The sequence below is a fragment of the Oceanobacillus sp. MO10714A genome (assembly GCF_037072045.1).
GTDB classification, from domain to species: Bacteria; Bacillota; Bacilli; order Bacillales; family Amphibacillaceae; genus Oceanobacillus; species Oceanobacillus indicireducens.
Genome location: NZ_JAXHDC010000004.1, coordinates 1 through 115,343, shown reverse-complemented (window position 1 = coordinate 115,343; position 115,343 = coordinate 1). Strand labels below are relative to the sequence as shown.

Annotated in this window: 110 protein-coding genes, 2 tRNA genes, 1 other RNA gene, 1 pseudogene and 3 riboswitches (1 of these 117 running past the window's edge); of the genes and pseudogenes, 88 read left to right on the top strand and 26 right to left on the bottom strand. The window is 40.4% G+C overall.

Annotated elements, in window-relative coordinates; genetic code table 11:
- The 4 genes from spxA to pepF all read left to right on the top strand — a co-directional run.
- On the top strand, nt 1-212 hold the 3' portion of the coding sequence (spxA, locus tag SPD53_RS05315) for a transcriptional regulator SpxA (RefSeq protein ID WP_156854564.1). Its footprint begins 184 nt before the window's first position; the window shows 212 of its 396 coding nt (coding positions 185-396); its start codon lies beyond the left edge, outside the window; it ends in the stop codon at nt 210-212.
- A gap of 632 nt (nt 213-844) precedes the next feature.
- Nucleotides 845-1,528 carry an adaptor protein MecA gene (gene mecA, locus SPD53_RS05310; protein WP_336251846.1) on the top strand — a complete coding sequence of 228 codons (684 nt, stop codon included), beginning with the start codon at nt 845-847 and terminating at the stop codon, nt 1,526-1,528.
- A 27-nt stretch (nt 1,529-1,555) separates the two neighbouring features.
- The gene (locus SPD53_RS05305; protein ID WP_336251845.1) at nt 1,556-2,803 is read left to right on the top strand and encodes a competence protein CoiA; all 1,248 of its coding nucleotides are present in this window, start codon (nt 1,556-1,558) and stop codon (nt 2,801-2,803) included.
- 105 nt (nt 2,804-2,908) lie between these two features.
- The gene (gene pepF, locus SPD53_RS05300) at nt 2,909-4,717 is read left to right on the top strand and encodes an oligoendopeptidase F (protein ID WP_336251844.1); all 1,809 of its coding nucleotides are present in this window, start codon (nt 2,909-2,911) and stop codon (nt 4,715-4,717) included.
- 36 nt (nt 4,718-4,753) lie between these two features.
- Here the strand turns inward: pepF and SPD53_RS05295 are convergent, their stop codons facing one another.
- From SPD53_RS05295 to SPD53_RS05280, 4 genes are all read right to left on the bottom strand, one after another.
- Nucleotides 4,754-4,933, bottom strand: coding sequence for a hypothetical protein (locus tag SPD53_RS05295; protein WP_156854556.1), 180 nt, complete (start codon nt 4,931-4,933; stop codon nt 4,754-4,756).
- A 665-nt stretch (nt 4,934-5,598) separates the two neighbouring features.
- On the bottom strand, nt 5,599-6,459 hold the full coding sequence (locus SPD53_RS05290; protein ID WP_336251843.1) for a DsbA family protein: 861 nt from the start codon (nt 6,457-6,459) through the stop codon (nt 5,599-5,601).
- Nucleotides 6,460-6,477: 18 nt separating this feature from the next.
- On the bottom strand, nt 6,478-6,864 hold the full coding sequence (locus tag SPD53_RS05285; RefSeq protein ID WP_156854552.1) for a globin domain-containing protein: 387 nt from the start codon (nt 6,862-6,864) through the stop codon (nt 6,478-6,480).
- Nucleotides 6,865-6,959: 95 nt separating this feature from the next.
- Nucleotides 6,960-7,547 (bottom strand): CYTH domain-containing protein, encoded by a 588-nt coding sequence (locus SPD53_RS05280; RefSeq protein ID WP_336251842.1) that lies wholly within the window; start codon nt 7,545-7,547, stop codon nt 6,960-6,962.
- Nucleotides 7,548-7,687: 140 nt separating this feature from the next.
- On the opposite strand from SPD53_RS05280, the gene SPD53_RS05275 reads away from it, so the two are divergent.
- Nucleotides 7,688-8,296: a GTP pyrophosphokinase gene (locus SPD53_RS05275; RefSeq protein ID WP_156854548.1), complete on the top strand. Its 609-nt coding sequence runs from the start codon at nt 7,688-7,690 to the stop codon at nt 8,294-8,296.
- Nucleotides 8,297-8,454: 158 nt separating this feature from the next.
- Here SPD53_RS05275 and SPD53_RS05270 read toward each other — a convergent pair whose 3' ends face one another.
- Nucleotides 8,455-9,690, bottom strand: a complete 1,236-nt coding sequence (locus tag SPD53_RS05270; RefSeq protein WP_336251841.1) for an IS110 family transposase — start codon at nt 9,688-9,690, stop codon at nt 8,455-8,457.
- Nucleotides 9,691-10,072: 382 nt separating this feature from the next.
- Here SPD53_RS05270 and SPD53_RS05265 point away from each other — a divergent pair, with 382 nt between their 5' ends.
- Together SPD53_RS05265 and SPD53_RS05260 are read left to right on the top strand one after the other, a co-directional pair.
- Nucleotides 10,073-10,891, top strand: coding sequence for an NAD kinase (locus SPD53_RS05265; RefSeq protein WP_336251840.1), 819 nt, complete (start codon nt 10,073-10,075; stop codon nt 10,889-10,891).
- A gap of 16 nt (nt 10,892-10,907) precedes the next feature.
- Nucleotides 10,908-11,798, top strand: coding sequence for an RluA family pseudouridine synthase (locus tag SPD53_RS05260; protein WP_336251839.1), 891 nt, complete (start codon nt 10,908-10,910; stop codon nt 11,796-11,798).
- Here SPD53_RS05260 and prpE read toward each other — a convergent pair.
- A complete protein-coding gene (gene prpE / locus SPD53_RS05255; protein WP_336251838.1) occupies nt 11,795-12,535 on the bottom strand; it encodes a bis(5'-nucleosyl)-tetraphosphatase PrpE in 741 nt (246 codons plus the stop codon). The two genes, SPD53_RS05260 and prpE, sit on opposite strands and share 4 nt — an antisense overlap.
- Nucleotides 12,536-12,668: 133 nt before the next feature.
- On the opposite strand from prpE, the gene mgtE reads away from it, so the two are divergent.
- Complete coding sequence (gene mgtE / locus SPD53_RS05250) at nt 12,669-14,054, top strand: magnesium transporter (RefSeq protein ID WP_336251837.1); 1,386 nt, start codon at nt 12,669-12,671, stop codon at nt 14,052-14,054.
- Nucleotides 14,055-14,600: 546 nt separating this feature from the next.
- Entirely contained in the window at nt 14,601-15,047 is a 447-nt protein-coding gene (locus tag SPD53_RS05245) for a CotO family spore coat protein (RefSeq protein WP_188859128.1), read from the top strand.
- Nucleotides 15,048-15,433: 386 nt separating this feature from the next.
- Here the strand turns inward: SPD53_RS05245 and SPD53_RS05240 are convergent, their stop codons facing one another.
- The gene (locus SPD53_RS05240; protein WP_156858098.1) at nt 15,434-15,913 is read right to left on the bottom strand and encodes a CotY/CotZ family spore coat protein; all 480 of its coding nucleotides are present in this window, start codon (nt 15,911-15,913) and stop codon (nt 15,434-15,436) included.
- 203 nt (nt 15,914-16,116) lie between these two features.
- On the opposite strand from SPD53_RS05240, the gene SPD53_RS05235 reads away from it, so the two are divergent.
- Nucleotides 16,117-16,374, top strand: a complete 258-nt coding sequence (locus tag SPD53_RS05235; RefSeq protein WP_336251836.1) for a hypothetical protein — start codon at nt 16,117-16,119, stop codon at nt 16,372-16,374.
- 22 nt (nt 16,375-16,396) lie between these two features.
- On the opposite strand, the gene SPD53_RS05230 is transcribed toward SPD53_RS05235, so the two are convergent.
- The 6 genes from SPD53_RS05230 to SPD53_RS05205 all read right to left on the bottom strand — a co-directional run bounded on the left by SPD53_RS05230 (nt 16,397) and on the right by SPD53_RS05205 (nt 23,202).
- Entirely contained in the window at nt 16,397-17,101 is a 705-nt protein-coding gene (locus SPD53_RS05230; protein WP_336251835.1) for a DUF421 domain-containing protein, read from the bottom strand.
- A gap of 121 nt (nt 17,102-17,222) precedes the next feature.
- Nucleotides 17,223-17,651 carry a GNAT family N-acetyltransferase gene (locus tag SPD53_RS05225; RefSeq protein WP_336251834.1) on the bottom strand — a complete coding sequence of 143 codons (429 nt, stop codon included), beginning with the start codon at nt 17,649-17,651 and terminating at the stop codon, nt 17,223-17,225.
- Between the two features lie 4 nt (nt 17,652-17,655).
- Complete coding sequence (locus tag SPD53_RS05220; protein ID WP_336251833.1) at nt 17,656-18,168, bottom strand: YjcG family protein; 513 nt, start codon at nt 18,166-18,168, stop codon at nt 17,656-17,658.
- A 150-nt stretch (nt 18,169-18,318) separates the two neighbouring features.
- A complete protein-coding gene (locus SPD53_RS05215) occupies nt 18,319-19,044 on the bottom strand; it encodes an alpha/beta hydrolase (protein WP_156858099.1) in 726 nt (241 codons plus the stop codon).
- A gap of 599 nt (nt 19,045-19,643) precedes the next feature.
- A complete protein-coding gene (locus SPD53_RS05210; protein ID WP_336251832.1) occupies nt 19,644-21,473 on the bottom strand; it encodes an ABC transporter ATP-binding protein in 1,830 nt (609 codons plus the stop codon).
- Nucleotides 21,463-23,202 (bottom strand): ABC transporter ATP-binding protein, encoded by a 1,740-nt coding sequence (locus SPD53_RS05205; protein ID WP_336251831.1) that lies wholly within the window; start codon nt 23,200-23,202, stop codon nt 21,463-21,465. The genes SPD53_RS05210 and SPD53_RS05205 overlap by 11 nt, the downstream gene beginning before the upstream one ends.
- A gap of 209 nt (nt 23,203-23,411) precedes the next feature.
- On the opposite strand from SPD53_RS05205, the gene SPD53_RS05200 reads away from it, so the two are divergent.
- The 13 genes and pseudogenes from SPD53_RS05200 (at nt 23,412) to SPD53_RS05140 (ending at nt 36,395) form a co-directional block, all read left to right on the top strand.
- Nucleotides 23,412-23,663: a hypothetical protein gene (locus tag SPD53_RS05200; RefSeq protein ID WP_336251830.1), complete on the top strand. Its 252-nt coding sequence runs from the start codon at nt 23,412-23,414 to the stop codon at nt 23,661-23,663.
- Nucleotides 23,664-23,885: 222 nt separating this feature from the next.
- On the top strand, nt 23,886-24,080 hold the full coding sequence (locus SPD53_RS05195; RefSeq protein WP_336251829.1) for a YjfB family protein: 195 nt from the start codon (nt 23,886-23,888) through the stop codon (nt 24,078-24,080).
- Nucleotides 24,081-24,156: 76 nt separating this feature from the next.
- Nucleotides 24,157-24,229, top strand: a tRNA-Val gene (locus SPD53_RS05190).
- A 316-nt stretch (nt 24,230-24,545) separates the two neighbouring features.
- The gene (locus SPD53_RS05185; RefSeq protein WP_336251828.1) at nt 24,546-25,442 is read left to right on the top strand and encodes a GNAT family N-acetyltransferase; all 897 of its coding nucleotides are present in this window, start codon (nt 24,546-24,548) and stop codon (nt 25,440-25,442) included.
- A 341-nt stretch (nt 25,443-25,783) separates the two neighbouring features.
- Nucleotides 25,784-26,182, top strand: coding sequence for a thiol-disulfide oxidoreductase DCC family protein (locus tag SPD53_RS05180; RefSeq protein ID WP_336251877.1), 399 nt, complete (start codon nt 25,784-25,786; stop codon nt 26,180-26,182).
- A gap of 84 nt (nt 26,183-26,266) precedes the next feature.
- Nucleotides 26,267-26,701 carry a PH domain-containing protein gene (locus tag SPD53_RS05175; protein WP_336251827.1) on the top strand — a complete coding sequence of 145 codons (435 nt, stop codon included), beginning with the start codon at nt 26,267-26,269 and terminating at the stop codon, nt 26,699-26,701.
- 478 nt (nt 26,702-27,179) lie between these two features.
- Nucleotides 27,180-28,034 (top strand): 3D domain-containing protein, encoded by an 855-nt coding sequence (locus SPD53_RS05170; RefSeq protein WP_336251826.1) that lies wholly within the window; start codon nt 27,180-27,182, stop codon nt 28,032-28,034.
- A gap of 271 nt (nt 28,035-28,305) precedes the next feature.
- A pseudogene (locus SPD53_RS05165) lies at nt 28,306-29,171 on the top strand (LysR substrate-binding domain-containing protein).
- A 236-nt stretch (nt 29,172-29,407) separates the two neighbouring features.
- On the top strand, nt 29,408-29,821 hold the full coding sequence (locus SPD53_RS05160; protein WP_156855688.1) for a GlcG/HbpS family heme-binding protein: 414 nt from the start codon (nt 29,408-29,410) through the stop codon (nt 29,819-29,821).
- Nucleotides 29,822-30,560: 739 nt separating this feature from the next.
- A complete protein-coding gene (locus tag SPD53_RS05155) occupies nt 30,561-32,711 on the top strand; it encodes a tetratricopeptide repeat protein (protein ID WP_336251825.1) in 2,151 nt (716 codons plus the stop codon).
- 544 nt (nt 32,712-33,255) lie between these two features.
- The gene (locus SPD53_RS05150) at nt 33,256-33,927 is read left to right on the top strand and encodes a YczE/YyaS/YitT family protein (RefSeq protein ID WP_188858651.1); all 672 of its coding nucleotides are present in this window, start codon (nt 33,256-33,258) and stop codon (nt 33,925-33,927) included.
- A gap of 133 nt (nt 33,928-34,060) precedes the next feature.
- Entirely contained in the window at nt 34,061-35,476 is a 1,416-nt protein-coding gene (locus SPD53_RS05145) for a hypothetical protein (RefSeq protein ID WP_188858653.1), read from the top strand.
- Between the two features lie 322 nt (nt 35,477-35,798).
- Nucleotides 35,799-36,395 carry a DUF421 domain-containing protein gene (locus tag SPD53_RS05140; RefSeq protein ID WP_336251824.1) on the top strand — a complete coding sequence of 199 codons (597 nt, stop codon included), beginning with the start codon at nt 35,799-35,801 and terminating at the stop codon, nt 36,393-36,395.
- Nucleotides 36,396-36,614: 219 nt separating this feature from the next.
- On the opposite strand, the gene SPD53_RS05135 is transcribed toward SPD53_RS05140, so the two are convergent.
- On the bottom strand, nt 36,615-38,042 hold the full coding sequence (locus tag SPD53_RS05135; protein ID WP_336251823.1) for an amidase: 1,428 nt from the start codon (nt 38,040-38,042) through the stop codon (nt 36,615-36,617).
- A gap of 123 nt (nt 38,043-38,165) precedes the next feature.
- Between SPD53_RS05135 and SPD53_RS05130 the strand changes: the two genes are divergently transcribed.
- The 4 genes from SPD53_RS05130 (at nt 38,166) to SPD53_RS05115 (ending at nt 41,998) form a co-directional block, all read left to right on the top strand.
- On the top strand, nt 38,166-39,632 hold the full coding sequence (locus tag SPD53_RS05130) for a sodium:solute symporter family protein (RefSeq protein ID WP_336251822.1): 1,467 nt from the start codon (nt 38,166-38,168) through the stop codon (nt 39,630-39,632).
- A gap of 447 nt (nt 39,633-40,079) precedes the next feature.
- Nucleotides 40,080-40,349 carry a holin gene (locus tag SPD53_RS05125; RefSeq protein WP_156855695.1) on the top strand — a complete coding sequence of 90 codons (270 nt, stop codon included), beginning with the start codon at nt 40,080-40,082 and terminating at the stop codon, nt 40,347-40,349.
- Between the two features lie 118 nt (nt 40,350-40,467).
- Nucleotides 40,468-41,490, top strand: coding sequence for a DUF3231 family protein (locus tag SPD53_RS05120; protein ID WP_156855696.1), 1,023 nt, complete (start codon nt 40,468-40,470; stop codon nt 41,488-41,490).
- 37 nt (nt 41,491-41,527) lie between these two features.
- Nucleotides 41,528-41,998, top strand: a complete 471-nt coding sequence (locus SPD53_RS05115) for a hypothetical protein (protein WP_156855697.1) — start codon at nt 41,528-41,530, stop codon at nt 41,996-41,998.
- A 1,043-nt stretch (nt 41,999-43,041) separates the two neighbouring features.
- Here the strand turns inward: SPD53_RS05115 and SPD53_RS05110 are convergent.
- Both SPD53_RS05110 and SPD53_RS05105 read right to left on the bottom strand, forming a co-directional pair.
- The gene (locus tag SPD53_RS05110; protein ID WP_336251821.1) at nt 43,042-43,356 is read right to left on the bottom strand and encodes a DMT family transporter; all 315 of its coding nucleotides are present in this window, start codon (nt 43,354-43,356) and stop codon (nt 43,042-43,044) included.
- A complete protein-coding gene (locus SPD53_RS05105; RefSeq protein ID WP_156855699.1) occupies nt 43,356-43,697 on the bottom strand; it encodes a DMT family transporter in 342 nt (113 codons plus the stop codon). The genes SPD53_RS05110 and SPD53_RS05105 overlap by 1 nt, the downstream gene beginning before the upstream one ends.
- Before the next feature lie 70 nt (nt 43,698-43,767).
- Nucleotides 43,768-43,863: riboswitch (guanidine-I (ykkC/yxkD leader) on the bottom strand.
- Between the two features lie 147 nt (nt 43,864-44,010).
- Between SPD53_RS05105 and SPD53_RS05100 the strand changes: the two genes are divergently transcribed.
- Nucleotides 44,011-45,471, top strand: coding sequence for a protein adenylyltransferase SelO (locus SPD53_RS05100; RefSeq protein ID WP_336251820.1), 1,461 nt, complete (start codon nt 44,011-44,013; stop codon nt 45,469-45,471).
- Between the two features lie 331 nt (nt 45,472-45,802).
- A riboswitch (ZMP/ZTP riboswitch) is annotated at nt 45,803-45,885 on the top strand.
- Nucleotides 45,886-45,981: 96 nt separating this feature from the next.
- Nucleotides 45,982-46,057, top strand: a riboswitch (glycine riboswitch).
- Nucleotides 46,058-46,184: 127 nt separating this feature from the next.
- On the top strand, nt 46,185-47,384 hold the full coding sequence (locus SPD53_RS05095) for a phosphoglycerate dehydrogenase (RefSeq protein ID WP_188858662.1): 1,200 nt from the start codon (nt 46,185-46,187) through the stop codon (nt 47,382-47,384).
- Nucleotides 47,385-47,553: 169 nt separating this feature from the next.
- On the opposite strand, the gene SPD53_RS05090 is transcribed toward SPD53_RS05095, so the two are convergent.
- Complete coding sequence (locus SPD53_RS05090) at nt 47,554-49,098, bottom strand: multicopper oxidase family protein (RefSeq protein WP_188858663.1); 1,545 nt, start codon at nt 49,096-49,098, stop codon at nt 47,554-47,556.
- 530 nt (nt 49,099-49,628) lie between these two features.
- On the opposite strand from SPD53_RS05090, the gene SPD53_RS05085 reads away from it, so the two are divergent.
- From SPD53_RS05085 to SPD53_RS05075, 3 genes are all read left to right on the top strand, one after another.
- Nucleotides 49,629-50,270, top strand: coding sequence for a deoxynucleoside kinase (locus SPD53_RS05085; RefSeq protein WP_336251819.1), 642 nt, complete (start codon nt 49,629-49,631; stop codon nt 50,268-50,270).
- A complete protein-coding gene (locus tag SPD53_RS05080; protein ID WP_156855704.1) occupies nt 50,267-50,959 on the top strand; it encodes a deoxynucleoside kinase in 693 nt (230 codons plus the stop codon). Before SPD53_RS05085 ends, SPD53_RS05080 begins: the two co-directional genes overlap by 4 nt.
- Before the next feature lie 67 nt (nt 50,960-51,026).
- A complete protein-coding gene (locus SPD53_RS05075; RefSeq protein ID WP_336251818.1) occupies nt 51,027-51,581 on the top strand; it encodes a hypothetical protein in 555 nt (184 codons plus the stop codon).
- Nucleotides 51,582-51,632: 51 nt separating this feature from the next.
- Here the strand turns inward: SPD53_RS05075 and SPD53_RS05070 are convergent, their stop codons facing one another.
- Together SPD53_RS05070 and SPD53_RS05065 are read right to left on the bottom strand one after the other, a co-directional pair.
- Nucleotides 51,633-52,670: a PTS transporter subunit IIC gene (locus tag SPD53_RS05070; protein ID WP_336251817.1), complete on the bottom strand. Its 1,038-nt coding sequence runs from the start codon at nt 52,668-52,670 to the stop codon at nt 51,633-51,635.
- A gap of 205 nt (nt 52,671-52,875) precedes the next feature.
- Complete coding sequence (locus tag SPD53_RS05065; RefSeq protein WP_336251816.1) at nt 52,876-53,271, bottom strand: RDD family protein; 396 nt, start codon at nt 53,269-53,271, stop codon at nt 52,876-52,878.
- Between the two features lie 468 nt (nt 53,272-53,739).
- Here SPD53_RS05065 and SPD53_RS05060 point away from each other — a divergent pair, with 468 nt between their 5' ends.
- The 5 genes from SPD53_RS05060 (at nt 53,740) to SPD53_RS05040 (ending at nt 57,558) form a co-directional block, all read left to right on the top strand.
- Nucleotides 53,740-54,162, top strand: a complete 423-nt coding sequence (locus SPD53_RS05060; protein ID WP_336251815.1) for a hypothetical protein — start codon at nt 53,740-53,742, stop codon at nt 54,160-54,162.
- A gap of 17 nt (nt 54,163-54,179) precedes the next feature.
- The gene (locus SPD53_RS05055) at nt 54,180-54,962 is read left to right on the top strand and encodes a hypothetical protein (protein ID WP_336251814.1); all 783 of its coding nucleotides are present in this window, start codon (nt 54,180-54,182) and stop codon (nt 54,960-54,962) included.
- Complete coding sequence (locus SPD53_RS05050; protein WP_336251813.1) at nt 54,955-55,392, top strand: hypothetical protein; 438 nt, start codon at nt 54,955-54,957, stop codon at nt 55,390-55,392. Before SPD53_RS05055 ends, SPD53_RS05050 begins: the two co-directional genes overlap by 8 nt.
- 172 nt (nt 55,393-55,564) lie before the next feature.
- Nucleotides 55,565-56,131, top strand: coding sequence for an NADPH-dependent FMN reductase (locus SPD53_RS05045; protein WP_336251812.1), 567 nt, complete (start codon nt 55,565-55,567; stop codon nt 56,129-56,131).
- A gap of 254 nt (nt 56,132-56,385) precedes the next feature.
- Entirely contained in the window at nt 56,386-57,558 is a 1,173-nt protein-coding gene (locus SPD53_RS05040; RefSeq protein ID WP_336251811.1) for a hydroxymethylglutaryl-CoA synthase, read from the top strand.
- A gap of 29 nt (nt 57,559-57,587) precedes the next feature.
- Here SPD53_RS05040 and SPD53_RS05035 read toward each other — a convergent pair whose 3' ends face one another.
- Nucleotides 57,588-57,878 carry a HesB/YadR/YfhF family protein gene (locus SPD53_RS05035; RefSeq protein ID WP_156855712.1) on the bottom strand — a complete coding sequence of 97 codons (291 nt, stop codon included), beginning with the start codon at nt 57,876-57,878 and terminating at the stop codon, nt 57,588-57,590.
- 159 nt (nt 57,879-58,037) lie between these two features.
- Between SPD53_RS05035 and SPD53_RS05030 the strand changes: the two genes are divergently transcribed.
- The 6 genes from SPD53_RS05030 (at nt 58,038) to SPD53_RS05005 (ending at nt 63,347) form a co-directional block, all read left to right on the top strand.
- A complete protein-coding gene (locus tag SPD53_RS05030) occupies nt 58,038-58,511 on the top strand; it encodes a hypothetical protein (RefSeq protein ID WP_336251810.1) in 474 nt (157 codons plus the stop codon).
- Between the two features lie 259 nt (nt 58,512-58,770).
- Nucleotides 58,771-61,122 carry an FdhF/YdeP family oxidoreductase gene (locus SPD53_RS05025; protein WP_188858674.1) on the top strand — a complete coding sequence of 784 codons (2,352 nt, stop codon included), beginning with the start codon at nt 58,771-58,773 and terminating at the stop codon, nt 61,120-61,122.
- 12 nt (nt 61,123-61,134) lie between these two features.
- Nucleotides 61,135-61,947 (top strand): formate dehydrogenase accessory sulfurtransferase FdhD, encoded by an 813-nt coding sequence (gene fdhD / locus SPD53_RS05020; protein WP_156855715.1) that lies wholly within the window; start codon nt 61,135-61,137, stop codon nt 61,945-61,947.
- A 50-nt stretch (nt 61,948-61,997) separates the two neighbouring features.
- Nucleotides 61,998-62,231, top strand: a complete 234-nt coding sequence (gene moaD / locus SPD53_RS05015) for a molybdopterin converting factor subunit 1 (protein WP_336251809.1) — start codon at nt 61,998-62,000, stop codon at nt 62,229-62,231.
- 12 nt (nt 62,232-62,243) lie between these two features.
- Entirely contained in the window at nt 62,244-62,816 is a 573-nt protein-coding gene (locus SPD53_RS05010) for a molybdenum cofactor guanylyltransferase (protein WP_336251808.1), read from the top strand.
- 18 nt (nt 62,817-62,834) lie between these two features.
- The gene (locus SPD53_RS05005; protein WP_442946166.1) at nt 62,835-63,347 is read left to right on the top strand and encodes a MogA/MoaB family molybdenum cofactor biosynthesis protein; all 513 of its coding nucleotides are present in this window, start codon (nt 62,835-62,837) and stop codon (nt 63,345-63,347) included.
- A gap of 16 nt (nt 63,348-63,363) precedes the next feature.
- Here the strand turns inward: SPD53_RS05005 and moaC are convergent, their stop codons facing one another.
- Nucleotides 63,364-63,852 (bottom strand): cyclic pyranopterin monophosphate synthase MoaC, encoded by a 489-nt coding sequence (gene moaC, locus SPD53_RS05000; RefSeq protein WP_336251806.1) that lies wholly within the window; start codon nt 63,850-63,852, stop codon nt 63,364-63,366.
- Between the two features lie 332 nt (nt 63,853-64,184).
- On the opposite strand from moaC, the gene uvrB reads away from it, so the two are divergent.
- From uvrB to SPD53_RS04915, 17 genes are all read left to right on the top strand, one after another.
- Nucleotides 64,185-66,167, top strand: coding sequence for an excinuclease ABC subunit UvrB (uvrB, locus tag SPD53_RS04995; RefSeq protein WP_188858687.1), 1,983 nt, complete (start codon nt 64,185-64,187; stop codon nt 66,165-66,167).
- Between the two features lie 8 nt (nt 66,168-66,175).
- A complete protein-coding gene (gene uvrA, locus SPD53_RS04990; RefSeq protein WP_156855721.1) occupies nt 66,176-69,058 on the top strand; it encodes an excinuclease ABC subunit UvrA in 2,883 nt (960 codons plus the stop codon).
- Nucleotides 69,059-69,873: 815 nt separating this feature from the next.
- On the top strand, nt 69,874-70,227 hold the full coding sequence (locus SPD53_RS04985) for a YojF family protein (RefSeq protein WP_156855722.1): 354 nt from the start codon (nt 69,874-69,876) through the stop codon (nt 70,225-70,227).
- A gap of 48 nt (nt 70,228-70,275) precedes the next feature.
- A complete protein-coding gene (gene bshB2, locus SPD53_RS04980) occupies nt 70,276-70,953 on the top strand; it encodes a bacillithiol biosynthesis deacetylase BshB2 (RefSeq protein ID WP_336251805.1) in 678 nt (225 codons plus the stop codon).
- A gap of 76 nt (nt 70,954-71,029) precedes the next feature.
- Nucleotides 71,030-71,224, top strand: coding sequence for a PspC domain-containing protein (locus tag SPD53_RS04975; protein ID WP_156855724.1), 195 nt, complete (start codon nt 71,030-71,032; stop codon nt 71,222-71,224).
- Nucleotides 71,225-71,226: 2 nt separating this feature from the next.
- Complete coding sequence (locus tag SPD53_RS04970) at nt 71,227-71,568, top strand: phage holin family protein (protein WP_198042603.1); 342 nt, start codon at nt 71,227-71,229, stop codon at nt 71,566-71,568.
- Nucleotides 71,569-72,006: 438 nt separating this feature from the next.
- Nucleotides 72,007-72,942, top strand: coding sequence for an HPr(Ser) kinase/phosphatase (hprK, locus tag SPD53_RS04965; protein WP_198042601.1), 936 nt, complete (start codon nt 72,007-72,009; stop codon nt 72,940-72,942).
- Nucleotides 72,943-72,988: 46 nt separating this feature from the next.
- Nucleotides 72,989-73,813 carry a prolipoprotein diacylglyceryl transferase gene (gene lgt / locus SPD53_RS04960; RefSeq protein ID WP_442946167.1) on the top strand — a complete coding sequence of 275 codons (825 nt, stop codon included), beginning with the start codon at nt 72,989-72,991 and terminating at the stop codon, nt 73,811-73,813.
- Between the two features lie 43 nt (nt 73,814-73,856).
- Nucleotides 73,857-74,492, top strand: a complete 636-nt coding sequence (ppaX, locus tag SPD53_RS04955; protein ID WP_156855727.1) for a pyrophosphatase PpaX — start codon at nt 73,857-73,859, stop codon at nt 74,490-74,492.
- 3 nt (nt 74,493-74,495) lie between these two features.
- Complete coding sequence (locus SPD53_RS04950; RefSeq protein ID WP_156855728.1) at nt 74,496-75,023, top strand: acyltransferase; 528 nt, start codon at nt 74,496-74,498, stop codon at nt 75,021-75,023.
- Nucleotides 75,024-75,310: 287 nt separating this feature from the next.
- Nucleotides 75,311-75,637 carry a hypothetical protein gene (locus SPD53_RS04945; RefSeq protein ID WP_336251803.1) on the top strand — a complete coding sequence of 109 codons (327 nt, stop codon included), beginning with the start codon at nt 75,311-75,313 and terminating at the stop codon, nt 75,635-75,637.
- A gap of 73 nt (nt 75,638-75,710) precedes the next feature.
- Nucleotides 75,711-76,706 carry a tetratricopeptide repeat protein gene (locus tag SPD53_RS04940; protein WP_336251802.1) on the top strand — a complete coding sequence of 332 codons (996 nt, stop codon included), beginning with the start codon at nt 75,711-75,713 and terminating at the stop codon, nt 76,704-76,706.
- A 55-nt stretch (nt 76,707-76,761) separates the two neighbouring features.
- Entirely contained in the window at nt 76,762-77,733 is a 972-nt protein-coding gene (gene trxB / locus SPD53_RS04935; RefSeq protein ID WP_255454353.1) for a thioredoxin-disulfide reductase, read from the top strand.
- Between the two features lie 834 nt (nt 77,734-78,567).
- Nucleotides 78,568-79,464: an RNase adapter RapZ gene (rapZ, locus tag SPD53_RS04930; protein WP_229782795.1), complete on the top strand. Its 897-nt coding sequence runs from the start codon at nt 78,568-78,570 to the stop codon at nt 79,462-79,464.
- 3 nt (nt 79,465-79,467) lie between these two features.
- A complete protein-coding gene (locus tag SPD53_RS04925) occupies nt 79,468-80,421 on the top strand; it encodes a gluconeogenesis factor YvcK family protein (protein WP_336251801.1) in 954 nt (317 codons plus the stop codon).
- A gap of 273 nt (nt 80,422-80,694) precedes the next feature.
- Entirely contained in the window at nt 80,695-81,645 is a 951-nt protein-coding gene (whiA, locus tag SPD53_RS04920; protein WP_336251800.1) for a DNA-binding protein WhiA, read from the top strand.
- Nucleotides 81,646-81,858: 213 nt separating this feature from the next.
- Complete coding sequence (locus tag SPD53_RS04915) at nt 81,859-82,116, top strand: HPr family phosphocarrier protein (protein ID WP_156855734.1); 258 nt, start codon at nt 81,859-81,861, stop codon at nt 82,114-82,116.
- A gap of 47 nt (nt 82,117-82,163) precedes the next feature.
- Here SPD53_RS04915 and clpP read toward each other — a convergent pair whose 3' ends face one another.
- Nucleotides 82,164-82,757, bottom strand: coding sequence for an ATP-dependent Clp endopeptidase proteolytic subunit ClpP (clpP, locus tag SPD53_RS04910; RefSeq protein WP_156855735.1), 594 nt, complete (start codon nt 82,755-82,757; stop codon nt 82,164-82,166).
- Between the two features lie 243 nt (nt 82,758-83,000).
- On the opposite strand from clpP, the gene SPD53_RS04905 reads away from it, so the two are divergent.
- Nucleotides 83,001-83,076 (top strand) — tRNA-Arg (locus SPD53_RS04905).
- Nucleotides 83,077-83,155: 79 nt separating this feature from the next.
- Here SPD53_RS04905 and SPD53_RS04900 read toward each other — a convergent pair.
- Together SPD53_RS04900 and SPD53_RS04895 are read right to left on the bottom strand one after the other, a co-directional pair.
- A complete protein-coding gene (locus tag SPD53_RS04900; protein ID WP_156855823.1) occupies nt 83,156-83,635 on the bottom strand; it encodes a shikimate kinase in 480 nt (159 codons plus the stop codon).
- Nucleotides 83,636-83,694: 59 nt separating this feature from the next.
- The gene (locus SPD53_RS04895; protein WP_336251799.1) at nt 83,695-84,081 is read right to left on the bottom strand and encodes a ribonuclease HI family protein; all 387 of its coding nucleotides are present in this window, start codon (nt 84,079-84,081) and stop codon (nt 83,695-83,697) included.
- 136 nt (nt 84,082-84,217) lie between these two features.
- Between SPD53_RS04895 and SPD53_RS04890 the strand changes: the two genes are divergently transcribed.
- The 14 genes from SPD53_RS04890 to SPD53_RS04825 all read left to right on the top strand — a co-directional run bounded on the left by SPD53_RS04890 (nt 84,218) and on the right by SPD53_RS04825 (nt 100,169).
- A complete protein-coding gene (locus tag SPD53_RS04890) occupies nt 84,218-85,228 on the top strand; it encodes an ABC transporter ATP-binding protein (RefSeq protein WP_336251798.1) in 1,011 nt (336 codons plus the stop codon).
- Nucleotides 85,209-86,183 carry an ABC transporter ATP-binding protein gene (locus SPD53_RS04885; protein WP_188858942.1) on the top strand — a complete coding sequence of 325 codons (975 nt, stop codon included), beginning with the start codon at nt 85,209-85,211 and terminating at the stop codon, nt 86,181-86,183. Before SPD53_RS04890 ends, SPD53_RS04885 begins: the two co-directional genes overlap by 20 nt.
- A 39-nt stretch (nt 86,184-86,222) precedes the next feature.
- A complete protein-coding gene (locus SPD53_RS04880; protein WP_188858943.1) occupies nt 86,223-87,908 on the top strand; it encodes an ABC transporter substrate-binding protein in 1,686 nt (561 codons plus the stop codon).
- Between the two features lie 107 nt (nt 87,909-88,015).
- On the top strand, nt 88,016-89,017 hold the full coding sequence (locus tag SPD53_RS04875) for an ABC transporter permease (protein ID WP_336251797.1): 1,002 nt from the start codon (nt 88,016-88,018) through the stop codon (nt 89,015-89,017).
- A 75-nt stretch (nt 89,018-89,092) separates the two neighbouring features.
- Nucleotides 89,093-89,956: a nickel transporter permease gene (gene nikC, locus SPD53_RS04870; RefSeq protein WP_336251876.1), complete on the top strand. Its 864-nt coding sequence runs from the start codon at nt 89,093-89,095 to the stop codon at nt 89,954-89,956.
- A gap of 650 nt (nt 89,957-90,606) precedes the next feature.
- Nucleotides 90,607-91,884, top strand: coding sequence for an RNA polymerase factor sigma-54 (gene rpoN / locus SPD53_RS04865; RefSeq protein ID WP_336251796.1), 1,278 nt, complete (start codon nt 90,607-90,609; stop codon nt 91,882-91,884).
- Nucleotides 91,885-91,891: 7 nt separating this feature from the next.
- The gene (locus SPD53_RS04860; RefSeq protein ID WP_232334348.1) at nt 91,892-92,140 is read left to right on the top strand and encodes a glutaredoxin family protein; all 249 of its coding nucleotides are present in this window, start codon (nt 91,892-91,894) and stop codon (nt 92,138-92,140) included.
- 129 nt (nt 92,141-92,269) lie between these two features.
- Entirely contained in the window at nt 92,270-93,289 is a 1,020-nt protein-coding gene (locus SPD53_RS04855) for a sugar-binding transcriptional regulator (protein WP_336251795.1), read from the top strand.
- 61 nt (nt 93,290-93,350) lie between these two features.
- Entirely contained in the window at nt 93,351-94,361 is a 1,011-nt protein-coding gene (gap, locus tag SPD53_RS04850; protein WP_336251794.1) for a type I glyceraldehyde-3-phosphate dehydrogenase, read from the top strand.
- Between the two features lie 230 nt (nt 94,362-94,591).
- A complete protein-coding gene (locus tag SPD53_RS04845; RefSeq protein ID WP_336251793.1) occupies nt 94,592-95,773 on the top strand; it encodes a phosphoglycerate kinase in 1,182 nt (393 codons plus the stop codon).
- A 17-nt stretch (nt 95,774-95,790) separates the two neighbouring features.
- Nucleotides 95,791-96,552, top strand: a complete 762-nt coding sequence (tpiA, locus tag SPD53_RS04840; protein ID WP_336251792.1) for a triose-phosphate isomerase — start codon at nt 95,791-95,793, stop codon at nt 96,550-96,552.
- Nucleotides 96,545-98,083, top strand: coding sequence for a 2,3-bisphosphoglycerate-independent phosphoglycerate mutase (gpmI, locus tag SPD53_RS04835; protein WP_336251791.1), 1,539 nt, complete (start codon nt 96,545-96,547; stop codon nt 98,081-98,083). The genes tpiA and gpmI overlap by 8 nt, the downstream gene beginning before the upstream one ends.
- 34 nt (nt 98,084-98,117) lie before the next feature.
- The gene (eno, locus tag SPD53_RS04830) at nt 98,118-99,404 is read left to right on the top strand and encodes a phosphopyruvate hydratase (RefSeq protein WP_156855747.1); all 1,287 of its coding nucleotides are present in this window, start codon (nt 98,118-98,120) and stop codon (nt 99,402-99,404) included.
- A 189-nt stretch (nt 99,405-99,593) separates the two neighbouring features.
- Nucleotides 99,594-100,169 (top strand): nitroreductase family protein, encoded by a 576-nt coding sequence (locus SPD53_RS04825; RefSeq protein WP_156855748.1) that lies wholly within the window; start codon nt 99,594-99,596, stop codon nt 100,167-100,169.
- A gap of 262 nt (nt 100,170-100,431) precedes the next feature.
- Here the strand turns inward: SPD53_RS04825 and SPD53_RS04820 are convergent, their stop codons facing one another.
- The gene (locus SPD53_RS04820) at nt 100,432-101,343 is read right to left on the bottom strand and encodes an alpha/beta hydrolase (RefSeq protein ID WP_336251790.1); all 912 of its coding nucleotides are present in this window, start codon (nt 101,341-101,343) and stop codon (nt 100,432-100,434) included.
- A 145-nt stretch (nt 101,344-101,488) separates the two neighbouring features.
- Between SPD53_RS04820 and secG the strand changes: the two genes are divergently transcribed.
- The 6 genes from secG to ssrA all read left to right on the top strand — a co-directional run bounded on the left by secG (nt 101,489) and on the right by ssrA (nt 107,246).
- Entirely contained in the window at nt 101,489-101,719 is a 231-nt protein-coding gene (gene secG / locus SPD53_RS04815; RefSeq protein WP_156855750.1) for a preprotein translocase subunit SecG, read from the top strand.
- A gap of 343 nt (nt 101,720-102,062) precedes the next feature.
- Complete coding sequence (locus SPD53_RS04810; RefSeq protein ID WP_336251789.1) at nt 102,063-102,809, top strand: alpha/beta hydrolase; 747 nt, start codon at nt 102,063-102,065, stop codon at nt 102,807-102,809.
- A 49-nt stretch (nt 102,810-102,858) separates the two neighbouring features.
- The gene (gene rnr / locus SPD53_RS04805; RefSeq protein WP_336251788.1) at nt 102,859-105,090 is read left to right on the top strand and encodes a ribonuclease R; all 2,232 of its coding nucleotides are present in this window, start codon (nt 102,859-102,861) and stop codon (nt 105,088-105,090) included.
- Between the two features lie 365 nt (nt 105,091-105,455).
- Entirely contained in the window at nt 105,456-106,262 is an 807-nt protein-coding gene (gene zupT, locus SPD53_RS04800; RefSeq protein WP_156855753.1) for a zinc transporter ZupT, read from the top strand.
- Nucleotides 106,263-106,335: 73 nt separating this feature from the next.
- Nucleotides 106,336-106,800 (top strand): SsrA-binding protein SmpB, encoded by a 465-nt coding sequence (smpB, locus tag SPD53_RS04795; protein ID WP_336251787.1) that lies wholly within the window; start codon nt 106,336-106,338, stop codon nt 106,798-106,800.
- A gap of 86 nt (nt 106,801-106,886) precedes the next feature.
- Nucleotides 106,887-107,246, top strand: a transfer-messenger RNA (tmRNA) gene (gene ssrA, locus SPD53_RS04790).
- Between the two features lie 306 nt (nt 107,247-107,552).
- Here ssrA and SPD53_RS04785 read toward each other — a convergent pair.
- Entirely contained in the window at nt 107,553-108,524 is a 972-nt protein-coding gene (locus tag SPD53_RS04785; protein ID WP_277680095.1) for an arsenic resistance protein, read from the bottom strand.
- A gap of 246 nt (nt 108,525-108,770) precedes the next feature.
- Between SPD53_RS04785 and SPD53_RS04780 the strand changes: the two genes are divergently transcribed.
- The 7 genes from SPD53_RS04780 to SPD53_RS04750 all read left to right on the top strand — a co-directional run bounded on the left by SPD53_RS04780 (nt 108,771) and on the right by SPD53_RS04750 (nt 115,088).
- Entirely contained in the window at nt 108,771-109,115 is a 345-nt protein-coding gene (locus tag SPD53_RS04780) for an ArsR/SmtB family transcription factor (protein ID WP_277680096.1), read from the top strand.
- A 16-nt stretch (nt 109,116-109,131) separates the two neighbouring features.
- Complete coding sequence (locus tag SPD53_RS04775; protein WP_277680097.1) at nt 109,132-110,430, top strand: arsenic transporter; 1,299 nt, start codon at nt 109,132-109,134, stop codon at nt 110,428-110,430.
- A gap of 15 nt (nt 110,431-110,445) precedes the next feature.
- Nucleotides 110,446-110,865, top strand: a complete 420-nt coding sequence (gene arsC / locus SPD53_RS04770; protein ID WP_277680098.1) for an arsenate reductase (thioredoxin) — start codon at nt 110,446-110,448, stop codon at nt 110,863-110,865.
- A gap of 93 nt (nt 110,866-110,958) precedes the next feature.
- Entirely contained in the window at nt 110,959-111,315 is a 357-nt protein-coding gene (gene arsD, locus SPD53_RS04765) for an arsenite efflux transporter metallochaperone ArsD (protein WP_277680099.1), read from the top strand.
- Nucleotides 111,316-111,328: 13 nt separating this feature from the next.
- Nucleotides 111,329-113,101, top strand: coding sequence for an arsenical pump-driving ATPase (gene arsA, locus SPD53_RS04760; protein ID WP_336251786.1), 1,773 nt, complete (start codon nt 111,329-111,331; stop codon nt 113,099-113,101).
- 19 nt (nt 113,102-113,120) lie between these two features.
- The gene (locus SPD53_RS04755) at nt 113,121-113,402 is read left to right on the top strand and encodes a HesB/IscA family protein (protein WP_060681933.1); all 282 of its coding nucleotides are present in this window, start codon (nt 113,121-113,123) and stop codon (nt 113,400-113,402) included.
- Nucleotides 113,403-113,441: 39 nt separating this feature from the next.
- On the top strand, nt 113,442-115,088 hold the full coding sequence (locus SPD53_RS04750; RefSeq protein WP_336251785.1) for an FAD-dependent oxidoreductase: 1,647 nt from the start codon (nt 113,442-113,444) through the stop codon (nt 115,086-115,088).
- Nucleotides 115,089-115,343: the final 255 nt, after the last annotated feature.

Genomic DNA, 115,343 nt, shown 5'->3' with positions numbered 1-115,343 from the left:
AAGTATTCCAGAAGTTAGATGTAAATATTGATCAATTACCAATGCAGGATTTGTTTGATCTCATTCAAAAAAATCCCGGCTTGTTAAGAAGGCCGATTATCCTTGATGAAAAACGGCTTCAGGTTGGATATAATGAAGATGAAATCAGACGATTTCTTCCTAGAACCGTTCGTACATTCCAATTAAAGGAAGCACAACGAATGGTAAACTAAAGGAATTTATACATTTAAAGCACAGGACTAAGTACAACGTCTTGTGCTTTTATTTATCACGTATTAACGGTCTGTAATTTCCCCACCTCTAAACATGAGGGAAGCCCAATATGTGAAGGGTGGGGATAAACAGTCCGTAAATACCTGATTCTGTTCAACTAACATTCAGTGGGGAGGTAAGGAATTCCCCACTGAATGAAGTTTCACTTTATCACGTATTAACGGTCTGTAATCCCCCCACCTCTAAACATGAGGGGAACCCAATATGTGAAGGGTGGGGATAAACAGTCCGTAAATACCTGATTCTGTTCAACTAACATTCAGTGGAGGAGGAAAGGAATTACCCACTGAATGAAGTTTCAAGGCTTCTTTATCGCGTCTTGAGGTGAAGAGAATCCGCTAGTCGCTGGGCTTTGGAGCTTGATGTTGTGATGATTAAAAGAAAATGCGTGACAAATTGTTCAAACTGCTTTAGAATAAACATTTAATTATAGGCATATTCATTTCCAAACAGCCATACTTTATCATACAATAGCTATAAGCTAAGGGGGAACACACTTTTCTTAGCTAAAAAGTCCGTACGCATATTATTTTAATAGATTCAAATCTTCGCTTGAAGGGAGAGTAGAAGAATGGAAATAGAAAGAATAAACGAAAATACGATTAAGTTTTATATTTCGTATCTGGATATTGAAGATTTAGGCTATAAGAGGGAAGACATTTGGTACAACAGAGAACGCAGTGAACAATTATTCTGGCATATGATGGATGAAGTGAATCAGAAAGAAGACTTTAGTCCGGATGGCCCGCTCTGGATTCAAGTGCAAGCGATGGAAAAAGGTCTGGAAATTATCGTTACGAAAGCCAAGATTTCTAAACATGATGAGGCATACGAACTAGATGATGATGACCTTGAATTGCACGGGGAAGAGGATATTGATGATATCCTTGAAGACACATTCGGAAAGAGTGCAGACAATGTGGATGACAATCCTGGATTCCATGAAGAGAGACTGTGGATCGTCGTGAAGTTTGCCGACTTTGAAGATGTTATCCAGCTTAGTCATATGATGAAGAATGACTATGAAATCCAAGAAGAAACACTCTACCATTATGAAGGTGCATACTATCTTTACGTACAGTTTGGCATTGAGGTTCTGGATGATGACGATATTCAGACGAACCTTACGAGTAAAATCCATGAATTCGCAACGACCTCTGATATCTCCTTACATGTACTCGAAGAATACGGGAAAATAATTATCGAGGAAAACACGTTTGCTGAAATAAGAAAATACTTCCCGAGAGAAAAATAGACATCTGGACAGGATGTCTATTTTTTTATGGGAAAAGATCTGCTTAAAAGCAGGATTTTATTGTTATTTGTCGAATATAGCGAGCATGGAGGTGTTTGCATGCTGCAAGCAAGATTAAAAAGTGGAAAATATATTATACCTGCTCTGTACCCGAAAAGTGAGCTTTTGCAATTAAGGGCAGGAGAAGAGTCGTTTTATTGCCCGGTTTGCGATGAAAAGGTCATCTTGCGGGTAGGTGAGAAAGTAGTTGCCCATTTTGCCCACACAGCAAACGTGAATTGTCCGTCCCGGGGAGGAGGGGAAGGCGCTTATCATGAACAAGGGAAACTGCAATTATATGAATGGCTCCTTCGTCAAGGTCTTAGTGTAGAGCTTGAAGCATATATGCCGGAAATTAATCAGCGACCAGATATACTGCTCCATCACGGTGAACGCAGAATCGTGCTAGAGTACCAATGTTCTAGAATATCCAATGAGGAAATCATTGAACGAACCAATGGATACAAAGAAATTGGCGTCCCCGTTATCTGGATTCTCGGAGAAATATTATTAAAGCGAAAAGGAAAACAGGCGCTACGGATTGATTCCTTTACGAGAACGCTCATCCATCAATTTACCTCAGCTTATCCTTTAAGTCTTTTCTACTACTGTCCCTTCACTTGTGATCTCATTAAATTCCAAGACTTTACTTTTACGAATAAGAACCGTGCACTAGGAAAACTAACAGTAAAACGGCTTGAAACAATGACGTTTCCCGAACTGCTTGCAAAAGAATTTTTACCGGATTATCATTTTATAACGATTTGGAAACGGGAAAAGAAATATTTCCGCTTAAGAAGGTGGGGTAAGCTGTTTGGAGAGGAGCGGAAGTGGCATCACTGGCTATATAGGAAAGGTTTGCATTTTGAAAAGCTACCTTCATTTGTTCATCTTCCCGTTTCCGGAGCTTATCGTATGAAGCTACCCGGTTGGATTTGGCAGAGTTGGATTCTGTTCGAAGTGATTGCACCAAGGCCGATCGGATCTATAATTACGACGAAAGCGTGCAATTATCTAGTTCAACATTATTTATTCCCCTGTGAATATTTCCCCTTGATTAAGTCTCCAGCACAACCCGTCCGCGAATATCTTACACTTCTTTGTTCAGCAGGCCTCTTACGGAGAACCAATACTGATACTTTCGAAAAGTTGACAGACATCGATCTACCCGAGCGACTTGAGCTAGCTATAATAGAAGACGGCGATTTTATTACAGAACTTTTTCAGAACAAATAAACATTATTCGAGCATGATAACCCATTAATTCGTTATACTAAAAGAAGGGGTTTTCTATAATTTTCTAGAATTAGTATAGTAAGCAGATATAAAGGAGGAAATTTGATGTCAAATACGACGAAAGAATTGAAATCAAGAAGTGAGGTTCCAGTTGAACGGACTTGGCGACTGGAAGATATTTTTGCGAGCGATGAGGATTGGAAAAAGGAACATGCACAACTTACAGAAGACCTGCCGGAAATTGAAACGTATCAAGGAAAGTTAGCTTCGTCAGCTGATACGTTATATGAATTATTGAAACTGCAGGATGACCTCTCCAGTCGGCTTGGCAAATTATATACATACGCTCATATGCGTTATGATCAGGATACGACAAATTCCTTTTATCAGGGGCTGAATGCCGAGGCGGAAATGCTGCTTACGAAAGCTTCCAGTGCAATGAGCTATATCGTTCCAGAGATCCTTGCGATGGATGAAGGCAAGCTGGATGAATTTTTGCGGGAGAAGGAAGAACTAAAGCTTTACGAAAAAGTATTAACAGATATTGCGAAGCGCCGTCCGCATGTGCTGAGTGAAAAGGAGGAAGCATTGCTAGCAGAGGCTGGTGAAGCTCTAGGAACGGGTGAACAAGCATTTGGTATGCTAAACAATGCGGATCTTACATTCCCGGCGATTAAGAATGAGAACGGGGAAGAGGTTGATGTGACCCATGGCAGATATTCAATCTTCCTTGAATCAAAAGATCGCCGAGTTCGTAAAGATGCATTTATGGCGATGTATGAAACATATGGTAAATTTAAAAATACCTTTTCAGCTACGTTAGGTGGAAATATAAAGAAAGATAATTTCTATGCGAAGGTACGTAATTATGATTCAGCAAGACAAGCAGCACTCTCGAGCAATCATATCCCTGAAGAAGTATATGATAATCTAGTAGAGGCAGTGAATGAGCGTCTGCCTTTATTACATCGATACGTGGAATTGCGGAAGAAGATTCTCGGTGTCGATGAACTGCATATGTATGACCTTTATACACCGTTAGTGACAGATGTCGATATGAAAGTTCCATATGAGAAAGCGAAAGAATATGTCGCTAAAGGACTGGAGCCGCTCGGTAGCGATTATCAGCAAATTTTAAAAGAGGCGTTTCGGAATCGCTGGATTGACGTGGAAGAGAATAAAGGGAAGAGGAGTGGTGCTTATTCCTCCGGTACGTATGGAACGAATCCATACATTTTAATGAACTGGCAAGATAATATCAATAATACATTTACGCTTGCTCATGAACTTGGCCATTCGGTGCATAGCTATTATACACGAAAACATCAGCCCTTCCGTTATGGAAACTACTCAATTTTCGTAGCTGAAGTAGCTTCCACGACAAACGAAGCGTTGCTGAATGATTATCTACTGGAAAATTTGGAAGATGAAAAAGAGAAAATGTATATTCTGAATCATTTCCTGGAAGGTTTCCGAGGCACCGTATTCCGCCAGACAATGTTCGCGGAGTTTGAGCATGACATTCATGTCCGGGCCCAGAACGGGGAAGCACTTACTGCAGATAGACTGACTGAGATTTATTACGACTTGAATAAGAAGTATTATGGTCCAGCTGTAGTAAGTGATGAGGAGATTGGGCTCGAGTGGGCAAGAATCCCTCACTTCTATTACAATTATTATGTTTATCAATATGCAACCGGTTATTCAGCAGCGACTTCACTCGCGAAGCAGATTTTAGAAGAAGGAGAACCAGCAGTAGAACGCTATACTGATTTCTTAAAAGCGGGAAGCAGCGATTACCCAATCGAAGTGTTGAAAAAAGCCGGCGTTGACATGAATTCCAAACAGCCAATTTCCGATGCACTTGATGTATTTGAAGAAAAGCTTAAGGATTTAGAAAATCTATTAGGGTAATGGAAAAGGGAGCTGGTTGCATAACCGCTCCCTTATTCACCGCATTCGCCGATACGCTTTTTTACGGTGCAAGATAGAATAAAGCATGAAATAAATTGAAATAAATAACAATGGCAACGTCAAGAATAAAGGAATCAATCGCATCAAACCAATCATGTTAATGAATAAAGCAAGCACCGTTAAAATAAAAAACAAAACCGGATACAAATGGTTCATAAGCATCCCCCTCGTTTAGTATAAATATGAAGCAAGAACGTAAATATACCAGATACATGTAAATATTATTGAACAATTTGTGAAAACTTGAACATATCTCTTGCACATTGAAAAAATACTTGTTAATATATAATTGTAAGTTGAAGCAAACAAACCCCTTTTGTTTGATCATGAAACTTTCTCCCATCCCCTTTGTATTCATACAAAGACGGAAATTAGAGAATGTACGCTGCCCCGTATATTCTCTATTTTTTTTATCATTTTTTAGAGTAGGGACGAAAAATACCACCCTGGGCGTAAAATGTCCATAATTTGAACTTTTTGTGAACCATCACACAAAAGTATTGTCAAATCGATAATGTGTTGTTATGATATATACATAAGTTGAAACAAACAAAAACCCCTTTTGTTTGATCATGAAACTTTCTCCCATCCCCCCTTTGTATTCATACAAAGACGGAATAAGGATATACGCTGCCCCGTATATCCTTTATTTTTTTGTCTATTTTTGGGACACGGGGTCAGAGGGTTTGTCCCAATCCAAGTGGGACAGTTCCTCCGACCCCGTGTCCCACCAATTCAAGTGGGACAGTTCCTCTGACCCCATGTCCCACCGAACCCCCATGTCCCGATCCAAAAAAATAGACCGACTAATGGTTAGTCCGTCAAATTTTTGGTTTCCAGTAGATTTCGTTATCTGTTTCAACTTTCTCTACTAGTTGCTTTAATTGTAATTTCTTCATTTCACTTAATGTTTTTGTTTCTGACCAGTCATAAATAATAGAGATTTCTCGGGTGCCGATAATTGTTGAACGGCTAACCAATTCTTCTAGTGACGGTTTCGTGGATGGAATTGGGTGATATTGTAAGATTTCGCTTAAAACAAGCTCATATATTTCATAAGGATATAGTCCGGAAACTTTAATTCCATGCTCTTCCACCGTCTGATTAAAGAATACCATTGTCGGCATCGCATCGACGTCCATTTCATTTGTAAGGCGCAAATCACATTGATAGGCCCTTTTTGCCGATGGAGAAACAATGTCTTTCTCAAATTCCTGCATATCTAATTTTGTTTCCTCTGCACAAGAGAACAGTACATCTAACTCGGAAATGTTCAAGCGCTCGATAAACAGCTTTTCTTGCAACTTCTGTAAAAATTCTTTCCCTGCCCGCTTACCTTGCAACTCAGATGCCTTAATGGCGAGGGAGGTAATCAGTGGATGTGTGACTGGATAGCGTTCACTACTTTCACTTACCATTTCTGCATGATTTGCGAAGGGAGCGTGTACCTGTTGCTTGTTCACTAAAGAAAAGCGGCTATTTACAATCACTCGCACGGTGAAAAATCTGCCATATTCCAATGTTAATTTCCTTAAATAAAACTGGAGAGACCAGCAATCTGCGGAAAAAGGATCCAAAAACAGATAAACTTCTACAGGCTTTTGGACGGAATCCGAATCATGATATGTTGCTGATGGATTAGCGTGATTCATACTCAATAACTCAGGCTGCTGCCAGCTCACATCAAGTCCTCCTTTCCATTATTCTGGTGTATTCATCATGTGATTAGCTGTCATCGTCAATTTCTCAAAAATAATCGTCCGATAAGGTTCATCGATACGTGCTTCTTCCAGTGCCTCTTTCATACAATCCAGCCAGGCATCACGCCTGCTTGGTGTAATGGGGAAGGGGAGATGCCTTCTGCGCATCATCGGGTGACCTCTTTCCGCTTCGTAAAGTCGAGGTCCGCCAAAGAACTGGGTGAGAAACAATTTTTGCTTTCTTGCCGTCTCCGTCAAATCTTCCGGGAAAATCGGAATGAGTAACGGATGTTTTGCTACACGTGCGTAAAAACTATCAACTATTTTCTCAATTTCACTATACCCGCCTATTGCGTCATAAATGGAGCGGTGTCTGATGTCCTGCATATGGATTTCTCCTATTTTTGTTTTTCATTATTGTAGCAGGGCTTTAGTATATGAGCAACAAATGTGATTTATGATAGTGAATATTTACATATCACCTAATGTCTTCCATCGAGATTCTGCAAATTCATAAAGAACCGTTCAATCTTGTTCGGTGTCTGCCGCAAGGGAATATGATTTGTTTCCAGTACCCATTTAAACACCTTTTCACCTTCTGCACGGTTTTTCGCTTCCAGTTCAAATTCATAATCATCTTGATTGTTATACATACTGTAATCAAGCACGTAAAGGGTGTCTTTATTTTCATATTCACGGCGTTCGGTTGTCAGGTCACCGAAGTATTTCAAATCTCTGAATTCGATTCCCAACTGCTCTAGCCGTTTTCCGATATTCGCTTTTGCTACAGGTTTCCCGTTCAGCCAACTTGCAGCTTCCTTTTGCGTTAATTTATCATGCGTCTCCAGCAATCCATCGCCGAATGGTTCCTTTAATGTTAAAGTAAACTCCCCGTTTTTCTCTCTGATTCTTAAGGCACTGCGTTGCTTCTTCAACCTCAGATCTTCAGTTTCAAAATAATGGTTCGTTTGTTTGAATGGTTCCTTAGGGAAGGGGAATGTTTCCAGTAACGTATCAAATTCAGCTTTCGTCAATAAATTCTTAAATTCAATTTCAATTTCCTGTGCCACTCGAAATCCTCCGTTGTAAAGTGATTATAATTGATTATGGCAATTTCTCAAGTAATATGCAATGAATAGCCTTTTTCTCTGCATGTGTTAAAATAGACTAGGTACATACCCATACTCAAACGAGAATAGGAGTGGTGACTATGAATTGGGAAGTAATCCTGGCTCCTTATGAACAGGTAGTTGAAGAATTAAAAGTGAAATTAAAAGGGATGCGCAAACAATTTGAACATGAATCAAGGCACTCACCGATTGAATTTATTACAGCAAGGGTGAAGCCAATCCCGAGTATCCTGGAAAAGGCGGAGAGAAGACAAGTGCCGCTGGACCAGATTGCAGATGAAATTCAGGATATCGCGGGCATCCGCGTTGTTTGTCAATTTGTCGATGATATTTATACCGTAGTCGACATGTTACGTGAAAGAAGCGATTTTACAATTCTTGAGGAAATCGATTATATAAAAAGTAAGAAAAGCAGTGGATACCGATCCTTTCATATGATTATTCAATATCCTACCGAAACGATTCACGGAAGAAAGCTCGTAACTGCGGAAATTCAAATCCGTACACTTGCCATGAACTTCTGGGCGACGAATGAGCACTCCTTAAATTATAAATATAAAGGAAGAATACCTGAAAAAATTCAAAAACGTTTACAGCTTGCAGCAGAAGCAGCTTTTAATCTCGACGAAGAGATGTCAAAAATCAAAAGTGAAATTCAAGAGGCAAATCGGATTTTCCACCGGTTGTAATCAGCCACTCGCATGTAAGACCTGCGGTGATATGTCAAGAGTAAAATAAATGATTATTGAGTTATCAAGGTTCAATTATCTTAAAAAAGGCAGCACTAAACTAACCCAGTAATATTTACAGAATTTACTGGATATTGTCAGAAGGATTTAGAAGCTAATCATGCTTCATGTATGTACGCTCCTTTCGGCGTGTAAATTTGGTTTTTGCGTAGTAGCGCATCCACCAAACGCACAAGTTTTCTTGCAGTTAAGACGAGGGCTCTTTTGTGTTGATGCTTTGGTACTTCATCGTACTTTTTCGCGTAATACTCTTTGTATTCAGGAACGTATTTTCTTACCGAGTTGGCGGCTTCAACAAGGTAATAACGGAGATACTGATTTCCATTACGCGATAACGATGTATCGTCAGCTGTAAAGCGACCGGATTGATGCTTTCGCCAATAAAGACCTGCATACTTGGCGATCTTTGTTTCATCTGTGAAGCGTTCAATCTGTCCAATTTCAGCTTGAATACCGGCAGCTAATACTGGTCCGATGCCAGGGATAGACTGTAGCGTTTGCGGCAAACCTTTCATGATTCGCTCGATGGATTTATCCAGTTCTTTGATTTGTTTTTCAAACGTCCGAATCAATGTAATCGAGGTGCCTAGTATGGTGTCGATGGAGTCTTCCACCACTTTGTCTAAACGATAGGAAGAGCGAACGGCCTTCTGAATGGACTTGGCCACACAATCTGGATCAGGGAATCTATTTTTTCCCTGTTTCTGTAGATAGTCAGCCAAGTCTTCCAAAGACATGTTCGATAACTCATCCAGACTGTAGTTTTCAAGGAAAAGATCCATCATCGCTTTACCAAATACAGAGGATTCTACTTCCTCTGTGAATGTATTACATTTGTAGCTTAGATACTGAAGGAAACGCTGCTTTTCCTGCGTGATTTGGCGGACAATCTGGTAACGTGCCCGTGTCAACTGTTGAAGAGCCACATACTGTTCTTCTTTCACAACCGACATCGGCAAGCGACCAAAACGGAGATAGTCAGCGATGACGAAGGCATCAATTTCATCCGTCTTGTCCATATCGCTGTAGCTCTTCTTGAAATTCGCTATCTGTTTGGGATTCATGACCAACACTTGCCCACCAAGAGCTTGAATCGACTCATCATTATGTAAAAACATGGATGGATGAAAACTATAAACACTGGTAGATTCCAGCCCAATTCGTAGGATAGTGACATCTTGATCCTCAGCTGTCTTTAAAATCTCGTTTCTAAGCTGTGTAGCACCTGGCAAATCATTGGACACGGTGAAGGAAGCTAACTGTTCGCCCTCACCATTTAAAAAGCAAACCTTGATATCAAAAGAACTAACGTCTAAACCAACAAATAATTTCATGGGATTAACACTCCTTTCGATTTAGAATCATTGGAACTTATTCTTGGACGCTCTGGGATATCCCTAGTGTGGGCGCCGATCAGCAGCCTCGTGTATGAGTACTCTCCTTGCATCGAAAGCCGCCCTGGAGCTACTAACATCCAGGTTCGAACATCAAGGGGTACAGCCTGCGTGTTTGAAGGCCAAAACGCACACTGGGATACAGTCTTATTAATGCGGTTAAGCCCGCAGGGGGAGAAAGAATTGTCCCAAATGATCCTAAGACCATTATCTAGGAATATCCCAGAGCGTCCAAGTCATTTGACATATCAACAGGGTGAATTACAAGGAAATAATAGGCGGAAAATGTAGGCCTAAACATAATATACGAGGGGGAGGAAAAGTGAAATTTGTAATTGTTTCAAGGGACGATCATCGCTCCAAAACAATTAAAGCAACAATGAAGCAATATTTAACGGAATTTGATTTGGAATATAGTAAAGAAGAACCTGAACTTGTCATATCGGTCGGAGGAGATGGTACATTCTTGGAAGCATTCCACCGTTACCACCACCGATTGAAGGAAACTGCTTTTATCGGTGTACACACAGGGCATCTTGGTTTCTATGCCGATTACACACCGGATGAACTGGAGAAATTAATCATTGAAATTGCGAAGACGCCATTTCAAACAGTGGAGTACCCGCTCCTTGAAGTCATTATCCGCTCCAAAACCGGAGAAAAAGAGGACCGGTTACTTGCACTAAATGAAGTCATGATCAAAACAGCAGATGGATCTTCCGTTGTTCTCGATGTTGAAATTAAGGGTGAGCATTTCGAAACATTCCGTGGGGATGGTATTTGCATATCTACACCATCAGGAAGTACTGCTTATAATAAAGCGCTTGGCGGTGCAATTATCCATCCATCGTTTGAAGCGATTCAGTTAACGGAGATGGCGTCGATAAATAATCGGGTGTTCCGAACGATCGGCTCTCCGCTTATTTTACCGCAACATCATACCTGTATGCTGCGTCCGATGCGTGATAGCAGCTTTCTAATTTCGATTGATCATTATACGAACTCGTATACCGATGTGAAATCAATCCAGTGCCGGGTTGCCAAGGAAAAAGTACGCTTTGCAAGGTTCAGGCAGTTTCCATTCTGGAACCGGGTGCGTGATTCTTTTGTTTCTGAGGGAAATCAAAGATTTGGAGAATAGAGAGGCAATTATTTAAATGAAATGGATAATTAAGGAAGAACAGGCAGGCATGTTGATCCGTGACTTTTTGCAGCAAGTAGGCGGATTTTCTAGACGGATTTTAATTGCGGCAAAATCTGCTGAGGGGAATATTTTGCTAAATGGGGTAAAGCAGACGGTAAGAGGGCAACTGCAAGCGGGAGATGTCTTGGAGGTAAAGCTTCCCCCAGAGCCTGTGAGTAAATGGCTTTTTCCTGAATCACTTGAACTTCCCATTGTATATGAAGATGAAGCGGTACTAGTCATAAATAAACCGGCAGGGATGCCAACACTTCCCTCGCCGAAATATAAATCGGGCACTGTTGCAAATGGGGTGCTTGCCCATTATGAAAAAATCGGAAATCCTCATACAATCCACGTTGTCACAAGACTGGATAAAGATACTTCCGGTTTATTACTCATTGCAAAAGACAGACTGGGCCATAGCTTGCTAGCAAAAAGTCAACAGCAATTCACAATTAAGCGGAAGTATTTGGCAATTGTGGAAGGTGAGATGGCGGAGGATGAAGGGAAAATTAACGCGCCAATCGGAAGGAAGCCTGGTTCTATTGTGGAACGCGTTGTCACAGAAATAGGGAAGCCGGCGGTTAGTCGCTATAAAGTGAAACAACGGTTGGATGAGCATACACTTTTGGAAGTGGAACTTGAAACAGGGAGAACCCATCAGATTCGGGTCCATTTTTCACATATTCACCACCCTTTACTAGGGGATGATTTGTATGGCGGGAAAAAAGACTACTTAAATCGTCAGGCTCTCCATTGCCACGAAATTAGTTTCTTGCACCCATTTACAAGGAAGCTTCATACAACCAATGCTCGCTTACCAGAAGATATGGAACAGGCAATAAAACAATTATCAAACGATTAATCGAATGTACGAAATTTGTCTTCGTTCAAAGGCTGACGGGAACGAACGGAAACTAAATTTTTTTCGGGAAGCTGATAGGCCGTTAATGCATTCCCGAATACACAGCCAGTATCAATATTTATCGTATGATTGACAATCCTTGGCTCCTTAACAGGGGTATGTCCATAAATAATCCAGCGTTTTCCGTGATAGTGTTTTGCCCAATCACGTCGAATTGGTCTGCCTTTTTCGTCGGATTCGCCAGTGATGTCCCCGTAGAGAACAAAAGTCTCTACCCGTTTATCCGTGCGCCCGATGTATTCTTCCTTTATTCCGGCATGACAGATAACGGCATTCAGTTCAGGGACCTCGAGATAGAGCGGGGCTTGTTCGTATAAAGTCATGAACTGTTTGCGAATGCGCTCTTTTTCATCTTTACCTAGCGACTCGAATTCCTGAACCGTCGTCTCCAGTCCATGCGTTTGTTGGACATTATTCCCTAGAAAGAAGCGGTACAATTTATTACAATGATTTCCGGGCACATAGCGAGCGACTTTTTCCGTAATAACCATACGATAGACAAGACGGATTACCGCAAGCGAATTCGGGCCACGGTCAGTTAAATCACCGAGAAAAACAGGAACTCGGCCACCGGGATGCTTGAAAACTTGATTATCATAATGGTAACCTAAACTTTGGAAAAGATCGTGCAGCTCATCGATGCAGCCGTGCACATCTCCAATACAATCAATTTTCATCATTCGTGCCTCCTTTAAGAATTATTGTACACAACATGGTCGATATTAATAAGACTTTATTCTCTTCGTTTTTTTATTTCTATTAGTGGAAAGATATATAAATGGAGAGGTTTGCAGGAAAGGATTGGTGAACATGAGCGAATCATTAGAGAGATACGAAGCAGAAAAGCAAGAAAACTACCAAGCCCGCTTTAATAAATTACAAATATCTCTTGAAGAAGACGATATTAAAGGCTTCCGGGAAGACTTTCTTGATATGCATACGTATGAACAGGCAAGTTTTTTCAAGGAACAGCCTGAAGAGCTCAGGCGTTGGATTTACGGCTATTTATCTCCAGCGGAATTTGCTGAGATTATCGAAAGTATGGATTTTGAAGAAACGCTAGAGTACTTTACAGAAATGGACCCACAGTATTCCGGCGCCATTTTGACCGAGCTCCCGGCAGACGATGCGGTCGATATTCTAAGTTTATTGGAAAAAGATGAAGTCGCAAGCTTCCTGACGCTCATGGAGAAGGAATCCGCCGAAGAAATTAAACTCCTTTTAAATTATGAGGAAAAAACTGCCGGTAGTATTATGACGACGGAGTTTATCGCCTTGTATGATACACAAACCGTCGAACAGGTCATGAAACTGCTGAAAGAAGAAGCGCCTGAAGCTGAAATGATTTATTATTTATATGTTGTGGATGAAGCGAAGAAAATTGTTGGAGTGCTCTCGATTCGCGATTTGATTGTTGCCGATAACGACGCATTGATTAAAGATGTAATGAGTGAGTGGGTCATCACTGTCTCTGCCGGCAAAAACCAAGAGGAAGTTGCACAACTGTTTATGGATTACGATTTTCTTGCTGTACCGGTTGTAGACTTTCAAAATCACCTTATCGGGATTATTACAGTTGATGATATTTTAGATGTAGTGGATGAGGAAGCGAGTGAAGACTATTCCAAGCTTGCTGGGGTAGCGGATGGTGAACACCACACGGACACACCATTTGAAGCAGCGAAGAAACGATTGCCGTGGCTTATTATACTTTTATTTCTTGGTCTGTTCACAGCAAGTCTTATCGGACAGTTTGAAGAAACACTGGAACAGGTTGCAGTTCTTGCAATCTTCATTCCGTTAATTGCTGGGATGGCAGGTAATACCGGAACACAGTCCCTAGCGGTTGCAGTGCGTGGTCTTGCAACAGGAAACTTTGGAAAGCAAGGGAAATTTAAGTGGCTGCTGCGCGAACTTGGAACAGGGATGATTACGGGGAGTGTTTCTGGTGTAATCCTTGCTATTGTCATCTTTATCTGGCAACAGAATCTTGTTTTAGGTTTACTTGTCGGGGTGTCAATTTTTGCGTCTCTAATTGTAGCGACGATAGCAGGGGCATTTATTCCAATACTCATGGATCGGCTAAAGATTGATCCGGCTGTCGCATCCGGCCCATTCATTACGACTTTGAACGATATCACATCAATCCTTATTTACTTCGGCATGGCAACATCCTTCATGTCGTACTTGGTGTAAGAACAAAGGCTCCTTACAGGTTAAGTATGCGATTCATTTCGCGGGCGCAGTTTTTAATTTTTAAATTGAAAACAGGGGGGAGTGCTTCTTCCCTCCTTTATTTCATTACCGGGGCCAATATCTTTGGTTCAAGTAGACGAACGTTATCTCACCTTTCTGATTAAAAAAATTGGTCAAAAGCCATGGACCTTGTGGAAAACCAAGACCTCTCTCAACGCTCCCGTACCAAGAAGTCCATATTCCCTAACAAGAGGGAATTTTTCTATAATACTCCTAAAAAATCTCCAGGTTTTACTGTGTTTACTCCTTTTTTCCTATCTGAATTAGGAAGACCTAAGGCATAATAAATGATTATGCTTAATAGCAGATTAATTTGTTCCCCTTTTAGAAATTGATAGTGGGCTCAGACAGGGGAGTGCCGGTTAATTCTATGTAGAGTTTATTCGGGTAAACAGGTCAGTATATGTATCCCATTTTACTCACACACGGCTGGGCGGTTCTCGCATATACTGAATATGAAAATTTAAAACAAAGGGGAGAGGGATTTTGGATAAGGAACGGTATGCCAAGGATCCATTGTTATATATTCATCAAACCCGTACGGAGAAGATTAATGCAAACATGCAACAGTACTATCGGTCATCCAAAATGAAGCGGGAAAGTACAGAAGAAAAGCCATCCAGTCCCGGTCGGATTAAAAAAATGTCACCAGTCTATAATCATAACTCAGAGACAGATGAAAGCGAATCGGAAGACACGGAACAAATAAAGAATAAAAACTTCCAAGAAATGACGGTAGAAGAGCAGTTGGTTTACTTAACGGATAAACCTTCCTATGCGCCACGAATAGTTTGTGAGATTAGAACCAATCAACGAAGCTATAGGGGGGTAGTGTTAAATTATGTGGATGGCGTAGTAACAATCCGAAGTGGAAGGAGAAGACTGGAAATTTCCCGTGAAGAAATCGAACGAATCCGGCTGCTCAGCTTATAAAGTGAAGCTTCATTCAGTGAGGGTTTCCTTCCCTGCCCCACTGAATGTTGAACAGAATCAAGGATTTACGGACTGTTTATCCTCCCCCTTCACATATTGGGCTTCCCTTATGTTTAGAGGTTGGGGTATTACAGACCGTTAATGCGTGATAAAGTGAAACTTCATTCAGTGGGGAATTCCTTCCCTCCCCACTGAATGTTAGTTGAACAGAATCAGGTATTTACGGACTGTATATCCCCCACCTTCACATATTGGGCTTCCCTCATGTTTAGAAGTGGGGTATTACAGACCGTTAATACGTGATAAATACCACAAGCAAATAAAAAAAGATAGGCGCCCAAAATGAGGGAACCCCATTCATCATCTGGGCGCTTAACTTATAAAGCTTAATGGAATACGCTGATTGCTGGAAGACAAGTGACATGGCAGAAACAATGCAAGTCGACCGTAATGCAAATCCCGGTAGCTTGTAAATTTTTCGTTTTCTGCTCGGTTGGATCTTTCAAATCATTGTAGCCACATGGCTGTTCATGAGCTAATAACAACTCTAAAACTGCACAGTCATTTTTATCGATGCTTTTCACACGGAAAATGAAGCTTGCAACAATTGGACCAATTTTATCTTCCCGCTTGCGGTCTGCTCCAAATCCTTTAAATGGCTTACACCCGTCTTCACAATATAAAATGATTGGGACGGTGTCTAAACCTCTGCCATGATCTGACTCCCCAAGTAGGTCATTGATGGAGCGTTCACAACTAGTGCTACAGTGATTTTCCACTACATCTCTCTGTGCTCTCTCTATTTCTTTCAATACGTCGATAACACAGCTCCCTGTGTCAAAATCTTTTCCACAACCACAGCTCATACATCATTACTCCTTTCACAAATTAATCACTTTCTGTAATAACATATGTGCAAATGGATGGTTGGTGTGGGCAAATTACTATCCAAAGTAGGCATACTTTTCAGAATAAAGGGTATAGAATAATAGAGCTACCGCCAGAATTCAACATTGATTTACGAAGCATTATCATAAGATGGAAAGATTAAAGGGGGAGGGGGAAGCTGATGGGCTACATTATGCCGATTGATCGATATCAATACATTAATTATCAGGAACGGATAAGTACAGATAAATTATCTGTATCACCGGTGAGTGCCAGTTTTCGCCCGGTACTGGAAAGAAAACATGAAGAAATATCCAGTGAATACGAACGATTACTTCCGAGCAATTATAAAACAAACACACCACAACATCAGCAAACAGTAGAAGAGACCTATGCAGAGTTAACAGGGAAAGGAAGAAGGTTCAGTGAAATCATCTAAAAAACGGGATGTTTAATAATTATTAAACATCCCATTTTTCATGGTTCCGATTATGAATTGGATATAATTGGATATCTTTACCTTTTTCATACTCCGCGTGAAAAATATCTTCCAACTTGTAATTCTGTTTCCTCAGTTCCTCAAGCAGCCAATCTTCTGTAAGATTCCTTTCCTTGAGATTATCATAAATAATTTCACCATCATTAATTAATGAAATCGGAAGTTGAACCGGTTGAGCCGCAAGCTTCATATCTTTTCTTGTCGGTGTTTGGTAATCCGATTTCCGTAACACCGAGACTGTTCCGTTCGCTTCGAGAATCGCATATTCCACTTGATTCATGGAAAAGATATCCTTCGCCCGTAGCATATGTTTCAATTGATTGACGTCCAATTTATTTTTCTTCATCACATCACGGATAAGCTTACCGTTGTAAATTACGATTTCCGGGCTTCCTTCCAACAGGTAACGCGAACCCTTGAAGCGCTGGGTTATATATTCCGTCGTATACATTAAACCACCCCAGACAATGACGACAAATCCGATATGAGTAATGCCAATTTTATCATCAAAAAGGGCATTTCCTATTAATTCACCAAGGACAATTGCAGAAATAAAGTCAAATGCTGTAATTTGGGATATTTGTGTTTTACCAAGAATTTTCGTCAAGGCGAATAAGGAAAAGAAGCCAAAGACAAGATCAAAGAACATCTCGGCATAGCTAGACATAGGAATCTCCTCCAATCAACGAGTATAGTTTAACCGTAAACCCGTATTTTATTCTAGGGACGCTTATCGAATGGGAAAAAGACAAAAAAATAAACCGCATGCTCCCATACGGTTTATTTCTTCATACAAATTCTTTTATCATTGCTACGTGGGGAATCCCGGCATCCATAAAAACATCTTCTGATAGCTTTTCGTACCCTTGGTCTTCATAAAACCCGATTGCGTGGGTTTGAGCATTTAATTTAGCTTTCATGTAGCCGTCTTGCTGAAGTTTTCGTTCCATTTCCTCCATTAGCATTTTACCGAAGTGTTTACCACGAAATTCTTTTCGTACACAAATTCGTTCCAGCTTGCCGTATTCATCTACATAGCGAAGCCTGCTCGCAGCAACTGGTTCATCCTGAACATAACCAACAAAGTGAATAGCTGTTTCATCATATTGATCAAGTTCTTCTTCTTCAGGAACATGCTGTTCCTTCACAAACACAATCATACGTACATAAATTGCGTCATCTCGTTCTTTCTGTGATGTCACTTTCCGTATTTCCATTCTATTATTCCCTTCCGAATACAAATGTTTCATGGACTGTCCATTGGCCATTATCTAATTGGTACAATAATTGGATACGATCAAACGTATCCTCATATTTATGATTTTCCATATTGAGTCTCCCGAGGATATCCGTAAATTCCACATGGGTTAGGTCCTGTGCTAATGTAACATGCGGTACGAAAGGATGCTTACGGGTATCTTCAAATTTTCCACTGTGTAGTTTTTCTTCTAGTTTTATGATTTCATCAGTCTTTTCCACTTTAAAATAAATCGTATTTGTCACCGGCTCAAAGGAGCTTACCTTTGTAATGTGAATTGGGAAAGGTTTGGTTTCCATTGCGATTCGTTTCAACTCAGTGATAACCTCATCCAGCTCTCCTTCCTCAATCTTAAAGCTGTCCTTTAACGTAATATGAGGCGGGATGAGCGTGTACCGTGGATCATAACGTTTTCTATATGAGTTGGCAGCATCTTGAATTTCTTTTGACGGAAAAAAAGCGATTCCAAAGTTCATCATAAAACCTCCCGTTTAATAGTTGTTTGTTCGAGTGCATGTAGGATGATGATTTTATTTTTAATTATAACAAACTTAGTAAATTATGCTACTTTTGTTTCAGAAAGTTAACAAAGTAGATGGAAATTATTGGCGCTGCCGTCTTTTTCTTTAGTCGATCGTCGTTGTTAATGCACGGATCATATCTTTCTGCCAATATTTCCACGTATGCTCGCCATCTTCTAACTCATAGTAAAAATAATTGCTGTTGCCTGCATCTAAAAAGTCTCGCAGTTCACGGTTAGGTGTAAGTTGGTCTACTGTCCTTCCATCTGTCAGTTTCGCCTCATTTTCTTTCTCGCCGATTGTGTGATAGATATCAAGTGCGGCATGGTCTTTCGCCTGTTTCACTTGTTCCATCACGTCTTCATCGATGAAAGGAGATTGCAGAATCACCTTACCGAATGTATTTGGGTATCGTAGGGCGGTTAGTAACGAAAATGATCCAGCAAGGGAGTCACCCATCAAAATACGCGATTTCCCCATATGATAGGTAGGGAGCAGATCATCGAGTAATGGTACAACTTCCTTAACGACAAATTTCGTAAATGCATCGTATTCATTACCGTTCGGATGGTATTTCCGTCGCCGATCTTCTGCATCTTTATAGTGGATTCCGACAAATATCGTGTTTGTCAGTTCATAGTCTTCATGCAGCCGGTCACTATACGTTGCAATCCGGCCCATTTGATAGTAGTCGTCTCCGTCAAACATGATGCAAATGTTGTACTTGTATAAGTCTGAAAAGCTTTCTGGATAATAGATTTTTAATACTTTTGTTTCATCTAGATACTTACTCTCAATTTCTTTGTCGATCATTTTACCTTTTCTCGCCAATGCTTCCACCCCTTGTATGTATTTTAACTCAACCTTCGCATTTGAAAAAAGAAACACTGACTCATGCTTTCATTCAGCGTAAGTGTTTTGCTCGTTCATTTAATTTGGCGCTCTAATCGCCGTTCAGTTTCCCGGAGGACGGATGCTTTCCGCGGGCTCCGCGCTGAGCCTCCTCGGAAGAAAAGCACTTCCTGCGGGGTCTCATCGTCTCCGCTTTCCCGCAGGAGTCACCGTCCTCCGGGAAACTGAACTGGTAGGGATGATTATTATGAATGGAAACTATCACCCTAAGATCAGCGTTCTATTCCTAAAATGAAAAATAGTGTTCCAAATTTGGCTTTCCCCTCGGAGCAGTCCAGACACCTCGAGACTCCTGCAGGAGGAAAGGCATAGGTGAGACCCCGCAGTACGCAAAGCGTACGAGGAGGCTCACCAGCCGCCTGCGGAAAGCGAGAGGTGTCTGGACTGCGGACCTCCAGGAGGAAGTTGCACACACTTACGCTGAATGAAAGTGATAGTCGCTTCAGTTCTTTTGTTCAAGCTGCGAAGGTTAAGACGTTAACTTTATAGTACCACGTAGGAAGGGCTTGTTCTAATCCTTAGTTTGCTTGTTCGAGCAGCTGGCTTTCATGAAGGTTGTAATAAGCGCCTTTCTGCTTAATGAGTTCATCATGACTTCCTTTTTCAATGATTTTGCCGTATTCAAGCATGATGATTGTATCTGCTTCTTTGACAGTATTTAGCCGGTGCGCAATAACAAAGCTCGTTCTTCCTTCCATAAGCCGTTTAAGAGCTTCTTGGATTTTTAGTTCTGTAATTGTATCAATATTACTTGTCGCTTCATCTAAAATCAAAATGGAAGGACTCGCAATCAGCGCGCGGGCAATTGTGAGTAATTGTTTCTGCCCTTGACTAATGCCGCTTCCGGACTGATCAAGAATTGTGTCATATCCATTTGGAAGTTTCGTGATGAAATCATGAGCATTCGCATCTTTTGCAGCTTGCTCGACTTCTTCATCCGTTGCATTAAGCTTTCCGTAACGGATATTTTCCCGGATTGTTCCGTGGAAAAGGAATGTATCTTGTAAAACGAATGCCATCTGTTTTCTTAAACTGCTCCTCGTTATATCTTTAATATCAACGCCGTCCAGTGTAATTTTCCCTGCATCATAATTATAGAAACGTGAAATCAGATTAATGATCGTCGTTTTCCCGGCACCTGTGTGTCCGACAAAAGCAACCGTCTCTCCAGGTTTCGCTTCAAAGCTTACCCGATCGATGATCGTTTCCTTTTCATAGGCAAACTGGACTTCATCGAATATTACATGTCCCGCAGTTTCAGTTAGCTCTTTTGCATTTTCTTCATCTCGTTCTTCTTTTTCCTCATCCATTACATTAAAGACCCGTTCCGCACCGGCAATCGCGGAAAGAAGGATGTTGAATTGGTTGGAAAGCTCATTCAGAGGACGAGTAAATTGTCTAGCATATTCGGTGAAGATTACGATAATCCCGACCGTGACAAGTTCTTGATTACTATAGATCGCAAGCAAGCCACCAGCAAAAGCAATCAATCCGAAGCTTAAGAAATTCAGCATGTTCATGATCTTCGGAGTGAGACCGGCAATCATCTGCGCCCAGAAACCAGTCCGCTTCAGTTCCGCATTTCGTGTTTCAAAAGCCCGAATGACTTTATCTTCCTGGGAATATGTTTTTACAACATGCTGGCCGGAAACAATTTCTTCTACATAACCATTGACTTCCCCGAGATGCTTTTGTTGTAGTTTATAGAGCGGCCCGGTCCGGGAAGTGATCCATTTCATCGCGTAAAACATAAGAGGGACAATAACGAGCGTGACAACCGTTAAAATGGGACTGAGTATCAGCATAACAATTAGCGTGCCAGCAAGCGTCAGAACACTCGAGAAAATCTGGATTACCGATTGATTGAGTGTGTTATTGACGTTATCAATATCATTTGTCAACCGGCTCATCAATTCCCCGTGCTGACGTTTATCAAAATAAGAAATCGGCAGTCGATGGAACTGTTCAAATAAATCCTTTCGCAAGTCAAAAACTGTATTCTGGGCAATTCCAATCATCCAGAAGTTCTGTAAGAAAATAGCAAGTGAATGAAAAAGGAAAACAAAAATCAAGCCGACAAGCAGTGTTCCAAGTCCGTTTGTTTCCTGGGTCACAATATAATCATCAATCGCCATTCCAATAAGATAGGGACCGAGTAAACCGAGACCAGAACTAAATATCACCATTAAGATGACGAGAAAAAGCATCCCTTTCTGCCGGGAGAGATATGCCCAAATCCCTTTTAGGGTAGCCCCCATATTTTTCGCCCGTTTGTCTTTATCAATCTGGACGGAATCAAGCTTTATTTTCTCGTAGTGGAAGGGAGCCTTCCAGTCCTTATTCGACATGTGCATACTCCTTTCCGTGCTGAGATTCTACGATCTGTTGATAGAGCCTGGATTGTTTAATCAATTCATTATGTGTCCCCACTGCGAGCACTTCACCTTCATCCATTAATAGAATCCGATCTGCAGTCCTTGCTGTGGAAACTTTTTGAGTAATGATCATTATTGTACAGTTGTATGCTTCAATAGTCTCAAGCAATCTAGCTTCCGTAGCAAGGTCTAGGGCACTAGTACTATCATCAAGCATGAGAATCTTCGGTTTCCGGATCAGCGCCCTGGCAATCGAAATCCGCTGTTTTTGCCCACCGGAGAGATTCACTCCTTTTTGCCCGACTCTCGTGTCATACTGTTTAGGTAAACTCATGATTGTATCGTGAATCTGTGCATCTTTCGCAGCTTGTATCATTTCTTCGTCAGTCGCACCGACTTTTCCCCAAACGATATTATCCCGAACGGTTCCGGTGAAAAGGAGCGGATTCTGTGGCACATATCCGATACTATCCCTTAAGGTATCGAAGGGATAGGAATCAATAGACCGACCGTCAATTAGCACCTGTCCTTTAGTTGGATCATATAGCCGAGGCATGAGTTGGAATATCGATGTTTTCCCGGATCCGGTAGCACCCATAATCGCAAGGGTTTCTCCTGATTGGATGGTGAATGAAATATCGTTCAAAATAATTTCATCTGAAGCAGGGTATTGGAAATAAACATTGCGATATTCCACTGTACCGTCCTTAATCTCAATGTTATCATGCGTTCTATCTACTTCATATTCTGATTCACTTTCATTTTCTAATGTCAGCACTTCATTCACCCGTTCTGCCGATGCTTTTGTCCTCGAAAGAATGATGATAATAAAGGAGAACATTGAAATCGCCATCGCTACCCGGAGTGCATAATTGACGATAGAAACAACTTCTCCAACCGCAGCATTCCCGGCGAGCGACTGGATATTTCCGAACCAGATGATGAAGATAAGGCTCAAGTTCATAATAAATAAAAGGATAGGCATCGTGGATTCCACAAAACGGAAAGTCCTTTTTGTCGAAATCGCAAGGTCGTTATTTGCCCCCATGAAACGCATCTCTTCAAAATTCCGGCGTCCAAACGCTTTAATAATCCGCATACCTGCAAGATTCTCCTGCATGACTCGGTTGACGTGATCGACATTCGCCTGTACTTTAGAAAACATCTTACTAGCATACTTCATCACGAGGAATAAAAAGAGAATAAGTAAAGGCACGGTCAGAAGAAAGATCATTGCAAGGCGAGCATTTACAATAAATGCCATCGTCACTCCACCAAGCACAAGGAACGGGGCTTTTGCCATAATACGAAGCGCCATGAAGATCATATTTTGAATCTGGCGGATATCGTTCGTAAATCGTGTCACAAGTGCAGAAGTAGGGTAATTACTTAAGCTTTTAAAGGAAAAATATTGGATGCGGGCGAACAGCTTCTGTCTCAAATCAAAACCAAAGGCGAAACTGACATGAGAAGAGTAGAATGAGTTCAACACTCCAACGATAAGGGATAAAGCTGCAAGTCCAATCATGATTCCTCCCCACATCGTAATTTTCCCAACATCTTCTTGTAGCACCCCCTGATCAATCATGAGACCGAGAAAGAGAGGGAGGAGAAGCTCAATCATAAGTTCAGAAAACATAAAAATATATGCTAAAATAATGGATGTTTTATATGGTTTTAAAAAGGAAAAAACATTTTTCAAACGCTGACCCTCCAAGTAAGTAAAATAATAACAATTATTTAATTATTATAATGTGTTAGTAGGTAATTATCCAGTATCTTATTTCGGGTGTCGAAGTTTTGTGGGGGTGTTTGGAGATGATTGATTTTCCGTTTTTTTAAGTTAAACTGTGAGTCAAATAATGTGTTTACAATACAAGTATTCCGACACTAGAAAAAGGTGGTGAAAAAATGGCATTCATGCTAGTAATGGTGGGTGTTTTCTGTATTATTTACATGAAACCTCCTATTTTTAAACAAATGAGATATGATTATGTTTATCTCCTGATTGTTTTGATTTTACTATCCATCATTGTGATTAATGGGACTTTTATAGATTTAATGTCTGATGGATTACTAGTAACGCTCACGCTCATGATTTTATCTCCTTTGTATGTAAAAACATTTTCAGCAATAGGCAATAAAGGGGAACAGAATGCTTAATTCTATGCAAAAAATGCACGTCAGTACATAAACTATACGATTAGAATGATGGTTCATAGCTCAGTTGGAAGAGAGATATTTTAACAGGGTAGATGGTTCGATACAGTTGGAGCTTCTCGTTTACTCCTAGCTGTCAAATTGATAGAAAGAGAGACTTGGAAACTTTCATAGATATGGTATGATAGATAGAGTTAAAGGATTCAGAGAGAAAGGGGTAGGAAAATGGATATTGCAAAACTTTCTACAGCATTAAGCCAAGCCCAAGTAAAACAGCAAGCAAGCTTATCGGTTATGAGGATGATGATGGATACAGGGAAAGTTCAAGCTGGTGATATGCTAGAAATGTTGGACGAAAGTGTAAGTGCACCAGATGCAAGTCACCCAAATTTAGGTGGGAAAATTGATATTCAAGCATAAAATAGTACAAAATGTTAAGTTTCGCTTGCAGGAAATATAAATGTATTGTATACTAAATCTTGCAGTTGAAAATAATGATTCCGTAGCTCAGCTGGGAGAGCGCTACCTTGACAGGGTAGAGGTCGTTGGTTCGAGCCCAATCGGAATCACTATAGAACAGAGGTCTGTATCCCTTATATATCAAGGGGTACAGACCTTTTGTTTTAAGTGTAACAGATTCCGAATGCCCCTAAATTTTACCAATTGTTAAAACCTTGCTAACAACCTCATTTTCTTCTCGACTGTAATACATCTTCGAATATGTCTTCGGCTTCATTCCGGTTCGTCTGGGATGATGTGAGCATAAGAAGCTTTATCTCCAATTATACAACCTTAAATAGCGCTTGTTTAAGGTCTGATTTTCATAGGTTAGTCGACATAACTGATTCAAATACTTACATTTTATAAAGTTTGGGAGGTTTTCATATGATAAAGATTCAACGTCATCCGAAACTAGCAGATGTTGCAGCCTTTATTTCCAGATTAAATTCAAATTTAGAACACCATATTGGTTATTGTGGGAAAAAGATGGATGAAATTTTTAATACATTGGAGGAAGACTTTGGAGATATACCTGCACGTGAATCATTTTTTATAGCAACGGAAAGCGATAAGGTTGTTGGAGTCTGTGGGTTTGATGCTGATAACGAAAGGGGAAAAGCCGAAATATGGGGACCATTCGTAGACCGCGCAGATGCATTAAAGGTATCTATTTTGTTATGGGAATCCACTATTAAAGAAATTCCGAATACCATACAGACTGTCTCCTTATTTCCGGATAATCATAATTTAATGGTAGTTGATTTGGCTAATAGATATTCTTTTGATTCTGTTAGTAAAGAGACCATTTTAACTTGTTCCAAACAATCTTTTAGAAGAGTAAATAATGACAATGTAATCCCGCTAATAATAAGTGAACATTATAGTTCATTGATAAAGTTACACAACCAAATTTTTCCTAATTCTTACCTAACTGGTACTGAAATGGTAGATGGATTGAGTGAAACATCGACTGTTTTTGGTGCTGTAAACGAACATGGTAATTTACTAGGATATCTTTACACTGAGGCAGAGCCAGAGTTTGGAGAAGGAAGTATTGAATTTTTTGGTGTAACTCCGCTGGTGCGTAACAAAGGTTTGGGGACTTCTCTTCTTGTAAAAGGTTTAGAATGGCTTTTTACATTTCCATCCATAGAAGAAGTTACTCTATGTGTCCAATCTGACAATTCGAAGGCGATTCGTCTATATAAAAGACTGGGGTTTCAGATTGAGCATCAACTTACATTTTTCGAAAAAACTCTAGACAAATCAGGCGTAAACTGAATATTGGTCTCTATTATTATGTTAGGTAAATCTTATTTAATATTACAATTTAAGTTAATTTAGGTCCAAAATTATTTAGCGAAAAGTGTTCATTTTTACTTGACGGTTACATGGTGTTGGCATACAGTAGAATGCTTACGATAACCAATATAAAACTTGTTTTAATTCGCCTTGTTTTGTTGGACGCCAACATTGGCATCTGGAACTGAATAAAGGTACATTTATTTGTACGAAATTTAGGTGCTTTTTGAATGACATTAGCACCTTTTCTTGGTACAATATAATTAAAATTCAGAATATAAAATGGTGTCGGGAAATAAAGTTTTCTACAAGAAGGAGAGCTGAACTTAGGAGCCATAATACTATTCGATGGGGTATGTAATTTTTGTAATAAAAGCATTCAGTATATCATTAAAAGAGAGTCGTATGATTACTTCAAATTTGCTTCATTGCAAGGTGAAGTTGGTCAAACCTTACTGAAAAAACACCAGTTACCTTGGGATGTTGATAGTTTTGTATTGATTAAAGACGATCGAGTGTTTTTAAAGTCGGATGCTACTCTTCGGATATGTAGACATTTAAAATGTCCTTGGAAACTACTGACGATACTACTCATTATTCCTAAACCGATTCGGAATGCAGTTTACTCAATCATCGCAAAAAACAGGTACAAATTTTTGGGGAAAAGGGATAGTTGCGCTATACCTTCTCGAGAAATCCGTAGCCGTTTTTTAGATTGAGCTTTTTTATTTTGTTTTGATTGAGAATGTTATCTCAAGACTAAGCTGTTTCACTAATTAAAATTAGATCGGAGGGTATAACTTTTGAAGTTCAATGCAAACAAAGACTTAGCTTATCGAATAATAATTGGGGGATCGGCACTGTTATTCTTAGGACTATCACTTGGACTATTCATACCGATTTACCATAAAGCAGGACTCGCCGCAAGTTTAATCTTTTCTTTGATATTTGGGATTTTCGCTATTGTCATTTTATGGTTTTGGTACCGAACATTTTACTTTGTAACAAATGATTATTTAATTATTCATATTGGCCCATTTAAACGCCGAATTGAGCTCGAAACCATTAAAAAAATCGAAAAAACTAATACTCAATTAGCCTCAGCTGCTCTTTCCAAAGAACGTTATTACGTATACTATGGTTCCAGTGATTTTACAATCATCGCTCCAGAAAATATGGACCAGTTTATACAAGTGATCAATGAACGAAAGGACGAACCGGTAGAGTTTCTGAAATAGAATGTGTACATTCATTTCCAGTGATTAAACCTGTATTTCCGAATAGATGATTCCACGGTGAAGGAACACTATGAAAAGGTTAAGCCGCAATTATTTCATGCGGCTTAATCTTTTTTGGTAAGGTCGGCTAGAAATAGTACTTGTCTGTTTAATTCAACGATTCCGTAATTTCGATAATGTATGCCTCTCTCTCAAGCTGTGAAGAAACTGAGTTTCCTCCCCATAGATATGCATTTTGATATACCCATAGTTCGCCGTTAGTGGTAAACTACGATTAAATGTGTGACATATCCTAAGAGTGAAGGATAGAGATGGTTCTTATATGTTTAAAAAAAGAAAATAGAACTAATTGATAAATATTTATCCAATTTTTAATATATTGCGATTATTTGTAATAACCTCTTAAACGAGCTGTAACCACAGACGTGTCCCCCTGTGCTAGGATTAGACTTAATCAATAACAAAAGGGGGACTACTAATGAAAAAGTTAGTATCCGTATTGATAGGGCTGGTTATTATAGGGATTGCTGCGACTTCAGTGTCAGCAGCTGATTATGAGGTACAAAAGGGAGACAGTCTTTGGAAAATAGCGAATGAAAATAATACAACTGTTGAAATATTGATGGAAATAAATGGACTCAAATCGTCATTAATTCATCCGAAACAAGTATTGAAACTCGGAGTAGAGACGGAGGCAGAGTTTTATATTGTGCAAGAGGGAGATACTCTGACACATATTAGTAATTCCTATAGTGATGATGTAACGGTCGATAAACTGAGGGAATGGAATAATCTACCCTCCGACCTAATTATAACGGGACAGCGTTTAAATGTGAATGGTGTGGGAGTTGAACCAACAGTAAGTGAAGAGTCGGAGCAAACAGCAGATGAACCGGAAGTTGAGACAGGTACTGACGCAAATGAAGAGAATCAAGAGGCAGTGGAAGCGAGTCAGGATTCAGCGGAAGAGAGTCAAGAGACAGTAGAAGAGCAAGTTGAATCGGCCAACAAGGTTGAGGAAACAACAACCGGGGAAGTTAGAGGAGAAACATTTGCTGTTGAAGCAACCGCCTATACTGCAGGCTGTTCCGGCTGTTCTGGTATTACTGCAACTGGAATTAATCTGAATAACGACCCTTACGCAAAAGTTATTGCTGTAGATCCTAATGTTATTCCGCTAGGTACACAAGTCTATGTAGAAGGCTATGGATATGCTGTGGCAGGTGATACAGGTGGAGCTATCAAAGGAAATAAAATAGATGTACATCTCCCAACAAAAGAAGAAGCATACAACTGGGGAAGAAAAACAGTAAACATCACGCTTATAGAGTGATAAGGAAGCTTATTTTTATAAGAACTTAATCTGTCTTTATTATATAGTTTATAAGTTCCTTGTCTCAGGTTCTTCATTCTTTCTTGTCTCCTATGTCTGATAATTGTAATTTGTCTAAAACTAAGAAGTGCTATAAAATGGAAGTAAATCATGTATAACGATTTATAATGACAGATGCCATCACAAATACTGAGCGGTAGAGTAGACAAGGAGGGAAAGAATGGAAATTAAAGACTTGCTAATTTTTTAAAGTGTTGCTCGTAATGGAAGTATTAGTAAAGCTGCAGATGAACTTAATTATGTACAATCTCATATCACTTCTCGAATTAAGTCATTAGAATTAAGTTTGAAAACACGACTATTTGATCGTCATAGTAAAGGAACGACATTAAATTCGGAAGGAAAGAGGCTTTTAGTCCATTCAGAGAAGATTTTACACATGATAGAAGAGATGAAGAAAGAATTTCAAGAATGTAGCAATCCCTCAGGTACTCTCGAGATTGGGACTGTTGAGACCGTCACGAAGCTACCGATGATTTTATCCAACTTTCATAAAAATTATCCCAATGTGGAGTTAACACTAAAAACGGGTGTTAACAATGATTTAATAAATGATATTTTGAATCGCAAATTAGACGGTGCCTTTGTTACAGGATTTGGGAGGCACCCCGATATTGAGCAGATTGAAGTTTTTAAGGAAGAACTCGTTTTAATAGCAGATAACAAAGAAGTTAGTTATAGCAGTTTGAAAAATAGGCCAATGCTTGTTTTTAGTAAGGGATGCAGTTATCGAGCGCGGCTGGAGAATTGGTTACATGATAGCGGAATTGTGAATGCTAAAGTAATGGAATTTGGAACATTGGAAACGATTCTGGAAAGTGTGATAGCTGGGCTTGGGATCAGTCTTGTACCCAAATCCACTGTTCGTTATTTAAAGTAGCTGGGGATGTTCGGTGTTACCCAGTACCTAAAAAATATAGTGAGATATCAACTGTCTTCATTAGACAGGCAGATACGTATTTAACAAAAACGCTGCAAAAGTTTATTGATACCATTCATATATTAGAAAATGAAATTCCCCGTCCGTTCGTTAATCCAAATGTAGATATCTCGGCAATTAAAGAATATTCCGTTTGAAGGCAACTTTGTTCTTTTTATCATATAAAAAACATACATCAGTGGGTGTTTTCTTACCCACTGATTTTTTTATAACTTTTTACAGTCCTATTTCTAATTTAAAAGAATGATATCAGTTTTACAGATGGAGGAATATCAGTATTAGCTATTTTACGGAAGGGAAAGTAACTTTTATACTAAGGATAGAGATGGTTTTTATAAAATTCCTACAATAAGGGGCGGGAGGAGTGTAGTACATGACGAAAATGAATCTTGAGTTAGCAAAGCAACTTATCGAAGGTGCCGAGAAAAAAGCAGCAGAACTTGGAATACAAATGGTTATCTCTGTTGTGGATGAGGGTGGAAATCTTATCGCAGTACATCGTATGGATGATGCCTGGTTGGCTAGCGTTGACATCGCACAAAATAAAGCGTGGACTTCTGTTGCTTTAAAAATGCCAACATCCAATTTAGCTGAAGCGACTGTTCCGCACGCTGAACTCTATGGATTAAACACGACAAATAATGGGCGGTTAGTTCTCTTTGGCGGAGGCATCCCCTTAGTTGAAAATGATAAAGTGATTGGGGCTGTTGGTGCAAGTGGAAGTGCTGTTGAGCATGATATCCAAGTTGCACAAGCAGCAGTTGATGTTTTTGAAAACTTGAAGTAAGATGAGCGGTCAGAGCACTTGTCTTATCCAAGCGAGGCTTTGAAGTTATGGGATTAGTTCCTTGCTGTGCTAAAGTGTTAGCATGGGAGGGGACTGATCCTTTTTTATTGTTCAAACCGAAGTTTCAACCTTAATGCAGAGCAGTCAAAATAACACCGAACGATACGTTTTTCCGGGAATAGCGTAACAGTGCAGGTATGGAACCTCAAGCCGTAAGTTATTAAGGTGACCCTAAGAAGCGTGCTGTTGGTGGCTGGGTTTCCACTAATCCAAAGAAACCGCTAGGAAACTAATTTCTTGAAAAAGCTTTATCTGCTATAATAAATTAATTGAACAAATATTAAAGATGAAGGATAAGTTTTTTCTGCTGTATATTAAAAGAATGATATAGATGACCAAGGCATATATTTACCGTTGGCTATTCTTTTTTATGCTGAAAATGGGTAGATAAATTAAAACAATTTAGGGGGGTAGATAAGGAGCGCTAACAACCTAATTTATTCAATTAACACTCCGTGGGAAAAGAGCAAAAACTCCCACTGAATGAGGTTTTATTTTATCGTAATTATGGAGCGCTATTTCTAGAGCGATAGGAATGGCGCTCTAGTCATAATTTTTGCGCTGTTAGAAGCGGACCAGATGGGGGTAATTATTCTTTAATGAGGATAAGATTTGTGCCCTTTATCATCCTATAGTAAACTTTGGTGATTGATACGTGAATGGATGAATAGTATAAGTTATGTATCCGAAGAAAGGAATGATCGTAACGATGGAGAATAAATTAATTATGAAATCCTATTATCAAACGATTATAGATGAAAATGAAAAAGAAAAAGAGCACCCAATCAAGATACTGGGTGAGATGTATATGGAAGAAATGAAGAAGGAACAGCCTGAACTGTCTGCAATCCGTTTTGCTCAAGGAGAAGTTTATTTCTTGAATCAAGATTATGAAGCTGCGATTTATAAGTGGCAGCACCCTTTAGACAAATCCTTAATACCATGGGGACAGAAAAATATAGCAGATGCGCACATGGAAATGGGGTTATTGGAGTACGCAGAGAAGTTTTATAAGGAAGTGGAGACGGATTCCGTTACATTAAAAACAGAAGTCATGCTGCAACTTTTCTCGCTGTATATCCAACAAGACCAAATGGAAAAGTCCGTTGATATCATTAAAAAAGCGGTTCAATTGAATCCAGATTATGCTGATGTAACAGAAATAGCAAAGCGTTATTTTGAGAGTATCAAAGATTGGGATAGTGCAATCGAACTTGCAGTTAATGAAGCAATCCGGACGGAATCTCTGTCCTGGTTTGAGGTATTAGAAGGGTATGCCAACCTTGGCGTCACATCTAACCATGATCCTGCTTATTTCAATAACGTGTTAGTTACATTATACTCTATTGATAAATATCATTTTGAACGTTTGACGGATGGATTATGGAGGAGCTTTAAGCAAAGCGAGTATTATTTTCGTTGGCTAGAAGAGGTGAACCAGCTTCTCTTGTACCAAAACATGGAAGCCTCTTACAACTGGAGGAAACTACCAAGTCTATTTAAAGAAGGGTACTATTATTTAATTAGTGGTAGATTTTTAATAAATGATGTTTCAAATTTAGTGCAAGATCATTTAACGAATTGGTTAGCGGTATCTTCGACTTCCGATCGTCTCATCTCTTCGGCCGCAATACTAGCCTGGAATGAGCTTTTCCCTTCAGCGATGGATACATCATTGATTCAGGAAGCAGAACAAGCGTTTAAAAATGCAAGTCCGGATCAAAGTGGCAAAGAAGAAGGAATAAAGCTTTTGGATTCTATTAAAGTGTGGGCGGAGAAAGAAGGTTTACTAGAAGGGTTAACAGAATTTATGGGATCTAGGCTAGATGAATATAAAATAGAAGAGGTAGGCCCAACAAGGATTCGAGAAGTTATTAAAGATGCATTAGCATACATTTCAGACCAGCAGGCAGAGCTCGAGAATGTTATTTTGCGGGAAATTGATTGGAGTGAGGAGGTCTTAACAGAACTGCATGATTTCCATCAAGAGATACTTGATGTGGAGAAAGATAAGGCCAACATCATGATAAGTTCGTTCCGTGATTTAAAGAATAAATTAATGGAGAAAGCGCAAGTTAAACTACCTGAGTTACTCAAGAACTGTTCCGATTTAGTGAAAGAGGACAGCGACTTTTCCAAACTTCATCTTGTATTGAATGAAGAAATGAATAACCGGATGGCACAGTACATGGAAAAGGAAGTCTTAGCCGAATTTAAATCTGTGACAGAGGAATGGTTAGATACTTGCGAAAGAGAGTTTCAAGAAAGCCAGATGCTATTTGATGAAGTGAGTGAAAATATAAACCAGCAATTTAAACAAGAGAAAGTTGTATTGTCAGGTGACTTTAAAATATTGGATGACTGGAAGCGGGATATCGAGCGGATATCAAGGGGATTATTACGCTTTGAAGAAGTAAATATTTTGTTGCGGAATAATCCTTCCCAGTTGTTATTAAAAGGAGCTGGAAAACTGTTAGCTCCCCTGTCAAAAAATAAAGAGATGCTCCTCGGGAGGTATAGGGACTATATCGAGAATGCTGATTACAGTGAAGTCGCGGAGGAAATGACAAAAACATTTACCCAGCAATTACAGTTTTTTGAGGAATCCATCGGATGGGATGTAAACAAGTTTTTCTTCAATCCACAGGAAAAGCTCCATCGTATAATAGAGGAAGTACAAGCAGCTATTGAAGAAAAGAACGGTTCTTTAAATGAGATGCGTGAACAACCTGAAATCTATCAAGATCCTCTTTTCTTGTTCGAGTTAAAACTGCGGCATTATGATTTAATGAATGGGATAGATACGATGAGCTATATTGGGAGGTATTAGGGGGGCTTTAAGCGGGTTTGAGTTTCCCTCCGTAGTAAGACAAAGAAGATGTGTGGAAAAAGCGTTAAACTAGAACAAATAATAGCTATTGGAAGCTAACTTCCAATAGCTATTTACTTTTCACTGCCAGTGGTTTTAAATGATGCACTTGCAGGCTCAGTATTTGCAAACCGTACCATCATATCTGTTTATTTCATCTTTCTTCACTGCAATAATCATCAAATCAAATGTTTTATAAGTATAATTAACACTTTTGCTATTTTCAATTTACTCCCCCTCGTAAAGTAACTTATTTTTAGGAAGGAACTTTTTTAACCACTTTAATTGATAACTACACATAGTTCAATAAGATTGTAGCTTAATAATTTAAGAAAAACAAATAAAATTGTAATTTTCCCAAAATAGGAAAGCTGGATGTTTACGGTTCAATTAACCACTTACCAAGCAACTAATTTCTCGTAAAAAGCTTTATTAGCTATAATAGATTAGTTGAATAAATATTAATGCAGATTTTTGCCGTATCTAAATAGAAAGAAGGATGTAGATGAAAAAAGCTTTTGTTTACCGCTGGGTTTTCTTTTTTATCGGAATTATGCTGCTAGGTCTCGGAGTATCGTTAACCATCAAAGGTCAGCGGTTTGGTGTGGGCTCTTGGGATGTGTTGCATATTGGTCTATTTCAAAATCTCGGGTTATCGATTGGCATGTGGTCCATTATCGCAGGGATTATCGTAATTACGATTGCTTCTATTGGTTTACGTGAATTTCCAAAACTAGGTACCTTTTTAAATATGGTTTCGGTCGGTTTATTTATCGATTTTTTTAATTGGCTGATTCCCGATCCACATACATTTACGCTGCAACTGGTCAGTTTTATTCTCGGCATTTTATTATTAGGTAGTGGTTCGGGTATTTATATTTCAGCAAATTTAGGAGCAGGTCCGCGAGATAGTCTGATGCTGCTCATTGTTAAAAAGTTTAAATTAAGTATACGAGTTGCACGTACGATGATGGAAGTTAGTGTTGCGGTCGCTGGATTTTTATTAGGCGGACCGATTGGTGTCGGTACTGTAGTTATGGTCTTTGCACTTGGCCCGGTGATGCAGGTGGCATTAGGAAATAGTAAAAAAATATTAGACAATTTGATTGCGGAGAAGCAGGTTTCTAATTATTCAAGAAGCAGAGATGGCTTAACATCTAACGATAATGCTGTTTAAATCATCGTCTCTCCCTAGAAGACATGTCAATTCTATACACATATTGAACGTGATGAATACAAGGAAGTTTCCAGGAGCATTTCCTCATATTCTTGCATAGGCTATTGCATGTTATATGAGAGGATGTGTGCATTTGGAACTGACCATTTCTCATTTATTATACGGCTTGTTTACGCTTTTGATTATTATGACGATGATTTTCCGTAAAGGTGTTGTATTACTAACCTTACTCGGAACATTTGTCATTGCATGGGTGTATAAAGGGGATATTATCAGCGGATTTACTTCCATTTTCAATGCGAATTTAGTTGCTGCACAGGAGTTATTTAGTATATTTTTAATTATTACGTTTATGTTGGCGCTCCTTCATTCTTTACGTGATTTAGGTGCGGATAAGCGAATGATCCAGCCCATCCAGAGATTTATGGTGAACGGACATATTTCTTTTTTCGTATTGGTAGGAGTTACGTATATTATATCCTTGTTCTTTTGGCCGACACCTGCTGTACCATTAATATGTGCGTTACTTGTACCAGCTGCTGTGCGGGCGGGATTACCAGCTATGATAGCTGCAGTTGCGATTGCGCTTGCTGGGCAGGGAATGGCATTATCATCAGATTATGTTGTGCAAGTGGCGCCGGGTCTATCGGCAGCATCTGCTGGCATCGATGCTGAGTCTGTAGCCGATAAAGCGCTTGTCATGTCATTGATTGCTGGTGGTGTAGCAATTCTTTTAGCCTATCTATTTTACCGGAAATCCATCCGTTCCAAAGATGATCCGCTAAACGAAGTGGACTTACAAACATTACAAACCTCCGAAACCTCTACAAATAAAGTAAGAACAACTCATTTAACTACTTGGAGCAAGATTTTTGCAATTTTAGTCCCTTTATCCCTTCTTATTGTTGTTATATATATGATGTACAATAAGCTTTTTTCAAGAAGCAGTGAATTGGTCGGGGGAGATGGCGCTGCTTTTATTGGTGGCGTTGCGGTAATACTTTTATTGTTATCGACCGTTGCTTTTGGAAAGCATCATGCCCTGGACTATATTAGTAATCATATTACGGAAGGCTTTGTATTTGCTTTTAAAGCAATGGGCCCGGTTATTCCAATTGCAGGCTTTTTCTTTTTAGGCAGCCCTGACTTTTCTGGTAATATTTTAGGCGTAGAAGAAGGGCCTGCATTATTGTTTGACCTTGTTACTTCTACACAGGAATACTTACCGCAGAGTGCACTGCTCGCAGGATTAAGTATGTTGATTATTGGGATCATCACAGGACTCGATGGCTCAGGTTTCTCTGGCTTGCCACTTACAGGAGCTCTTGCAGCTTCACTGGAAACAAGTTCGATTGACGTGTCAACATTAGCGGCAATTGGACAAATGGGGGCAATATGGACTGGTGGAGGAACGATTATCGCATGGTCGTCATTGATTGCAATTGCTGGCTTCTGTGGAGTTTCTGTCATGGACCTCGTTCGTAAAAACTTTTTCCCTGTTATTATTGGTTTAATTGTGATGACTTTTATTGCGGTATTTTTTCTATAATTGCTTATTAACCAATCGGAATAACGAATTTAAGAAAGCGCCAATCTTTTGATTATCAAGGGATGGGTGCTTTTTCTTATGATATAGGAAAGTATAAAATACGAGGGTAGCATTATTTTAAATATTCAACGGTCTTGTGAGACCCTGAACAAAAAGGACAACTATTATAATTTAAACGGATGATTTGCTCATGTTCGGGCAAAATGATTGAGAGAGAGTGACGAAACTTTTATAAATATAGTTGCGTTTCGGAATGTCTACTGACGCAAGAATAAACAGCCATTTTATCCTTGGAAATTCGTAAAGGAGGTCACCCTGTGATATGAGTTTTTTGTTAAGAGCTTTTATCATTTTGGTTGTTGGATACTTTTTAATGAGATTCGTTGGTAAGAAGACGGCAAGTGAAATGACTGGTATTGAAATTATTACGCTTTTGGCAATGGCTTCTATGATTGGACATGGGGTGGGGGAGGATGGATTATGGAAAACAATTTTGGTTTTATGTTTATTCATTGCTCTATTGATCACTGTCCAATTTCTTTCGGTAAAATTTGATTTTGCAGAAAAGTGGATAATGGGTAAAGCAATACTAGTTATCCAAAACGGACAAGTTTTAAGTAGGAATTTAAAAAAGCTGCGTATGTCCGTTGACCAATTAGAATCTAAATTAAGAGAACAGGGGATATCTTCCATAACCGATGTGAAAACTTGTACAATAGAAATTAGTGGTCAATTAGGCTATGAATTAGTGGATGAAGCAAAGCCTGTTACATTTAGGGACCTGCAATCCTTAGCAGCGCAACAACAATTGCCGCCACTTCTTCATCGCCCGAACAATCCAAATGATAATCTTTTCAATGAAGTGATTCAACAGGAAAATAAAAATCAAAAAGACTTAAGCCTGGATCGTCGAGAATAAAATAAACTAATGTATTAACATAAAAAAGAATCTATTTGTTAAAAGTAATTATGAAAGCAGTGAGCAAAGCGATATACTCACTGCTTTTTGTGTTTTTAAATTTCATGAATGGAAAAGATGACACATTACGTGTGGAAAATACGGCGGTTAGTAGTTTATCGGATCCATGCTTTTGTATCTTCAGGGCTTAAAAATTGGATCAGGAATGGGGACGACTGTTTATAAAGACAACATAATAGAATGACGTTTTTTATTGATTTCTTGGGAGATTTCCTGCTCCAACGCAAAGCCGAATTGATACAAAGTAGCTTCGTCAAATTCTTTTCCTATAAGCTGTACTCCGATAGGTAGGCTGTCTTTTGAAAAGCCGCATGGAACAGTTAAGCTAGGGAACCCATTCAAATTAGTCGGGGACGTGAGTTTCGTAATAGTTGAGCGGATATGATTCCCATACCCATTCGTAATTGTTGCATCCCGACTTCCAATATCGGGTGGCAAAATAGACATGGTAGGCGTGAGTAAAATATCACAATCGTCTAATGCCTCGTTGAATTCCTTTTTCGCTAATTCTCTATTTTGGAGTGCACGGGCGAATTCAAAGCCTTTTGCTAGAAGACCTGTTTGTAATCTTTCTTTGACTTCCTCATCCCAGAGGTCCGGGTATTCCTTAAGGTTATTCTCATGAACAGCGTAGGCTTCCGTTCGCAGAATTATCCGTTGTGCCTCTAAACTTCTCTCACTAATGGAGAGTTTAATTTGCCTTATTTCTGCTCCAAGCATTTCAAATGTTTGAATCACATTTTTAATGGCAAATTGAATTTCTTCATCAATATCTTCGTAATAATAAGCTGTGGGGATACCGATTATTTTTCCTTTCATATCTTTCCCTAATAGGCGAGTGTAATCTTCTTTTTTCCGTCGAATAGACTTGGGATCCTCTCGGTCGTACGCAACCATCTCATTTAATAGCAAAGCATTATCAATTACAGATCTTGTCAGTGGTCCAACATGATCAAGTGACCAAGAAAGGGGATAGACACCCCGATTACTAATACTTCCAAATGTCGGTTTCATGCCTACAATTCCGCAAAAAGATGCTGGAACCCGGACGGAACCACCTGTATCGGTTCCTAAGGCGCCGAAACATAGATATGCTGACACGGCAGCAGCTGATCCCCCACTGGATCCGCCTGTCATTTTCTTTATATTATAAGGATTGTGTGCCGGTCCAACATGAGAACGGTCTCCAGTCGGACCAAAGGCAAATTGATGTGTATTATTTTTACCGATTATAATGGCACCTGCTTTGATTAATCTATTAATTACGAAAGCATTTTCTTTTGGTGAGAAATTCCTATATATTTCGGAACCCATCGTTGTTTTAATCCCTTTTGTAAAGATATTATCTTTAATCCCAATAGGTATGCCATGCAGAGGTCCTTTATAGTTGCCTTGCTTGATTTCTTTTTCCATCTCATTTGCATCTTTAAGAGCCTTGTCCTCATTCACTGTAATATAAGCATTTAATGTGGGGTCTGTTTTTTTAATTCGGTCAATTGTGCTTTTAACGAGTTGTACTGGAGAGATTTCACCCTTCTTTATTTGTTTTGCCAGACTGTGGATTTCCTTAGATAAAAAATCATTCATAAAACCTTCCCCCTTTTGATATGTTGATAGTACAAACACTTTATGCTCCAGGAATTGTATTATTGCCTATTAAAGTCAATTAAAAATTATTTCGGAAATATTATGGTCAGTAGGAGTGAAACGATGTTATCAACATGGTTCTGGATTCAATTGATTATTTTTATTTTAGTTATGGCTATAGTTATCGTCGTTGCGACGAAAAGGACGAAAACAATTGATGACTTTGCCATAAGTGGAGCAAATTTAGGGCCTGTTGTCTTAGGCTTATCCTTCGCTGCAACGGTAATGAGTGCTGCGACATTTATGGGGTATCCAGGATATTCGCATGCCTGGGGATTCAGTAATTTATGGCTTTATTTATCGTTATGTGTAGCAACTCCCATCGGCTTTCTTACAGTTGGAAAAATGGTCAGAAAAGTTAATACAAAGCAACGTTCCTTATCCCTTCCCGACTGGCTTGGAGACTATTATAACAGTGACTTTCTAAGAGTTGGCTCCGGACTTATCATGTTATTTAATCTATTTTATATCGCTGCTCAATTCTCCGCAGGTGCACAAATTTTCGAGAAAATTGTGGGGACTAGTTATGGCATCGGACTAGTTATTATTGCTGTTATTGTTATAGCGTATGTGTTCGTAGGGGGTTCCTATGCTGACGTTTATACGGACGCCATCCAAGCGATGTTAATGATTATAGTTGCTGTAATTGTATTTATTTCCGCTATTGTTATATTCGGTGACGGAAATATTAATGCGGCTTTTTCTAACATTACCGAGAACTTCAAAGAACAAGACGGGAATTTATTAAAGGTTTTCAATCCAGAATCGAATTACTATGCCTTTTCAGCAGTGCTAGGTTTATTTATCATTCAATTTGCTTTTGCATCTCAGCCACAACTATTCAACAAAGTCTTATCACTTAAAAAACCTAGTGATTTACGAAAAATGTTTATTGTTTATATTATTACTACGGTGCTTTGCTTACTTGTTTTATTCGGTGGTTTCTATAGTCGTGTTGCTGTACCAGAGTTGCAAAATGCTGACCTAGGTTTACTTGCTTATGTAGAGTGGAGCATGCCGGCGTTTTTAGGAGCATTAGTTGTAGTTACGATTTTGGCTGCTGCCCTATCAACGACAGACGGATTATTCGTCGTCATGTCTACTGTATTTGCGAATGACATTTATAGAAAATTTTTAGTTAAACGAGGAATTGTTAAAGTAACCGATGAACAGATGCAAAAGACGGCTATGAGTATTAGTCGCTGGGCTGTTATTGTTATTGGAATACTTGCCTGCTTTCTCGTATTAAGTCCGCCTCCATTTCTTGGCGACTTGATGTGGATTGGGATTTCCGGAGTTTCTGCGGGCACGCTTGGTCCTATTATGTACGCTGTTTTCAGCCGGAAAAAAGCCTCTCCACGTGCAGCGGAAGCGTCTATGGTTATTGGGCTTGTATCTTATTTAATGATCGTATTCACAGGAATTGAATCCAGTCCACTCGCAGCTGGAGGGTGGGCAACTTGTGTGGGGATTGCTGTAATGAGCATTTTGGCTAATGTATTAAAGCGCCCAGATGATCAGACTGCGTAATCACGCATTGACGGTCTGTAATACCCCCACCTCTAAACATGAAGGAAGCCCAACATGTGAAAGTGGAGGAGATATACAGTCCGTAAATCCCGATCCTGTTCGACTAACATTCAGTGGAGACCCTCACTGAATGAAGTTTCACTTTATTTAATCGTAGGATACTGATTCGGAAGGGAGAATAATAATCAATGTGGACTAACCCAATGTTATCGATTTGGTTGTATATGGCTATAGGTGGCTTGATTGTACAAGGGATTATTTTATGGAAGTTTTATGGACCGGAAGATTAGGAAGATAGGAATGACAGAAGTTTAATAAAAGGTGTATTCTCTTATGATTAGGAGACACACCTTTTTAGTATATCAGCGAGCAATTAACTATCATCTATGTCAAATGCAGAGACATCTTTATTTTGCTTTTCATATAATGATGGTGAGGTGGTTAGCCATGGTAGAGATTCTTATGATGGGGACAATAATCGCTCCTGTTACAACAGGCATTGTTCAGGCATTAAAAGTTTCCAAAATAGTGCCTAAGCGGTATTTACCTTTAGCATCCATTTTTATTGGTGTTGCGCTTGGAGCGTCTGCAACATTTCTTGGAGCAGACCTTCTTGTCCGCAGCTGGGCTGGAGGAATTAGTGGACTTGCCGCCACAGGATTGTTTGAATTGAGTAAGAATGGAAGAGATATAAACGATCCAGAGGAAGAGGAGTAAACGGTCATACTTACTTTGCTAAAGAGCGCGCTAATTAAAATGCGCGCTCTTTTATGTATCATTTTACATTATATGTGAAGAATAAAGGTGCTTGTAATTATTCGCTGGAGGTAATGTTATGACTAACTCTAATACACAACTAACATCATCTGAAATCGCAGCAATTTGGACATCCTACATGAATGACAGTATGAATCAATGTATATTAGAATATTTTTTAAAAGACGTTGAGGATTCGGAAATCCGATCACTTGTCCAACAAACTTATGATTTTATAAGTACACATGTGAATAAATTAGACCAACTTTTTATTATGGAGAAGCTCCCGCTGCCAGCTGGCTTTGGTAAGGAAGATGTCAATCTGAATGCACCGCGCTTATATACCGACGGGCTTATGCTTGAATATATTGGGCATTTGACTAGGGTTGGATTAGTTGCGTACAGTGGTTTTATCACCACGAGTGCCAGGAAAGATATTAAAACTATTTTTAAGGAAGGAATCACGGGAGTATTGGAGTTGTATGATAGGGCAACGGATATTTCCGTAGATAAAGGTTTATTTGTGCGGCCTCCATATATTCCTTATCCAACAAAAGCAGACATGATTGACAGCAAGAAATATTTTAGTGGAATGAATCCATTCAGTAATAAGCGACCACTAAATGCAGTGGAAATATCTTATCTTCATATGAACGTACGGACGAATATGATTGGAGGGAAGCTTGCAATAAGCTTTGCGCAAGTCTCTGCCGTTGAGAAGGTGCAGAACTGGATGCTAAGAGGGAGAGATATTACGAAAAAACATATTGGAATCTTTGCTAAGATACTTTCCGACAATGATTTGCTAGCACCTCTTTCATCAGATGTTTCCATAACGGATTCAACGATTCCCCCTTTCTCGGAAAAGTTAGGGATGTTCTTGTTCGCAGAGTTGTGTGCGTTAGGAATTGGAAATTATGCAACGGCTGCTGGAGCAAGTCAGCGGCATGATCTTATCGTGAATTATGAACGTTTATCCCTTGAAGTAGCACAATATGCGAAAGATGGAGCAGAGATTATGATTGAAAACGGATGGTTGGAGCAACCTCCAGGTACAGTGGATAAAGAGAAGCTTGCGAAAAGCAAAAACAAACATAATTAATATGCTATCAAACGTTTAATCTGTAGGATGTGAAAGGATGAAGCAATCACCGCTTGAAAAAATATTTTGGAGTATTGCTCTGCCGGGTTTTGGACAATTGTTGAATGGGAAAATCGTGAAAGGTCTTATCTTCATTACAGCTGAATTCATGATTAATGTGAAATCAAATTTGAATCAGGTGATCATTTATAGTTTCCGAGGAGAGATGCAAACGGCCATTGCGGAGACGAATTATCTTTGGCTTATGTTCTATCCATGTGTATATATGTTTGCCATTTGGGATGCTTATCGGGATGCAGGAGGAGCGAGGTCTCCTTACTCTTTTCTCCCATTTGTTTTCAGCGCATACTTCGGAACAATTGGATTAATCTACTCCTCCACCTTGAGAATATTCGGTGCGTTAATTGGTCCTGTTTTCTTGCCGATTATATTCTTATGTATCGGAACCTTTGTTGGACTTGCTATTGTATCGATCATCAAGCAGATGAGGAAAGTGGCTGGGACATAACAACACGGGCGCTTGCGCCTTTGTGTGGATTTAACTCATTTTAGAATAGTTATGTCCTAGCCATTTCAGCTTTTTTTATGACTCAACTTTTGCACCCTGAAAATATTAAAGCAAATCATCCTAATTAAGCGCCCCTAACCGTTATTAATTAAAAAAGTCTTCTCAAAATGAATGAATGCTTTCATTCAACGTAAGTATCTTGCTGTCATTATTTTGGTGTCCTGATTACCGTTCAGTTGCCCGGTGGACGGATACTTTCCCAGTTAAGTAAGCTAATGATGCATATGGGAAAATAGGGATCGTTTGTTTTCTTATTAGAGCGAGGTAAGCGTCCTAATAGGAAAATAGTTCCCTATTGTTTTCCCATTAGAGTAAGCTGAGCATGCGAATGGGAAAATAACCCCCAGTAGTTTTCCCATTTAAGTAAGCTGAATATGCTGATGGGAAAATAAAACCCAGTTGTTTGCCCATTAGAGTAAGCTGAGCATGCGAATGGGAAAATAACCCCCAGTAGTTTTCCCATTAGAGTAAGCTGAGCATGCGAATGGGAAAATAACCCCCAGTAGTTTTCCCATTAAAGTAAGCTGAACATGCTGATGGGAGAATAACCCCCAGTAGTTTTCCCATTAGAGTAAGCTGAGCATGCGAATGGGAAAATAACCCCCAGTAGTTTTCCCGTTAAAGTAAGCTGAATATGCTGATGGGAGAATAACCCCAGGTTGTTTTCCCATTAAAGTAAGCTGAACATGCGAATGGGAAAATAACCCCCAGTAGTTTTCCCATTAAAGTAAGGTGAGCATGCGAATGGGAAAATAACCCCCAGTAGTTTTCCCATTAGAGTAAGGTGAGCCCCCTTAGCGCTTAGCCCGAGGCGGTCTAAGAACGCTCTTGTATGTGGCAACGTCTGCATGAGCACATTCTATGCGTCGAGGCTCACAGCCACTTAACGGAAAGTGAGAGGTGTCGGGACTGCGGACCTTTAGATAGCCAAGGAATACATAACTGTTTCAGACGGCAAATGTTGAGTTATGATTTATGAAGTTTTATGAAATCAGCTTCAAACCAACTGCAGCACCTAGTACCATACTAATAAAAACAATCCTTCTCCAGTCCTTGGATTCTCCGTATATTAACATACCTAAAATTGCTCCGCCGGAAGCGCCGATCCCTGTCCAAACTGCATAAGCTGTACTCATCGGAAGCGTCTCCATGGCATATGCAAGAAAAATAAAACTAGCCCCAAATCCAAGAATCAACAAAGCTAATGCTTTAAAGTTTCGGTCGATATGCAATTTATTGATCATAGCAACACCGAACATTTCAAATATACCTGCCAAAATTAACGAAGTCCATGCCATTAGGATTCACCGCCTTCCCTAACGTTATCCGGTGTCACTAATTTCAAACCAACGACACCTGCTAATAAAATAAGAATTAATATTACTTTCTCTAACCCGAATGGTTCTCCAAAGAATACTATCTCAGAAAAAACGGTTCCCGCTGTTCCTAAACCGACAAAAACCGCATAGACCGTACCAACCGGGAGTTTCCTTCCAGCCATAATCATTAAATAGAAGCTGATATAGATGGCGACAACCGTTCCAGCCCAAGTCCAAAAATCTTGTGCGTGTTTTAAACCAATCACCCAAAAAACTTCAAAGAAAGCAGCAATAATCACTTTCATCCATTCTTTATTCAATTGTATTGCACCTCCAAAATAAGAATTTCCGAAAAACAAAAAAGCCTGGGAGAAACTGTGAAAATACAGTATCTCCCAGGCTTTTATCCTTCCGTGGCACAGCAAAGCTGCGAGTTTTCTCTCGGTCTCAGACCAACAAAGTTGCGGAACCCTAGAAAACATTCAACTTATGCAATTACTTTTTACTATACAGGAGTAGGAGCGATTTTTCAAGAGAAGGGGATTTAATTATTGAGTCAAGTTTTCACATTGGAATAATCTAGTCCTTACCAAGTATACTAAAGGGTAATGACAAGCTATAAAAGGAGAGCTTATGACGAATTTATTTAATTTCAACTTGGAGAACACGTACGCGGAACTCCCTGAAACTTTTTATCAAAAATTGAGGCCGAACCCGGTGGCGAATCCTCAACTTGTTTTTTATAATGAGGAACTTGGAAAAGCACTTGGTCTCAATAATGAAGAAATGCAAAGTGATGAAGCAATCGCTATTTATGGGGGAAATGCTCTCCCGCCAAATGCGATACCGCTAGCTCAAAGTTATGCCGGTCACCAATTCGGTCATTTCACGATGCTCGGTGATGGACGTGCGGTACTGCTTGGGGAACAAGTGACACCTGACTCCAAACGCTTCGATATCCAGCTGAAGGGTGCAGGGAGGACAGCCTATTCCCGTGGTGGTGATGGCCGGGCTGCACTTGGGCCAATGATTAGGGAGTACATGGTTAGTGAAGCGATGCATGGCTTAAATATCCCTACTACAAGGGGCCTTGCTGTAGTGACGACAGGGGAAGGGATTCGCCGGGAGACGATACTCCCGGGTGCGATTTTGACGAGGGTGGCTTCCAGTCATATTCGGGTAGGTACATTTCAATTTGCAGCCCACTTCTGTGAAATAGATGAACTTGTGCAACTTACTGATTATACAATTGAGCGGCATGATCCAGAAGTAAAACATGCGGAAAATCCGTACCTCGCTTTTTTGAGAAACGTGTTGGATCGGCAGGCGCAATTAGTCGCGAAATGGCAGCTCGTCGGGTTTATTCATGGCGTGATGAATACCGATAATATGACGATCAGCGGTGAAACAATTGATTATGGTCCATGTGCTTTCATGGATGCGTATCATCAGGATATTGTATTCAGTTCGATTGATGTGAATGGGCGTTATGCCTACCGGAATCAGCCGAGCATTGCCGCATGGAATCTGGCGCGCTTTGCAGAGACACTGCTTCCTTTACTCGGAAGGAGCAAGGAAGAACCCTTGAAATATGCGCAAGAAGCTATTTCAGAATTTGGTCCTTTATATAAGAAATATTGGCTGGAAGGGATGCGACAGAAACTCGGGATATTTGGTGAAAGAGAAGGGGATGAAGCCCTCATTGAAGAATTGCTCACGTTGATGCAACATTATCATGCCGATTATACGAATACGTTCTTAGCGTTAACTTATGGCAAAGAAGAAGATTTTCCGCTTGGACGTATGGATGAATTTAAAAAGTGGAAAATCAAATGGCAGGAAAGGATCAAAATACAAAGCGAGACGCAGGAAGCAAGCAACAAGCTTATGTATGAGCATAATCCAGCATTGATTCCGAGAAATAAGTGGGTAGAGGACGCCATCGAAGCGGCTGTTCAAAAGGAAGATTATACGCCAGCAGAAGAATTAATTCATCTCTTGAAAAATCCCTTTGCCCATACAGATGAACAGAAGGAATTTGCGAAAAGAAATTATGACACCGGAACTTCTTATCAAACATTTTGCGGGACGTAAAAAAGAGAAAGAAACGTAATAATGAAGCGCGTTTCTTTCTCTTTTTTATCACATTCTCCTTACAACGCATAATTTCTTCTTCCATCCATAAAAGGAGTCCCATTAGACTATCGCTTTAGCTGCTTCCATTGCTGATAAGCTTCCTTTAAACGAATCTGGTTCGATAATAATATTCAAAAAGTCCACCCTTTCGAAACAACTACAATAATGTGAATACATTATATAAGAGACGGTCTATAATGGGAAAGACCATTATTGAAAAACTTTAAAAAATCCCTGTTTATCCATTGAAAAAATAATTTAATTCTGATAAGATAACATCAACAATTGAAACGTTATGTGTAACTGGCGAAACGCGGAGACCACCGCGGGGGAGCACATAATGAAATCATGTCGATCGCCTGGGCAGAGGTAAGGGATTTTTAACTCCTTGCCTTTTTATGTTTAAGGAGGCGACTTGAATGAATAGAATATTCAAAAGCGACGAATGTTATGGGTGACACTATAACGGGAGCGGCTTCTGGAGAGAATGCATATGCATCGCCGAAGGGTTCAAAATCTCAGGCAAAAGGACAGAAGAACAACAAAGGTTTATTTGTTGTTTTCTAGATCTTTCTGAGATTGGGGTTTTTTCCAGTCTCTTTTTATGTTTCTAGGCTGCGTTGTGGAGATTAGAAAGAAAAGTAAGAGTAAAAAGGAGAAAGAGTAGAGAGATGACAACAATAACTTTAGACAAAACAAAAAGAATTAAAACGTTGAATCATATTGCTGAGGTAGGCCTCGCAATATTTAATGAAGAAGATTACACGATTGATAATGAAGCAAATGATCCGGATGCAATTGTTGTCCGGAGTTATCCGATGCACAACATGGCATTCGGTGGAAATTTAAAAGCTATCGCACGTGCTGGCGCGGGTGTGAATAATATTCCCGTTGATACTTGTTCCAATCAAGGTATTGTTGTATTCAATACTCCTGGGGCAAATGCGAATGCCGTAAAAGAACTCGTGCTTACTTCTATTATGGCATCCTCTCGTAACCTGTTTAACGGAGTCGATTGGGTGAAAGATTTAAAAGGCAAAGGGGAAGAAGTACCGCAGCTCGTTGAACAAGGGAAAAAGCAATTTGTCGGACGTGAGGCGAAAGGGAAGAAGCTAGGCGTCATTGGACTTGGTGCAATTGGAGCGATGGTTGCTAATGATGCACTGAATCTTGATATGGATGTTATTGGGTTTGACCCGTATATTTCTGTTGATACGGCTTGGGAACTATCCCGGAATATTAAGCGTGCGATGTCTCTTGGAGATGTATTTGAACAGGCGGATTTTATCACAATTCATGTTCCCCTTACAAATGAGACAGCAGGTATGCTAAATAGGGAAGCTTTTGAACAGATGAAGCCAGGCGTCCATATTCTGAACTTCTCGCGTGGCGGGCTTGTCGATGAAGATGCGCTTGAAGTGGCTCTGGAGAAGGGCCGTGTCGGTAAATACATTACTGATTTCCCTAATGATCGCTTACTTCATATGGAAAATGCGATAACATTACCCCATCTTGGTGCGTCAACGATTGAATCAGAGGAAAATTGTGCACGAATGGCAACTCGCCAGGTGAGAGATTTCCTAGAGACAGGTAATATTAAAAACGCGGTGAACTTCCCGAATGCGTTTCTTCCTTATACAGGAAAGCGCCGGGTTACGGTTTTCCATCATAATGTACCGAATATGCTCGGCCAAATTAGTGCGATTATTTCTAAAAGGGGTCTAAATATTGCGGCAATGATTAACAAAAGCCGTGGTGACTTGGCATATACGATGATTGATATTGACGAGAAAGTGAACGGGGACGTCATTCCAGGAATGGAAGCCGAAATTAATACAATCGAGGATGTAATCCGAATTCGCACAATCTAATCCAAATGGGACAGAGGCTCTGTCCCATTTTTTCGTTGTAAAGGAAAATTTTAAACAAGATGTTGTGAGAGATTCTAGCGCTTATGTCCGTTCTGACTCTTATCAATCAAAATCAATATGGAAAGCATGAAAACCAGCTGGAATGTGTTAGTTTTTCCAGCCGGTTTCATTATTTTTTGTCCTTTCTTTCATCTGTAATTACGCGATACGGGCGCATCATGTCATAATCTTCATGTTCGAGGATGTGGCAATGCCAGACGTATTCACCGGTATAGGGACCGAAATTTGCAATCACGCGGGTCATCGTTCCAGCGGGTACTTCAATTGTATCTTTCCAACTGCGATTATTCGCAAGAGGAGCTTGTGGTGCTCCTGTAAACAAAAGGGTCCCATCTTCATTGAATCGTTCAAGATCAAAGGTCTGATGATCCAGCACTTGAAATTGAATAAGATGAATATGGATTGGATGGGAGAAGTTGGTTGTGTTTATGAATGCCCAAATCTCTGTCGAATCTAACTGTGGATTTTCCGTAACTGGATCATGCCATTTCAGATTATTTAAAAGCAGTAAAGGACGATCATATTCATCAGTGGAACCAACTAGTTTTAAATAACGGACCGTCTTAATTTCATCTTGTTTTAAGGAAGGGACATAGGAAAGGTTAACAGGTAAATTACTCGTATCTTTACTTTTTAGCTTTTCTGTAACCCGGAATTGCATAATTTCTCCCATTCCGTCAGCTGGATCAGCACCTGGTCCAAGATTATTTTTTAGTATAATCGTTTGGCCTTCTAATTCCGAAAAATCGATGATGACATCGATACGCTCGGCAGGCTGCAGCCCGATTTCTTCCATTTCGACGCGTTTTCTAAGCAGCCCGCCATCTGAGCCGATTTGATGTAAAACCTCTCCATTATCAAGCGACAGCCGGTAACCTCTCGTGTTGGAGCCATTTAAAATACGGAAACGGTATTTCCGAGGTTCTACTTCCAAATATGGCCAAATTTTTCCGTTTACAACAATTGTATCTCCTAAAAATGCTGGCACAATGGAAGGGTTCGGTAAATTGGGATCAGCGTCATTTGGTTGCGCTGGGTAGGATAAGGAGCCGTCTGGATGGAAGCTCCGATCGACAATCATTAATGGAATTTCGTAGTCACCACTTGGGAGGTTTAGGGATGCTTCATGTTTATCCCGTAAAATGTACATTCCGGCAAGCCCGGCATATACATTGAGCCTTGTCAGTCCCATTGCATGATCGTGATACCAAAGTAAGCTGCTGCGCTGATGGTTTGGATAATGAAACGTCCGTTGTGTAAATGTTGGCCCTGTAACTTGGAAATTTCTTGTATACCAAGCATCAGGATGCCCATCGCTTTCTGGCTTTGTTTCCATCCCGTGTAAATGGACAACTGTACGGACGGTAGGGAGTTTATCCAAATCATGGATGGAAGTATCAACGGGCAGGATATGTCTGTTCGGCAGCTCATTATGCCATGTTACAGATACCGGTTCATCACGGAATGCTTCAATCAGCGGTCCAGGAAATTGCCTATTATATCCCCATAATGTGGTTCGCGGCAAGTCACGGTGTAATTTGGCCCGGAATTCTTCCATCGTTATATCGTAATGTGCACCATTCCTTGTTTTTTTACTTGGTTGAAGTGTGTTTAAAAGCGGTAGAGGATCCACAAATTTTTCCAGTCGTTGCATTCTTTCACCTCAAATCTTCCTTATAACTAAACTCTCGCTCCTGAAAAAATCAATCTTACCAGGGATTTATAGTCGATGATGTGTATAGTTAGGCATGGTATTGCAACAAAAGGCATTCTCCTTAAATAAACTGTGGGCCTAAATGAAAGTTTCACTTACGCTGAATGGAAGTTCTTTCAATTTTTTTAAGATGTATCCTGTGTTTCAGGTTACGAAAGTTGAGCTTATAATAGTAAATGCAGTAATTTTTAATTGGGAAAGGCGAATGTACTATATAGCTATGAAAGTAGCCGCGACTATCGAGTGTAACAGGCTGGATGTATTGATGTATCATGCTTCAGGGTTTTAGAAACACATTAATACGAAGTGGAAAGATCTAACATCCGGTAGTAGCTCGATTCGTTCAACTATACCATTTAGTGGGGAATAAAAAGTTCCTCTTATTAAATGAAGTTTCACTTTAATGGTGATGGTTGGAACATATGAAGTATGATAAAATATGAAGGATCTAATTTGAAGGAGGAATAATAATGACGAAGGTACCTTTTCTTGCAGTTGAAGGTCCAATTGGTATTGGTAAGACTTCACTTGCAAAAAAGATCGCCAGTCATTTTGAATTTCATTTGTTGAAAGAGATTGTAAGTGAGAATCCTTTTCTTGACAAATTTTATGAAGATATAAATGAGTGGAGTTTTCAAACAGAAATGTTTTTCCTGTGTAATCGATATAAACAGTTAGAAGATATAGATAAGGACTATTTGAAGCATGGTCATCCGGTCGTGGCGGACTATCATATGGCGAAAAATATGATATTCGCAAAACGGACTTTAGATGAAGGTCAGTTTGATAAATACAGGCAGATTTATGAGATTTTAACGAAGGACATGCCGCAACCTAATCTTGTCATTTATATAACCGGTAGTCTCGATACGATTATGGAACGAATTAGGAAGCGGGGAAGAAAAATCGAGAAAAATATTGAATCGGAGTACTTACAGCAACTGTCGCTGGATTATAAACAATTCATGAACGACTTTGAAAAAGAAAATCCCGATATCCCGCTAATTCGGATTAACGGGGATGAGATGGATTTCATGCAAAATCAGGATCATCTGGAAAAAATTTTAAACATAGTTAACGAACAGCTGACAATTAAAGGAGCAAGCAAATGAATTGGAGAGAGAAATACGGTATACCGAATGATGCAGTAATTACGATTGCCGGTACAGTAGGTGTTGGGAAATCGACGATGACTACAGCTTTGGCGGAGGCACTCGATTTTAAAACATCTTTTGAAAAAGTGGATCATAATCCATATCTGGAAAGCTTTTATAAGGATTTTGAGCGTTGGAGTTTCCATTTACAAATTTATTTCCTGGCGGAGCGTTTTAAGGAACAAAAGAAAATATTTGAATACGGTGGCGGTTTTGTTCAAGATCGCTCGATTTATGAAGATACTGGAATTTTTGCGAGAATGCATTACGAAAAAGGAACAATGTCACCTACGGATTATGAAACATATAAAAACCTATTCGATGCGATGGTCATGACGCCATATTTCCCGCACCCAGATTTATTGATTTATTTGGAAGGATCTTTAGATGAAATAATTGGTCGTATTCGCCAGCGGGGGCGAGAGATGGAGCGGAAGACACCGGTTAGTTACTGGGAAGAAATGCATGACCGGTATAGTAAGTGGATTGACAGCTTTAATGCCTGTCCTGTTTTACGAATTAATATTGCAGATTATGATTTGAAACAGGAGGAATCTCTTGAACTGATTCTAGAGAAAGTTGGCCGGCGGATTGGCAAGCGTAAGATGAGATCCATGATTCCAATAAATGAGGACTATCGGCTGTAATGAAGAATTCCCTAACGGTCGATTTCTTGCATAAAATAAGGGGAGTAACCAAGTAAGGGGTGAAACCATGGGATTATATATTAATGGCGATTACGAAGATATTTATCAGACGGATGAAGCGGTTGATGATAATAATCAGGTAATATATTTTCATAACCGTACTACTGAAAGGCTTAAAGAACAAACGCAATTCAATGAATCGGTCGAGAAGCATGTAGCGGAAATAAAATCATCAACTGACAGGCAACATGTGCTGAATATGCAGAAATGGCATGAATTCGAGACGGAATATAGAAGACTGTTAGCGAAATTAGCAGCTATTTCAGAGGAGAATGAACGGCTTGCAAAACAAGTTACAGCATATATGGAGCGTCAGGAGGAGATTACGAACCAATTAGCCATTGACAAGAACAGGATGAAAGGTCTGGAGAAGCGAGTCGAGGAGCAGGAAGCAATGACAGCAAAGGTAGTGCGGCAACTGGATCATTTTCGCAGTGTCTTATATGAACGCACGAACTATTTAGCTGAAAAGGTTGAGGAAGCGACAGCATCTATTATCCGGTTTTTAAAAAATGAACCATACACATCAAGTACAAAGGAAAAAGAAAAGGCGATACGTTGAGTCGGGATATAAGTTGGAAAGAAAATAGGGCGGGGACATTTATCCCCAGCCCTATTCAAAGTTCAATTTATAGTCATCTGCTTTAATCATTTTTAATTTCCGGGAGAACACATAGATTAATCCTAAGTTTAATATAATTGGCAAGATGAGGAACGTGCCAAGCATAATCGTAATATTATTTAACGTCCAGCCGCCCTCAGCAAGATTAATATAATTTAAAGGCCCGACTAGACCAGATAAACCGAAACCCGCACTATAAGGCGTCCCTTGAATATTTAATACCCCCGCAAGTCCTCCAAGGAAAGCTGCGGTAATCAGCATAGGAAATGCAATTTTCGGTTTCATGATGAAGTTCCGCATTTGAATCTTCGGGGAACCAAGCACATGGGCAAGAGCTGTACCGAGCGAGTTTGCTTTATAGCTTGCAATCGCAAGCCCAACACCTGCTGCTACAATCCCGAGATTTGCCGCTCCAGAGCCGATACCGAAAAGCATAATTACCGTTGCAACACCAACAGTAGAGATAGGGGAGAGGATAATGAGACAGAAAATCACTGCAATCATTGCGCCCATCAAAACCGGCTGCATATTTGTAACAGCAGCAACCAATTCTCCTAACAATTCGGTTGAATAACGGATGAAAGGAAGTAAAGCATAACCTATCATACCTGGAACAATAATACTTAAAGTCGGTATTAATAGAATGGAATAGCCTTTCAAACGATTTCCAATCCATAGAACAAATAAGACAGCAAGTGCCGCCGTAATACCAGTGTTAATCACGATCCCGATACCGTTTAATGCGAATAGCCCTTCTTCGGTTTTCATAATAGCCCCGCTGCCGATCATCGCTGCAATGCCGACAGAAGCTGTTTGAATCGGTGTTAACTTAAATGTTACTCCAACCATTACTCCAATTAAAATCGGCAGTAAACTCATGACCATTACGGTTATATCAAATAAATGCTCCAAAGCTGGAAAATATGGAATTAATATTTTTAAAATTTCACCTAATAAAGCATTTGGAATTAGTGCGACAACAATCCCGATACTCATTCCGTTTAATAACTTACTGAAAAAATCCTTCATCCCCGCTCGTCTCCCCCAAACAAAGTAATTGCAGTAAATTATAAGATGAGTTTCGTTAATAGTCAACCATTTTTCTTTTGCAGAGTAATGCTTTTATGTATTAAAGTGAATGAGTGGCAAAAAAGATTGGGATAGAAGTCAATTCAGTTTCGCTTTTCTCAAAAATAAAACAGCTCTGTCACTTTTTGGACGAGCTGTAGATTATTTATTTAGTTGTTTCCATTACAATTGTTCCAGCTTTGCGGTCATGAGGGAATAGTTTTCCTGCTTGGCCTTCAAAGCTATCCCTATTCTTTATGTACGCGATGGTGCTAGTAGTGTCCCGGTGCAGCATTCTTTTTAAGATCTGTTCGTTCGTCAATTCCTTGCCGTCTTCACTTTTTAGTTCGATTCCCATTAGTTTGTAACCAATTGTCTGTCCACTGTTTTTGAGTTGCACATATTCTAATGTGTACTGGCTCAGAATTGGTAACACAATCATATGGAATGCTTCGTTTTTTATTTTTTTCCGTAAGAAATATTCTGCAGCTAGAGAAGCTGCCGTGCTAATACAGCCATCAATTAGTGAGGCCTTTAAGCGTTTTTTCGTCAATGGTTTCATCATAATTCCTCCCTTTGTCCTCATTACATACCTCTACCATATACGGAAATTGATTAGAATAGGTTTCATTTATAATAGAATATCTTTTGAGTTTGTGTTGTCGATTTTCGTTCTGTGGGAAAGAAATGCTGTCGTAAGATAGAGGCTCTTTCAATAAATCTAGCATGAACGCTCGTTTTATGACGAAAAGGCATGAACTATGGATAATATTTCTACTATCTAGTTCTTAAGCAAGATAAGGTACGGATTATCTTTTTTCCAATTTAAAGAAATATCTATTAAAAGAAACCGTTTTGGGAGATAAATCCTATCCTTTAAGACTCTGATCGTTTCTTCCTCTTTTAAAAGATCTCTCGTAAAGACTCTTTCCTCCTATGAGAAAAATAGTTTAATTATCCGATTCTTTTTATAATTCCATCTGATACGATGGGACGTAACATCAATCGTAACAAATAGAGGGGGAGGGGTATGAGGAAAACGATTCGGACTGGACTCATGGGTTTACTATTTCTTTTTGCTTTTAATATATCTATTATAGCAGCAAGTGACTACACTCCTTGGAAATTACATAAAGATTCGGCCCAAGAAATAGTTCAGACCATTCGGACGTACTTCCATAAGCAATCTATTAAACCAATAGAGGAATGGGACGGGCAAAGAGAAGAGCAAGTTGCGGAATTGGAGGTGTTGTTGGATGGCGAAAAATCACAGATTATCACGGAAGTAAGGAATTACGGGAAGGGATTGGAAGCGCAATTAAATAATTTATTGGAAAAGCAATCGGTATTAGAAGTGTACGCTACTTATGAAACAGAGAGAAATGAGCAGATGCATGTAGAAGTGGAAGAAGAGATTGCAATATTTTTAGATGAATTATTATCAAAAAAATAAAAAGGGGGAGTTATTAGGTGAAATCATTTTTAAAATCATTCAAAGGGAAGATCATTTCGATTGGACTTGCTGTTGTTGTCGTCTGGAGTGCTGGAGCGGTATTTGCTTCATCACATGCGGGAGAGCAGCTTCGTGCTTGGTACAATGGGTTGTTTAATCAGTCTGTTGCGGAAGTGGAAGCTGATACTGAAGCATATATGGAAAGCAGATTACCGGGGCTGCAAGCTGAATATGACCAACTGAAAGCACAGGCTGGCATTGATATTGATTTAAGCAGAGAGCTTGCAACTGGAGAGACATTGGAAGAAATTATCCGAGCGAAACTTGAACATATCGGAGAAATTGATGCAGAAAAACAGGAGATTCTTGCTGGAATTGGCTTGGAGTTTTATAATGTGTTCCTTGATGGATATTTAGAAATCCAAGGCAATGCGAATGATGCGCTAAACTTTGCAACAGATGATCTCATTGCATTCACAGCAGATAGTGGGAATGCTGCGATTAAACAATTAGCAGCGGATATCCATCAGGCTAAGGACGCAGCAGTTGCAGAGCTGGAAGAAGCGATTCGTCAGGCCCAGGAAACTCTTGCAGCAGAAGTGTCTAAGAACCAAGAAATTACGACTAGAAATCTAATCAATCAAGTGGATTGGGCAATTCGTGATCTTCGTGAAAGTGTTACCGAAGTAGTCACAACGCTCGTTACAAATCAACAAGAGCTTATTACTGTAACAGCCCAGCAACTCGGAGAAGAAGCAAAAACCGCACTTGATGACGTTGTATCGAGTATTAATGAATAAGAAGCAAGTGATCCCACTCGCATTATTTATCATGCTCCTGTTTGGCGGAGGACTTACTGCTACTGTTGCAGATTCCTCCCTCTCAGGAATTCTGACGAGCTGGCTCGATGACAAAACGGAACAGTCGATTGCAGAAATAGATAGCGCAATTAAGGAAGAGCAAGCAATCCAGACAGAACGTCTGAAAGAAGTTCTCGCTGAAGAAATCAAGGAAGTAGAAAAAGAGTGGGAGACATTTATTGAAGCCGAGAAGCAAAAACAGTTGGCAGCCCTAAGGGAGTATATGGATAAGCATATCGCTGAACGAATTGGAGTTACAGAGGTGGACCCAGAGAAGCAAGCAACTGTAGAAAAAGAATTGGAGCGTATTTTTCAAGAAGCAGTCAACGAAATGGAAAATATTATGCTTGAAATTGAAGAAGTGGAGTGAAATGTTTTCATACGCTCCACTTCTTTTGCGTTCCACGAAAGATTCCTATTCCCAGTTCGTTTCAATTGTATTACATAACGATATTATTTAAAATACTTATTAAAGGTAACTAACTTATGTATTCAATTCGTAATTTGTAAATATGTATGAAGCATTTAAGGAGTGGACATTAATGAAAGTGGCATTACTGCAAGGGTCAATCGTCGGCTCAAAGACGAGAACAGCCCTCCAGCATGTGGAGTCGGTATTCAGAGAAAAATATCCGAACATCGAGGTCACTATGCTTGATTTGGCTGATTATGATATCCCGTTTAGCGATGGGAGAAATTATTTGGAGTATACAGGGGATGCTGGCTTTGTAACAAGGACCTTGATGGAGGCTGAAGCGATCGTTGTGGGAACTCCGATTTTCCAAGCTTCGATTCCAGCCACATTGAAGAATATATTTGACCTGCTTCCAGAGCAGGCATTGCAGGATAAAGTTGTTAGCATTATCGTTACAGCAGGCTCGTCGAAGCATTATTTAATCCCGGAAACTCAAATCAAGCCGATTATATCATATATGAAAGGGCAACTCACCCAGTCCTATGTATTTATTGGAGAAAAAGATTTCTACCGGAAAGAAATCATTAATGATGATATCCATTTCCGAATTGAACGTCTGATCGAGGATACGGTTTCATTAACAGATGCGCTGAAAGATATCCGGGAAGCGAAAGAAGCAGAATACGGATTTTAAGTGAAATCGGCTAAAGAGAAACAATCGCACTTTAGCCGATTTCTTTTCTTGCATCGGAAACTTTAAAGTAAAAATGCTGAGGCTTACTTAGATTTCCAGGGCTAGTCATGTCTGCTCTGTGCCTTTGTTTTTAATTCGCTATTTCGTTTGCTTTATCCTAGTAATTTATATTAAAATTTAAATATTGCCGAAAAATAAAATGTGAAAAACATCACTTTATAGATGTGGAATATATACGGAAAAGAGGAATTGCAGTGAATATCGGAATTGATAAGATTGGTTTTTATGCGCCACATTATTATGTGGATATGATTAAGCTTGCTGAAGCAAGAGGGATTGACCCGGATAAGTTTACAATTGGAATTGGCCAGGATGAAATGGCGCTTGCCCCAGTTACACAAGATGCGGTAACACTCGCTGCCAATGCTGCTTTACAGGTTATCGATGAGGAAGATAGGGAGAAAATTGACCTTGTCCTGTTCGGCACGGAATCAGGAATTGATCATTCCAAATCAGCAGCAGTCTATCTCCATCACTTATTAGGCTTGAATCCTTATGCGCGCGCTGTTGAATTAAAGCAAGCTTGCTACAGTGCAACCGCAGGAATTCAAATGGCTAAAGGTCATATTGCTTTAAACCCGGAAAGTAAAGTGTTGGTTATTGGTGCAGATATTGCAAGATACGGTTTAGCTACTCCTGGTGAATCAACACAAGGAGCAGGGGCGGTCGCAATGGTTATTAGCAAGGATCCGAAGTTGCTTGCTTTAGAAAATGAAAGTACATATTTCACGAATGACATTATGGATTTCTGGCGCCCACTTTACTCAGATATAGCTTATGTCGACGGTAAATTCTCCAACGAACAATATATTCACTTTTTCAACACCGTGTGGGAAAAGTATAAAGAGCAAACTGGACGTAGCTTAGAAGACTTTTCAGCTCTCTGTTTTCACGTACCCTATACGAAGATGGGCTTGAAGGCATTACGTACGATTCTTGATGAAGCAACCGAATCAGGTAGTGAACGTTTGAAAGCAAATTATGAGACAAGTATTCAATATAACCGGAAAGTCGGTAATATTTACACAGGTTCCTTGTACTTGAGTTTACTTTCACTCTTAGAGAAGAATGACAGTTTGGAAGGTGGCGAGCGAATTGGATTATATAGTTACGGTTCCGGCGCTGTCGGCGAGTTCTTCACTGGAATTTTGCAACCAAACTATCAAGACCACCTATATGTTCATCAACATGAAGAACTCTTTCATGCACGTAAGGAAGTAAGCATAGAAGAGTATGAGGAGATATTTGAAGAAACTCTTTCAGCAGACGGATCGTCAACCGAGTTTGACCGTGCAAATGATCCCGCTCCAGTATATTTATCCGGTATAGAAGATCACAAACGAATCTATGTAAACCGTATTAAATAAAAAAACTGAGACTCCGTGTCTCAGTTTTTTCACTCTACAAAATGGTAGGTCACTTCATCGAGTTCTTCATTATATTCAACGTGGAAGTTATATCCGCTGAAAAACCAGTCGTCGCTTTTTTCTATAAAATACGTAATACCATCCACTGTTTCTGTAACTAACGGATCATTCGGACGGTCAATATTAATTGCAACGGAGAAATTATCGTGGATTTCAGTTTTTCCATAGACCTTCCCAAAAAATCGGACACTGTCCCCTTTTTCTAAGCCCATTTCCTCAATATACCACTGATGTGCCTTATCTGATACTTGTATTTTCATGATGTATGTACAGAGATATCTCTGTATCCTCCTCTCAAAGGTATGACCTGTCTTTAGTCTATCATATTCCCATTTCTTAAGAAAAGATAACGAATTTAGCCAGAAAGCGCGTTAAGATGGTAGGATATGAGATAGAAATTGACAGGAAGGTTGTTTCGAATGAGTATATGGCTATACCTAAATCTGCTACTATTCATCATTGTTCTTCTTACACTGGATTATAATTACGCGCATCTCCCCATTCATATCATACTCGGACTAGCAGGTCTATTTTTGATCTTATTCAATTGGACAAGGCATGCATTTTTTTCAACTATCCGGAATACTCCTGATCGAAAGAAGAAAATTAAGCTTGCAACTATCTCGAAATGGATTTATCCGTTTCACCGTTGGATTGGTACAACGGCGCTTATTCTCATTATTCTCCATGCGACCATCATTATACACCGGTTTGGTTTCTTATGGACGAATATGAAAATGTGGAGCGGAATTGGTGCAATTATTATTCTTATCTGCATGGTTCTTTCCGGATGGCTGCGATTATATTTTCCAAGTGTGAAGAAGCGACGGGCACATATTACCTTCGGGTTTTTATTATTTTACTTTATCGTCATTCATACTGTTCTTTTTTAAAATACAGTATGATTTCATGAGTTTGTAGGCGTTTACATATGTGCTTTGTTGTTGTAAAATATAGAAAACTCGTAAATTAATTTATAACTCAACATTATTGCACCTAAAAATCAAAACAGATGAATCATATTGAGCTCACGGAATCAACGAAGTATATAACAATTTACGGGTTTTTAATGGGATATCGAGCTGTTTCAGACTGAAAAGTGATATGAAAATAAAACAAAAATCTGTTTATTATTGATGAGGAGGGGTTAAGTTGGGGAAAACGAAACATACTGGTCCGGTAAAATTAACGAAGCGACCAGATCCGAGTCTCTGGGTAAGTAAAGTGCCTTTTGGGCTTGGGAAGGTGAAGCCGCACCATATTCGCGACACGATGAAAGTAGTTTGGGAAAATAAAGATAATCTGCCTTATGCTACAAGGATTCTTACGCAGGGTGTCTGTGATGGCTGCGCACTCGGCGTTTCCGGCCTGCAGGATCAGACGCTGAAAGGCCCACACCTTTGTACGACTCGTCTCAATGTGCTTCGTCTGAACACAATGCCCGCAATTAAGGAGGAAATCTTGCATTCCGATATAGAAGAATTAAAGAAGCTTTCGAGCACCGAACTGAGGAAGCTGGGCCGGATTCCGTATCCGCTCATTCGGGAACCGGGAGACGATCGTTTCAGAAGATTATCCTGGGACGCGGCGCTTGACCGGATTGCGCAAAAAATGCGGTCGCTTGATCCGAAACGATATGGTTTTTATACGACTTCGAGAGGGATTACAAATGAAGTGTATTATACACTAGCAAAGGTTTCCCGTTTTCTCGGTACAAATAATATTGATAATGCATCACGAATCTGCCACTCACCTTCCAAAACAGCCCTCACGAGATCAGTTGGTGTCGGCGCATCGACTTGTAACTATAAAGACTGGATTGGTACAGATGTCCTGCTCTTCTGGGGATCTGTTGCAGCAAACAATCAGCCGGTATCAACGAAATATATGTATGCGGCTAAACGAAAAGGGACAAAAATCATTATCATCAATCCGTACTATGAACCTGCAATGGATGAATACTGGGTGCCATCGATTCCGGAATCTGCTTTATTTGGGACAAAAATTGCGGATGACGTGTATCAAGTGAATATTGGCGGTGATATTGCCTTTATGCATGGCATTATGAAGCATTGGTTTGAAATGGAAGAGAATGTCCCTGGTTCTGCGCTTGACCATGAATTTATTGCGGAACATGTAAACGGTCTGGAAGAACTCAAGCAAAAGGTGGTGGCTTACGATTGGGAAACATTGGAGGCTTCTTCCGGGATTACGAAAGAAAGAATGCTAGAATTAGCCCAACTGCTTGCCAAATCAAAATCCGCCGTATTTGTTTGGTCGATGGGTCTCACTCAACACCGCTTTGGAACGGATAATGTGTCCCAGGTAGCGAATCTTGCTTTACTTCGTGGCTTTTTAGGGAGAGAACATTGTGGGTTAATGCCAATTCGTGGCCATTCCGGTGTACAGGGGTCTGGAGAAATGGGAGCAGATCCGTTTGTCTTGCCTGGTGGCGGGATGGATAAGGACAACCGGGAACGGGTCGAACAGATTTGGGGTTTCCCGATTCCGAAATGGCAAGGTGATATTGTCGGCGTATCCTTGGAAAATGCTTTGCTTCCTGAAAATCATGAACGTCATCTTTCTCTCTATTATTTATCTGGCGGTAATTTCCTGGAAACGATGCCGAATCCGGATTTTGTGGAACGTTGCTTAGCGAATATCGATCTCCGAGTGCACCAGGATATCATCTTCAACACATCTACCTTAGTCGATGCGAAAGAAGCGGTCATTGTTCTTCCAGCCATGACAAGGTATGAGCAAGAAGGAGGAGGAACCTCAACATCGACAGAGCGGATGGTTTATTTTTCACCAGAGATTAAGGGACCACGGATTGAAGAAGCAAGATGTGAGTGGGAAGTTTATGTGGACTTAGCGAAACGCGTTAAGCCGGAAGAGAGCGATTTAATCAATTTCACATCCGCAGCTGAGATTCGAGAAGAAATTGCGAAAGCTGCGCCGAATTATGACGGCATTCAGCATTTGAAGAATCGCGGCGATTTGTTTCAGTGGGGAGGAGCCTGGCTCTGTGAAGACGGAATATGCCCGACACCGGACGGAAGAGGTAATCTAATTGCGGTGGAAATTCCCGAACACCGGAAGCCGGAAGGGCATTTTCATGTAACGACGAGAAGAGGAAAACAATTCAATTCAATGATATATGACGAACTAGATCCATTTAATGCAGCGGACCGGGATGATGTGCTGATGAATGAATTGGATGCAGCAGAACTTGGTGTTGCGGAAGGAGATCCCATTGTTGTCTATAATCAATATGGCATGTATAAAGGGCAAGCGAAGTTCGTAAATATTAAAGCCGGAAATATTGAACTTCATTGGCCAGAGGGGAATGTAGTCATCCCGCAAGGTGTATATGAAGAATTTGCGGGGATACCGGAATATACAACCCTTGTTATTGTGGAAAAGGCTGATAGTTTCTATGCGCATAAAGATATGAAATATAAAGAGAAGCGGATCGAGGAGCTGGAAATGGAGCCAAGCTAAGGAGGGATTCCGATGAGCATTGTCGATGAACCAGGGTGGAAGACGATTAAGATTAAGGGAACCCATCAAGAAAATGTGTCAGAAGCAATAGCGGCAGAATTTCCCTTAACCTTGATGCTGGATGGTCATGAGTTTGCGACGATTGTTTGTTCTCCGGGTCAACTGGAAGATTTAGTCGTCGGATTTCTTGCTTCGGAAGGGGTCATCCGTACAGCTGCTGAAATAAAAGAGATCCAAGTTGATGTGTATACAGGTTTCTCCCATATCGCACTCCATAAACCAGTGCAACCGGATCAATTTGATCACTCCAGCCGTATGATTGGATCTTGTTGCGGGAAAAGCCGCCAGTTTTATTTTAAAAGTGATGCTCGGGTGGCGAAGACGATAACTAGTGAGCTTGAAGTAACAGTTGATCAGTGCATGCGATTGATGAAAGGGTTGATGAATAGCTCGCCTGAATTTGAACGGACTGGAGGCGTCCATAATGCGGCGCTTGCAACACCAACTGATTTATTGTTCACCCGAACAGATATTGGCAGGCATAATGCGCTTGATAAAGTATTTGGGGCCATGCTCCAAGGTAACATTCCTGCAAGGGGAAAACTTGTTGTCTTCAGTGGGAGAGTCTCATCAGAAGTATTACTGAAAATTTCAAAAATGGGAATTGGGATCATTTTGTCCAAATCTGCTGTTACAGATCTTGCTGTGAAACTTGCTGATGAACTTGGGATAACGGTTATTGGATTTTTGCGGGGCGACCGGATGAATATTTATACACGTCCTGACCGTGTGCGCGGGATCGACCCTTATTTGCGGTGTGATTAGTCATGTGCTACCATTTTTGTAATAAGTTGTGATATGAAGGAGGATGTGACTTGATTAAAGTGTTACTATTTGCTGAATTACAGGAAACAACTGGGAAGTCGAATCTGGATATTCCAGTACAAAATATCACTGTCCGGCAATTGAAAGAAAAACTTAAAATAAATTATCCACAGCTGAATTTACATGATGTGATGACGGCTATTAATGAAGAATATGCAAGGGAAGATGACGCGATTACGTCAGGTGATACCGTTGCTTTCATTCCTCCGGTCAGTGGTGGTTAATTTGGCATGGTGATGGGAACTATTGTTGGCGTAATTCTAGCAGGTGGGAAATCACGTAGATTCGGAAGTCCCAAATCGTTCGCAGTGAAAGATAACAAAGCATTTTTCCAGTGGTCTCTTGAGGCGATTACACCAGTTGTTGATGATACGATTCTTATTACAAATCAAGACCTGAAGGGAAAGTTTCCACCAGAATTGGAAGTGGAGATTGTTACCGATATGGAAAAGTTTGCCGGGAAAGGTCCGCTTGCTGGGCTATATACTGCAATGCAAGAGAAAGAAGCTTGTTGGTATGCGGTTATACCAACAGATGTCCCGTTTATGGCAAAGGAAGTTTTCGAGCGATTACTAACGGAAAGAAAGGGAGTACAAGCGGTAATTCCAGTAGTTAATGAAAGACTGCAACCATTGATTGCACTTTATCATCATACACTTAAACAACGAATCAAGACATTGCTCGAAACGGATAGATTGCATATGCGTGCACTGTTAGATAAAGCTGACGTGAAATATGTGCCGTTTTCTGATGAAGAGCCTTTTATTAACATAAATCGGTTAGAGGACTTTAACAGCCATATTCAATGAGGGATCGAGGGATTAGTGATGCATGAAGAGCATAAAACACTTGCGCCGAATTTCATTAATTGCGCAGTGTTAACGATTAGTGACACACGAAATAAGCAAAATGATAAGAGTGGAAAACTGATTATTGATTTATTGAATCATGATAAACATGAGGTTACTTGTTATGAAATTGTACCGGATGATGCGGAAGTCATTAAGGCAACAATGAAATTACTTGTTAAAAATCAGTTGGTAGATGCGATTATACTAAATGGAGGTACTGGAATTGCTGCCAGGGATGTGACGATTGAAGCGGTGCAGCCTCTTTTTGCAAAGGAATTGCCGGGATTTGGCGAACTGTTCCGGATGATTAGTTACGAAGAGGATATTGGAAGTGCAAGTATGTTGTCCCGAGCGACATGCGGATCCATTAATCACCGTCTCGTCTTCATCATACCTGGTTCAACAGGAGCCGTCCGACTAGCGATGGAGAAACTTATCCTACCAGAAATCGCCCATGGTGTTCATGAACTGAAAAAGGATTTAAGCTGAGATTACAAGCGGAGTATCAAGACTTCCGCTTGTAATCTCCGCTTTTTCCACCGCTTTTTTGGAGCAGATAGGTTTCTCCGATTACAATTCCTTTATCGATTGCCTTACACATATCATAGATAGTTAAGGCGGCTGTCGTAACGGCAGTTAATGCTTCCATTTCCACGCCGGTACTGCCGATTGTTTTTACTTCCGCTAGAATAATTAATTCATAGTCTCCTGACTTCGATCGATTCCATTCAAACTGAATAGAAACACCACTGATTGGAATCGGATGACACATTGGAATCAAGTTGGATGTTTGCTTCGTCCCCATGATGCCAGCAACTTCTGCAACCCCAAGGACATCTCCTTTTTTATTCTTCTGTTCCACAATATTTTTATAGATCTCCTGAGACATCTTCACACTAGATCTTGCTGTTGCTGTACGATTGGTTGTCTGCTTTTCTGTTATATCGACCATCCTGGCCCGTCCTTGCTCATCGAAATGCGTAAACTCCTGCATATTCATCCCCCTCTATCTGTTTATTACAGTTTAATGAATTGCGTTCTTGTTGACAAATATCAACGTAACCCAGTGCTAAAGTCTTTCTTTTAAATAAATACTTGAACCATTTCTAAAAAAAGGCTCACCAGCGGCCTGTGGGAAGGCGCGGTCGTGAAAGCCGGAAAGAAGGTTTCCGTTCATGTTTCTTAATTATACCCCAAATAAAATAAGTGATTACGCCTTTTTGTCACTAGTTTTTTAAATATCAAACGAATAGACGTTCGTTTTTCTTTAATTATTTCATCCGTTTGTGGTAAAATAGTTACTAGATATTTAGGGAGGCAGAACTCGTGAATAATAAGTTTGAACTCGTATCGAATTACGAACCGGCTGGTGATCAGCCACAAGCAATCGACGAACTTGTGCAAAAGGTTTTGGCAGGTCAAAGACACCAAACACTACTTGGTGCAACTGGAACAGGGAAAACATTTACCGTATCGAACGTGGTAAAGGAAATCAACCGTCCGACATTAGTAATTGCTCATAATAAAACCTTAGCGGGTCAACTATATAGTGAGTTTAAAGAGTTTTTCCCAAATAACGCAGTAGAATATTTTGTCAGTTATTATGACTATTATCAGCCAGAAGCTTATGTACCATCAACAGACACTTTCATTGAAAAAGATGCAAGTGTGAACGATGAAATAGATAAACTCCGGCACTCCGCAACCTCGGCTCTGTTTGAGCGCGAGGATGTACTTATTGTTGCCAGTGTATCCTGTATTTACGGTCTCGGTAGTCCAGAAGAGTATGGTAGTCAAGTCCTTTCCTTACGAATGGGGATGGAGAAGGACCGTGACCAGTTATTACGGGATCTAGTAGATATACAATATGCAAGAAATGATATCGAATTCCAGCGGGGGACGTTCCGCGTTCGTGGTGATTCGGTGGAAATTATCCCTGCATCCAGGGAAGAACATTGTATCCGGATTGAATTTTTTGGTGATGAAATCGATCGAATTCGTGAGGTGGATGCCCTAACCGGCGAAATTATCGGTGATAGGGAACACGTGGCAATTTTCCCGGCATCTCACTTCGTTACCCGCGAAGATATTATGAAAAAAGCAATTCAGAACATCGAAAAAGAGCTGGAAGAACGTTTGAAAGTATTACGTTCAGAAAATAAACTGCTGGAAGCGCAGCGGATTGAACAGCGGACGAATTATGATCTTGAGATGATGCGTGAGATGGGCTTTTGTTCCGGAATCGAGAACTATTCCCGGCATCTTACATTAAGAGAGGCTGGAGCGACCCCGTATACATTGCTTGATTACTTCCCAGATGACTTTTTAGTCGTTATTGATGAGTCCCATGTTACATTACCGCAAATTCGGGGGATGTATAATGGAGACCAGGCAAGAAAGCAAGTGCTTGTCGATCATGGTTTCCGGCTGCCATCCGCACTTGATAACCGGCCACTTCGTTTTGAAGAATTCGAAGAGAAGACGAACCAGCTCATTTATGTGTCAGCAACACCAGGTCCCTATGAACTGGAGCATACTCCGGAAATGACGGAACAAATTATCCGACCGACGGGATTACTTGATCCGAAAATTGAAGTACGTCCTATCGAAGGGCAAATTGATGACCTGATTGAAGAAATCAATGAACGGACCGAAAGGAATGAACGGGTCCTGGTCACAACACTAACGAAGAAAATGTCAGAGGATTTGACCGACTATTTGAAGGAGCTTGGTATAAAAGTAGCCTACTTACATTCAGAAATTAAAACCCTCGAACGAATCGAAGTTATTCGCGATTTACGGGTTGGAAAATATGATGTTTTGATTGGAATCAACCTACTTCGGGAAGGATTAGATATACCGGAAGTTTCGCTTGTCGTTATTCTGGATGCGGATAAAGAGGGCTTCCTGCGCTCTGAACGTTCCCTTATTCAAACGATCGGCCGTGCTGCCCGTAATGAAAAAGGGGAAGTTATTATGTATGCCGACAAGATTACGGATTCGATGCAGAAGGCAATAGATGAAACAAATCGTAGACGGCAAATCCAGATTGCCTATAATGAAGAACATGGAATTACACCAAAAACAATCAAAAAAGATATTCGCGATGTCATAAAAGCAACGATTGAAGCAGCAGACGAAGAAACAGAAGAGAAGAAAATTACTAGCTTTGCCCAAGTTACGAAGAAGAATCGCCCGCAAGTTATCGAACAACTCGAGAAGGAAATGCGGGAAGCAGCAAAAGCGCTTGATTTTGAAAAAGCAGCAGAGCTTCGTGATATTGTTTTCGAACTTAAAGCGGAAGGATGAGCATGTACATGCCAGAGAAAAAACAAATTGTAGTACAAGGAGCGAGAGAGCATAACTTAAAAGGGATAGATGTGACGATACCGAAAAATAAATTGGTCGTCGTCACAGGTCTATCCGGTTCAGGGAAATCCTCTCTCGCCTTTGATACGATCTATGCAGAAGGACAAAGACGTTATGTTGAGTCATTGTCCGCCTATGCCAGAATGTTTCTAGGTCAAACGAATAAACCGGATGTAGATGTGATTGAAGGCTTATCACCGGCGATTTCAATTGACCAGAAAACGACAAGTAACAACCCGAGATCAACCGTTGCAACTGTAACGGAAATTTATGATTATTTACGATTGTTATATGCGCGAGTAGGACATCCAACATGTCCGATTCACGGCATTGAAATCACTTCACAAACGGTTCAACAGATGGTCGACCGCGTGATGGAGTATCCAGAACGGACGAGAATGCAGATTCTTGCTCCTGTTGTTTCTGGAAGAAAGGGGGAGCATGTCAAGGTATTAGAGAAGCTCCGTCAAGAAGGTTATGTTCGCTTGCGAATTGACGGCGAGATGCGGGAAATCCATGAAGATATTAGTCTTGAGAAGAATAAGAAACATTCGATTGAAGTAGTCATCGACCGAATTGTCGTTAAACCGGACATTGAAGGCCGGCTTGCAGACTCGATTGAAACGGGGCTCCGGTTAGGTGAGGGGCGGATAATTGTTGATGTGATCGGTGAGGAAGAACTCATATTCAGTGAGGATCACTCGTGTCCGATTTGCGGATTTTCCATTGGAGAAATTGAGCCAAGGCTATTCTCTTTTAATAGTCCGTTCGGGGCTTGTCCAACTTGTGATGGACTTGGTACGAAACTTGAAGTTGACCTAGACCTTGTGATCCCTGACTGGGATTTAACACTTGAGGAGCATGCGATTGTACCTTGGAAGCCCATTAGCTCTCAATACTACCCTCAGCTTTTAAAGAGTGTGTGTGACCATTACGGTATACCAATGGATATTCCGGTTAAAGATATCCCGAAAAAACAAATGGACATCATTTTATATGGGAGCGGCAAAGAGAAAATTCGTTTTTATTTCAAAAATGACTTCGGAAAAGTCCGTGACGTGGATATTATCTTTGAAGGTGTGATGAATAACATCAACCGCCGATACCATGAAACGTCATCTGACTTTACAAGAGAGACATTGGAGAAATATATGGCGGTAAACAATTGTAAGACTTGTAAAGGACACCGCCTGAAAAAAGAAGCGTTATCTGTTCTCATTGACGGTAAACATATTAGCAAGATCACCGAGTATTCTGTTGTGGACGCAATGGATTTCATTAAAAATCTGAAGCTCTCTGAAAAAGAACAACAGATTGCTAAACTCGTCCTTAAAGAAATTGAGAATCGGCTAAGCTTTTTAAATAATGTCGGGCTGGATTATTTAACACTTTCCCGTTCAGCAGGAACACTTTCCGGCGGAGAAGCACAGCGAATCCGTCTCGCAACTCAGATCGGTTCCGCTTTAACAGGTGTTCTTTATGTGTTGGACGAACCATCTATTGGCTTGCATCAGCGTGATAATGATAAGTTGATTGAATCATTGAAAAAAATGCGTGACCTTGATAATACGTTAATTGTCGTTGAGCATGATGAAGATACAATGCTTGCAGCGGATTGGCTCATCGATATTGGTCCAGGTGCAGGTGAACATGGCGGTAAGATTATCGCAAGTGATACTCCGGAAAATGTGATGAATGATGATGAATCCCTAACTGGCAGATATTTGGCTGGTAAAGAATTCATTCCGTTACCGGCAACAAGGCGGAAACCGGATGATCGTTATATAGAAGTCATTGGGGCCGAAGAAAATAACTTGAAAAAAGTAAACGCGAAAATTCCAATCGGATTATTCAATGTAGTGACAGGTGTTTCAGGGTCAGGCAAAAGTACCCTCGTAAATGAAATAATCTATAAAGCCTTGTCCACAAAGCTTTACCGTGCTCGTTTACGGAAACCGGGTAAGCATAAAGAAATTAAAGGCATCGAATATCTAGATAAAATCATTGAAATCGATCAGTCACCGATTGGTAGAACCCCGCGTTCAAATCCGGCAACCTATACGGGTGTATTCGATGATATCCGTGATGTATTTGCCCAGACGAACGAAGCGAAAATCCGTGGTTATAAAAAAGGACGGTTCAGCTTTAATGTAAAAGGCGGCCGTTGCGAAGCATGTAAGGGTGACGGGATTATTAAAATTGAAATGCATTTTCTCCCGGATGTTTACGTCCCGTGCGAGGTCTGTCATGGACAGCGTTATAACCGGGAGACGCTAGAAGTGAAATATAAAGGTAAAAGTATTGCTGATGTTTTGGATATGCGGGTAGAGGAAGCACGTGAATTCTTCAGCGCAATTCCTAAAATTAAGCGTAAAATCGAGACAATCTATGACGTCGGTCTTGGTTATATAAGACTGGGTCAACCTGCAACGACTTTATCTGGCGGGGAAGCTCAACGCGTGAAGCTTGCAAGTGAACTCCATAAACGTTCAAACGGGAAATCCTTGTATATTCTGGACGAACCGACAACAGGTCTCCACACAGATGACATTAAACGATTATTGACGGTGCTTCATCGCCTTGTTGAAAATGGTGATACTGTACTAATCATCGAACATAATCTCGATGTCATTAAAACTGCCGACCATATTATCGACTTAGGTCCTGAAGGTGGAGCAGGTGGCGGGAAGGTTATTGCGACTGGAACACCTGAGGACATCGCCCGGAAATCGGATAAATCCTACACAGGAAAATACTTGAAACCCATCCTGGAACGTGACCGGAAACGGATGGATGAAAGAATGAAGGAAAAAGAAACATTAAGCAATTAATCAATTACAAACACCCCAGACACCTAGCTTACAGCAGTTTTGGGGTGTTTTTATATCCTAAACACTACACACTTTCATTCAGCGTAAGTGTTTTGCTTGTTCATTTAATTTGGCGCTCTAATCGCCGTTCAGTTTCCCGGAGGACGGATGCGCATCCTAGGGCTCCGCGCTGAGCCTCGACGCACAGGATGTGCTAATGCAGACGTTGCCACATACGAGAGCGTTCTTAGTCTGCCTCGGAAGAAAAGCACTTCCTGCGGGGTCTCATCGTCTCCGCTTTCCCGCAGGAGTCACCGTCCTCCGGGAAACTGAACTGGTAGGGATGATTATTATGAATGGAAACTATCACCCTAAGATCAGCGTTCTATTCCTAAAATGAAAAATAGTGTTCCAAATTTGGCTTTCCCCTCGGAGCAGTCCAGACACCTCGAGACTCCTGCAGGAGGAAAGGCATAGGTGAGACCCCGCAGGGCGCCAGCCAGAGGAGGCTCACCAGCCGCCTGCGGAAAGCGAGAGGTGTCTGGACTGCGAACCTCCAGATGAAAGTTGCACACACTTACGCTGAATGAAAGTAATGTTAATTGTTATTTATCACGCATTAACGGTCTGTAATACCCCGCCTCTAAACAGGAGGGAAGCCCAACATGTGTAGGTGGGGGATATACAGTCGTAAATACCTGATTCTGTTCAACTATCATTCAGTGGGGGTAAGGAATGCCCCATTGAATGGAGTTTCACTTTATCAGGCCGTAATTTTTGACGTCAACCTTTAGATTATGTACATTTAAACTAGAGTTATGTAGGAGGATAATGGAATGGAACCTATTAATGTATCAAAAGTTCAAGCATGTTTGGATGACTACATAAACAAATCTGTTTATCTCCATCTTGAAACAACTAACGGTGCTTACGCGAGTCATATAAATGAAAAAGCGTATAACGTTGGAGCTTTCATCCGAAATGCTGAAGTGAAATTTACAAATGCTAAAATCGTTGAAAATAACAGTGTATACCGAGTAGGTCTCAAATTGGAAATCGGTTGGGTTTATGCTGAAGGCTTAACGGATTGGACGGTAACGGAAGAAGGGCAATTATTGCTCGCTGGCCATGATAGGGAAGGTAGGTTAATGGTGGCACTGCAAATTAGTGAACAGCCATTTACAAATTAAAGTGTAAGATTGTTTTTAAACGGAATGATAAGAAAATAGGTGATAGAAATGGGAAAACATAAACATGTTGTCGTCATTTATCCGCATCCAGATGACGAATCATTTGGTGCAGCGGGTACAATAAGCCAATACCGAAAACAAGGTGTTCCTGTGACATACTTATGCGGAACATTAGGTGAAATGGGGAGGAATATGGGAAATCCCCCAATCGCGAACAGGGAAACATTACCGCAAATTAGAAGGGAAGAATTACTGGAAGCTGCGAAGGTCTTGGATATGGAAGTAAAGATGCTCGGGTTTAGGGATAAGACGCTTGAGTTTGAAGACCTGACGATGGTTGCGACTCATCTTAAAGAATATCTCGATCAAATAAAACCGTCTCTAGTTATCACGCATTATCCGGATTATGCGGTTCACCCGGATCATAATGCACTTGGAGCAGCTGCGATTGAAGCGGTTCGTATGATGGATAAGAGTGAGCGTCCAGTCGTATGGGCACAAGCAATTAGTAGGAATTTCGAGGATATGCTCGGAAGTCCTGACGTGAAGAATGATGTTCGTGCGGAAATCGATACGAAGCTGAAGGCGATTTATGCTCATAAGACCCAAGCTGCAGGGGTTTTATCACAATTTATGCAACCAGGTTTTAGTGAGGAAGAATTTAAAAAAGAAGTAGCAAACAATTTCTCGACCGAGCAATTTTATATATGGAAGTATAATGATTAAATGCAATTCCTGCGAAACTTTTCTTCGTGCTTATCCGTATAACAGGTAAGTATTGTTATGCTTAGGAGGGAATTTTATGAAAAAACTTTATCGTTCATCTGATAACCGCTATGTGGCAGGAGTATTTGGAGGTTTATCTGATTACTTAAACGTTGATGCCACTGTATTGCGGGTCATCTTCGTTATATTGCTCATCCCGAGTTTTACCACGGTTGCATTAATTTATTTAGTTGCAGCACTGATTATCCCTAAAGATATGGAGATTTACTAATGATGCGCTTTCTGATATCCCTAGCACTCAACACAGTCGCTCTATTAATAGTGAATGAAATCTTTGCTTCTTTCTATATTGAAGGAATAGGTACAGCGATATTAGCAAGTATCATTCTAGCTATATTGAATGTGCTCTTGAAGCCGATTCTGATCATCCTGACCTTACCAATCACAATCTTGACAATGGGATTGTTCCTGCTCGTCATTAATGCCATCACACTAATGGCGACCCAGGCATTGATGGGATCTTCCTTTGTCATCGATGGCTTTGGCACTGCCTTTATCGCATCCATCATTATCTCGCTCATCACCCTTGTGCTCGGTGGTTTGGTGAAAGAATAAACGTCAATCAAAATCGTAGGCCACCCGCCTACGATTTTTCGCGGCATTATGCTACAATAAAGTGAAACTTCTATAAGTTAACATTAAAAATATTGAATGGAACATTATATTTAAGCATGGATAAAATCTGAACAAACTACTTGCCTACTTCGCAATTATATGGAGACTCCTATGGGGGCGACTAGAGTATGTTTACGTTCTGTAACCAACGGTGGAACTAGACATTCTGTTCGTCGGACGGCCTAAGTGAGCCCTCTCAAGGAGATAGCCTGTGGCAGACTATTACATACGTACTGTGGAAACGCCAGCATTAGCATGTCTTGTGTCAAGGCTCACTTAGCTGTCAGCTGTCCACGGGAAGCACTGTATATTCCTAGAGCGATGGTTAATACAGTTTCACGACTTGTTCAGATTTCCATCTTATATGGAGGGAAGATAATGGTGAGGGTTTGTACAAAAGATCTGCTTGATAACTTTACATTAACATTAGTAGCTGGAGCCCAAGGAATCAACCGAGAGATCATTACGAGTGATATATCACGACCGGGAATAGAAATGACAGGGTATTTTAATTTTTATCCAAAAGAGAGACTACAATTAATTGGACGTACCGAGATGGCTTATTTTCTAGAACTATCCGATGAAGAAAAACGCGACCGGGCAATCAAACTTTGCGAAGATATCACACCAGGAATCGTTGTTTCACGTGGCATGGATATCCCAGAAATATTGATTGAAGTTGCGAATGAAGCGGGTGTCCCGATTCTGCGTTCACCCCGGAAAACAACCCGGGTATTAAGTCGGTTAACGAACTACTTGGAAGGGAAATTCGCGCCGACTACTTCAATGCATGGTGTACTCGTTGATATTTATGGTGTAGGCGTGTTGATTACTGGGCAAAGCGGTGTTGGAAAGAGTGAAACAGCACTGGAGCTTGTGAAACGTGGTCATCGCCTTGTTGCGGACGACAGTGTGGAAATTTACCAAGAAGATTATGACAGCCTTGTTGGCAGCTCACCTGAAATCCTTGAACATATGCTGGAAATCCGTGGATTAGGGATTATTGATGTCATGACTTTATTTGGTGCGGGAGCAGTACGGACGAAAAAACGTATCTCTGTCGCTATTCATCTTGAAAACTGGGATGACACGAAGCAGTATGACCGTCTTGGACTTGATGAAGATACATTGCAAATTATGGACGTCAAACTGCCGAAAGCAACGATACCGGTACGACCTGGGAGAAACTTAGCTGTTATTATTGAAGTAGCAGCGATGAACTTCCGGCTCAAACTCATGGGAATAAACACCGCCGAACAATTTTCCGAGCGGTTAACAGATATCATTCAAAGTGAAAAAAACATGTTGGAATAGGGGGGGTGTTTTTTTGATTTATACGGTAGAGCCATTAAACCGAGTTATGCTTGAATTGGGGCCTTTTACCGTTTATTGGTACGGCGTCATTATTGCCTTTGGAGCATTACTTGGAATTTATTTAGCAATGAGAGAAGCGGAGAGGCTCGGTTGGAATAAAGATACGATTATTGATTTTGTCGTATATGCCATTCCAATCGCAATTATAACTGCACGGATTTTTTACGTTACCTTTGAATGGGAACGGTATTCTGGCGGTCCGTTTTGGAAGGTGTTTGCGATTTGGGAAGGTGGAATTGCGATTCATGGCGCGGTCCTTGGCGGGGTTCTGACAGCAATCGTATATACGAGAGTGAAAAAGTTGTCATTTTGGAAGCTTGCCGATATTATCGCACCAAGCTTGATTCTTGGACAAGCAATTGGTCGCTGGGGAAATTTCATGAACCAGGAAGCCCATGGAGGACCTGTTTCAGAAGCAGCCTATAATAACTTTCTCCAATACTTACCAGATTTTATTATGAATCAGATGACGATTGGAGGCGTCATGTACCACCCGACGTTCCTTTATGAATCCATCTGGAATATTCTTGTATTTATTTTCTTGCTTCTACTTCGGAAATATAACCCGACGCGCGGTTTAATATTTTTAAACTATCTCATATTTTATTCTGTTGGACGCTTCTTTATTGAAGGTTTACGAACGGATAGTTTATATATTGTTGAAGGTTTGCGGACTGCACAAGTTGTTTCAGTGACATTAATCGTGCTAGGGATCATCTTGATCATCTATCGCCGTAAAACGGTAACAACAAGATATCTTGATATGCCTGAGCCGAAGAAAGACCGAAAGAAAAAGAAGAAAAAGCGTTAAGCTCTAGAAGGAAATATGTGAAATCCAGAAAGGAACTAAAAGCATGGACACGCGGACAATACTCTTTGATTTGGATGGAACGCTCATTGATACGAATCAGTTGATTGTTGCATCTTTTAAACATACTTTTGAACATTTTAAATTAGACTTTACGGATGAGGAAATTATTGAATTTAATGGTCCACCACTCGTGGAGACATTTAAGAAAATCGATCCAGTCCGGTCAGATGAGATGGTAGCAACGTACAGGGCCCATAATTACCTGTATCATGACCAGTATGTAACAGCATTTCCGAATGTGCTGGAAACACTTCAGGTATTGAAGAAGAATAATATTAAAATGGGAATCGTCACGACAAAGATTAGACAAGGTGTAGAGATGGGCTTGAAGAAAACAGGCTTGACTGGATTTTTTGATTCTATTGTTACGTTAGATAAAGTGACACATGCAAAACCACATCCAGAACCGGTTCTTAAAGCGATGGAGGAGCTGGGGGGAGAGAGTAAGTCTACAATTATGGTTGGAGATAATTCCCATGATATTGAATCAGGCCACAATGCCGGTGTAAGGACCGCGGCTGTCAGCTGGTCGCAAAAGGGAAGGGACCGATTACTTACATATGAGCCGACATATATGCTCGAAAATATGGCAGATCTTCTTCAAATAGTAGGTGTGTAACCGATGCGTAAGACGAAAGCATATCCTGTGAAAGATTCCAATTCCCTGTGGCAGATTTATAAAACGGTCCCGTTTCTTAAAGTTGTTAAAAACTTTATTATTATCCAACTTGCCCGCTATACACCGTTTCTCGCGATGAAAAATTGGTTATATCGAACTTTTTTAAGAATGGAAGTTGGGGAGGAGACCGCATTTGCTTTGATGGTCATGCCCGATATTATGTTTCCAGAAAAAATCAAAGTAGGCAGGAATAGTATTATCGGTTATAACACGACGATTCTTGCTCATGAATATTTGATTAATGAATACCGTCTTGGGGAAGTAGCAATAGGAGATGAAGTGCTGATCGGTGCGAATTCAACCATCCTGCCAGGAATTACGATTGGCGATGGTGCTACGGTGTCCGCTGGAACACTCGTCCATAAAAATGTTCCAGCAGGCGCATTTGTTGGTGGAAACCCGATGCGAATCATATATACGAAAGAAGAAATGGATGAACGGAAAAAACAGGAAAAAACACAACTAGAATAAATATATTCGTATCGTGAAATAATGGAATGACTGAAAAGTTCAGTCTAGCTTTAGGCGAAAGCGGGACATGTATATGTGCCGCTTTTTTGGTGCAGGGGGGGAATTACCTCTGACAGAAACAACAATAAAATGTGATGAGTTTCACAAAAAAGTCATTAAAACAGTCAGACGTAGCTTTTTTTCTAGTAATGTAAATCGTACGCACATTAAGCTAAAAGTAAAGGGGAAACTTTCATAGATCATTTCCTTTATATCCTTCTGGAGAATTGTAATTTCGGGAAAAGATTATGTTCCTATTTAAACTGAAATTTCTCACCCTAGAGGCTGAAGCTCTATTTTTAAAAGATAAGTATAAGATTTTGTTGGGATTTGTTTGGAAAAAGAATAAATTCCGGGCATTAGTTGAACTTATAAATGAACTTATAAATGAAACAAAACAAACTATACTCCAAGTGACATTCCCATCTGCCGAACTGGATTGGTGTATTTTAAATCGATTAAATGCATCACATGTGATAACCTATATGGCAGCCACCGTTGTTTGGTTGTTTCCGAGAAAACGAATTTTGCTTAAAGTAGGGCAACATAGGGATGTTGCAATTACCTACCTTTAGGTACTGTTCCAAGTTCGCCTATAAAAGGAAATGTGTTATACTAAAAACATATGTCAATTTTAGGAGCAGGCTAATGAATAAACAGCGTAAAAAAGCAAATAAGTTTCTTCCGTTTATTCCGGAGGCGGAATTTTACTTCTCAAAAGGAGTTAAAGCATTCCAGAAGCAGAGATTTGACCAATCTGTAAGGTGGTTAACGAAAGCGATCGATTCAGATCCAACGAATCCTTTATATAAATGCCAGCTTTCCGTTGTATATACAGAAACAGGGAAGTATCACAGGGCAAATCAATTATTAAATCATGTATTACAGAACAATGATTATGTAGATTGTTATTATTTACTTGCGAATAACTATGCACATCTTGGGCTTCTCAATGATTCCATGAAATATGCGAAAACGTATTTAGAGAAGGAACCGGAGGGGGAGTTCGGTGAAGAAGCGGAGATGCTGATGGAGCTCATCGAATTCGAACTGGAAGATGAAGAATTGGATGATTGGTTATTGGAAGAGGAAGACGACTTGCTGAAGTATCAGGAGACAGTCTTCTATATGATGGAAAATGAGGAATGGCAGAAAGCAATCCCGCACATTCATGAGATGCTCCTCTTATTTCCGGATCATCTTGTTGTGAGACATGATTATGCGCAAGCCTTGTTCTATACCGGAGAAGAGCAGAAGGCAATTGATCTGGAAATGAAGATTTTTAAAGAAGTGGGCAATTCCTTGCATAGTATGATTAATCTTGCGCTGTTCTACTATGAAGCAGAGCAGCATGAAGCATATGAGAAAATCATAAATGAATTGATCCATGTCTATCCGCTACATGCGGATCAACAGATTAAGCTTGCGGTGACGATGGCAAAAACAGGGAACTATGACGTAGCTTATCGACGATTTACAAGAATTAATCGGGGTATGGCACGTGGGCATTTATCTTTTTATAAATGGTTCAGCATCACTTGTTACCATATAGGGAAAAAAGAGCTTGCCTTCGACTTATGGGAAGATGGCTGCTTGAAGCATCGAGCTCTTCAAGATCACGTAGCACCCTGGCAGGAGTCATGAGCAGATAAATAGACGGAAAACCGTAGATTATTATAAACTCAACATAAGAACAATTATAAAAGAGGCGATAAACATGTCTGAAGAAATTTTATATGATGTGATCATAGCTGGAGCAGGTCCTGCTGGTATGACTGCAGCTGTCTACGCATCACGAGCAAATTTAAAAACATTGATGATCGAGCGCGGCATTCCAGGAGGTCAAGTAGCGAACACGGAAGATGTGGAGAACTATCCTGGATATGACCATATCCTTGGTCCAGACTTATCAAATAAAATGTTTGAACATGCGAAGAAATTCGGAGCCGAATATGCATACGGTGATATTAAAGACGTTGTTGACCACGGAGACTATAAAACCGTTATTGCAGGCAATAAAGAATATAATACCAAATCATTAATCATTACAACAGGTGCAGAGCATAAGAAGTTAGGTATTCCTGGCGAAGAGGAATTAGCCGGACGCGGAGTTTCCTACTGTGCGGTATGTGACGGGGCATTCTTTAAGGAAAGGCATCTCGTCGTTGTCGGTGGGGGCGACTCGGCAGTTGAGGAGGGAATGTACCTCACTCGATTTGCGAGTAAAGTGACAATTATTCACCGTCGTGATGAATTACGAGCTCAAAAGATTCTCCAAGAACGAGCATTCAATAATGAAAAAATTGAATTCATCTGGGATACTGGCGTTACTGAAATAAATGGAGAAAATGGTAAAGTAGTGAGTGTTACGTTAGAAAATAGGAATACAGGTGAGAAATCTAACTTCCAAACAGATGGTGTATTTATCTACATTGGAACAGAACCTTTAAGTGAGCCATTCCAGTCCCTCGGAATTACAGATGAAGAAGGCTACATTCCAACAGACGAAAATATGGCAACGAAAATACCAGGCGTATTTGCAGCTGGGGATATTCGCGACAAAAAATTACGACAAATTGTGACAGCAACTGGAGATGGCAGTATCGCTGCTGAAGAGGCAATCAGCTATGTGGAAAATTTACCTGAAGTAATTGATACGACCCAATCGTAAAGAAAGTTAATGAAAAGTCATTACTTCTTAACGCTCCTGTAACCCGTATGCAACAATAATTGGGTACACTATTTATAACTAATTGACCCCCTTTTAATAGATAAATTAGTTTTTGTGCACAGGTTGCTACACCTGTGCATTTTTTTACTTTACGAAAAAAATGAATCCCCATCAAAATTTGTTGCAACCTGTCGAATCTTAAATGGACCACCATCCCTTTCATTCAGCGTAAGTGATTAGACGTTCTATTGGCTAGACCTCTAACCGCCGTTCAGTTGCCCGGTGGACGGATGCTTTCCACGGCCACAGCCTCGACGCACAGGACGTGCTAATGCAGACGTTGCCACAGGACGTGGCGGTCTTAGTCTGCCTCGGGCTATCGCCCTGCGGGGTCTCCGGACCCGTGCTATTCCCGCAGGAGTCACCGTCCACCGGGCAACTGAACTGGTAGAGAGGGTTATTGTTAACGGAAACTATCCACTATGATGATAGTTCTAATTCCTTAACTGAAAAATAGTGTTCCAAATAGGGCCCTTCCTCGGAGCAGTCCAGACACCTCGAGACTCCTGCAGGAGGAAAGGCATAGGTGAGACCCCGCAGTACGCAAAGCGTACGAGGAGGCTTACCAGCCGCCTGCGGAAAGCGAGAGGTGTCTGGACTGCGGACCTCCAGAAGGCAGTTGTATTTACGCTGAACGAAAGAAGTAATGAAAAGTGTACCTAGCTGTTTGAATAAAAATAAATTAATATAGTTTAAATTCGTTCGTGAATAGCATATGATAGATATAAGAAACAAGAAGCGAAGAAAAGTTCCTCTAAAGGAGTGCGATTAGAAATGGCAGAGACGGAAATGGGCTTAGACACAGGAACGCGATTAGTAATTATTACCGGAATGTCAGGAGCAGGAAAGACAGTAGCAGTACAGAGCTTTGAAGACTTGGGATTTTATTGTGTAGATAACTTACCACCAACATTACTACCTAAATTTCTGGAGTTGATGAAGGATTCTACCAATAACATTACAAAAGTTGCCCTCGTAATGGACTTGCGGGGCAGGGAATTTTTCGATTCCTTATTCGAAGCACTGGATTCACTAAGTGAAGAAAATTGGGTTAAGGAACACATCCTCTTCTTAGATGCAAAAGATACAGCACTAGTGAGCCGTTATAAAGAAACAAGGCGCTCCCATCCATTAGCTGTTGGCGGTTTGCCGCTTACAGGGATTAAGCAGGAAAGAGAAATATTAGATGAATTAAGAGGACGTGCACAACGAATTATCGATACGACTGATTTGAAACCGCGAGAGCTTCGCGATAAAATTTTGAAAATATATTCTGAAGAACATCAGGAAATCTTCTCCATCAATATGGTTTCTTTCGGTTTTAAATACGGTATTCCGATTGATGCGGATCTGGTTTTTGATGTCCGCTTCTTACCGAACCCTCATTATGTAGGCCATCTTAAGCCACTTACTGGTCTGAATCAAGAAGTATCCTCTTATGTGTTTAAATGGTCGGACACGCAGAAATTCATTGATAAAGTCTTAGATTTATTAGAGTTCATGCTTCCACAGTATAAGAAAGAAGGGAAATCCCAACTTGTCATCGCGATTGGATGTACGGGAGGACAACACCGTTCTGTTGCTCTCGCTGAACACTTCGCTAAGGAATTATCAAGGAATTATATTACCCATATCAGCCATCGCGATATCGATAAGAGAAAGGGAAGTTGAGGCATGAATGAGGATAAACAACCAAGAGTCGTTGTCGTCGGTGGAGGTACAGGAATGCCTGTCCTGCTACGGGGTTTAAAGAATTTACCAATTGATTTGATTGCAATTGTTACGGTAGCAGATGATGGCGGAAGTACCGGGAGATTGCGGGATGAGATGGCCATCCCTGCACCTGGAGATATTCGCAATGTAATTGCTGCACTTTCGGATGCAGAACCGATGCTAGTTGAATTATTTCAACACCGGTTTGAAGTGGGAAACGGTTTGTCCGGTCATTCTCTGGGCAATTTATTGCTTGCGGCGATGACCTCTGTCACGGGCGACTTTTATGATGGAATAAAAGAGATTTCCCGTGTGTTGAACGTAAAAGGCACCATCTACCCAATATCCACAGAAAATCTATCGCTTCATGCTAAAATGAAAGATGGAACAATTGTTTCGGGGGAATCTAATATTCCGTTATCAAATAAAGGGATTGACCATGTTTTTATAAGTCCTGAACCTGTAAAACCATTCAGTCATGCAGTTCAGGCGATTGTTGAGGCTGATCTAGTTGTCATCGGCCCAGGCAGTCTTTATACGAGTATAATGCCCAATCTGATTGTCCCAAGTGTACAAGAAGCATTAGAACAGACAAAAGCTAAAATTGTTTATGTTTGTAATTTGATGACTCAGGCTGGTGAAACGACGGGGTATACGGCATCTGACCATGTGGAGGCGATTAATCGTCATATCGGGAAAGGAATCGTTGATGCGATCGTCGTACACAATGAACCGATTAAAGATACGATCAAGGAAAAATATGCGGAAGAGAATGCCGAACCAGTTATTTATGATACTGATAAATTGCTTGCATTTGGACTTGAAATTATCGAAGGGGATATTGTTAACAAAGATCATCCAGCTCTTCGTCATGATACGGATAAGATTGCAAAGCTGTTATATTCCTTATTATAGAAGAGTAGGTAGGAAAAAGGCGAAAAAGGAATGAGGCAGGCTCAAAACGCGATCGTTATTGCTAGTGCCGACTTCTAGCACGTCTATGTGTCGATATCAAGGCTGCAAGTAGTGCTTAGGGAGCGGAAAAGCTAACTAGCGTGTGTGGTGAGATTTACATTGTAGAATGTGGGTGTTTTAAGCAGAACCTCTTCTTTTGTGAAGTGTCATTTTTACCTGCCTTTTTGAGTAACCAAAAGAGGGAAGGAATCGAAGGTGAAGGAGGAGAACACGATGTCCTTTGCTTCAGAAATTAAGAAAGAATTAACAACAATAGAATCGAATGCAACAGAAAAGAAGGCTGAACTTGCAGCATTGATCCGCATGAATGGAGTTGTTTCCGTATCAAGGCAGCGCTACTCTCTTGATGTGCAGACTGAAAATGCCGCGATTGCCCGTAGAATCTATACATTGATTAAAAGTAATTATGATGTACCGATTGAAGTGCTTGTTCGGAAGAAGATGAAATTGAAGAAAAATAATATTTATATTGTCAGGATGAAAGAAGAAGTACGAAAGGTTTTGCAGGATTTGGAAATTATGCAACCCCCGTATGATATCATCAGGGCGATTTCACCGGAAATATTTAACCATGACGCGAAGAAGCGGGCCTATTTAAGAGGTGCGTTCCTTGCAGGTGGGTCGGTAAACAACCCGGAAACTTCTTCTTATCATTTGGAAATTTACAACTACCACGAAGAGCATAACAATTCCCTAAGCGAATTATTAAATTCATTCGATTTAAAATCCAAGACACTTGAAAGAAGACATGGTTATATCGTCTATATTAAAGAGGCGGAGAAGATTACAGAATTCCTGAGTATTATCGGAGCGCATAATGCACTATTTAAATTTGAAGATGTACGGATTGTGCGTGACATGCGTAATTCCGTCAATCGGCTCGTTAATTGTGAAACAGCTAATTTGAATAAAACAATTGGAGCCGCATTCCGACAAATCGAGAATATTAAGCTAATTGAACAGACGGTCGGTCTAGACCAATTACCAGAGAAACTTCAGGAAATTGCTGTTTTGCGAAGGGAACATGAAGATGTTTCATTGAAAGAACTCGGTGAGTTGGTGGGAAGTGGAAAGATATCCAAGTCAGGTGTGAATCATCGTCTAAAGAAAATAGATGAATTTGCAGAAAAGATCCGGCAAGGTGAAATTTTTGTGAAGAAATAAAAGGATATTCTCTTTCTCCGTATTTCATGTTATAATACTGATAATTAAAAAATTTAGATCGGGAATGTTGCAACATTCCCGATTGGGATATTAAGTGATAAAATGCTACGGAACGATGTAAGCAGAATAATTTTATTGCCTACATAATAAAGATAAATATTGAGTAAAAGCAAAATGGTAGCGTTTTCTAAACTTCAGGGAGGATGAGTTGAGTTGGTAGAGAATTTGGTGAAGGTTGATTTAGATTCAGGTCTGCAGGCCAGACCTGCTGCACTATTTGTGCAAGAAGCGAATCGTTACTCTTCGCATTTATTTTTAGAAAAAGACGGTAAAAAGGTGAATGCAAAAAGTATTATGGGATTAATGAGCTTGGCCATTGCAAATGGTGAGGAAATAAAAATTATCGCCGATGGGCCAGATGAAGAGGTAGCTTTAAACCATTTAATCTCCTTCGTCACAAATAAAGAATAAAAAATACCCTTTCACTTGATTAGTGAAAGGGTATTTTTTAGTACTAATTAATTATCCTCTGGCTTACGCTCTAAGATTTGGTCGATTAAACCGTATTCTACGGAACGTTCTGCATTCATGAAGTTGTCACGCTCTGTGTCGCGCTCAATTACTTCTAGTGGCTGACCGGTTTTCTCAGCTAGGATTTCATTCATCCGTTTCTTAATTTCAATGATTCGTTTTGCATGGATTTCAATATCTGTTGCTTGCCCTTGCGCACCGCCAAGTGGCTGGTGAATCATAATCTCACTGTTTGGAAGGGCGTAGCGTTTGCCTTTTTCACCTGCTGCAAGCAGGAATGCACCCATTGAAGCGGCCATACCGATACAAATAGTTGATACATCTGATTTAATGAAATTCATTGTATCATAGATTGCCATTCCAGCTGTGATGGATCCGCCGGGAGAGTTGATATAAAGAGAGATATCTTTACCAGGATCTTCTGCCTCAAGGAATAGCAGTTGAGCGACAATTGAGTTCGCCACATTATCATCAATACCGCTACCAAGCAGAATGATACGGTCTTTCAATAGTCTTGAATAAATATCATAAGCACGTTCTCCACGGTTCGTTTGTTCAATAACTGTAGGTACTAAATTCATTTACATATCCTCCTTATTCACATTGTCAATCGTTAGTATTTCTTGTGAGCTTTCTTTTTTCATCATATACCATTGGTCAAAAAAGGTCAAACGAAAGACTTCGATTAAATAAAAACAGACTAAATGCTAGCTTACCCGTTTATTTATCTTTATAAACAGTAGTAAAATAAGTATACATGTAAAAAAGCTTGAAAGTCTACTAAAAAAACGTTATAATAATCTTTGTGTTCATAAATAGATGATGCGCCCATAGCTCAGCCGGATAGAGCACTGGTTTCCGGTACCAGGTTTGTCGGGGGTTCGAATCCTCCTGGGCGCGCTAATATCTCAATAAAGACAAGGGCTTGAATTCAATTCATCCCCTTGTCTTTTTTATTTCTTCAAACGCCTTTTCTAACTTATAATAATTTCAACTTATCATGAATTGTTTGAACTGCAGCGTCTACATCGAGGTTATCAATTAGCAGGCGGATATGATGTTCCTTGTAGATCGCCTGGCGTTCATCAAAGAGACTTTTAATCTCTTCCAGACTTTTTCCTTGTAATACGGGCCTCGTTGGAAGCAAAAGACTAATACGCTCTTTCCAATAATCAAATGTCATGTCAAGAAATATGACTATTGCATGCTCGATGCAAGCTTTGCGGATTTCTTCCTGCATGAACGCTCCGCCACCAACAGAAATCACTTTACCTTCTAATTGACAGGCGTCCACGATCATTTCTCTTTCCGTTTTTCTGAATTCCTTTTCTCCGTATACTTTAAAAATATCGACAGCTTCCATGCCGTATTTCGCTTCAATTTCTGCATCTATGTCAAGGAATCCGCATTGTAACTTACGGGCAAGTTCTTTACCGAGTGTTGTTTTCCCAACACCCATGAATCCAATTAAAACAATACTTTTCTTCACGTTCTATTCACCCTTTGTTCTTTCTATTATTATTTATGAATACCTTCCTTTGCTAGTCGGTCTGCTCGTTGATTTTGTTTTTCTGGGATCCATTTAATGAAAAATAACGGGAAATGCTCACTTAACTCTTGAATTCTTTCAAGCAAGGGAAGGAAGTTATTATTTTTTGTATAGTTCTTTTCTACGGTATCAACGACAATCTTGGAATCAGTTCGAAAGGAAAGTATTTCTTTTGGATACTGTACCTTACATAGTTCTAATGCCTTGATTACCGCGTGAAATTCTGCTTCATGATTCGAATATGTACCGATTGGAAAAGAATATTCGACGTCTCTTTTTCCAGCTTTGATGACGATACCGATTCCGCTTTTACCGGGATTACCTTTAGAAGCAGCATCTGTATAGACTTCGATCAATCCTGTTCACGCTCCTCTGTAAAGTAGTATAAACTATTTTTTCTAAACTGTAAAAAATTATTCTCTTGATATTTTAATAAATTTTCTGTATATTAATGAGGAGACTAACCCTATTTTAATGTGAAGGAGGTAGAAAATGGCAGAAGCAATCCTGGAGGTAAAAGAGTTGAGCACCCATTTCTTTACGGATAGCGGAGAAATTCCAGCAGTGGATCAGGTAAGTTTTACCGTACATAAAGGAGAAGTGGTAGGAGTAGTGGGGGAATCAGGCAGCGGGAAAAGTGTTACTTCCTTATCCATTTTACAATTAATACCAAAACCTCCTGGAAAGATTGTAAACGGTTCCATTTTTTATAAGGATGAAAACTTAGCAAAAGCAAGTGAGAAGCGCATGAAAAAGATTCGTGGCAATGAGATCTCGATGATCTTCCAAGAGCCCATGACTTCACTGAATCCCGTATTTACAATCGGTAATCAGATGCGAGAAGCAATCCGTATTCATCAGAAGGTAAGTAAACAGACGGCAACGGAAAAAGCGATTCACATGTTGAAGGTTGTAGGGATACCGCGTGCGGAAGATATTGTAAATGAATACCCCCATCAATTATCGGGTGGAATGCGCCAGCGCGTCATGATAGCGATGGCGATGTCGAGTGAACCGAGCTTACTTATAGCTGACGAGCCGACAACCGCACTGGACGTGACGATTCAAGCGCAGATTCTTGATTTAATGAAAAAAATCAATAAAGAAGAACAGACGAGTATTTTACTTATTACGCATGATTTAGGTGTTGTAGCCGATATTTGCGACCGGGTTGTCGTCATGTATTCCGGACAAGTCGTTGAACAAGGAACGACAAGGGAAATCTTGAAGGATCCGAAACATCCTTATACTCAAGGGTTAATTCGTTCCTTGCCAAAGCTCCATGGGAAGGAGAAGAAGCTTTATTCTATTCCCGGTACGGTAGCTAGGCCGAGGAAAGATCATATTGGCTGCCGTTTTGCTCCCCGTTGTGAATTCGCCTTTGAACGTTGCTTCAAGGAGAACCCGCAAATTTACAACTTAGGCGAAGGCCGTGAAAGTCGTTGCTTCTTACATTCGAAGCAGGAAGGAGAGCGATTAAAGGATGTCACAACCAATACTTGAAGTGAAAGGGTTAAAAAAATATTTCCCGATCCAAGGCGGTGTGTTTGGAAAAACCGTTGGTGAAGTGAAAGCGGTTGATGACGTTTCTTTTCACGTGCGGGAAGGAGAAATCTTAGGAATTGTCGGGGAATCAGGCTGCGGGAAATCAACGACGGGAAAATCGATTCTGCGATTGATCGAACCGACGGAAGGTGAAGTGAAGTTCGAAGGGAAAGATATAACAAAATTTAGTTCAGAGGATATGCGGAAATTAAGAAGGGATATGCAAATTATATTCCAGGACCCATACGCATCCCTAAATCCGCGGCATACCGTGGAGAAAATTGTCGGTGAACCTTTACTCGTTCATGGAATGAAGTCAAAGAGTGAACGAAAGAAACGTGTAAGGCAGCTGTTAGAAATTGTCGGCTTAAGCAGCTATCACGCCTCAAGATACCCACATCAGTTCAGTGGAGGTCAAAGACAGCGGATTGGGATTGCTAGGGCCCTCGCAAATCATCCGAAATTAATTATTTGTGATGAGCCTGTATCTGCTCTTGATGTATCGGTACAATCACAAATATTAAATTTAATGGAAGAACTCCGTGACGAGTTTCAATTAACTTATATTTTTATTGCACATGATTTAAGTGTTGTTAAACATATTAGCGATCGGGTCGGGGTTATGTATTTAGGCCGGATGGTTGAACTAGCTGAGAAGGATGCCCTATACGAGGAACCGAAGCATCCATATACCAAAGCACTATTATCTGCCGTGCCGGAACCAGATCCGGATATTGTGAAAGAGCGAGTTATTCTTGAGGGGGATGTGCCAAGTCCCGCGAATCCACCAACCGGGTGCGCTTTCCATACGAGATGCCCGTTTGCGATGGATATTTGTTCGCAAGTAAGGCCGGAATTCGGTCCGGTCGATGATCAGCATTTTGTTGCCTGTCATTTATATAATGACAAGTAATAAAATATATTTTTAGTAAGAAAAAAGGGGGATAAAGAAATGAAGTTACGCATGACTTTACTTGCTACATTGCTGATTTTTTTATTAGCACTCGTAGCGTGTAGTGGTGATGGTGGTGCCAATACGAGTGACACACCGGATGACGATGCGACAGAGACGGATGCAGGGGAAAATGAGGATACTGAAGCGGAAGAGGCGACTGCAGCCGGAGATCAAGTGTTAGTATTTGCTAGAGGCGGAGATTCTGAGAGTCTAGATCCAGGAAGCACGACGGATGGGGAATCTTCACGAGTTACCCATCAAGTGTTGGAAGGACTATTGACCTTTGAAAAAGATTCCTTTGAATTACTGCCGGGACTTGCCCATGATTGGGAAGTTTCTGATGATGGTCTTTCCTATACGTTCTACTTGGAAGAGGGAGTAACCTTTCATGATGGGACGGACTTTAATGCAGAAGCCGTAAAAACGAATTTTGAAAGATGGGCAGATCCAGACCATGAATATGCATTCTCTGATGACGGTTATGTCTATTCCATGTATGGAACAATGTTTGGCGGGTATAAAGGGGAAGAAGGACATGTCATTGAAGAGATTAATGTCGTAAATGACCATGAAATTGAATTTATCTTAAATCAGCCGCTTGGATTCTTCCTGCAAAATCTTGGGATGAGCTATTTTGCCATAACATCCCCAGCTGCACTGGAAGAGTATGGACCAGAAATTAATGAAAATCCTGTAGGTACAGGCCCGTTTAAATTTGTGAGCTGGACAAAGGATGACTCCATAGTCCTCGAGAAGTTTGAAGACTATCGAGTAGATGGTTTACCGAAACTAGACCGAGTTATTTTTGAAGTGATTCCTGATAATGCTGCTCGGTTAATTGCACTCCGTTCCGGTGAAGTTGATATTATGGATGGACTGAATCCAGATGATGCTGAAGGGGTAGAGGCGGAGGAAGGTTTAGAGCTATTGACAAGATCAGAAAACAACGTTGGCTACCTTGGCTTTAATACACAGAGTGAGCCGCTTGATAACGTGGAAGTACGTCACGCAATCAATTATGCCATTGATAAAGAGGCAATTGCAGATGCTTTGTATGCTGGTTATGCTACAACAGCAAAAAACCCGCTGCCACCGGGATATTTAGGTTATAACGATGATGTCGAGGCTTATGAGTATGACCCGGATAAAGCGATTGAACTACTAGCTGAAGCAGGATTTGAGGATGGGCTTGAAATTGAATTGTGGACAATGCCGGTCGCGCGTCCGTATATGCCTGATCCGGAGACGGTTGCACAAATCGTTCAGAATAACTTAGAAGACGTTGGTGTGACAGCCAATATCGTACGTGAAGAGTGGGCACCGTACTTGGAAAAGACATCCCAAGGCGAGCATCAGTTGTATATGCTTGGCTGGTCAGGAACAAATGGAGACCCGGATTATTTCTTAAGCAGTCTGCTCCATGGCTCTAACATTGGAAGCAGTAACCGTGAATTTTATCAAAATGATGAGGTCGATGAACTGCTGGATGCAGCAAAGCGGGCTATTGACCAGGATGAGCGGGCTGACCTTTACGCACAAGCTCAAGAACTCATATCGGAAGACTCGCCAATGGTTACACTTGTACACTCTACACCAGTAATGGCGACTACAAGTAACGTGCAAAACTATGTCCCGCATCCATCTACAAGTGAATCTCTGGCAGAAGTGGAACTGACCGAGTAATTCACAGGCAAGGGGAAAGTGGTAAAACAGAAGGGATAGTAGACTGGTGCTGCTATCCCTGTCTTTGTTGACGGATCGAAAAGCTTTTACAGAATGAGGGGGAAAACATGGTAACGTATATACTTCGCCGTCTGTTAATGCTCATTCCAGTATTAATTGGGATGACGCTCATAACCTTTTCAATTGTCCATCTTATTCCGGGAAACCCTGCGCAGGTTATCCTGGGTGAAGCGGCAACAGCAGATGCAATTGCTAATTTGGAAAAGACAATGGGATTGAATGAACCTTATTTTGTTCAATATTGGAATTATATTTTAGATATTTTACAAGGTGATTTGGGCACCTCACTCCGTTCCAAGGCGGAAATTTCTAGTGAAATTCTCCCTTACATAGCAGCTACTTTTGAGCTGACACTATTTGCAATGATCTTTGCGATTGTCGTAGGAGTCAATGCTGGAATCATTAGTGCTTGGAAACAGAATTCCTGGTTTGATCTAGCAGCAATGCTCATTGCTTTAATAGGCGTCTCCATGCCGGTGTTCTGGCTCGCATTAATGGAACAATGGATATTTGCTCAAGAGCTCGGCTGGTTACCAGCTTATGGCAGACAAGACAGTAAGGATCCAATTGCTGCAATTACGCATCTCTATGTGCTTGATTCATTGATTCATCTGGACTTTGCCAGGGCGGGAACGATATTGAAGCATTTGATATTACCGAGTATTGCCCTTGGAACAATCCCGATGGCAATCATTGCACGGATGACTAGATCCAGCATGCTAGAAGTCATGAAGTCGGATTACATTCGTACAGTGCGGGCGAAAGGGTCTGGCCAATTTCTTGTTATCTATAAGCATGCGTTAAAAAACGCGATGATACCAGTAATCACTGTAATTGGATTGCAAACGGGTGTGCTATTAGGCGGAGCTATTTTAACGGAAACAATTTTCAGTTGGCCAGGGGTAGGCAGATATGTATATGAAGCGATTAATTACCGGGATTATCCGGTTATCCAGTCAGGAATATTAGTCATCGCTTTCATCTTCGTCATGATTAACTTGGTCGTTGACATTTTATATAAAAAACTTGATCCGCGGATTAAGTATTAGGAGGTGGTGCACATGAAGCTAAGTGAAAAAAATACAGAGCAGCCTGTACCAAATCCTGCAGTAGAGGGTCACTTGATGGACCATGAAGAGATGGAAGTTACTTCGCCATGGAAAGATACATTTCGCGAGCTGCGGAAGAATAGATTGGCGATCATTGGATTTTCCGTCATCATATTCTTTATCTTGATAGCGATATTTGCCCCACTGTTCACATCGTACACGTATCACGAACAAAATCTTGCAAGCCGGCTGCAACCGCCATCTGGGGAATATTGGCTCGGAACAGATCACTTAGGAAGAGATATTTTCACAAGGCTTGTCTACGGGGCAAGAGTATCGTTGATGGTTGGGTTTATTGCTGTTTCAGGTGCATTAGTGTTCGGAACCTTTCTAGGTATTATAGCTGGTTATTTCGGTCGTTGGGTCGATATGATTATTTCCCGTATCTTTGATATTCTACTTGCTTTCCCGAGTATTCTACTAGCAATTGCGATTGTAGCAATTCTAGGACCATCGTTGCAAAATGCATTACTAGCAATTGCGATTATTAATATACCGATATTTGGAAGACTTGTTAGATCACGGGTAATAAGTCTACGGGAAGAGGAGTATATGATGGCGGCGAAAGCTCAGGGAATGAGGCATGGAAGGATTATTTTCCAGCATATTTTGCCGAATAGTGTGGCGCCAATCATTGTCCAATCCACGCTCGGGTTTGGTACGGCAATATTAGAAGCTGCAGCCCTAGGATTCTTAGGGTTAGGGGCACAGCCGCCAACGCCTGAGTGGGGTCAAATGCTTGCGGACTCGAGAGACTTCATCCAACTCGCACCATGGACCGTTATCGTCCCGGGAATCGCTATCGTCCTCGTCGTCCTAGGCTTCAACCTAATCGGCGACGGCCTCCGCGACGCCCTCGACCCGAAAATGAAGAACTAAAAAGCTAATTACCTTCATACGGCGTAAGTGTCTAGCTCGATTATTTAATTTAGCGCTCTATTCGCCGTTCAGTTGCCCGGAGGACGGATGCTTTCCGCGGGCTCCGCGCTGAGCCTCGACGCATAGGACGTGCTAATGCAGACGTTGCCATATACGAGAGCGAACTTAGTCTGCCTCGGAAGAAGTTCGCTTCCTGCTCAGGTCTGGACTCGTGCTTTTCCCGTTGGAGTCACCGTCCGCCGGGCAACTGAACTGGTAGAGGGCGTTATTATTAATGGAAACTAACCCACCACTATGATAAACGATCTAATTACTAAAATGAAAAATAGTGTTCCAAATTAGGCCCTCCCTCGGAGCAGTCCAGACACCTCGAGACTCCTGCAGGAGGATAGGCATAGGTGAGACCCCGCAGGGCGCCAGCCCGAGGAGGCTCACCAGCCGCCTGCGGAAAGCGAGAGGTGTCTGGACTGCGGACCTCCAGGTAAGAGTTGAACTTACGCTGTATGAAAGCAATCAATCTTTGAACAAATTGATTTATCATTATATAGTAGAAACAGGGATATTTTATCACGCATTAACCTAACATTCAGTGGGGCTAAGGAATTCCCCACTGAATGAAGTTTCACTTTATGGGGAAGGAGTTGTCCGTTGTGAAACAGCACTTGGTCCAACAGCAAACAATCCAGCGCAAATTGAACCAGTCACTCATCCAATCCATACAAATGCTTCAGTTCACTTCCATTGAATTGTACGAATACATCAATGAGATAGCAGAGGAAAATCCATTAATCGAAGAAGTCATCTATGATGCAGACGAACGTCAACAGACCTATCAAGCGTCTGATACATACTCCATTGATGCGATGAATTCCAGTGAGAAAACATTATACGATCGGTTGAAAGAGCAATTGCTGACCATAGATATCCCGGAAGAACTTCTTCCGACTGTCGAATTTGGAATTGACTCCTTGAATGAAAATGGATATTTGGAAATATCTCTGGAAGAATGGGCAAGTGCATGTAACACGACATATCCCATTACGGAAAAAGCGCTACATATTATTCAGCAACTTGAGCCCCGTGGCATTGGGGCAAGACATCTTGGAGAATGTATCTATCTGCAACTCCGCGAGATGGATGGCTATCGCCCTTTTATAGAGGATTTACTTCTTCATCATCTTGATTGGATTGCTGATTATGATTGGACTGCTATACAGGAATCATATGGAATCACGCAGGGGGAATTGGAAGATCTAATCAAGCTTATTCAATCCTGTGATCCCAAGCCAGGTAAATTGCTCGATACGACTGATGTGGAATATATAGTCCCGGAAGCGAAAATCTGGAAGGATCAAGATAAGTGGAAAATTACATTTTATCATTGGTCGGCTCCGAAACTAGTAATTGATTCATCATATAATCAATTGGCGGACAAAGAAGCAGAGAAGTTTCTGAAGTCCAAGCGTGACCAATTACGATGGCTGGAAGGAGCACTTAAATATCGAACGGCTACTATTGAACTTGTTATTCGTGAGATTGTAGAGAGGCAAGTCGAATTCTTTGAATTTGGTTTACTTCATTTAAAGTCGATGACATTAAGTGATATTGCGGAGAAACTTGAGTTGCATACATCCACAATCAGCCGGGCGGTTAACAATAAGTATGTCGAGACACCTCATGGGATTTATCCGCTCAAATTCTTTTTCCAATCTGGTGTTTCACAAGACGACGGTAAAAAAACAACAATCGTCCTAAAACACATGATCCACCAATTGATTGAAGAGGAAGACAAGGCTCGACCATTATCCGACGAGAGGATAAGAAGTTGTTTACAGGAGAAATATTCCGTGAACATTGCAAGAAGAACAGTGATGAAGTACAGACAAGAACTAAATATTCCCGCTTCCTATAAACGAAGAAAGGAGTAATTATCTGGTGCATATTATATTTTATACGAAGGAAATCTGTCCATTATGTGACGATGCTGAGGCGTTACTATCCTCTTTTGAAGTCGACTATCCACATACATTAGAAAAACGGGATATTCACTCAAGGGAAGAGTGGCTGGCGGAGTATCAGCTTCAAATTCCGGTAATAGAAATTAATGGTGAACAAATGAATTGTGAAGAAATCAGCTTCAATACAATAGAAGCTTTTCTGAAAAAACATTCGGAGAGAAATTAGGATGAGCTAATTTCTCTCTTTTTAATTCCTTTTAGTTGTAAAAAAATATCTCTATGATATAATCGATATTGTAGAGGGACGTAATTTGACTAGCGTGGACATAAAGTGTCCAGAAGAAGGAGTAGCGATATGAAAGCAATCGTTAATCTGCAGAAACAACTTGTACCAGACCTGCTTCAAGTCTTAGAAGAACGTTACGCAATTCTGCAGAGTGTCAGTCTCTTTCATCCGATCGGAAGACGTGCACTCAGTGAAAACGTAGGATTGACCGAACGTCAGGTTCGTAGTGAGGTTGACTTTCTTCAAGAACAAGGCCTGCTCGAAATTACGAGTAAGGGGATGTATGTTACGAAGGAAGGGAAACGGCTACTGGAAGAACTGACAGATTTTATGGGTGAATTAAAAGGGATTCATGTTTTAAGGGAACGTTTAAAGGAAAAACTATCATTAGACAAGGTAATTATTGTACCAGGGAATAGTGATGGGCAGGAATGGGTAAAACAGGAAATGGGTAAAGCCTGTATCGCCTATTTGAAATCTATTATTACGGCGAATAATACGATTGCTGTTACAGGTGGCAGTACAATTGCAGCGGTTGCCGACGTCATGACACCTCTTAATAAAGAGGAAGATTATCTTTTCGTACCGGCTAGAGGTGCGCTTGGTGAAAAAGTTGAAAACCAGGCGACAAGAATAGCCGAGGAGATGGCAAAGAAGTCCCGCGGTAATTACAGCTTACTTTATGTCCCGGATCCATTAAGTGAAGCAGCATATAAAAGTTTAATGGAAGAGCCGTCTATACAAGCAATCGTGTCCAAGATTAAACAGGCAGACATTGTATTGCATGGTGTTGGGGACGCACTCAAAATGGCGAATCGCCGGAAGACACCACAACACATTCTCGATAAATTAAAAGAGAATGAAGCAATAAGTGAGGCTTTTGGATATTATTTTGACCAAGAGGGTAATACTGTTTACAGGGTTCGCACTGTTGGACTTCATTTACATGACCTAAATGAAATTGGGCATGTAGTGACGATTGCAGGTGGTCAGTCAAAGGCGAAAGCGATCGCGTCCTATTTCGAAGCAGGGAAAAGTGATCTCTTAATCACAGATGAAGCCTGCGCAAGAGAGATTTTAGAAGGCTAAATGCCTTTTAAAAATAAATTTATCAGCAATATATTTTTTATAAATTTAGGGAGGCAATAACATGACAGTAAAAGTTGGTATTAACGGATTTGGAAGAATTGGTCGTATTGCACTACGTCATGCATTAGAACATGGCGAGAACATGGAAGTTGTAGCAGTAAATGACTTGACAGATGCAGATATGCTTGCACATCTTTTGAAATATGACTCTGTACATGGATCTCTAAAAGAAGAAGTGAAGGCGGAAGGTTCAAGCCTCTTCATCGGTACGAAAGAGATTAAAGTATTATCTGAAAGAGATCCAGCAGACCTTCCTTGGGGTGAGCTTGGTGTAGATGTTGTTATTGAATCTACAGGTCGTTTCACTCAACGTGATCAAGCACAGAAACATATCGATGCTGGCGCGAAAAAAGTAATCATCTCTGCACCAGCACAAGATGATGATTTAACAATTGTAATGGGTGTTAATGACGATCAATATGACCCAGCAAACCACCACGTTGTATCAAATGCTTCATGTACAACAAACTGTCTAGCACCATTTGCAAAAGTGTTAAACGATACATTTGGTTTGAAGCGTGGAATGATGACAACAATCCACTCTTACACGAACGACCAGCATACGCTTGACTCACCGCACAAAGACTACCGTCGTGCACGTGCAGCAGCTGCGAATATTATCCCAACAACAACGGGAGCTGCTAAAGCAGTAGGTAAAGTATTACCTGAGCTTAACGGTAAGTTGAACGGTATGGCAGTACGTGTTCCAACTCCAGACGGTTCATTAACAGACTTAGTTGCTGAATTGGAGAAAAATGTAACAGTAGAAGAAGTGAACAATGCGTTCAAAGCAGCTGCGGAAGGTCCAATGAAAGGTGTGCTTCAGTACACTGAGGATCCAATCGTTTCTTCTGACATTGTTGGTAATGCTCACTCTTCTATCGTTGATGGTCTATCCACAATGGTTATGGAAGACAACATGGTAAAAGTTGTTTCTTGGTATGATAACGAATATGCATATGCAGCTCGTTGTATTGACCTTGTAGAACTGCTTAACAGCAAAGGATTATAATTATAAACCGTAATTGTTTTATGTACAAAGGGCGGAGGAGGAAAAGTCATCCTCCTTCGCTTTTTTCATTTTAGATAATCCTATGTACATATTAAATAAAAATCCAATTATTCAACAAAACTCAACGAATCACAAGCGTTTCATTTCCACCTGGTATATAATAATGGATGGAAAGCAAAATATGGAACAATACAATAAAACGTTGCAAAACCATTTGGGAGGTTGATGATTTGAATAAAAAGACGATGAAAGACTTTGATGTAAAAGGGAAGAGGGTATTATGCCGTGTCGACTTGAACGTTCCAATGCAGGACGGGAAGGTAACGGATGATACAAGAATCAAAGCAGTTATCCCAACAATTGAATATTTGACAGAACAAGGTGCCAAAGTAATTTTAGTAAGTCATTTAGGCCGACCAAAAGGGGAAGTAGTAGAAGATTTAAGATTAGACCCTGTTGCTGAACATTTAAGCAACCTGCTGGGTAAAGAAGTATTAAAAGCAGACAAAGTATTTGGAAAAGAAGTAGAAGATGCAGTTTCCCAAATGCCAGAAGGGGGTATTCTTCTGCTTGAGAATGTTCGCTTTGAAGCGGGTGAAGAGAAAAACGATCCAGCATTAGTAGAAGAATTCACTAAGTTCGCGGATATTTTTGTCAATGATGCTTTTGGAACATCTCACCGAGCACATGCTTCAACGGTTGGAGTTGCAGAGAAGTTGCCGGCAGCTGCAGGGTTCTTAATGGAAAAAGAAATTGAAGTACTCGGTAATGCACTGGAAAATCCAAAACGTCCATTCACAGCAATTATTGGTGGAGCGAAAGTTAAAGATAAGATTAATGTAATCGATAATCTACTTGATAAAGTCGACAACCTAATCATCGGTGGTGGACTAGCCTATACATTCATTAAAGCGCAAGGTAATGAAATTGGAAATTCACTTCTTGAAGAAGATAAAATTGATTTGGCCAATGAATTCATGAGAAAAGCGAAAGAGAAGAATGTCAATTTCTTAATGCCTGTTGATGTCGTAGTCGCTAATGACTTCTCTGATACAGCAGATACAAAAATTGTACCTGTAAATGAAATACCGGCAGATTGGGAAGGGCTTGATATTGGTCCAGAAACCCGTGAAATCTACCGTAAAACAATTCAGGAATCTGCATTAATTTTATGGAATGGACCGATGGGTGTATTTGAAATGAATTCTTTTGCGGGCGGTACGAGAGAAGTTGCCGCAGCTCTTGCAGATACAGAAGGATTCTCGATTATCGGTGGTGGAGACTCTGCTGCAGCTGTTGAACAATTTGGCTTCGCTGAGCAGATGGATCATGTGTCAACTGGCGGAGGAGCTTCCTTAGAGTTTATGGAAGGTAAAGTTCTTCCAGGTATCGCAGCTTTAGATGAAAAATAAGTAGGGAGAGTGGAAACATGCGTAAGAACGTAATTGCAGGAAATTGGAAAATGAATAAGACGGCAAATGAAGCTAGAGAATTTGTCGAGGCAATTCGGGAAAAAGTCCCGGCAAATGACAAGGCAGAGGCGATCATTTGTGCACCATTCCCTTATTTACCAGCTTTAGTGGAAGCGACGGAAGGTACAGAGATTAAAGTTTCTGCTCAAAATATGCATTTTGAAGACAGTGGTGCGTTTACTGGTGAAGTAAGCCCGGTTATGCTGAAGGATATTGGTGTTACCCACGTCGTTTTAGGCCACTCCGAACGTAGAGAATTATTTGCGGAAACGGATGAAACAGTAAACAAAAAAACAAGAGCAGCTCACGCGCACGGATTAACACCGATTGTTTGTGTTGGAGAGAGTCTTGAGCAAAGAGAAGCAAATGAAACAGTGGAGCTTGTCCGGAGCCAGGTTACAGCAGCATTGAAAGATTTGTCAGCTGAAGAAATTGCTAAGACGATCATTGCTTATGAGCCAATCTGGGCGATCGGAACAGGCAAAACTGCGTCAAGTGAAGATGCGAATGAAGTATGCCGTGAAATTCGTAATGTTATTAAAGAACTTACATCAGAAGAAACTGCGGATAAAGTAATTATCCAGTACGGCGGTAGTGTGAAGCCGGCAACGATTGATGAATTATTAAGCCAGTCCGATGTAGACGGTGCGTTAGTTGGCGGTGCGAGCCTAGAAGCGGATTCTTTCTTATCCCTTGTGGAGGCAGGTATTAATGAATAAAGAAAATTTAGCAGCACTAATCATCCTCGACGGCTTTGCCTTACGAGATGAAGTGAAAGGAAATGCAGTAAAATTAGCAAACACACCAAACTTTGATCGGTATTGGAATGAATTCCCTCATAATCAATTAACAGCGAGTGGGGAAGCCGTTGGATTACCAGAAGGTCAGATGGGAAACTCTGAAGTCGGCCACTTGAATATCGGTGCTGGTCGTATCGTTTATCAAAGCCTGACTCGAGTGAATATGGCGATTCAGGGAGGCGACTTCTTCCAGATGGAAGCTTTCCTTCAGACCATTCATAAAGCCAAGACAGAACAAAAAGCACTCCATTTGTTCGGTTTACTTTCGGATGGTGGAGTTCACAGCCATATCAGCCATTTATTCGCTTTACTAGAACTGGCAAAAGCGAATGATTTGGAAAATGTCTATGTGCATGCTTTCTTGGACGGACGAGATGTAGGCCCGAAAACAGCTGCTGAATATATCCGTCAAACGGAAGAGAAAATGCAGGAATTAGGTGTCGGGAAGATTGCAACGGTTTCCGGCCGCTATTATTCCATGGACCGGGATCATCGCTGGGATCGTGTGAAGAAAACGTACGACGCAATGGTACATGGGAAAGGTCCATCTTATCAGCATCCGCTCGATGTCGTCTATGATTCCTATGAGCACGGAATCTTTGATGAATTCGTTGAGCCTTCCGTCATCATTGATGAAAATGAAGAGCCAGTCGGCCTGATTGAAGATAATGATTCGATCATCTTCTTCAACTTCCGTCCAGACCGGGCAATTCAAATTACGAAAACATTTACGGATGTAGATTTCCGTGACTTCGAACGTGGTGAAAATGTGCCACAGGACATTGATTTCGTCACATTTACGAATTACAGTAATGACATTAATAGTGCAGTTGCGTTTGGTCCAACCGATTTGAAGAATACGGTCGGAGAAGTTCTATCTGACAACGGATTGAATCAATTGCGAATTGCCGAAACGGAAAAATATCCACACGTCACTTACTTTATGAGTGGTGGACGTCACGAGGAATTTCCTGGTGAAAAACGAATTTTGATCGATTCACCAAAAGTAGCTACTTACGATTTAAAACCGGAAATGAGTGCCTATGAAGTAACGGACGCGTTACTGAAGGAACTTGATGAAGGTAACCAGCAGGCAATCATCTTAAACTTCGCGAACCCGGATATGGTCGGTCATTCCGGAATGCTAGAGCCGACCATTAAAGCAGTTGAAGCAGTGGACGAATGTTTAGGTAAGATTGTCGATAAAATTCTTGAACTCGGTGGTAAAGCAATTATCACTGCTGACCATGGTAACTCCGATGAAGTCATGACACTTGAAGGAGAGCCGATGACAACACACACGACCAACCCGGTTCCGGTAATCGTTACAGAGAAGGGTACGGAATTGCGGGACGGTGGAATTCTGGCGGATTTAGCTCCAACCTTGCTTGATTTATTGGACGTAAATAAGCCTGAAGAAATGACCGGTAATTCTTTATTGAAAAAGTAAATTAAAAACAATAGATAAAAGGAGAGAATTATAAATGCCATACATTACAGATGTTTATGCAAGAGAAGTACTAGACTCCCGTGGTAATCCAACGGTTGAGGTTGAAATTACGACAGAATCAGGTGGGTTCGGCTCTGCCCTCGTTCCAAGTGGTGCATCTACTGGTGAATATGAAGCAGTAGAATTACGTGACGGTGATAAGAGCCGTTATCTAGGTAAAGGTGTAGAAAAAGCGGTAAATAACGTAAATGAAGTTATCGCTCCAGAACTGATTGGGCTTGACGTTACAAGACAAAATATCATCGATGCATTATTAATTGAATTAGATGGAACAGAGAACAAAGGAAAACTAGGTGCGAACGCAGTCTTAGGTGTATCTATGGCAGCAGCTCATGCAGCATCCAGCTACCTTGATATCCCATTATACAATTACCTTGGTGGATTCAACGCAAACGTACTGCCAACTCCAATGATGAACATTTTAAATGGTGGAGAGCACGCAGACAACAACGTAGACATCCAAGAATTTATGATTATGCCTGTCGCAGCTCCAACATTTAAAGAAGCATTACGTGTCGGGGCAGAAATCTTCCACGCATTGAAGAAAGTTCTGGCTGACAAAGGATTGAACACAGCAGTTGGGGATGAAGGCGGATTTGCCCCTAACCTTGGATCTAACGAAGAAGCCCTACAGACAATCATCGAAGCGATTGAAGCTGCTGGTTATAAACCAGGTGAAGAAGTACAGCTTGCAATGGACGTTGCCGCATCTGAAATGTTTGAAGACGGGAAATACAATTTCAAAGGTGAAGGTGTCGTCCGTACATCTGAAGAAATGGTTGAATGGTATGAGCAAATGGTTGACAAATACCCAATCGTATCTATTGAAGACGGTTTTGACGAGGATGACTGGGATGGCTTTAAGTTATTAACGGACCGTATCGGTGACCGTGTCCAGCTTGTTGGTGACGACTTATTCGTAACGAACACATCCAAGCTTGAAGAAGGAATTGAGAAAGGTATTGCCAACTCTATTCTAATCAAAGTAAACCAAATCGGTACATTAACAGAAACATTTGAAGCAATTGAAATGGCAAAACGTGCAGGATATACAGCAGTAATCTCCCACCGTTCTGGTGAAACAGAAGATGCAACAATTGCTGATATTGCAGTTGCAACAAATGCTGGTCAAATCAAGACAGGTGCACCGTCCCGTACGGACCGTGTTGCGAAATACAACCAGTTACTGCGTATCGAAGACGAACTTGCAGGTATCGCTGAATATGCAGGCAAAAATGCTTTCTATAACTTGAAAAAGTAAGAAACAAAGGCGGTGATGGGCGCAGAGTGGATGTGGCTATCTCCGGAAAGTTATCCATAGCATATGATTTTAAGATTCCTATGAATTAACAAAAGGGAAAAATATCCTAGACTTGTTCTGAGTCTAGGATATTTTTGTCTTCTGCTTGGCTGAAGCGCTATAATAAGTAATAACAGGAGGGGAATCGGAATGAATCTATTGCATACAATTAAAGAACGACGCTCCACGCTAAGTTTTAAGAGTGAGAAAATAGAGCTGTCTACGTTAAAAGAAATTTTTACATACGGTTCCTATGCACCAACACATTATATGACAGAGGCATGGAGGATAAAATTATATCAAGGAGACGGGAAAGAACAGCTCATACGAGCAATTATTGAAAGCTATCAACGCTCAGGCATGCTACCAAGTGGTAATTCCGAGAAGGCAATGCGTTCGAGGGCATCGATTGCTGATTTTCTATTCACCATCCCTCATCACGCTTTGATTTATTATGAAATCCCCAATGACCCAATTCGAAACGAAGAAGAGTATTCATCGGTCGCAGCCTTTATTCAGAACTCCCAGCTTGCTGCTTGGGAATACGGTGTTGGCATGCTCTGGACGATTACACCTTATATGCACGACGAGCAGTTTATCGAGAGAATTGGATTGGATCATGAGAAGCATAAGATCGCCGCTGTCTTACAAATTGGCTACCCCGATAAGACAACAAGGGATAAAGGAAGAACGCCAGTGGATCAGTGGATAGAGGTGATTGAGTAGGAAGATAGCGGTATAGTAAGAATGCTGAAGTCCACAAGCAAATAAGCAAGAAGTGGACCGTTCCCGGTTTCGCATTGGTCCACTTCGCTTCTCTAGTTCACCTTTATCACGCATTAACGGTCTGTACTATCCCCACACCTAAACATGAGGGAGCCCGCCCAAGATGTGAAGGTGGGGGATATACAGTCCGTAAATCCCTGATTCTGTTCAACTAACATTCAGTGGGGGAGGGAAGGAAACCCCCACTGAATGAAGCTTCACTTTATAATTGTTTCCTAATCCATTGCTCCAAAAAGTCGAACACTTCCTCTTTATTTGTTTCCTGGTGTAATTCGTGCCTAGCATCTGGATAGAGGGAGACAATCACATCGCTTAGACCGGCTTCTATGTAGCTTTCTGCAGCTTGAAAGACACCTTTACTGTAATTACCGACCGGATCGGCATCTCCGCTTATGAAAAGCATTGGTAAATCCTTTCTGATCCGCTTGTTGCGCTCCGGGTCCTGCATCTGTAAAATACCAGTCAGCAAATCAACGAAAAAACCGGCAGTTGGTACGTAACCGGAAAGTGGATCCGCGATATAATCATCTACAACTTGGCCGTCCCTTGTGAGCCAATCAAAACTAGTCAGCTTTTGGACGATTTTACTATTATAATTACCGAATACAAGATTGTTCATGAACGTCGATTCTTTCCTCGGATTTTGAAAAGAGGCAATTTCCAAACCAACTTTACTGCTTCGCTCGGGGAAAAAACCAGAACCAGCTAATAGTACTCCGGCAACTTCCTCGGAATAATTCTGAATGTAATTTCTTGTTATAAAGGATCCCATACTATGACCGTAAATAAAAATCGGTAATCCTGTATGCTGTTTTTTCACATATTGTATAAGAAGGTGTAGGTCTTCCACCAATAATTCAAAGCTATTTGCTTCCGCGATGAAACCGAGTTGACCTTGTTTCTCTCCCGTTCTACCATGTCCCCGGTGATCATCCCCATAGACGATGAACCCTTTGCCATTAAAAAAGGCGGCAAGTTGCTTGTACCTTGCGATGTGTTCTGTCATTCCATGGGATATGAGAATAACTGCTTTTGCATCCTTGATATCACTACCCCAGCTTCGGATATATAATTCACAATCATCTTCTGCGGTTAGCCAAAATTCTTCATTCATATTCTCCTCATCCTCCTAAAGCCCATTATAACGCCTAGATTAGAAAAGAAAAAATAATAAAACTAAAGTATTATCTTGCTATATAAAATACACTTGTGATAAAGTATATAATAGTAATTGTCGTCACGGGAGGTGTCATTGTAACATGCAAATGGCAGTAAATATTTTATTGGTAATCGATGCACTTATTATGATTGTCTTTGTTCTTCTGCAATCAGGGAAAAGTGCCGGGCTATCGGGAGCAATATCCGGTGGAGCTGAACAATTATTTGGGAAACAAAAAGCAAAAGGACTCGATTTATTCCTACATCGTGGTACGGTAGTAACAGGAATCCTATTCTTCCTTTTAGCTTTCTTAAGTGCATATGTTATATAATAATAATTACCCTTATCACGTTTGTGGTAGGGGTTTTTTAGAGAGGTTGTTCAAAATGGTAAAAAGTGACACTTCGAAAGAGGGGGTTCTACTAAAACCGTCCACGTCCTGTGGAGGGCGTAGAACGCACCACACACGAGAAGCTCGTTAGCTTGCTTTTTCGCTTCTCATGTACCTACTAACGTACATTTCGATCCTGGAAGCTCTAGCCACCTCGAAATCGACACACAGGATGAGCTAGTGTCGGCGTTAGAAAGACGATTGTGTTTTTAGCCGATCTCGGTCCTTTTTATCTTCTTTTTTGAACATCGTTTTAGAGTATTGATTGAAAGGGTAGATAGATATGAAGATTAAACAGCCACAAGCCTTTACATTTGAAGCGGGACCAAGAGCTGTTCTATTACTACATGGATTCACAGGGCATACAGCGGACGTCAGAATGCTTGGCCGCTTTTTGGAGAAAAAAGGTTACACATCTCATGCACCGATTTATCGGGGACACGGAGTTCCGCCGGAAGAGCTGATTAAGTCAAATCCAGATCAGTGGTGGGAAGATGTGAATTTAGCATTAAATCACTTGAAGGAACTAGGTTATGATGAAATTGCTGTTGCCGGACTTTCACTTGGAGGCGTGCTTGGATTAAAGCTTGCTTATTCAACCCAGGTGAAAGGTATAATTTCAATGTGTGCACCAATGTTTTTTGATAATGAGACTCAACTAACACAAGGCTTTGAACTCTTTACCAAAGAATATAAACAACTCGAACGAAAAGACGCAAAAACTATTGAACGCGAAGTAGCAACTGTCATGGAAGAATCTACTGAACTGTTCTCTTTATTGAAAGAGACGATTGAAGAAGTAAAGGATAATGTAGACACGATTTACACTCCGACATTTGTCGTCCAGGCTAGAAACGACATGATGATCAATACAGAAAGTGCGAATTATATTTATGATCATGTCGAGGCCGATTTGAAGGATATTAAATGGTATGAGGAATCCGGCCATGTTATCACGTTGGACAAGCAGAAAGATGAATTGCATGAGGATATTTATCAATTCCTTGAGAAGCTTGACTGGAATGTATGATTAAAAAAGTCATGAGCGGTAATAGATATAATGAAAGTAGGTGAGACGAATGAAAGAAAAATTGCTTACATTTTTCAATGAAACGGAGACCCGGCCGTTAAGCGTCGATGAAATTGAAGAGAAGTTGGGCATTCAAGATGCAGAAGAATTTAAAGAACTAATTAAAACATTGAATAGTCTTGAGGATTCGGGTGAACTCGTCCGCACGAGAAAGAACCGTTACGGCCTCCCGGAGAAAATGAATCTCATTTTAGGTCGGATTCAAATGCATAATAAAGGATTCGCCTTCCTACTCCCCGAAGAAGAGGGGGTAGAGGATATTTACATTAATCCATCTGATTTGAACTCCGCGATGAATGGCGATAAGGTGCTTGTAAGGCGGGAGAAGCAATCCTTTGCAGGCGACCGTGCGGAAGGTGTCGTGCTCCGGATATTGGAGCGGGCGATTACTCAAGTCGTCGGAACGTACGATGATAACAAGAACTTTGGTTTCGTCATCCCTGATGATAAGCGGATTCCCCATGATATCTTTATCCCGAAAGGAAAAGCGAACGGGGCAATTGACGGCCATAAGGTCATTGCACAGATTACGAAGTATCCTGAAGCGTGGAGCAGTGCAGAAGCTGAAATCACCGAGATTCTCGGTCATAAAAATGACCCCGGCATTGATATTATATCCATTATTTATAAACATGGGATAACGATTGATTTTCCTGATGATGTTTTACAACAGGCATCAGAAATACCTGATGAGATTTCGCCCGAGGAGCTCGAAGATAGAATCGATCGTCGGAATGAACAAATTGTAACGATTGACGGGGCAGATGCAAAGGACCTTGATGATGCGATTTCGGTTAAAAAGCTGGACAATGGGAATTACCAACTAGGTGTTTATATTGCCGACGTCAGTTATTATATTGACAAAGGCTCTCCGATGGATGAGGAAGCATATGAAAGAGGGACAAGTGTCTATCTTGTCGACCGGGTTATTCCAATGATTCCACATCGGCTCTCCAATGGGATCTGTTCATTGAACCCACAAGTCGACCGGTTGACAATTGGGTGTGAGATGGAAATTACGACGAGCGGAGAAGTTGTGGAGCATGAATTTTTCCCCGCTGTTATTAATTCAACGGAACGGATGACTTATACCGATGTGAATAAAATTCTCGTCGATCAGGATAAAGAGTTACGAGAGAAATATGCCGAACTTGTTCCAATGTTCGAGCAGATGGAAAAGCTTGCAGCGATCCTCCGTGGAAAGCGAAAGGGCCGAGGGGCGATTGACTTCGATTTCAAGGAAGCGCAAGTGCTTGTTGACGACGAAGGAAAAGCGAAGGATGTCGTGCTTCGTGAGCGTTCAGTCGGTGAACGGTTGATTGAGGAATTTATGCTCGCTGCAAACGAAACGGTGGCAGAACACTTCCATTGGCTGGATGTACCGTTCATTCACCGCATCCATGAAGATCCGGATGAAGGAAAATTGGAGAGTTTCTTTGAATTCCTTGCTGGTCTTGGTATTTCGGTAAAAGGAACAGCAAATGAAATCCATCCGCAAGCCTTACAAAAAGTTCTTGACAAGATAAAAGATGAACCAGAAGAAATGATTGTTTCAAAGCTGATGCTTCGATCCATGAAACAGGCGAAGTATGCCCCAGAAAGTGTCGGGCACTTTGGACTTGCGACAGACTTTTATACCCATTTCACGTCACCGATTCGCCGCTACCCGGATTTAATTGTCCACCGGCTCATCCGCACGTATCTATTTGAGAAGAAGATGGATAGAAAGACGATTGCGGAGTGGCGGGAAGCTCTTCCGGAAATCGCAAAGCATACATCCGAAATGGAAAGAAGAGCGGTCGACACGGAACGGGAAACGGATGACTTAAAGAAAGCGGAGTATATGGAAGATAAGATTGGCGAGGAGTTTACAGGAGTAATTAGCTCGGTAACGAACTTCGGATTGTTTGTAGAACTGGAAAATACGGTGGAAGGGCTTGTTCATGTCAGCTACCTGACGGATGATTATTATCATTATGATGATCGTACACATGCATTAATTGGAGAGCATACTGCCAAAATATATCGTGTTGGAGACGAAGTGAAAGTAAAAGTGGCTCAAGTAAACTTAGATGAACGGGCTGTAGACTTCGAACTCTTGGAAACAAAGGCGAAAAAAAGACGCCGCGAAGGAAACAAACAAGAAATCCCGGCAAGAAGAAAGAACAAATCTAAAGGTAAACCGAAAGTAAAAAAAAATAAAGGTAAGAAGAAAAAATAAAAACAGTGGGGAGGCTCCACTGTTTTTTATAGCATGGAAAACTATAAAATATAAATGCTTTGGATAACTTGGATATCAGGGAAAGCCACGTCCGGCTCCAGCGCCCAGCAACTAGCAAACTTCACACTCCTCCAATCGATAAGTCAACATCAACTCAAAACTAAAGGAGGGCCGCCTAAGTACGGGCTAAAGCCCAACAGCGGCATACCCCTAAAGGGGCATGTTTCCTTTATCTCATTCCGGAGTGCTCCAGTTTGTACGTTGCTTAACGGGCGCTTCCGCCTTTGTTACTATTAAGCTTTTCATGGAACTTTTATGACGCGATTAGGTATAATAAAATATGAATATTGGCTGGAGGTGTTGTGATGGATAATGTAACCCTTGCTTTAATTTTTACTCTTTTTGCAGGGCTTGCTACCGGTGTAGGGAGCTTGCTTGCATTTTTTGCAAAAACAACAAATACAAAATTTCTTTCATTTGCACTTGGCTTATCAGCCGGTGTGATGATTTATGTTTCGATGATAGAAATCTTTTTTAAGGCGAAAGAATCCCTCGTATCCTCATTAGGTTATACAGAAGGGTATTGGGTGACGGTCCTTGCATTTTTTAGCGGAATGTTATTGATCGGTGTGATTGATAAGCTGATCCCAACTTATTCCAACCCCCACGAAATTAAAAAGGTAGAAGATATGGAGAAACCGGGAAAGGCAATCCAAGACCCGGAACTGATGAAAATGGGCATATTTACAGCGATAGCAATTGGGATCCATAACTTTCCTGAAGGCATTGCAACATTCATTTCAACTCTGCAGGATCCTTCTGTCGGCTTCGCAATCGCGGTCGCCGTAGCTATTCATAATATCCCGGAAGGAATTGCCGTATCGGTGCCAATCTACTATGCGACAGGCAGTAGGAAAAAGGCGTTCAAGCTTTCTTTCCTTTCCGGTTTAGCGGAGCCGGTTGGAGCGATCCTAGCATTTCTTATCCTAATGCCGTTTTTAAATGAATTCGTCTTGGGAATCACATTTGCAATGGTTGCCGGAATTATGGTATTTATTTCGCTTGATGAACTATTACCTGCTGCGAAGCGATATGATGAGGCGCATTTATCGATATACGGCGTTATTGCTGGTATGGCGATTATGGCGATTAGTCTGATTTATTTGCAATAAATAAATTCTCATTGGAAAAAACATGATAATCTGATAAAATAAAGGTCTATGCAAGTGATTGGGAGGTGTTTCAATGCCAAAGGGAACTGGAAAAACAATTGCAGTAAACAGGAAAGCACGCCATGATTATTTTATCGAAGAAACGTATGAAGCAGGCATTGTCCTTCAAGGTACAGAAATTAAATCACTCCGGCTTGGGCGGGTAAGTATTAAAGATGCCCACGCGAGAATTATCAACGGTGAAGTTTTTCTAGTTAATCTGCATATCGCAGAGTATGAACAGGGAAATCGCTATAACCATGATCCAACCCGTTCTCGTAAACTTCTCCTGCACCGTAATCAGATTGATAAATTAATCGGGCTTACGCAACAGGAAGGGTATACACTTGTCCCGCTTAAAATTTATATTAAAAATGGCTATGCCAAAGTGCTAATCGGTCTTGGTAAAGGGAAGAAAAAGTTCGATAAGCGGGAAGATATGAAACGGAAACAAATGAAACGGGATGCGGACCGGGCGTTAAAGGAATACAATCAGTAGGCTTAAATTGGTCCCTTTGCATTATTACAAGTCTGTGTTATAATAAGTATAGAGCTTGGGACTCCCCCGAGTGTTCTCATTTATATGGGGACGTTACGGATTCGACAGGGGTAGGTTGAGCTCAGGTTGCGCGTCGAGGTTACGGCTCGTAAAACGTAAACGCCTATAACTGGCAAAAACGAAAACTACTCTTTAGCTGCTGCTTAAGCAGTTCTAAAGGATCCTTCCTACAATCGCCTGTGTTGTAGATAGAAGGGTCTCAAACTCAAACAGGCTGGACTGACTTCCACCGTCTGAGGATCGTCAGTCGAGATGAATCAGACTAGCTATCACAAAGCCTGTTGATAGGCTGAGTGAATAGTGAAATACGAATATATCAACTACACGTGTAGAAGCCTGAGTGGCAATATCTCTGGACGAGGGTTCGACTCCCTCCGTCTCCACCAATACATAAGTTGGTGGTTTTTTTATGTTTATGTGACGTAAAGCATAAAATTTCCGTTTGGAAGCTTTATGCTTTATTTTTCTTTAGGAAATTTTATGCTTGATTCTTCAACTTTTATAGCTAATATATATTACGAATTTATCTAAATGCCTTTTCCTTTAGTGAAAAGTCGGTATCCACTGTTATTGTGGCTTTGAAATAAAGTTTGATAATTTATAAAAGGGTTTGATACAATTACATTGATCTATCCGGATTCGAACAATCTAACAAACAGCCGTATGTTAAATAAAATAAGGATTATCCTAGATTATATAGGATAGTCTTTATTCTTACTTTTTTTTCTTGTGAAAAGTAAAGCTTGCGAAACTATGGTAAGTACAGGTAATTCAATTAACGGCCCAATAACTAAAGCCAAAGCAATAAGAGGTTGATCAGGGAATGCTGTTACAGCTATAGCCAAAGACACTGGTGAATTCCTAGCAATAATCGTCATATTTAAGCTAACCGTATCTTCATAGGAAAACTTTAAAAACCTTCCAACAAAGCGTCCTACTACATAGTTAATAACAAAAAATGATAAAACTGGAAAAATTAAAATGTAAATGACTTCTAGGTTTTCAAGTAAGTAAGAACCTTGGGAAGCAAACATTGCCATAATAGCTAATGATAAAAAGAAAATTTGAGAATTGTCGAAAAAAAGAATAATCTTGTTGTTTAAAAAAGATTTTCTACTTCTTAGTAAGAATCGAGTAAGGTGAGCAAGGACAAAGGGAATAACCAATACAATCAATATACTTTCTACAAGTGTTGCTATGGGGATCGTTTCAATTGTTCCAGCAAATAGCAGTAAATATACTGGCAAAAGTATGACTTGTAGAATTAAGTTAATTGGTAAAATCGATGTTGAAAGCGATACATTTCCTTTTGCTATTCCAGTAAACGCAAGATACCAATCTGTACAAGGTGTCACCATAAGCATAATAAAGCCGATCCATAAAGATGGATAATCAGATAAAAAAATGGAACCCAAACCCCAAGCTATTACCGGTGTCCATATAAAATTAATGATTGTGTTAGCTCCAAGGAATTTAATATTTGAAAAAGCCTTTTTTAATTGTTGCAGTGGTATTTTTAAAAACAACCCGTATAGCATTAAGAATAGAAACGGAATAACGAAAGACTCCGCATGTTGTTCAATTAAGTTTACTTTTCCTAATAAAAGACCTAAAACAACAGCACTTAATATAATAAGAGTTTGTAGTTTTTCTAATAAGCCCATAAATCAATCACTTTCTTCTTGTACAATTTACTTTCCTACATATTAGTATAATACATTCCGATTAATATTACTTTTCATGCGTATTATTTCGTATTATAGAGTCGAGACTTATACTCTAATTTAAACAGCTAAAATTAAAGGTATTAGCAGTTTTTATAAAAATATTACATATTCATATTTTTTCATTGTATATATAAGTAAATAATTATATACTTATCACAGAATAGGTAAGAAGGAGGAATGAATTTGCTAAAAACAGTGATTGAATTAGATAAAGCTGCGAACCTTTTAAAACTAATTGGAGACAAGACACGTCTGACAATGATGAAGTTAATGGACGATCATGCTTGTTGCGTCTGTGAGTTTGTAGAAATTTTTCAAATGAGTCAACCAGCTATTAGTCAACATTTACGTAAACTGAAAGATTTAGGGTTAGTTGAGGAAGAAAGAAAAGGGCAATGGATATTTTACTCGGTTAATAAAGATAATGAGTATTATTCCTTTATAAAAGATATTCTTGATCAATTACCAAGTCAAAACGATAAAATAAAGGAATTAGAAGAAAAAGGTAGACGAATTAATTGCTGTTAATATTGGAGGTATTATTTTGTCAACAACGCTTATACTCGCAATACTCATATTTGTAGCAACCCTCGTCCTAGTCATTTGGCAACCAAAAGGTTTAAATATTGGTTGGTCTGCAATGGGAGGAGCAGTTATAGCTCTAATTGTAGGAGTCGTAGGGTTTAGTGATGTAATCGAAGTAACACAAATCGTTTGGAACGCCACATTGGCATTTGTAGCAATCATTCTTATTTCTTTAATTTTGGATGAAATTGGATTGTTTGAATGGGCTGCCTTACATATGGCCCGTTTTGCAAAGGGTAATGGAATAAAAATGTTTGTCTATATCAGTATATTAGGTGCGATTGTTGCCGCCTTATTTGCGAATGATGGTGCAGCGTTAATACTTACACCAATCGTATTAGCAATGGTTAGAAATTTGAATTTTAAAGCAAAAATGATTTTTCCGTTTATCATGGCAAGTGGATTTATCGCGGATACAACATCTTTGCCTTTCATTGTCAGTAACTTAGTAAATATTGTATCTGCTGACTTCTTTGGTATTGGATTTGTTGAATATGCTTCACGAATGATTATTCCAAACCTATTTTCATTAGTTGCTACCATAACGGTGTTACTGATTTACTTTAGAAAAAGTATTCCTAAGTCATATGATGTAGCGAAACTAGCCGAACCTAGAAGTGCTATTAAGGATCATAGAATGTTTCGTCTATCATGGTATGTCCTTGGCTTATTAGTCATTGGTTACTTTACTAGCGAGTTTATCAATATACCTGTTTCCATTATTGCGGGAGCTATTGCTATCTTTTTCATCTTAATGGGAAGACAAAGTCCTGCAGTAAATACAAAGAATGCTATTAAGGGTGCGCCGTGGGATATTGTGTTCTTCTCCATTGGTATGTATGTCGTAGTATATGGATTAGGAAATGCAGGACTCACCTCTGCGCTAGCAAGTATCATTCAAACAGTTGCTGATGAAGGGTTGTTTGTTGCCACCGTTGGAATGGGATTCATTGCTGCTTTTCTATCATCTATCATGAATAATATGCCAACCGTAATGATTGACGCTTTAGCCATTGCGGAAACGAATACTACTGGTGTTTTAAGGGAAGCACTTGTTTATGCTAACGTAGTCGGATCAGACTTGGGTCCAAAAATTACACCGATTGGTTCCTTAGCAACGTTAGTTTGGCTTCATGTTCTGTCCCAAAAAGGAATTAAGATCTCTTGGGGAACGTATTTCAAGACGGGTATTATTCTAACGATACCAATCCTATTTATCACGTTACTAGGTCTATATCTAACATTAACTATATTTTAATAAAGGAGTATTACTATGACGAAAAAAACAATTTATTTCTTATGTACAGGAAATTCATGTCGAAGCCAAATGGCAGAAGGTTGGGCTAAAGAGATTCTTGGAAATGAGTGGGAAGTAAGAAGTGCAGGTATTGAAGCCCACGGACTAAACCCTAATGCTGTGAAAGCAATGAAGGAAGTTGGAATTGACATATCCGATCAAAAATCAGAAATTATTGATTCGGACATATTAAATAATGCAACTTTAGCAGTTACACTTTGTGGTGATGCCAAAGATAAATGTCCCGTTACACCACCTAATGTGAAACGAGAACACTGGGGATTTGATGATCCTGCAAAAGCAGAAGGAACAGACAAAGAGAAGTGGGCTGTTTTTCAACGTGTTCGTGATGAAATCGGTGAACGAATTAAACGTTTTGCTGAAACTGGAGAATAACAAAAAGTTAAGCCATGAGAATATCCTCAAGGCTTAACTATCTGTCGATATATAAGTATATAGTTATATACAAATAATTGGAGGGTAAAACGTATGAAAAAAGTAGAAATCTTTGATCCGGCGATGTGCTGTTCAACAGGTGTTTGTGGACCAAGTGTTGACCCAAATTTAACAAGAGTAGCTTCTGCAATTTATTCAATGGAACAAAAAGGTGTGGACATCAAGCGATATAATTTAGCAAATGACCCTGCATCTTTTGCAGATAATGAAACGGTAAATCAGGTTCTTCAAGAAAAAGGAGCAGATGCACTTCCAGTAACACTTTTAGATGAGGAAGTAGTTAAAGTAGGTGAATATCCAACCAATGAAGAATTTGCGGAATGGTTGGAAGTAAGTGCGGAGGAATTGACTCAGAAACCTCGTGTACGTGTTTCCGTAAAACTCGACTAAAGGAGATTTTAAATTGTATACACGTTATAATCCAAAAATGCATGTCGAAACACCGTATCTATTTTTCACTGGTAAAGGTGGAGTTGGAAAAACATCTGTAGCATGTGCAACAGCAGTTGCACTTGCTGATCAAGGAAAAAAGGTTTTGCTTGTCAGCACGGATCCTGCTTCTAATTTGCAGGACGTATTTGAAATCGAGTTATCTCGTGAACCTGTTGAAATTCCAAGTGTGAAAAACTTATTTGTCAGTAATATTGATCCAGAAGAAGCTTCAAGAGCATATCGAGAAAAGACAGTTGGCCCATATAGAGATAAACTTCCTGAATCGGTAGTCAATCAGATGGAAGAACAGCTTTCTGGAGCGTGTACCGTAGAAATTGCTGCATTCGATGAATTCTCTCATTTATTAGCAGATGATGGGATATTTAGCGAATACGACCATGTTTTATTTGATACAGCTCCAACGGGCCATACGCTTCGTTTATTATCTCTGCCGACAGCATGGTCTGGTTATTTGGAGGAAGCAACACATGGGGCTTCTTGTTTGGGACCATTATCAGGCCTTGGTGATAAGAAGGCTATGTATCAAAAAGCAGTTGAATCCCTTTCTGATGGTGACAAAACAACAATAATTTTAGTTGCCAGACCAGAGGAATCCACCCTGATTGAAGCGAACCGTGCATCATTAGAACTTGGAGACATTGGCATCCAAAAACAAATGCTTATCATAAATGGGTTATTGCAGTCTTATGAAAAAAATGATGAGGTATCTACTGCTTTTTACGAAGGGCAGCATGAAGCATTGACGAAAACACCAGAGGAATTGAAAAAGATTCAAACCTTCTCATTACCTTTTGTATCGTATTCGTTAACTGGTATTGATCGCCTTCGTCAGATTGTGAGTGATGCTCCTTTAGTTAAATTCAAGGAGGACGATCAGGGTACTGAATTTGCACCACTTTCTGAACTAAAGGATGTAATTGATGATTTTTCATCTAAAAATACTCGTGTTATTTTTACAATGGGTAAAGGTGGAGTTGGAAAAACATCTGTTGCTGCAGCAATTGCAGTTGGATTGACGGAAAAAGGGCATAAAGTTCATTTAACAACAACTGACCCAGCAGCACATCTGGATTATATGTTCCAAAACGGTACTGTTAATGAGAATCTATCCATCAGCAGTATTAACCCAGAAGTAGAAGTGGAAGCCTACAAAAAAGAAGTAATCACTAATGCTGGTGAATTGAATGATGACGAACTTGCCTACTTACAGGAAGACCTTGAGTCTCCATGTACGGAAGAGATTGCGGTGTTCCGTGCTTTTGCCGATGTAGTAGAAAGGTCTGGACAAGAAATTGTTGTTATCGATACTGCACCAACCGGGCATACGTTGCTTTTACTTGATTCATCGGAGGCTTATCACAAGGAAATGAGCCGTTCTACTGGTGAAATTCCAGAAAGTGTGAAAAAGTTATTGCCAAGACTGCGTAACCCAGAAGAGACAGGGGTAGTCGTTGTTACATTGCCAGAAGCAACTCCTGTTTTTGAGGCAACACGCTTGCAGGATGACTTAAAGCGAGCAGAGATAACTCCAAAATGGTGGGTCATCAATCGAAGTTTATATGCAACAGGAACAACAGATAAAGTATTAAAAGCACGTGCAGCATCGGAAAGGCAATGGATTAAGAAAGTACAAGAAGAATTAGCTGATAATAGTGCGTTAATCCCTTGGATGAAGGAAGTAAAAATAGGCTATGACCAATTGAAGGAATTTGTTCAACTTTAAAAAATAAGGGGGAATTATAATGAATATCACAGAAAAGGCTAAAAATAAATTACAGGTTATTTTTCAAGAAAAGGGTGCAGAAGGTATTCGCTTTTATTCGATGGGAGCAGGATGTTGTGGACCGCAATTAGGAATTTCTTTAGATGCGCCTGAAGAAAACGATATTGTTGAAGAAATTGATGGAATTAAAGTGTCCATTGATAAAGATGTTAAAGATACAGTAGAAGGATTAACATTAGATGACGATGAAACACCAAACGGTTCGCAATTTGTGTTACTAGGAATGGATCAGTGCTGCTAAGAATAGACATCAAGATAAGATCTGGAGGATTATAAACATATGAAGATAATTATTATTGGTTCCGTTGCAGCTGGTACATCTGTTGCTGCAAAGGCACGCAGAAACGACGAAAACGCAGAAATTACGTTATATAATGCAGATTATGATATCTCCTATTCTATTTGTGGAATCCCCTACTTTTTAGGAGGGGAAGTAGACGAGTTAGAGACACTAACACCTAGAAGTGCTGCATGGTTTAAAAAACGTTACAACGTGGATATTCAAACACGTCATGAAGTGATAAAGATAGATCCAGATAAGAAAGTAATTACAGTTAAAAATCTAGATACAAGCGAGACGAAAGAAGACAGTTACGATACCTTGGTATTTGCAACTGGTGCGACTCCAATTACTCCACCAATTAAAGGGGTGGAGATGGAGCATGTCTTTCATGTCCGCAATATCCAAAACACAGCATCTATCAACTCGTTTATGGTTTCAAATAACCCGAAAAAGGTCACCATTATTGGTGCTGGCTTCATCAGTCTTGAAATGGCAGAACAATTGACTCATAAAGGATTAGAAGTAACGATTGTTCAGCGCAGTAATCAGATTATGCCACATTTGGATAAAGATATGGCTTTCCGTGTAGAGGAGCATATCCGAGATAACGGAGTAAACTTGTTATTAAACGAAGAAGCAACTGTGATTACGGAGAATACTGTGGAAACGAAAAGTGGCAATGTCATTGATTCCGATATGATCATTTTAGCCACTGGTGTTAGACCAAATACGAAACTAGCAAGAGATTTAGGCGTGGAATTAGGCACATCTGGAACGATTAAAGTTAATACCAAGATGCAAACGAATCTACCTGATATTTATGCCGTTGGGGACGTAGCAGAAAGTTTTTCGGTTATAACTGGAAAACCTATATACCGTCCGTTAGGCTCTACAGCTAATAAAATGGGACGTATCGCTGGTGATGTTATTACTGGTGGAGATTTGGAACATCGGGGCATTTTAGGGACAGGAATTTTAAGAGTATTTGACTTAGCGGTAGGCTATACCGGGTTAAGTGAAAAAGAGGCTAAGGCAGAAGGTTTTGATCTTGAAGTATTACACAATATTAAACCAGCAAGAGCAGAATATCTGGGTGGTAAAGAATTAGTAATTAAGGCAATTGCCGATAGGAAAACAAGCCAAATTTTAGGTGTGCAAATCGTAGGTGAAGATGGTGTTGATAAGCGAATCGATGTATTTGTAACAGCCATTTCCTTTAAAGCAAAAGCAAAAGACTTGTTCCATCTAGATTTAGCATATGCACCACCATTTAGTACAACGAAAGATCCGGTAATGTATACAGGTATGGCTTTACAAAATGCGATTGATAAGAAAAATAAACTGATTACCCCACAAGAATTAACGGACCGAATCGAGAACGGTGAGCAAATACAAATCATCGATACAAGAGCAACGAAGCAGTATGAGGTATCGAAAGTGGATGGAGCAGTAAATATACCACTAGCAAAGTTGCGTAAGGAAGCGAAGAATTTGGATCCTAATATCCCTACCGTAACGTACTGTAACAAAGGTGTAACTGGAAATGCTGCGCAAAATGTGTTAATAAATATGGGATTTAAAGATGTATTTAATCTTTCTGGTGGGAATAAGAATTATCAGAGTTTTAATAAAGGGAAACAATAAAATTTATAGAATGTAGATAAATATAATAAAGGGTCTTCAGAATATATAGTGGAATTACTATTTTAATGCCTTTAAAACAATTAATGTTTAAATTGGATTATTTGGTGGAATGTTAAGTTGTGAAAAAATTAAAATGGTCCGAACCAAGAGGGATATTCAAATTATTGTATAGAAGAATTTAAATGTTATCTTGTAACTAATGACTCATATTAATTGAACAAGAAATAGAAAAGTTTGATAATATATTTACTTGGG

What these genes read in the sequence shown, in the direction of transcription:
- SPD53_RS04755 (WP_060681933.1), top strand. Translation starts at nt 113,121, where the DNA reads ATGAATATCACAGAAAAGGCTAAAAATAAATTACAGGTTATTTTTCAA.
- SPD53_RS05240 (WP_156858098.1), bottom strand. Translation starts at nt 15,913, where the DNA reads ATGAGCTGTGGTTGTGGAAAAGATTTTGACACAGGGAGCTGTGTTATC.
- SPD53_RS05140 (WP_336251824.1), top strand. Translation starts at nt 35,799, where the DNA reads ATGAGTTTTTTGTTAAGAGCTTTTATCATTTTGGTTGTTGGATACTTT.
- SPD53_RS05230 (WP_336251835.1), bottom strand. Translation starts at nt 17,101, where the DNA reads ATGTCTAGCTATGCCGAGATGTTCTTTGATCTTGTCTTTGGCTTCTTT.
- SPD53_RS05060 (WP_336251815.1), top strand. Translation starts at nt 53,740, where the DNA reads ATGAGGAAAACGATTCGGACTGGACTCATGGGTTTACTATTTCTTTTT.
- SPD53_RS05090 (WP_188858663.1), bottom strand. Translation starts at nt 49,098, where the DNA reads ATGCAACGACTGGAAAAATTTGTGGATCCTCTACCGCTTTTAAACACA.
- SPD53_RS05080 (WP_156855704.1), top strand. Translation starts at nt 50,267, where the DNA reads ATGAATTGGAGAGAGAAATACGGTATACCGAATGATGCAGTAATTACG.
- moaC (WP_336251806.1), bottom strand. Translation starts at nt 63,852, where the DNA reads ATGCAGGAGTTTACGCATTTCGATGAGCAAGGACGGGCCAGGATGGTC.
- SPD53_RS04925 (WP_336251801.1), top strand. Translation starts at nt 79,468, where the DNA reads ATGAATGAGGATAAACAACCAAGAGTCGTTGTCGTCGGTGGAGGTACA.
- gpmI (WP_336251791.1), top strand. Translation starts at nt 96,545, where the DNA reads ATGAATAAAGAAAATTTAGCAGCACTAATCATCCTCGACGGCTTTGCC.
- SPD53_RS04970 (WP_198042603.1), top strand. Translation starts at nt 71,227, where the DNA reads ATGCGCTTTCTGATATCCCTAGCACTCAACACAGTCGCTCTATTAATA.
- SPD53_RS04750 (WP_336251785.1), top strand. Translation starts at nt 113,442, where the DNA reads ATGAAGATAATTATTATTGGTTCCGTTGCAGCTGGTACATCTGTTGCT.
- secG (WP_156855750.1), top strand. Translation starts at nt 101,489, where the DNA reads ATGCAAATGGCAGTAAATATTTTATTGGTAATCGATGCACTTATTATG.
- SPD53_RS05235 (WP_336251836.1), top strand. Translation starts at nt 16,117, where the DNA reads ATGGGCTACATTATGCCGATTGATCGATATCAATACATTAATTATCAG.
- mgtE (WP_336251837.1), top strand. Translation starts at nt 12,669, where the DNA reads ATGAGCGAATCATTAGAGAGATACGAAGCAGAAAAGCAAGAAAACTAC.
- SPD53_RS05200 (WP_336251830.1), top strand. Translation starts at nt 23,412, where the DNA reads ATGGCATTCATGCTAGTAATGGTGGGTGTTTTCTGTATTATTTACATG.
- SPD53_RS05185 (WP_336251828.1), top strand. Translation starts at nt 24,546, where the DNA reads ATGATAAAGATTCAACGTCATCCGAAACTAGCAGATGTTGCAGCCTTT.
- gap (WP_336251794.1), top strand. Translation starts at nt 93,351, where the DNA reads ATGACAGTAAAAGTTGGTATTAACGGATTTGGAAGAATTGGTCGTATT.
- SPD53_RS05010 (WP_336251808.1), top strand. Translation starts at nt 62,244, where the DNA reads ATGGGAACTATTGTTGGCGTAATTCTAGCAGGTGGGAAATCACGTAGA.
- SPD53_RS04825 (WP_156855748.1), top strand. Translation starts at nt 99,594, where the DNA reads ATGAATCTATTGCATACAATTAAAGAACGACGCTCCACGCTAAGTTTT.
- pepF (WP_336251844.1), top strand. Translation starts at nt 2,909, where the DNA reads ATGTCAAATACGACGAAAGAATTGAAATCAAGAAGTGAGGTTCCAGTT.
- SPD53_RS05170 (WP_336251826.1), top strand. Translation starts at nt 27,180, where the DNA reads ATGAAAAAGTTAGTATCCGTATTGATAGGGCTGGTTATTATAGGGATT.
- SPD53_RS05110 (WP_336251821.1), bottom strand. Translation starts at nt 43,356, where the DNA reads ATGGCATGGACTTCGTTAATTTTGGCAGGTATATTTGAAATGTTCGGT.
- SPD53_RS05130 (WP_336251822.1), top strand. Translation starts at nt 38,166, where the DNA reads ATGTTATCAACATGGTTCTGGATTCAATTGATTATTTTTATTTTAGTT.
- arsD (WP_277680099.1), top strand. Translation starts at nt 110,959, where the DNA reads ATGAAAAAAGTAGAAATCTTTGATCCGGCGATGTGCTGTTCAACAGGT.
- SPD53_RS05210 (WP_336251832.1), bottom strand. Translation starts at nt 21,473, where the DNA reads ATGTCGAATAAGGACTGGAAGGCTCCCTTCCACTACGAGAAAATAAAG.
- clpP (WP_156855735.1), bottom strand. Translation starts at nt 82,757, where the DNA reads ATGAATTTAGTACCTACAGTTATTGAACAAACGAACCGTGGAGAACGT.
- whiA (WP_336251800.1), top strand. Translation starts at nt 80,695, where the DNA reads ATGTCCTTTGCTTCAGAAATTAAGAAAGAATTAACAACAATAGAATCG.
- tpiA (WP_336251792.1), top strand. Translation starts at nt 95,791, where the DNA reads ATGCGTAAGAACGTAATTGCAGGAAATTGGAAAATGAATAAGACGGCA.
- SPD53_RS04885 (WP_188858942.1), top strand. Translation starts at nt 85,209, where the DNA reads ATGTCACAACCAATACTTGAAGTGAAAGGGTTAAAAAAATATTTCCCG.
- SPD53_RS04880 (WP_188858943.1), top strand. Translation starts at nt 86,223, where the DNA reads ATGAAGTTACGCATGACTTTACTTGCTACATTGCTGATTTTTTTATTA.
- SPD53_RS04890 (WP_336251798.1), top strand. Translation starts at nt 84,218, where the DNA reads ATGGCAGAAGCAATCCTGGAGGTAAAAGAGTTGAGCACCCATTTCTTT.
- SPD53_RS05125 (WP_156855695.1), top strand. Translation starts at nt 40,080, where the DNA reads ATGGTAGAGATTCTTATGATGGGGACAATAATCGCTCCTGTTACAACA.
- SPD53_RS04900 (WP_156855823.1), bottom strand. Translation starts at nt 83,635, where the DNA reads ATGGGTGTTGGGAAAACAACACTCGGTAAAGAACTTGCCCGTAAGTTA.
- SPD53_RS05285 (WP_156854552.1), bottom strand. Translation starts at nt 6,864, where the DNA reads ATGCAGGACATCAGACACCGCTCCATTTATGACGCAATAGGCGGGTAT.
- rapZ (WP_229782795.1), top strand. Translation starts at nt 78,568, where the DNA reads ATGGCAGAGACGGAAATGGGCTTAGACACAGGAACGCGATTAGTAATT.
- SPD53_RS05275 (WP_156854548.1), top strand. Translation starts at nt 7,688, where the DNA reads ATGAATTGGGAAGTAATCCTGGCTCCTTATGAACAGGTAGTTGAAGAA.
- SPD53_RS05095 (WP_188858662.1), top strand. Translation starts at nt 46,185, where the DNA reads ATGACAACAATAACTTTAGACAAAACAAAAAGAATTAAAACGTTGAAT.
- SPD53_RS05260 (WP_336251839.1), top strand. Translation starts at nt 10,908, where the DNA reads ATGAAATGGATAATTAAGGAAGAACAGGCAGGCATGTTGATCCGTGAC.
- SPD53_RS05155 (WP_336251825.1), top strand. Translation starts at nt 30,561, where the DNA reads ATGTATCCGAAGAAAGGAATGATCGTAACGATGGAGAATAAATTAATT.
- SPD53_RS04975 (WP_156855724.1), top strand. Translation starts at nt 71,030, where the DNA reads ATGAAAAAACTTTATCGTTCATCTGATAACCGCTATGTGGCAGGAGTA.
- eno (WP_156855747.1), top strand. Translation starts at nt 98,118, where the DNA reads ATGCCATACATTACAGATGTTTATGCAAGAGAAGTACTAGACTCCCGT.
- SPD53_RS05220 (WP_336251833.1), bottom strand. Translation starts at nt 18,168, where the DNA reads ATGAACTTTGGAATCGCTTTTTTTCCGTCAAAAGAAATTCAAGATGCT.
- SPD53_RS04875 (WP_336251797.1), top strand. Translation starts at nt 88,016, where the DNA reads ATGGTAACGTATATACTTCGCCGTCTGTTAATGCTCATTCCAGTATTA.
- SPD53_RS05115 (WP_156855697.1), top strand. Translation starts at nt 41,528, where the DNA reads ATGAAGCAATCACCGCTTGAAAAAATATTTTGGAGTATTGCTCTGCCG.
- SPD53_RS05120 (WP_156855696.1), top strand. Translation starts at nt 40,468, where the DNA reads ATGACTAACTCTAATACACAACTAACATCATCTGAAATCGCAGCAATT.
- SPD53_RS05070 (WP_336251817.1), bottom strand. Translation starts at nt 52,670, where the DNA reads ATGAAGGATTTTTTCAGTAAGTTATTAAACGGAATGAGTATCGGGATT.
- hprK (WP_198042601.1), top strand. Translation starts at nt 72,007, where the DNA reads ATGGTGAGGGTTTGTACAAAAGATCTGCTTGATAACTTTACATTAACA.
- SPD53_RS05075 (WP_336251818.1), top strand. Translation starts at nt 51,027, where the DNA reads ATGGGATTATATATTAATGGCGATTACGAAGATATTTATCAGACGGAT.
- arsC (WP_277680098.1), top strand. Translation starts at nt 110,446, where the DNA reads ATGACGAAAAAAACAATTTATTTCTTATGTACAGGAAATTCATGTCGA.
- SPD53_RS05035 (WP_156855712.1), bottom strand. Translation starts at nt 57,878, where the DNA reads ATGAAAATACAAGTATCAGATAAGGCACATCAGTGGTATATTGAGGAA.
- SPD53_RS05195 (WP_336251829.1), top strand. Translation starts at nt 23,886, where the DNA reads ATGGATATTGCAAAACTTTCTACAGCATTAAGCCAAGCCCAAGTAAAA.
- SPD53_RS05305 (WP_336251845.1), top strand. Translation starts at nt 1,556, where the DNA reads ATGGGAAAAGATCTGCTTAAAAGCAGGATTTTATTGTTATTTGTCGAA.
- mecA (WP_336251846.1), top strand. Translation starts at nt 845, where the DNA reads ATGGAAATAGAAAGAATAAACGAAAATACGATTAAGTTTTATATTTCG.
- SPD53_RS05030 (WP_336251810.1), top strand. Translation starts at nt 58,038, where the DNA reads ATGAGTATATGGCTATACCTAAATCTGCTACTATTCATCATTGTTCTT.
- SPD53_RS04785 (WP_277680095.1), bottom strand. Translation starts at nt 108,524, where the DNA reads ATGGGCTTATTAGAAAAACTACAAACTCTTATTATATTAAGTGCTGTT.
- SPD53_RS05295 (WP_156854556.1), bottom strand. Translation starts at nt 4,933, where the DNA reads ATGAACCATTTGTATCCGGTTTTGTTTTTTATTTTAACGGTGCTTGCT.
- SPD53_RS04810 (WP_336251789.1), top strand. Translation starts at nt 102,063, where the DNA reads ATGAAGATTAAACAGCCACAAGCCTTTACATTTGAAGCGGGACCAAGA.
- fdhD (WP_156855715.1), top strand. Translation starts at nt 61,135, where the DNA reads ATGAGCATTGTCGATGAACCAGGGTGGAAGACGATTAAGATTAAGGGA.
- SPD53_RS04950 (WP_156855728.1), top strand. Translation starts at nt 74,496, where the DNA reads ATGCGTAAGACGAAAGCATATCCTGTGAAAGATTCCAATTCCCTGTGG.
- SPD53_RS04945 (WP_336251803.1), top strand. Translation starts at nt 75,311, where the DNA reads ATGTTCCTATTTAAACTGAAATTTCTCACCCTAGAGGCTGAAGCTCTA.
- SPD53_RS05100 (WP_336251820.1), top strand. Translation starts at nt 44,011, where the DNA reads ATGACGAATTTATTTAATTTCAACTTGGAGAACACGTACGCGGAACTC.
- SPD53_RS05085 (WP_336251819.1), top strand. Translation starts at nt 49,629, where the DNA reads ATGACGAAGGTACCTTTTCTTGCAGTTGAAGGTCCAATTGGTATTGGT.
- SPD53_RS05225 (WP_336251834.1), bottom strand. Translation starts at nt 17,651, where the DNA reads ATGGAAATACGGAAAGTGACATCACAGAAAGAACGAGATGACGCAATT.
- SPD53_RS04855 (WP_336251795.1), top strand. Translation starts at nt 92,270, where the DNA reads ATGAAAGCAATCGTTAATCTGCAGAAACAACTTGTACCAGACCTGCTT.
- SPD53_RS04820 (WP_336251790.1), bottom strand. Translation starts at nt 101,343, where the DNA reads ATGAATGAAGAATTTTGGCTAACCGCAGAAGATGATTGTGAATTATAT.
- zupT (WP_156855753.1), top strand. Translation starts at nt 105,456, where the DNA reads ATGGATAATGTAACCCTTGCTTTAATTTTTACTCTTTTTGCAGGGCTT.
- SPD53_RS05005 (WP_442946166.1), top strand. Translation starts at nt 62,835, where the DNA reads ATGCATGAAGAGCATAAAACACTTGCGCCGAATTTCATTAATTGCGCA.
- SPD53_RS05270 (WP_336251841.1), bottom strand. Translation starts at nt 9,690, where the DNA reads ATGAAATTATTTGTTGGTTTAGACGTTAGTTCTTTTGATATCAAGGTT.
- SPD53_RS04985 (WP_156855722.1), top strand. Translation starts at nt 69,874, where the DNA reads ATGGAACCTATTAATGTATCAAAAGTTCAAGCATGTTTGGATGACTAC.
- bshB2 (WP_336251805.1), top strand. Translation starts at nt 70,276, where the DNA reads ATGGGAAAACATAAACATGTTGTCGTCATTTATCCGCATCCAGATGAC.
- rnr (WP_336251788.1), top strand. Translation starts at nt 102,859, where the DNA reads ATGAAAGAAAAATTGCTTACATTTTTCAATGAAACGGAGACCCGGCCG.
- smpB (WP_336251787.1), top strand. Translation starts at nt 106,336, where the DNA reads ATGCCAAAGGGAACTGGAAAAACAATTGCAGTAAACAGGAAAGCACGC.
- SPD53_RS05135 (WP_336251823.1), bottom strand. Translation starts at nt 38,042, where the DNA reads ATGAATGATTTTTTATCTAAGGAAATCCACAGTCTGGCAAAACAAATA.
- SPD53_RS05150 (WP_188858651.1), top strand. Translation starts at nt 33,256, where the DNA reads ATGAAAAAAGCTTTTGTTTACCGCTGGGTTTTCTTTTTTATCGGAATT.
- nikC (WP_336251876.1), top strand. Translation starts at nt 89,093, where the DNA reads ATGGACCATGAAGAGATGGAAGTTACTTCGCCATGGAAAGATACATTT.
- uvrA (WP_156855721.1), top strand. Translation starts at nt 66,176, where the DNA reads ATGCCAGAGAAAAAACAAATTGTAGTACAAGGAGCGAGAGAGCATAAC.
- SPD53_RS05065 (WP_336251816.1), bottom strand. Translation starts at nt 53,271, where the DNA reads ATGAAACCATTGACGAAAAAACGCTTAAAGGCCTCACTAATTGATGGC.
- prpE (WP_336251838.1), bottom strand. Translation starts at nt 12,535, where the DNA reads ATGAAAATTGATTGTATTGGAGATGTGCACGGCTGCATCGATGAGCTG.
- SPD53_RS04940 (WP_336251802.1), top strand. Translation starts at nt 75,711, where the DNA reads ATGAATAAACAGCGTAAAAAAGCAAATAAGTTTCTTCCGTTTATTCCG.
- lgt (WP_442946167.1), top strand. Translation starts at nt 72,989, where the DNA reads ATGCTTGAATTGGGGCCTTTTACCGTTTATTGGTACGGCGTCATTATT.
- SPD53_RS05045 (WP_336251812.1), top strand. Translation starts at nt 55,565, where the DNA reads ATGAAAGTGGCATTACTGCAAGGGTCAATCGTCGGCTCAAAGACGAGA.
- SPD53_RS05160 (WP_156855688.1), top strand. Translation starts at nt 29,408, where the DNA reads ATGACGAAAATGAATCTTGAGTTAGCAAAGCAACTTATCGAAGGTGCC.
- SPD53_RS05050 (WP_336251813.1), top strand. Translation starts at nt 54,955, where the DNA reads ATGAATAAGAAGCAAGTGATCCCACTCGCATTATTTATCATGCTCCTG.
- ppaX (WP_156855727.1), top strand. Translation starts at nt 73,857, where the DNA reads ATGGACACGCGGACAATACTCTTTGATTTGGATGGAACGCTCATTGAT.